Here is a 105,954-nt window from a genome sequence, read left to right as displayed (position 1 = left end):
TGGCGAAGCTGAGAACTTAAGCGCCAGTAAACGGCGGTGGTAACTATAACCATCCTAAGGTAGCGAAATTCCTTGTCGGGTAAGTTCCGACCTGCACGAATGGCGTAACGACTTCTCGACTGTCTCAACCATAGGCCCGGTGAAATTGCACTACGAGTAAAGATGCTCGTTTCGCGCAGCAGGACGGAAAGACCCCGGGACCTTTACTACAGTTTGATATTGGTGTTCGGTTCGGCTTGTGTAGGATAGCTGGGAGACTTTGAAGCAGCCACGCCAGTGGTTGTGGAGTCGTCGTTGAAATACCAGTCTGGTCGTGCTGGATGTCTAACCTGGGTCCGTGATCCGGATCAGGGACAGTGTCTGATGGGTAGTTTAACTGGGGCGGTTGCCTCCTAAAGAGTAACGGAGGCGCCCAAAGGTTCCCTCAGCCTGGTTGGCAATCAGGTGTTGAGTGTAAGTGCACAAGGGAGCTTGACTGTGAGACCGACGGGTCGAGCAGGGACGAAAGTCGGGACTAGTGATCCGGCGGTGGCTTGTGGAAGCGCCGTCGCTCAACGGATAAAAGGTACCCCGGGGATAACAGGCTGATCTTCCCCAAGAGTCCATATCGACGGGATGGTTTGGCACCTCGATGTCGGCTCGTCGCATCCTGGGGCTGGAGTCGGTCCCAAGGGTTGGGCTGTTCGCCCATTAAAGCGGTACGCGAGCTGGGTTTAGAACGTCGTGAGACAGTTCGGTCCCTATCCGCTGTGCGCGTAGGAATATTGAGAAGGGCTGTCCCTAGTACGAGAGGACCGGGACGGACGAACCTCTGGTGTGCCAGTTGTCCTGCCAAGGGCATGGCTGGTTGGCTACGTTCGGGAGGGATAACCGCTGAAAGCATCTAAGCGGGAAGCCTGCTTCAAGATGAGTATTCCCACCCCCTTGAGGGGTTAAGGCTCCCAGTAGACGACTGGGTTGATAGGCCAGATCTGGAAGCCCGGTAACGGGTGGAGGTGACTGGTACTAATAGGCCGAGGGCTTGTCCTCAGTTGCTCGCGTCCACTGTGTAGTTCCCAGACAACGAACGGTTGTGCTGGCTGAACAGTTCCACTTAATCAATTGAAAAGTGTGCTTGTTCGCTGCCCGTTCGAGGCCTCGTTTCATCACGAGGCGTCTGACAGGGTTTCGGTGGTCATAGCGTGAGGGAAACGCCCGGTTACATTCCGAACCCGGAAGCTAAGCCTCACAGCGCCGATGGTACTGCAGGGGGGACCCTGTGGGAGAGTAGGACGCCGCCGAACTAAATTTGGAGGACCCTTGGTCCCAGCGACTCGCTGGGGCTGAGGGTCCTTTTTGTTTTGCCGAAGCGCGCCGGGTACCCGGCTGCGCGAGAATGACTTGCGGTACCGAAGACAGGAGTCACCCCATGTCCACCAACTCTCCCGACGAGCGACCGGAGCGCGACCAGCGCCGTCGTGACAGTGGTGACCGCGGTGACTACCGCGGTGGTCCGCGCCGAGACAACGACCGTGGTGGCGCCGGCCGTCGCGACGATCGCCGCGACGGTGACCGTGGCGGTGACCGCGGGGGCGACCGTGGCGGCTTCCGCCGCGACGACAACCGCGGTGCCGGCAGCGGCAGCGGCGGCGGTGGCTACCGTGGCCGTGACGACCGCCGTGAAGGCGATCGGGGCGGCCGGCCGCCGTTCCGTCGTGACGACCGTCCGAGCGGCGGCCCCCGCCGTGACGACCGTGGTGGCAGCGGCGGCGGCTTCCGCCGTGACGGCGACCGTCCCGCCTTCAACCGCGACGACCGTCCCAGCAGCCCCCGCCGTGATGACGACCGCGGCGGCTACCGCCGCGACGACCGCCAGGGCGGCGGTGACCGCGGTGGCTTCCGCCGTGACGACAACCGTGGTGGTGGCAGCGGCGGTGGCTTCCGTCGTGACGACCGTGGTGGCAGTGCCGGCGGTTTCCGCCGTGACGACAACCGCGGTGGCGGCAGCGGCGGCGGTGACCGTGGCGGCTTCCGTCGCGACGACAACCGTGGTGGTGGCAGCGGCGGTGGCTTCCGTCGTGACGACCGTGGTGGCAGTGCCGGCGGTTTCCGCCGTGACGACAACCGTGGTGGTGGCAGTGCCGGCGGTTTCCGCCGTGACGACAACCGTGGCGGCGGCAGCGGCGGCGGTTTCCGTCGCGACGACCGTCGCGACGACCGTGGTGACTTCCGTCGTGACGACCGGCGTGACGAGCGTCGAGGCGACGACCGGGGCGGTTTCCGCCGCGACCCGGACCGTCCGGCCCCCTTCCGTCGTGACGACCGCCCCTCCGGCCCCCGTCGTGACGACGACCGCGGGCCCCGCGGCGACTTCCGCCGTGACGACCGCGGCCCGCGCCGCGACGACGACCGTGGTGGGTTCCGCCGTGACGACAGCCGGGGCGGTGGCGACTTCCGTCGTGACGACCGGCGTGACGACCGTCGGGGCGACGACCGGGGCGGTTTCCGCCGTGACCCGGACCGTCCCTCGTCCTTCCGTCGTGACGAGCGGCCCTCCGGCCCGCGCCGTGACGACGACCGTGGTGGGTTCCGCCGCGACGACAGCCGTGGTGGCAGCGGTGGCAGCGGTGGCGGCTTCCGTCGCGACGAGCGCAGGGACAGCGACCGTCCGCCGTTCCGCCGTGACGACCGTGGCGACTTCCGTCGTGACGAGCGGCCCTCCGGCCCGCGCCGTGACGACGACCGTGGTGGGTTCCGCCGCGACGACAGCCGTGGTGGCAGCGGAGGCGGCTTCCGTGGCCGTGACGACCGGGGGCGCGACGACCACCGTGGTGGACCGCGCCGCGACGACCGGGGCGGGCGTCCCGGTGGCTTCCGCGGCCGCGACGACCGCGGTGGCGACGACCGCCGCGGAGGCGGCCGCTACCGCGACGAGCGGGAGCGTGACCGCGAGCCGATCAAGCGTCTGCCGATCCCGGACGACGTCACGGGTGAGGAGATCGACCAGGACGTGCGGCAGGAGCTCCTCAGCCTGCCCAAGGGCCTGGCCGAGGACGTCTCCCGCAACCTGGTGATGGTCGCCCGGCTCATCGACGAGGACCCCGAGGCCGCCTACGCGTACTCGAGGATCGCCCTGCGGCTGGCCTCCCGTGTCGCCGCCGTGCGCGAGGCCGCCGGCTTCGCCGCGTACGCGAACCAGAAGTTCAGCGAGGCGCTCGCCGAGTTCCGTGCCGCACGCCGGATGACCGGTGGCGTGGAGCTGTGGCCCGTGATGGCCGACTGCGAGCGTGGCATGGGCCGGCCCGAGAAGGCGCTGGAGATGGCGGGCGCGCCCGAGGTGCAGAAGCTGGACAAGGCGAGCCAGGTCGAGATGCGGCTCGTGGCGGCCGGTGCCCGGCGTGACATGGATCAGCTCGACGCGGCCATCGTCACCCTCCAGAGCCCCGAGCTCGCCTCGAACTCCGTCCAGCCCTGGACCGCCCGACTGCGGTACGCCTACGCCGACGCGCTCCTCGCCGCCGGACGTGAGGGCGAGGCACGTGAGTGGTTCGCCAAGACCGTCGAGTCCGACAAGGACGGCAGCACGGACGCGTCGGACCGCCTGGCCGAGATGGACGGCGTCGAGTTCGTCGACGCCCTCGTCGAGGACGACGAGGCCCCGACGGCGGTCACGGCCGAGCCCCGCGTCACCGACGAGCACCGGGACGAGGACGCGGACGACGTCGAGGACGACGAGGACGACGAGGACGACGAGATCGAGTCCGTGACCGCGGACGCGGTCACGGACGAAGCCGACGCCCTCGACGAGGACGCGGACGACGAGGACGAAGACGAGGACGACGCTCCTCACCGTCCGCAGAGCTGACGCCGGACACCACGGCGCAAACACGTGGGCGGCGGGACACCGGAAGGTGCCCTGCCGCCCACGTGGCGTTTCCGCGGGTGTTTCCCGGGATCGCGGTGTCTCAGGGAGTGAGTGCCCGCAGGACGAGACCGGACGCCGGCTTCGGCCCGAAGGAGGTCGACTTGCGCGGCATCGTGACCCCTTGGCGGGCGAGTTCGCGTACGACTTCCTCGTGGACCGGGTGCATCAGGACGGCCGTGCCCCCGTCGTGCTCCGCCTTCTCGACCGTGGCGGTCGTGTCGTGGATGTAGGCGATGTGCGCGGGAGAGTCCTCCGGGATGCCCCAGACATGGTCCAGGAGCGTGGCGTGTAGGACCGTCGCGTCCAGTGAACGCCAGGCCTCGGGGTGCTCGGCCGGGATCGTACGGGCGAGGAGGTCCGGCGACGGGCGGTCGACGAGGTGGAAGGCGCCGTCGCCGGCGAGGAGGAAGGCGTTCCCCTCGGCGGCCGCCGCTCCGAGGGCCTCCAGCGCCTCGGGGAGGGGTACGTCGAGGCGGCGTACGCGGAAGGAGTCCCCGAGCGCGGCCAGCGCGTCGGCGACCGGCAGGCGGTGCAGCAGGCGGTGGATGGCCCGGACGCGCAGCGGGTAGCGGGCGGTGTCCACCAGGAGCACCAGGCCGTAGTCCCAGGGGCTCGGCGAAGGATGCTCCGCGCGTAGACGAAGGTACGTGGCCCAGCGGTGGTGTCCGTCGGCGATCAGGGCCTGGTGCCGGCCGAGGTCCGTGCGGATCTCCGTGAGCTCCGCCGGGTCGGTGACCGCCCACAGGCGATGGCTGATGCCGTCCTCCGTGGTGGTGGACAGCAGCGGCGGCAGGTCGGCGGTGCGCTCGATGACGGCGGCGGTGCCGTATCCGGAGCCGTTGCCGCGATAGGTCAGCAGCAGGGGTTCGAGGTTGGCGGACGTGGCACGCATCAGGGCCGCGCGGTCCGCGATGACGTGCGGCATCACGTCCTCGTGGGGGAGCACGACACCGTCGGCCGGGTCGGACAGCCGCAGATTGCCGATCACGCCCCGTTGCAGCAGGTCGCCGTCGCGCTGCTCGTACACGTACAGGCCCGGCTCCGGATCGGCGGCCAGGATGCCCTCCGACAGCCAGCGGTCCAGCGTGTCGGCCGCCTGGCGGTTGCGGGCGGCCGGGGTGCCGTCCTGCGGGAGGATGAGCCGGACGATGTTGTACGGGTCGGCCGATTCGAGTTCGAGCAGTCCGTCGGGCCGGACGATCACGTCGTACGGCGGGGACGTCACGGCGGCCAGGCTGCCGACCCGGTCGGGGTCGTAGCGCAGGCCTCGGAACGGGGTGAGTTCGAGGCCGCTCCCTGCCGGTGTTTCCTCCTCGGGACCTGCATAGTTCATTGGGGCATCGTAAGTGTGTCCGGCGCATGCGGGATGATCGGGGCAACGGGATCGAACGAGGAGCGATGCGCAATGAGCCAGACCGTCAGGACGCGGCCCGAGGGCAGTCGGCAGGCCCTGAGCGAGGCGTACGACACCGCGCTGCTGGACCTGGACGGTGTGGTGTACGCGGGCGGTGACGCCATCGCCCACGCCGTGGACTCGCTGGCGACGGCGCGCGCGGGCGGGATGCACCTCGCGTACGTCACCAACAACGCGTTGCGCACCCCGGACGCGGTCGCCGGGCATCTGACGGAGCTGGGCGTCCCGACGGTGGCGTCGGACGTCATCACCTCGGCACAGGCCGTGGCCCGGCTCATCAGCGAGCAGGTGCCGGCGGGGTCGCGGGTGCTGGTCATCGGCGGCGAGGGGCTGCGGGTCGCGCTGCGCGAGCGGGGGCTGGAGCCGGTGGACTCGGCGGAGGACGAGCCCGTCGCCGTCGTGCAGGGGTACGGCGGTCCCGATCTGACCTGGTCCCGCTTCGCGGAGGCGTGCTACGCCATCGCGCGCGGGGTGCCCTGGTTCGCCTCCAACACGGATCTGACGATTCCGGGCGCGCGGGGAATCGCGCCGGGGAACGGCGCCGCGGTGGAGGTGGTCCGCATCGCCACGGGTGCCGAGCCGCAGGTGGCGGGCAAGCCGTTGCCCCCGATGCACCGCGAGACGATTCTGCGGACCGGGGCCGACCGGCCGCTGGTGGTCGGGGACCGGCTGGACACGGACATCGAGGGCGCCTTCAACGGCGAGGTGGACTCGCTGCTCGTCCTCACCGGTGTGACGGACGGGGCGCAGCTCCTGGCCGCGCCGCCGCAGCACCGTCCGACGTACGTCGACGCCGATCTGCGCGGCATGCTCACCGGGCAGCCCGAGGTCGTCGAGGCGGGTGACGGGTTCCGCTGCGGCGGCTGGACGGCCACGGCCGGCGGCGACGCGCTGGAGCTGACGGGCGAGGGCGAGGCCCTGGACGGGCTGCGGGCGCTGTGCGCGGCGGCCTGGACGGCGGCGGGCGAGGGCGTGTGCGAGCTGGACGGCGGAAAGGCGCTGGCCCGGCTGGGCCTGTAGGTACTGCGGGACCGGCTCGGCCCCCGACCGGCCAGGACAGACCGGCCAGGACAGACCGGCCGGTCCTGGCCGGCCCGGGGCGCGGGCGTCGTGGGCGGTGCCTGCTCATGCCGGGCCGGTCCGGCATGCGGTCTGACCCGGCATGCGGTCTGACCCGGGCTTCGGTACGGCATCAGGTGTGCGGGCACCTCCAGGCGCGACGCGAGGGTAGGCTAACCTAACCTCGTGTTGGTCGACAGTCCTCCTGAACAGCGCGCGGAAACCGCCCCCGCGCCCCCAAGCCGCCGGGCGATACGCACTCTTGGACTCCTCGTGTCCGTGGGGATCCTGCTGCTGGTCGCGTTGGCGAGCATCGCGATCGGCGCGAAAGCGCTGCCGTTGGACCAGGTGTGGCACGGCCTGTTCCACGACTCGGGGACGTACGCGGACGTCGTCGTCGGTGACCGGATCTCGCGCACGGTGCTCGGGCTGCTGGTCGGCGCCGCGCTCGGCCTCTCCGGTGCCGTCCTCCAGGCGCTGACCCGCAATCCGCTGGCCGACCCCGGTCTGCTGGGGATCAACGCGGGCGCGTCCGCCGCCGTCGTCACGGCGATCACGTACTTCGGCGTCACCTCGCTGAGCGGCTACGTCTGGTTCGCCTTCTTCGGCGCCGCGGCCGTCGGGGCGCTCGTCTGGTTCCTGGGCGGCAGCCGGGGCGCGACCCCGGTGCGGCTCGCGCTCGCCGGAACCGCGATCAGCGCCGCGCTGTACGGCTATCTCCAGGCCGTGATGATCATGGACGACGCGGCGCTCGGCAAGATGCGCTTCTGGACCGTCGGCTCGCTCGCCTCGGCGACCGACTCGACGATCGAGCAGGTGGCCCCCTTCCTCGGCGTCGGCGCGCTCGTCGCGCTGGCCCTCGCCCGGCCGCTGAACGCGATGGCCATGGGCGACGACACCGCCCGAGCGCTGGGCGCCAACCTGAACCGCACCCGCGCGCTGTCCATGGCCGCCGCGACCGTGCTCTGCGGCGCCGCGACCGCCGCCTGCGGACCGATCGTGTTCGTCGGGCTCATGGTCCCGCACGCCGTCCGCTCCTTCACCGGGCCCGACCTGCGCTGGATCCTGCCGTACGCCACCGTCCTGTCGCCCGTGCTACTGCTCGGCGCCGATGTCCTGGGGCGCATGGTCGCCCGGCCGGCGGAGCTTCAGGTCGGCATCGTCACCGCGGTGCTGGGCGGCCCGGTCTTCATCTTTCTCGTACGGCGACGGAGGACGGCGCAGCTGTGACGACCCCACGTGTCCCCAGCACCCGGACCGCCCGCGAGGGGAGCGCCCCGGCACTCCCCTCGCGCCGTGTCCGGGCCGTCCGCACCGTCGGCGGCCTGTCCGTCCGGCTCGACGTCCGCATGGCCGTCGTGGTCGTCCTGCTGCTGCTGGCCGCGGCCGCGGCGAGTGTGGTGCTCATCGGCACCGGCGACTTCCCGATCCCGGCCGGCGACGTCCTCAGGACCCTGGCCGGCGACGGCAGCCCCAGCCAGGAGTTCATCGTCAACGACCTGCGGCTGCCGCGCGTCCTCGTCGGACTGCTGGTGGGCGCCTCGCTCGGGCTGGCCGGAGCGCTCTTCCAGTCGATCTCCCGCAACCCGCTGGGCAGCCCCGACGTGCTCGGGCTCGGACAGGGGGCCACGGCCGGCGCCCTCGTCATGATCGTGCTGTTCTCGGGCAGTGCGACCGAGGTCGCCCTCGGAGCGCTCGTCGGGGGGCTGCTGACCGGGCTCGCCATCTACCTGCTGGCCTGGAAGCGGGGCGTGCACGGCTACCGTCTCGTCCTGGTCGGCATCGGTGTCTCCGCGATCGTCACGGCGGTCAACGGCTACCTCCTCACCAAGGCCGACCTCGTCGACGCGGCCCGCGCCGTCGTCTGGATGACCGGTTCCCTCAACGGGCGGGACTGGGCCCAGGTCTGGCCGCTGCTCATCATGTGCGCCGTCCTCGTCCCGCTCGTCCTCGGCAACGCGCGCGGGCTGCGGATGATGGAGATGGGCGACGACGTCTCGTACGCCCTCGGAGTGAGCGTCGAGCGGACGCGGCTGCTGCTGATGGTGGCCGCCGTGCTGCTCACCGCGGGTGCCACCGCCGCCGCGGGCCCGGTCGGTTTCGTGGCGCTCACCGCGCCGCAGCTCGCCCGGCGGCTCACCCGCTCGCCCGGACCGAACCTGATGGCCTCGATGTGCATGGGCGCGACCCTGCTCATCGTCGCGGACTGGGCCTCGCAGCGCGCCTTCGGCGCCGACCAACTGCCCGTCGGCGTCGTGACCGGCGTCCTCGGCGGCGTCTACCTGCTGTGGCTGCTGGTCACCGAACGCAAGGCGGGCCGGATATGAGCGGTCCGGTGCAGGCCACCCCCGTGACCGCGGACGAGAACACCCCAAGGAGCACTGTGAACCGCCTGTCCGCCGACGACGTCACCCTCGCCTACGACCAGCGCGTCATCGCGGAGAAGCTGTCGGTGGAGATCCCCGACAACTCCTTCACCGTGATCGTCGGCCCGAACGCCTGCGGGAAGTCCACCCTGCTGCGGGCCCTGTCGCGCATGCTGAAGCCCTCGGCCGGACGGGTCCTGCTCGACGGGCAGGCGATCCAGTCGATGCCCGCCAAGAAGGTGGCGCGCACCCTCGGGCTGCTGCCGCAGTCGTCGATCGCGCCGGACGGGATCACGGTCGGCGACCTCGTCGGCCGGGGCCGCTACCCCCACCAGGGCCTGCTGCGCCAGTGGTCCGCGGAGGACGAGCGGGTCGTCCAGGAGTCGATGGCCTCGACCGGGGTCGCCGAACTCGCCGATCGCTATGTCGACGAATTGTCCGGCGGCCAGCGCCAGCGCGTCTGGATCGCGATGGCGCTCGCGCAGCAGACCCCGCTGCTCCTGCTGGACGAGCCGACGACCTACCTCGACATCCAGCACCAGATCGACGTCCTCGACCTGTGCGCCGAGCTCCACGAGACGCAGGGCCGCACCCTGGTCGCCGTCCTGCACGACCTCAACCACGCGGCCCGCTACGCCACCCACCTGATCGCGCTGCGCGACGGCGAGGTCATCGCCCAGGGCGCCCCGAACGACATCGTCACGGCCGACCTGGTCGAGGAGGTCTTCGGGCTGCGCTGCCAGGTCATCGACGACCCCGAGACCGGGACGCCCCTCGTGGTGCCCGCGGCCCGCAAGGCCAGGGTCCGCGCCGCGGTGGCCGCTACAGAAGCGTCCTGAGCCGCAGCAGGTCGCGCAGGCCCGCCTCCAGCTTCACCCGGCCCGAGCCCCAGGCCTTGGCGAAGTTCAGCTCGCCGTTCACCATCGACACCAGGTCGTCGCCCTTCATCGTCAGGCGGATCTGGGCCCGCTCGGGGGGCGGGCCCTGGAGGGTGTCGAGCACCTCGATCCGGCCGCCCCTGAGCCGGCCGACGAAGGTGATGTCCAGGTCGGTGATACGGCAGCTCAGCGAGCGGTCAAGGGCCGCCGCGGCGCGTACGTCGCCGTCGGCGCCCGCCATGTTGTCCGAAAGTTTGTCGAGTGCGGCGCGGCACTCCTCAGTCGTCGCCATCGTGATCGACGGTACCGCAGCCCTTCGCGGTAGCGTCGGGGCATGAACGACTCAGTGCCCGAGGGCGAGCTCCCCGAGCCCGGGACCGCGGGGGAGCCCGGCCCGGCCGCGGAGGCCGAACCGGAACCCGCGTACGACCCCGCCGCGCCGGCCCCGCTGGACGTCCCGCGCGTCCCGACGGGCCACGCCGACGTCGACGCCCGGCTGGACCGGCTGGCCGACGCCGACCACCTCGCGACGGACGGACACCTCGAGGTGTACGAGGATGTGCACCGGGGGCTGCGCGACGAGCTCACCGCGCTCGACGTCCGCCCGGGAGCCCCGGCTCCCGCCGGCCGCCCGCCCGCCGGCCCGTAAGTGAGATCCTTCGGGTCACCCGGAGAACGTTCCGGGCCCCCCTTTCCATCGCCGTACGACCGCAGGAGCTGAACCGAACGTGGCAGGAGTGGCACGCCGCCGCCTCGACGCCGAGCTGGTCCGCAGGAAGCTCGCCCGCTCGCGCGAGCACGCCGGGCAGCTCATCGCCGCGGGCCGGGTCAGCGTGGGCAAGACCCTCGCGACCAAGCCCGCCACGCAGGTCGAGACCGCCGCGGCGATCGTGGTCAGCAAGGACGACAGCGACCCCGACTACGTCTCGCGCGGCGGACACAAGCTCGCCGGCGCCCTCGCCGTCTTCGAGCCGCAGGGCCTGAAGGTCGAGGGACGGCGGGCGCTGGACGCCGGCGCCTCCACCGGAGGCTTCACCGACGTACTGCTGCGCGCGGGCGCCGCCCATGTCGTCGCCGTGGACGTCGGTTACGGACAACTTGCATGGTCTCTCCAGAGCGATGAACGCGTCACCGTCAAGGACCGTACGAACGTACGCGAGTTGACGTTGGAGGCGATCGATGGGGAGCCCGTGGACCTTGTTGTCGGGGATCTGTCCTTCATCCCGCTCGGACTGGTGCTGCCCGCCCTCGCGCGGTGCACGGCGCCGGATGCCGACCTGGTGATGATGGTCAAGCCGCAGTTCGAGGTGGGGAAGGACCGGCTGGGCAGCGGCGGTGTCGTGCGCAGTCCGGAGCTGCGCGCCGAGAGCGTGCGCGGCGTGGCGGGGCGAGCCCGGGAACTGGGGCTCGGAGTGAAGGGCGTGACAGCGAGCCCGTTGCCCGGACCGTCGGGCAACGTCGAGTACTTTCTGTGGCTGCGTGCCGGGGCACCCGAACTCGACCCGGCCGACGTTGACCGTGCAGTGGCGGAGGGGCCGCGTTGACACAGACCCGAGCTCGTACTGTTTTCCTGCTGGCCCACACCGGGCGGCCGGCAGCCATCCGTAGTGCCGAGCTGGTCGTCCAGGGCCTGCTGCGATCCGGGATCGGCGTACGGGTCCTCGCCGCCGAGGCGGCCGATCTGCCGCTGCCGGACGAGGTCGAACTGGTCCAGGAGGCGACCCCGCAGTGCCTCGACGGCTGCGAGCTGCTCATCGTCCTCGGCGGTGACGGAACGCTGCTGCGCGGCGCGGAGTTCGCCCGCGCCTCCGGGGTGCCGATGCTCGGCGTGAACCTCGGGCGCGTCGGCTTCCTCGCCGAGGCCGAGCGCGACGACCTGGACAAGGTCGTCGACCGGGTCGTCACCCGGGCCTACGAGGTCGAGGAACGCATGACCGTCGATGTGGTCGTGCACCGCAACGGCGACATCGTGCACACCGACTGGGCGCTCAACGAGGCGGCCGTGCAGAAGGTGTCGGCCGAGAAGCTCCTCGAAGTGGTGCTGGAGATCGACGGGCGGCCCGTCACCGGGTTCGGCTGCGACGGGATCGTCTGCGCGACCCCGACCGGGTCGACGGCCTACGCCTTCTCCGCGGGCGGGCCCGTGGTCTGGCCCGAGGTCGAGGCGCTGCTGATGGTGCCGATCAGCGCGCACGCCCTGTTCGCCAAGCCGCTGGTGACCTCGCCGGACTCGGTGCTCGCCGTGGAGGTGCTGCCGCACGTCCCGCCGGGCGTGCTGTGGTGCGACGGGCGGCGGACCGTGGAGCTGCCGCCGGGCGCGCGGGTCGAGGTGCGCCGCGGGGCCGTGCCCGTACGGCTCGCACGACTGCACCACGCCTCGTTCACCGACCGGCTCGTCGCCAAGTTCGCGCTGCCGGTCTCCGGGTGGCGCGGGGCACCGCACTAGGGACACGCGGCACCCGGGTTCCGCCCGGGCGCCGGCCGCCTCCGCACGGTCCGTCGGCGAACGAGACCACCCCCCGAAAGTAACGCTCGGTTCTCTTTGCGGGGGGCGGCGTCGCACGGCGCGAGGAAAACCTCGTATGGTCGGGGACGTGTTGGAGGAGATGCGGATACGGTCGCTCGGAGTCATCGACGACGCGGTCGTCGAGCTGTCACCCGGCTTCACCGCCGTGACCGGTGAGACCGGTGCGGGCAAGACGATGGTGGTCACCAGCCTCGGGCTGCTGCTGGGAGGCCGGGCGGACCCGGCCCTCGTGCGGATCGGCGCCAAGAGCGCGGTCGTGGAGGGGCGGATCAGTGTGCCCGCGGGCGGGACGGCCGTCGTACGGGCCGAGGAGGCGGGTGCCGAGCTCGACGAGGGCATGCTGCTGATCAGCCGTACCGTTTCGGCCGAGGGGCGTTCACGCGCCCATCTCGGCGGGCGCTCGGTTCCGGTGGGCGTGCTCGCCGAGCTCGCCGACGAACTCGTCGCCGTGCACGGCCAGACCGACCAGCAGGGACTGCTCAAGCTGTCCCGGCAGCGGCAGGCCCTGGACCGGTACGCGGGTGACGCGGTCGCCGTACCGCTCGCCAAGTACGCGGGCGCCTACCGCCGGCTGCGGGCCGTATCGGCCGAGCTGGACGAGATCACGACCCGTGCGCGGGAACGGGCCCAGGAAGCCGACCTGCTGCGCTTCGGACTCGACGAGATCGCGGCCGTCGAGCCGCGCGCCGGCGAGGACGCGGAGCTGGCGGCGGAGGCCGAGCGGCTCGGTCACGCGGAGGCGCTGGCGTCCGCCGCGACCGCCGCGCACGCCGCGCTGGCGGGCAACCCCGAGGACCCGGAGGGCATCGACGCGGCCACGCTCGTCGCGGGCGCCCACCGGGCCCTGGAGGCCGTACGGTCGCACGACTCGGCCCTCGCCACGCTGTCCGGGCGCATCGGGGAGATCGCCATCCTGCTCGGCGACGTGGCGGGCGAACTCGCGGGCTACGCCGACGACCTGGACGCCGACCCGCTGCGGCTGGCGGCCGTCGAGGAGCGCCGGGCCGCGCTCACCCAGCTCACCCGCAAGTACGGCGAGGACATCGACGCCGTCATCGCCTGGGCCGAGCGGAGCGCCGAACGGCTCACCGAACTGGACGGCGACGACGACCGGATCGGTGAGCTGACCGCCGAACGGGACGCGCTGCGCGGCGAACTGGGCGGACTCGCCCAGGCGCTGACGGACGCCCGCGCGGAGGCCGCCGAGCGGTTCGCCGCGGCCGTCACCGCCGAGCTGGCCTCGCTGGCGATGCCGCACGCGCGCGTGTCCTTCGAGATCCGGCAGACCGAGGACCCGGAGGGCGTGGAGGTCGGCGGACGTCCGGTGGCCTACGGCCCGGCCGGTGCCGACGAGGTGGAACTGCTGCTCGCCCCGCACCCCGGGGCGCCGCCGCGGCCCATCGCCAAGGGCGCGTCCGGCGGTGAGCTCTCGCGCGTGATGCTCGCGGTCGAGGTCGTGTTCGCGGGGACCGACCCCGTGCCGACGTATCTCTTCGACGAGGTCGACGCGGGCGTCGGCGGCAAGGCCGCGGTCGAGATCGGGCGCCGGCTGGCACGGCTGGCCAAGAGCGCGCAGGTCGTCGTCGTGACGCATCTGCCGCAGGTGGCCGCGTTCGCCGACCGGCAGCTTCTGGTGGAGAAGACCAACGACGGTTCGGTGACCCGGTCCGGGGTGAAGGTGCTGGAGGGGGAGGAGCGCATCCGCGAGCTGTCCCGGATGCTGGCCGGGCAGGAGGACTCCGAGACGGCGCGGGCCCATGCCGAGGAACTTCTGGCGGCGGCCCGCGCGGACGCGTAGCCGAGGTGCTTCCCCCGGCCGGGCGGGCTTGCCTCCCTCGCCGGGGGCCGTCCGTCGCCCTGGCCGGGGCGGGGCTGCTCCGGAGCCGTACCGTCGGCTTTTTTCGCCCCCTCCGCCCCTACCCGTCCCGTACCTGGGGCTCCGCCCCAGACCCCGCTCCTCAAGCGCCGGAGGGGCTGAATCTGCGCCGCGCTGTCGGATGGGGCGGGGAGTGCGAGGGCCTGGGTGCGCCGTGCGGTGCGCGGGTGCACCTTCGCCGTCGGTGTCGCGTGCGAGGGCGTCTGCGGTGCCGAGGTGACGCGTGATGCGCCAGGCGCCCTGCAAAGACCGAGGTGAACCGCGGGGCCACAGGGACCTATTCGCTCTTGTGGTCCGGTCCTCCCCGGAACGGAGCATTCGTCACTCGTGCGGGTGATCGTCGTCGCTGGGTTGCCTTGTCTGACGTGCCCTCGTCGTGATGGCGGTGCCGGAACGCCCGGACGGCCTGGCATCCTTGGCGTAGTACGCGGTGCACGACGTGCGGTACCCCCTTCCCCGCACGATCCTTCTGTACGTTTCCTCGTGACCGTCCGACGCCGAACCAGGAGCCCCGGCCACGTGAGCCACGTGAGCAGCCACTCAGCGCACGGCCAGTCGCCGCTGCGCACCGTGCAGGTGCTCGGCGGCGGAAGCGCGGGCAGCAGCGCGCACGTACGGTCGCTGGCCGCGGGTCTGGTCGCCCGGGGGGTCAGGGTCACCGTCTGCGCCCCCGCCGAGGCGGACCGCGTCTACGGATTCACCGGCGTCGGCGCGCACCACGTCCCCGTGCCCCGCAGCAGCGACCCCGCCTCGGTGTCCGCACTGCGGGCGGCCTGCGCGGACGCCGACCTGGTGCACGCGCACGGGATCCACGCGGCCCTGCGCGCGGCCCTGGCGCTCAGCGGGCGCCGCGTCCCCCTCGTCGTCACCTGGCACACCCGCTCGGAGGCGGACGGCGCCCGGGCGCACGTCCTGCGGCTCGTCGAACGCCGGGTCGCCAGGGCCGCCGCCGTGGTGCTCGGGACCTCCTCCGACCTGGTGGACCGGGCCCGCAGGAGAGGCGCGCGCGACGCGCGGCTCGCCGCCGTCGCGTTCCCGGCGCCGCGACTGCCGGTCGAGCCGGTGGAACCCGACCGGTTCCGGCACAAGGCGCGGGCCGAACTCGGCGCGACCGACCGCCCGTTGCTCATCGCGGTCGGCTCGCTCGACCGGCACCGCGGCTACCACACCCTCCTGGACGCCTCGCGCGCCTGGTGCCGCCTCGATCCGATGCCGCTGCTGGTGATCGCGGGGGAGGGGCCGCTCCGCGCGGTCCTCCAGCGCCGCATCGAGGACGAGGAACTGCCGGTCCGGCTCGTCGGGCGGCGCGAGGACGTCGCCGAACTCCTGGCGGCCGCCGACGCTGTGCTGCTGCCCAGCAGATGGGAGTCCCGCTCGGTGCTGGCGCAGGAGGCCCTGCACGCGCGCGTCCCGCTCGTCGCCACGGCGGTCGGGGGCATCCCCGAACTGGTCGGCGACGCGGCCGAACTCGTCCCGTACGGCAACGCGAAGGCGCTCGGCGACGCCGTCGTACGCGTGCTCACCGATCCGGCGCGTCAGGAGGCGCTGCGGGAGAAGGGCGCCCGGCAGGCCGCCACCTGGCCGACCGAGGACGAGACGGTCGCCCAAGTGCTCAGCGTCTACGACGAGTTCACCCGGTTCCGGCCGCTGGCCTGACCGGCGAAGCGGCGGGCGCCCCTCAGGGGACGTGTCTGCGGGCCCGCAGCGCCAGGCTCAACGCCAGTACGGTCTGCGGGTCGTCCAGGTCCATGCCCAGCAACTCGCCGATCCTGGCGAGGCGGTTGTACAGGGTCTGCCGGTTGAGGTGCAGTTCGCGGGCGGTCTCGGCCTTGCGGCCCGCGTGCGCCAAGTACGTCTGCAGTGTGGGCAGAAGAGGCGGCTTCGAGCGGACGTCGTGGTCGCGGAGCGGGCCGATCGCGCGCTCCACGAACGCGGCCAGGTCGGGATGCTCCCGCAGGCGCCACAGCAGCAGGTCGATGTCCAGCCGGCGCGCGTCGTACCAGGGCCGGTCCGACAGGCCCTGCGCCGCCGTCGCCGTCTCCGCCGCGTGCCGCAGGCCCGCCGAGGCGGCCGCCCAGCCCCCGGCGACCCCGACGACCACCACCGGCGGCTGCGCCCCCGGCCGCTGCATGCCGGCCCGTTCCACCCCGGCGCGCAGCGCGGCCGCGACCCGGTCCGCGACGGCCGCCCGCTCCGACTCCGAGCGCAGGCCGAGCAGCAGCGGGACCCGGCCCTCGACGGGACGGACGCCCAGCAGCACCGGGACGCCCACCGAGGCCAGCTCCTCGGCGACGGCGCGGGCCAGGACCGCCCAGCCGCCGCCGGGCGCGAGGCCATCGGCGAGCCGCATCACGACCGGCAGCAGCGGACCGGCGCCGGGCTTGAACCCGAGGACGCGGGCCTGCGCCGGCGCGTCCTCGGCCTCGATCCGGCCCTCGGCGAGGTCGGTCAGGAAGTCGCCGCGCCCCCGTGCCGCCAGCTCCTCCTCCTGGCGGGCCTGCATCAGCACGACGGCCAGGATGCCGGCGGCCCGCTCGGCGGCGATCCGGTGCACCGGGGCGACCGGCGCGCCCACGGGCAGCAGCACCAGACGCGCCCGTACGGAGCCGGTGCCGGGGCCGCCTCCGGGCACGTCGACCAGGGTGGTCCCCGCGGGCGGCTCCTCCTTGTGCTGGCCGCGCAGCCCCTCCCAGACCTGGAGCGGATCGGCGCCCGAGGAGCCGGCCCCGGCGGCGTACAGGAGCTGCCCGTCGGCCGTCTCCAGGAAGACCGGGCTGCCGCTGAAGTCGGCCAGAATGCGCAGGACTTGAGGCACTCCGCCGCCGCCGAGCAGGGCCTCGGTGCAGCGCCGGTGGACTTCCTCGGCCTGCTGGAGCAGCGCGTAGTGTCCGTTGACGATCTCGGTGTGGATCTCCTCCGTGACCGTCACGAAGGGCACCTCGCGGTGCAACTGGACCAGCGGCAGACCGGTGGAGCGTGCCGTCTCCACGAGCGCTGCGGGCAGCCGGGCGAAGCGCGGGCCGAGTTCCACGACGAGCGCGGCGATCCCGCGCTCGGCGAGCGTGCGGACGAACGCGCGCTGGTCGGCGGGGCGGGTGCCGAGACCGTAGCCCGTGGTCAGCAGCAGTTCGCCGCCCTTGAGCAGCGAGGCGATGTTCGGCACCTCGCCCGCGTGCACCCAGCGCACGGTCCGGTTCAGGCGGTCGGCCCCGGCGATGATCTCCGGCAGCCCGCCGCGCAGTCCGGGCAGCTCGAGGGCCCGCTGCACGGTGATTCCGGCGCCCTGGGTGTCGTAACGGCTGTCCATGGAGCGGACGCTACCCGCGGACGGCTTCCGGGGGCATCTCCGGGCCCCGGCGGGGGACGGCCGGAGCCGCCGCGGGTGGTGTCCGGGGCGGGCGCCGAGGTCAGGCGCCCGCCGGTACCGGGGCGATGTTGTGGTTGAAGCGGAAGACGTTGTCCGGGTCGTACTCGGCCTTCACCGCGGCCAGCCGCCGCAGGTTGTCCTCACCGAGGCCGGCCGTGACGCGGTCCGTGCCCTCGTCCCCGATGAAGTTCAGGTAGACCGCGCCGGTGCTCCACGGCCTCACGTCCTCGCGGACCTTCCTGACCCAGTCGATGCACCGCTCGTCGTCGGCCGGGTCCTCCCAGATCCCGAAGGGATGCACCGCCCACGGCGCGTCGCGGTAGGGGACCGGGAACCGGGACGGTCCGGCGGCGATGGCGCCGCCCTGCGGGAACAGCACGTGCTGGGTGCCGGTGGGCACGGGCATGGCCTCGCCGAGGGCGCAGAAGACGTCCAGGAAGTCGTCGGGCGCGCCGGTGAGGTATTCCGCCGACCAGTAGTTCCGCAGGCCGGGCGGGTCGTCGAGCATGGAGTTGAAGTCGGGGTAGGGCAGGGCCGTGACGATCTCGACCTCGTGCGGCAGCGCCAGCAGCGGCTGCGCGATCTTGCGCATGTCCTCCTCGCCGCCCGCGTACGCCACGAGGGCGCCGCACAGCCGCGTGCCGACCAGATGCTCGGGCATGAACTCCTCGGGCGGGCCGGTCAGGTAGAGGACGCCGCCGCTCGCCTCGGGCGGCCCGTTCTCGATGATCTCGCGGTAGACGCGCAGGACGTCGGGGCCCGCGTCCGGCCGGAACATCACCATGGCGATCGAGAACTCGGGCAGCGGGTGGAGCTTGAGGGTGAGCGCGGTGGCGACGCCGAAGTTCCCGCCGCCGCCGTGCAGGGCCCAGAACAGCTCCGGGTTCTCCTGGTCGGTGGCGCGTACCGGCGAACCGTCGGCGGTCACCAGCTCGACCCCGAGGAGGTTGTCGACGGCGAGGCCGAGGGAGCGGTCCAGCCAGCCGCTGCCGCCGCCGAGGACGAAGCCGCCGACGCCGGTCGTCGAGACTCGGCCGCCGGTGGTCGCGAGGCCGTAGGGCTGGGTGGCCCGGTCGAGATGGCTCATCAGGGCTCCGCCCTCGACCCGGACCGTCTCGGACCCGGGGTGGACGGTGACGGCCTGCATGCGGCTGAGGTCGATGACGAGACCGCCGTCGTTGAGCGACATGCCGGAGACGCTGTGACCGCCTCCGCGTACGGCGATCGGCAGATCCAGCTCACGCGCGAAGCGCACCGCGCGTGTCACGTCGGCCTCGCCCTCGCAGCGCACGATCACGGCCGGCCGTCGGTCGATCATCGCGTTGAAGATCGTCCGGGCCTCGTCGTACCCGGGATCGTCGGGGGTGAGGACATCACCGGAGAGACCCGCGCGGAGCGCGGTCAGCGCCGCGCCGGCCTTCGAAAGGGGAGCCATGGAAGCCGCCCCCTTCCATGAGGGGACAGGACTCCTTCCAGGCTAGGCGGGCACGGCGCATCGGGCGCGTCGGGGAGGCCCCGGCGCGCCCGGCGTGGTGCGGCTCAGCCGCCGTACGCCCCGCTCGCCGTCAGCCGCAGGGCCGTGTCGATCAGCGGAACGTGACTGAACGCCTGCGGGAAGTTCCCGACCTGGCGCTGGAGGCGCGGGTCCCATTCCTCGGCCAGCAGACCGAGGTCGTTGCGCAGGTCCAGCAGGCGCTCGAAGAGCTTGCGGGCCTCGTCGACGCGGCCGATCATCGCGAGGTCGTCGGCCATCCAGAACGAGCAGGCGAGGAAGGCGCCCTCGTCGCCCTCCAGTCCGTCCACGCCCGCGTGCTCGCCGGAGGTCGGGTAGCGCAGGATGAAGCCGTCGGAGGTGGACAGCTCGCGCTGGATCGCCTCGATGGTGCCGATCACCCGCTTGTCGTCCGGCGGCAGGAAGCCCATCTGCGGGATGAGCAGCAGCGAGGCGTCGAGCTCCTTGGAGCCGTAGGACTGCGTGAAGGTGTTCCGCTCCTGGTCGTAGCCCTTCTCGCACACGTCCCGGTGGATGTCGTCGCGCAGTTCGCGCCATTTCTCCAGTGGGCCGTGCGCGTCCCCGGACTCGATGAGCTTGATGGTGCGGTCGACGGCGACCCAGGCCATCACCTTGGAGTGCACGAAGTGCCGCCGCGGGCCGCGGACTTCCCAGATGCCCTCGTCCGGCTGGTCCCAGTGGGTCTCCAGGTAGCGGATCAGCTTCAACTGGAGGAGCGAGGCGTAGTCGTTGCGGGACAAGCCCGTCATGTGGGCCAGGTGCAGGGCCTCGGTGACCTCGCCGTAGACGTCGAGCTGGAGCTGGTGCGCGGCGCCGTTGCCGACCCGGACCGGCGCCGAATTCTCGTACCCGGGAAGCCAGTCGAGCTCGGCCTCGCCCAACTCCCGTTCGCCCGCGATGCCGTACATGATCTGGAGGTTCTCCGGGTCGCCGGCGACCGCGCGCAGCAGCCACTCGCGCCAGGCGCGGGCCTCCTCGCGGTAGCCGGTGCGCAGCAGCGAGGAGAGGGTGATGGCCGCGTCGCGCAGCCAGGTGTAGCGGTAGTCCCAGTTGCGTACGCCGCCGATCTCCTCCGGGAGGGAGGTGGTGGGCGCGGCGACGATGCCGCCCGTGGGTGCGTACGTGAGGGCCTTCAGCGTGATCAGGGAGCGGACGACGGCCTCGCGGTAGGGGCCGTGGTACGTGCACTGGTCGACCCAGTCGCGCCAGAACTCCTCGGTCGCCTCCAGCGACTGCTCGGGCTCGGGCAGCGGCGGGGGCTCCTTGTGCGAGGGCTCCCACGACACGGTGAAGGCGATCCGCTCGCCCGGGGCCACGGTGAAGTCGGCGTAGGTGGTCAGGTCCTTGCCGTACGTCTGACAGTCCGTGTCGAACCAGACCGAGTCGGGTCCGGCGACCGCGACCGTACGCCCCTCGTGGCGGCGCACCCAGGGCACGACGCGGCCGTAGGAGAACCGCATGCGCAGCGTCGAGCGCATCGGCACCCGGCCGCTGACACCTTCGACGATCCGGATGAGCTGGGGCGCGCCGTCACGCGGCGGCATGAAATCGGTCACCCGGACCGTGCCACGGGGTGTGTCCCATTCGGATTCGAGGATCAGCGAGTCGCCGCGGTAGCGGCGGCGCGAGGCCGCCGGCGGCTGCGCGTCGGCGGCGTGCGCGGGACCGAGCCGCCAGAAGCCGTGATCCTCCGTACCGAGGAGTCCCGCGAAGATGGCATGGGAGTCGAAGCGGGGCAGGCACAGCCAGTCGACTGTGCCGTCCCGGCAGACCAGCGCGGCTGTCTGCATGTCTCCGATGAGTGCGTAGTCCTCGATGCGCCCGGCCACGTGCATCTCCAGTCGAACGGCCACGGCGCCCCTGCGCGGGGCGGTCGCTCTTGCGGTCAAAGGGAACGTAGGTACTGCAAAACAGTAGGCAATGGGAGTCGGTAACTGCGGAACGTCGATGATGGGGGACGTCCGCCGTGCGTCGCTGCGAAACGCCGGTTGTCGGTGCGATGGGCGATGCGATTGTCGTTTCGAAACGAACTGACAGGCCCTCTTTGTTCCGGTTACGTGCGGGATGGTGCCGTGTGCCGGAGGGGCTCGGCAGCGAGTGTCCGAGCAGGATACGACGCACGTGGATGATCCGCGTGCCGCTCCGGACAACCCGGCTGCGCCGATCGAGTGAGCGGTGTGTGAGGTGTGTGCCCGGGCGGCTGCCGGAGCGCGTTCTGCCGGTGTCCGGGTGTGCCCGGCGGTGTGCCCGGCCGTGCGCGGAGCGTGGCCGGAAGCGGCCTCGTCCGGTCGCTGATACCCTGGTAGCCCGTGGACCGGTGGGCAAGAAACCCCCGAACCGCAGCGACGGCAACCCCCGGAAATCTCCGGGCCCCACGCCGGCACGCACCCCAGACCGACCACGGGAGCCCCCTCTTGGCCATGCCGCCCAGTGCTTTTCGAAACAGCACAGCCACGACGACCAAGCACATCTTCGTCACCGGGGGTGTCGCTTCGTCCCTCGGCAAGGGACTGACCGCCTCCAGCCTGGGCGCGCTGCTCAAGGCGCGGGGTCTGCGCGTCACCATGCAGAAGCTCGACCCGTACCTGAACGTCGACCCCGGCACCATGAACCCGTTCCAGCACGGCGAGGTGTTCGTCACCAACGACGGCGCCGAGACCGACCTGGACATCGGGCACTACGAGCGCTTCCTCGACGTGGACCTGGACGGCTCGGCCAACGTGACCACCGGTCAGGTGTACTCCACCGTCATCGCCAAGGAGCGGCGCGGCGAGTACCTGGGTGACACCGTGCAGGTCATCCCGCACATCACGAACGAGATCAAGCACCGCATCCGCCGGATGGCGGCCGACGACGTCGACGTCGTCATCACCGAGGTCGGCGGCACGGTCGGCGACATCGAGTCGCTGCCCTTCCTGGAGACGGTCCGCCAGGTCCGTCACGAGGTCGGCCGCGACAACGTGTTCGTCGTGCACATCTCGCTCCTGCCCTACATCGGCCCGTCCGGCGAGCTGAAGACCAAGCCGACGCAGCACTCGGTCGCGGCGCTGCGCAACATCGGTATCCAGCCGGACGCGATCGTGCTGCGGGCCGACCGCGAGGTCCCCACCGCCATCAAGCGCAAGATCTCGCTGATGTGCGACGTCGACGAGGCCGCCGTCGTCGCGGCGATCGACGCCCCGTCGATCTACGACATCCCGAAGGTCCTGCACACCGAGGGCCTGGACGCCTACGTCGTCCGCAAGCTTGACCTGCCGTTCCGTGACGTGGACTGGGCGACCTGGGACGACCTGCTCGACCGTGTCCACAACCCGGTCCACGAGATCACCATGGCGCTCGTCGGCAAGTACATCGACCTGCCCGACGCCTACCTCTCGGTGACCGAGGCGCTGCGCGCCGGCGGTTTCGCCAACAAGGCCCGCGTCAAGATCAAGTGGGTCACCTCGGACGACTGCAAGACCCCGGCGGGCGCCGCCAAGCAGCTCGGCGACGTCGACGCGATCTGCATCCCCGGCGGCTTCGGCGACCGCGGCGTGTCCGGCAAGGTCGGCGCGATCCAGTACGCCCGCGAGAACCGCATCCCGCTGCTGGGCCTGTGCCTGGGCCTGCAGTGCATCGTGATCGAGGCCGCGCGGAACCTGGCCGACATCCCGGACGCCAACTCCACCGAGTTCGACTCCGGCACCGGCCACCCGGTCATCTCCACGATGGCCGAGCAGCTCGACATCGTGGCGGGCGAGGGCGACATGGGCGGCACCATGCGCCTGGGCATGTACCCGGCCAAGCTCGCCGAGGGCTCGATCGTGCGCGAGGTGTACGACGGCAAGGAGTACGTCGAGGAGCGCCACCGCCACCGCTACGAGGTGAACAACGCCTACCGCGCCGAGCTGGAGAAGAAGGCCGGTCTGCAGTTCTCCGGCACCTCCCCGGACGGCAAGCTCGTCGAGTACGTCGAGTACCCGCGCGACGTCCACCCGTACCTGGTCGCGACCCAGGCGCACCCCGAGCTGCGCTCCCGCCCGACCCGGCCGCACCCGCTCTTCGCGGGCCTGGTCAAGGCCGCCGTGGCGCGCAAGACGGGTAAGTAACACCAGGGTTGTACGGTGACCGGGGTGCGTGTTCGCGGGTGATCCCGCCGGACGCGCACCCCGGTTCCGTCACCGGACCGGCTTCTGTTTGCGTGCGTGGGAGGACAGGCCATGACCATCAAGGACACCCCCGAGGAGTGGGAGGTCCGGGCGACCGAGACCCCCTTCAAGGGCAACAAGACCTCGGTGCGCACCGACGACGTGGTCATGCCCGACGGATCCGTCGTCCGGCGCGACTACCAGGTCCACCCGGGCTCGGTGGCCGTGCTCGCCCTGGACGACCAGGACCGTGTCCTGGTCCTGCGCCAGTACCGCCACCCCGTGCGCCACAAGCTGTGGGAGATCCCGGCGGGCCTGCTCGACATCCCCGGCGAGAACCCGCTGCACGCCGCCCAGCGCGAGCTCTACGAGGAGGCGCATGTCAAGGCGGAGACCTGGCGCGTGCTGACCGACGTCTACACCACCCCGGGCGGCTGCGACGAGGCCATCCGCATCTTCCTGGCCCGCGACCTCTCCCAGGCGGAGGGCGAGCGGTTCGAGGTGGAGGACGAGGAGGCCGACATGGAGCTGGCCCGCGTCCCGCTCGGTGAACTCGTCGGCGGCGTGCTCGCCGGCGACCTGCACAACAACTGCCTGGTCGTGGGCGTCCTCTCGCTTCTCGCCGCACGGCAGGGCGACGGACTCGACGCCCTGCGCCCGGCCGAGGCGCCCTGGCCCGCCCGCCCCTTCGAGGCCTGACGCCCGCCTTCAGGGTGTCAGTCCTACGATCGCCTGATCCGATCGGGGGACGTCGCCGCCGCGCTCCGCACGGATCGTCGCAGAGCGTGAACTAGGCTCTGGAAAACGCCCGTACCGGAGTCCCGGCGGGCTTGCGCGTGCAGTGGAACGGGAGCGTGGCCCGTGGCGGATCAGGCGGTGGACGACGGCGGCACCGAGGTGTCGTCCCAGGGGCAGCGCCAGGCTGCCGGGTCCCCTCCTACGGGAAGTCAGTTCCTGGGCCGTACACGAGAGTTGAAGGAACTGCGCGCGGACATCGAGCGCGCGGGCCTCGACACCATCGCCGGCCGCAAGGCGCCGCGGGCACGGGTGCTGCTCATCGCCGGCAAGCCCGGCTCCGGCCGCACCGCGCTCGCCGACCGGCTCGCCGAGCAGGTCGCCGAGAGTTACCCCGACGGCCTCCTGCGCGCCCGGCTCACCGAACCCGACGGCACACCGGTCCCCACCGAGGGCACCGCGCGCGAACTGCTCACCGCCCTCGGCGTGACCGCACCCCCCGGAGCGGGCGCCGACGACCTCGGCGAGCGGCTGCGCGAGGCCCTCGCGATCCGCCGGGCGGTGCTCCTGCTCGACGACGCGGCCGACGCCGAGCAGGTCGACGCGCTGCTGCCCGACTCCCCGGACTGCCTCGTGATCGCGGTCTCGGGCGGGCCGCTGACCGGCATCGCGGACGTCCGCCCGTGCACGCTGGGCGGCCTGGACACCAAGTCCGCCCTCGAACTCCTCGGCCACTTCACGGGCTCGGTGCGCATCACCGTCGACCCGCTCGCCGCCGAAGGGCTCGTCGAACTGTGCGCCGGCCAGCCGACCGCCCTGGTGCTGGCCGGCGGCTGGCTCGCCGCGCGTCCCTCCTCGGCCGTCGCCGACCTCGCCAAGCACCTGCGCACCGAGGGCGAGGACGGCACACCCCTGGAGCGCGTCTTCCGGCTCTCGTACGCCTCCCTGCCGGGCACCGCCGCCCGGATACTGCGACTGCTCTCGCTCGCCCCCGCGGGCCTGGTCGACCCGCACACCGCCTCCGCGCTGGCGGGCTGCTCGGTCCAGGCGGCGCACACCGCGCTGGACGAGTTCGTCGGCCTCGGCCTGGTGCGGGCGGTCCCCTCTCCGCTGCCGCAGTACGAGGTCCCCGGCTGCCTGCACCCCCTGCTCCGCGCCCTCGTCGACACCCACGACCGGCCCGCCGAGGTGCAGCTCGCCCGCGCCCGGATGCTGGAGCGGACCGTACGGCTCCTGGTGTCGTGCCGCGCCGTCACCGAGACTCCCGGCTCGCCCGCCCGGGAGAAGCTCGCGGGTATGCCGCGCGCCCTGCGGTTCTCCGGTCCCGGGGCGGCCGCGGACTGGCTGCGCGTGCGCCGGCCCGCGCTGCTCGCCTCGGCCCGGCTCGCGGTCGCCGACGGGGAACTGGACACCCTCGCCCGGCGGCTGATGGCCGCCCTGGTGCGGGCGATGGTGGCTCATTTCGGCACCCGGGCCGCGGCCCCCGACCTGTACGGCGTCCACCGGCTCGTCCTGGACGTCGCCGAACGCCGGAACCTGCCCCGCGAGAAGGCGGCCGCGCTGCTCAATCTCGCCGACCTGGACGCGCAGACCGGCCGCAGGACCGACGCCCTGGCCCGCTACCGGGCTGCGCTCGACGCCGGACGCGAGGCGAACGACCCGTACGCGACCGGCCGCGCGATGGAATCCGTAGGCGGTGCCCACCAGGAACTCGGGGACCACGACCGGGCCGCCGACTGGTACGGCAGGGCGCTGGCCCAGCGGCTCGCGCGGGACGAGCGCGTGGACGCCGCCCGGCTGTACGGACGCATCGCCACCGCGCACACCTACGCGGGCCGCTACGGCGAGGCTCAGGTCAACTGGCGCGCCGCGGTCGCCTGGCATCGCAAGAACGGTGATGTCGCCTCCCAGGCAAGGGCGTTGAGCGAGATGGCCCGGGTCCAGGAGTACGCCGGACGGCCCGAGGATTCGCTGCGCACCTGCCAGGAGGCCGTGGAGTGGGCGCGTCGCGCGGACGACGTACGGCTGCAGGCCGCGCTCCAGGTCAGGCTGGCCGACACCCTGGACCGGCTCGGCGACCCGGCGGCCGCCCGGCTGCACCGAGCGGCGGCCGAGCGCATGCTGGGAGAGGAGCTCCCGGAGAGCACATCCGGGTCGGAACGCGACGGTAATGCCTACGAAATCCGCAGTGCATCCGCTGAAGATTGATGCATTGAAAGGCTAGACAGAGGGAATCCCTTCATTAGACTGGCTCCGCCGCGTTCTTCCGTGGTGTCTCCCGGTGTGCTCCCGTACGTCGGGTATGACATGCATTGCCTGGCTTGCATCGCCTCGGCATGCATTCCCCAGAGCCCTCTGAGTCAAGGACCGTGATCGACGTGAAGGTCGGCATCCCCCGCGAGGTCAAGAACAACGAGTTCCGGGTGGCCATCACCCCCGCCGGTGTGCACGAGCTCGTGCGCCACGGCCACCAGGTCTTCGTCGAGCAGAACGCCGGCGTCGGCTCCTCGATCACGGACGAGGAGTACGTCTCCGCAGGCGCGCAGATCCTGCCCACCGCCGACGAGGTCTGGGCCGTCGCCGACCTGCTGCTGAAGGTCAAGGAGCCCATCGCGGAGGAGTACCACCGCCTCCGCAAGGACCAGACGCTCTTCACCTACCTGCACCTGGCCGCTTCCAAGGAGTGCACGGACGCCCTCCTGGAGTCCGGCACCACGGCGATCGCCTACGAGACCGTCGAGCTGCCGAGCCGCGCCCTGCCGCTGCTCGCCCCGATGTCCGAGGTCGCGGGCCGCCTCGCCCCGCAGGTCGGCGCCTACCACCTGATGCGCGCCAACGGCGGCCGCGGTGTCCTGCCCGGCGGCGTCCCCGGCGTGCTGCCGGCCAAGGCCGTCGTGATCGGCGGCGGTGTCTCCGGCTGGAACGCCGCGCAGATCGCCATCGGCATGGGCTTCGAGGTGACGCTGCTCGACCGCGACATCAACAAGCTGCGCGAGGCCGACAAGATCTTCGGTACGAAGGTCAAGGCCGTCATGTCCAACTCCTTCGAGCTGGAGAAGGCCTGCCTCGAGGCCGACCTCGTGATCGGCGCCGTGCTGATCCCCGGCGCCAAGGCGCCGAAGCTGGTCACCAACGAGCTCGTCTCCCGGATGAAGCCGGGCAGTGTCCTCGTCGACATCGCGATCGACCAGGGCGGCTGCTTCGAGGACTCGCGCCCCACCACGCACGCCGAGCCGACCTTCCCGGTCCACAACTCGGTTTTCTACTGCGTCGCCAACATGCCCGGCGCGGTCCCCAACACCTCGACGTACGCGCTGACCAACGCCACGCTGCCGTACATCGTCGAGCTCGCCGACCGCGGCTGGACCGAGGCGCTGCGCCGCGACAACGCGCTCGCCAAGGGTCTCAACACCCACGACGGCAAGGTTGTTTACCGCGAGGTCGCCGAGGCCCACGGGCTGGAGCACGTCGCGCTGGAGAGCCTGCTCGGCTGACTTTCCCGACGACTCGCCAAGTCGACATTCGTCGCCGACTCGACGCCGGCAAAAGGCGATACGTCAACACGGTCGTCAACACCGCTCACCCGGCCGGACCTTGCCCGACAAGGTCCGGCCGCGTGTGTGTCGGCTCACTTTGCGACACTCGTTCAACTCGCCACGAACGTAACTCTTCAACCGATTCGCACACCGGTGAAACCTGCCGTGCGACGGCCTTACGCCCTTGACAGAGGGGTGTTCGGTTGCCGACACATCGGGTCGGGTCCGGCGGATTGTGTTGCTGTGGAGCGGTGACACGCCATAGAGTCGCCAATCGTCGGCATGGTGCCACGCTGACCTATCGAGAAGTTCCCTGGTCACCAAGGAGGTAAGACGACTTGTGAATGAGTCGACATTTACTCCCGGGGGTGGTCAACCAGGAATGCCGGCGCGGGGCCAGAGCCCCACGGGGCTCGAGGCTGTCGGCTCCGTCGCTGTCCGCACCTTCGCAGCCCACCAGAGTCCCCGGACGACTCAGACAGCACACCCGAGCATGGATGGCCATCACGTGAACGCCATGGCCGGCAACGGAAGTGGCGAGAACCACACCCACTTCGCCGACTACGACGAACTGCCCGAGGGGCACTTCTACGACCCCGACGCCGAGTACGAGCCCGATCCGGAGTACGCGGCGACGCTCGCGCCCGACGCGGCCCGCCAGCGCCGTGAGCGCATCGGCCCGACAGGGCGCCCGCTGCCCTACTTCCCGATCCCGGGCCCGCTGACCAGTCACGGCCCCGCGACGATCATCGCGATGTGCAACCAGAAGGGCGGCGTGGGCAAGACCACGTCGACCATCAACCTGGGTGCCGCGCTCGCGGAGTACGGACGCCGGGTGCTGCTCGTCGACTTCGACCCGCAGGGCGCGCTGTCCGTGGGACTCGGCGTCAACCCGATGGAGCTCGACCTCACCGTCTACAACCTGCTCATGGAGCGGGGCATGGCGGCCGACGAGGTCCTCCTGAAGACGGCGGTCCCGAACATGGACCTGCTGCCCAGCAACATCGACCTGTCCGCCGCCGAGGTGCAGCTCGTGAGCGAGGTCGCCCGCGAGTCCACGCTGCAGCGCGCCCTGAAGCCGCTGATGGCCGACTACGACTACATCGTGATCGACTGCCAGCCCTCGCTCGGCCTGCTGACCGTGAACGCGCTGACGGCGGCTCACAAGGTGATCGTGCCGCTGGAGTGCGAGTTCTTCGCGCTGCGCGGTGTCGCGCTGCTCACCGAGACGATCGAGAAGGTCCAGGAACGGCTCAACCCCGAGCTGGAGCTCGACGGCATCCTCGCCACGATGTACGACTCCCGCACGGTGCACAGCCGTGAGGTGCTCGCGCGCGTGGTCGAGGCCTTCGACGATCACGTCTACCACACGGTGATCGGCCGGACCGTGCGCTTCCCGGAGACCACGGTCGCCGGTGAGCCGATCACCACGTACGCCTCCAACTCCGTCGGTGCCGCCGCCTATCGCCAGCTCGCCAGGGAGGTGCTCGCCCGGTGTCACGCCGAGTGAGTCTGCCGGGGGCCGACGAACTGTTCCGTACCACCGGGGGCATGGCGCTCCAGTCATCCACCCCCACCCGCCGCACCAACGGCGAGGCCCGGGTGCCGGCCCCGGCCGGCGAGTGCGACGCGGCGGGCGGGGAGGACGCGCCCCAGTCGGTGCCCGTCCAGGGCGGTGACGGCGAGGGCGACGAACACGTCGCCACCGACGCCGAGCCGTCCGACGCGGGGGAGTCGCGCAGCCGGGGCGGCGCCCCGGACCGTTCGGGGCGCGGCCGGCCTGCGCAGGAAGGTTCTGGCGCTCCTTCGACGTCCGTGCAGTCCTCCCGCAAGCGGGGGCGCGCCGCGAACCGCCGGCCCAGCGGGCGGGAGCGGCACGACGAGAAGATCACCGTGTACGTGTCCGCGGAGGAGCTGATGGACCTCGAACACGCGCGTCTGGTGCTCCGCGGTGAACACGGACTCGCCGTCGACCGCGGGCGGATCGTCCGTGAGGCGGTCGCCGTGGTGCTGGCGGACCTGGAATCCCGCGGGGACGCGAGCATTCTCGTACGGCGACTGCGCGGGCGGTAGAGGTAGCCTTCGACGGCTATGACCTCGAACGTCCCGCCTCCGTCAGCCGCCCCCGGCGGCCGTCGGCGTGCACTGGGACGCGGTCCCGGCCCCGCGCCGGGACCGACCGAGGCACCCCCCGAGCCCTCCGCCCCGGCCCCCGAGCCGAGTCCGGCCCCACCGGCTGAACCCGCGCCGGCCGAGCCCGGGCCGGCCCCGGCGCCCGCGCCCGCTCCCGCCTCACCGGCCGAACCCGCGCCGGCCCCGGTGACCGAGCCCGAGCCCGCTCCGGCGCCCGAGCCCGCTCCGGCGCCCGCGCCCGCTCCGGCGCCCGCGCCCGGGCAGGCGCCGGCGGACGGCCATGCGCCCGCCCCGGCGGCCGAGCCCACACCGGCCCCACCGGTCGAGGCCGAGCCCACACCGGCCCCACCGGTCGCGTCCGGGCAGGCCCCGGCGGTCGTTTCTCCGTCCGGCACGTCCCCCGCGCCCGCGACGACCCCCCGTGAGCCCTCCCAGGCGCCCCGTGAGGGCGTCGGGGGGACCGGCGGGCCCGTGGCGCCGACCGGGCACTCCGGGTCGCCTGAAGGCCCCGCCGAGCCCGCCGAGTCGCCCGCCGAGGGAACCGGTGGCGCATCCGACGGCCCCGGGGACGGGGTCTTCAAGGTGCGGCTCTCGAATTTCGAGGGGCCCTTCGATCTGCTGCTCCAGCTCATCTCCAAGCACAAGCTCGACGTCACCGAAGTGGCCCTGTCCAAGGTCACCGACGAGTTCATGGCGCACATCCGCGCGATGGGCCCGGACTGGGACCTCGACCAGACGACCGAGTTCCTCGTCGTCGCGGCGACCCTCCTCGACCTGAAGGCCGCCCGGCTGCTGCCGGCCGCCGAGGTCGAGGACGAGGCCGACCTGGCCCTGCTGGAGGCCCGGGACCTGCTGTTCGCGCGGCTGCTCCAGTACCGCGCGTACAAACAGATCGCGGACATCTTCAACACGCGCCTGGAGGAGGAGGCCCGCCGCTACCCCCGTACCGTCGGCCTGGAGGCGCAGTACGCCGAGCTGCTGCCCGAGGTCGTCATCAGCATCGGTCCCGAGGGTTTCGCGCGGCTCGCGGTGAAGGCGATGCAGCCCAAGCCCAAGCCCCAGGTGTACGTCGACCACATCCACGCGCCGCTCGTCAGCGTGCAGGAGCAGGCCGGGATCGTGGTGGCGCGGCTCCGGGAACTCGGCGAGGCCAGCTTCCGCTCGCTCGTCGAGGACACCGACGACACCCTCACCGTGGTCGCCCGCTTCCTGGCCCTGCTGGAGCTCTACCGGGAGAAGGCCGTCGCCCTGGACCAGGAGGAGGCCCTCGGGGACCTCATGGTGCGCTGGACGGGCGGGGAGGACGACGAGGGGCCGCGGGTGACCGACGAGTTCGACCGGCCGGCCGAGACGGCGGACGACGCGGCAGGGCGCGGGACCAAGAAGGAGAAGGCGTGAGCGAGGAGACCACCGGCACCCCCGCGGGGCCGCCCACCGTCGCCGACCTCGATCTCGGGGCCGCCCTGGAGGCCGTCCTGATGGTCGTGGACGAGCCGGCCACCGAGGAACACCTCGCCAAGATCCTGGAGCGGCCCCGGCGGCAGGTCGCGGACGCGCTGCGCGCGCTGGCCGACGAGTACACCGTCCAGGGCCGCGGATTCGAGCTCAGACTGATCGCGGGCGGCTGGCGCTTCTACTCGCGTCCCGCCTACGCGAGCGCCGTCGAACGCTTCGTCCTGGACGGCCAGCAGGCCCGCCTCACCCAGGCGGCACTGGAGACCCTGGCCGTCGTCGCGTACCGCCAGCCGGTGAGCCGTTCGCGGGTCTCGGCGGTCCGCGGAGTCAACTGCGACGGCGTGATGCGGACCCTCCTCCAGCGCGGTCTGGTGGAGGAGGCGGGCACGGAACCCGAAACAGGTGCGATCCTGTACACGACGACGAACTACTTCCTGGAGCGAATGGGCCTGCGAGGTCTGGACGAGCTCCCGGAGCTCGCGCCCTTCCTCCCCGAGGCGGACGCGATCGAGGCAGAGACGCTGGAAGGGGTCCCGTCGTTCGATCCGGACGCACCGGATGCAGACGCAGACGACACGACGACGACGGAACTTTGATGCGAAGCAGTGGCAGCGGCAGTGGCAGGAACAGCGGGCGCGGCAACCCGCGCGGAACCGGCGGAAGCGGCGGTTCGCGCGGCAGCGGCGCGCCCCGCGGGGGCGGTGCCCCGCGCGGCGGAAGCGGGGGCGGCTCGCGCGGCGGAAGCAGCGGCGGCGGCTCGCGCGGTACGGGCGGCGGCGGCTTCCAGCCGAGGGGCTCGGCGGCGGGTTCGGGCGCGGGGCGTGACGACCAGCCGAAGCGTCCCAGCAAGCCCCGTCCCGAGGAGCGTCGCTACGACGTAGGCCCCGGGGGCTCGCACGAAGGACCGAAGTCCGGGCGCGGCGCGTCCGCGCGCGGTGGCGCCAAGGGCGGTCCCCGGCAGGGTCAGCAGCGCGGCGGCCGCACCGAGCCCGCCCGCTCCCGCGAGTACGAGACGCGGGCCGAGGAGCGCAACCGCGACCGGTACGCGGGCAAGCCCGACATCAAGCTGCCCAAGACCTTCCCGGGTGCCGAGGAGGAGGGCGAGCGCCTGCAGAAGGTGCTCGCTCGCGCGGGCTACGGCTCCCGGCGTGCCTGTGAGGAACTGGTCGACCAGGCCAGGGTCGAGGTCAACGGCCAGATCGTCCTGGAGCAGGGTCTGCGCGTCGACCCGGAGAAGGACGAGATCAAGGTCGACGGTCTGACGGTCGCGACGCAGTCGTACCAGTTCTTCTCGCTGAACAAGCCCGCCGGTGTCGTCTCCACGATGGAGGACAACGAGGGCCGCCAGTGCCTCGGCGACTACGTGACGAACCGCGAGACGCGGCTCTTCCACGTGGGCCGGCTCGACACCGAGACCGAGGGCGTCATCCTGCTCACCAACCACGGCGAGCTGGCGCACCGGCTGACCCACCCCAAGTACGGCGTGAAGAAGGTCTACCTCGCGCACATCGTGGGCCCGATCCCGCGCGACCTGGGCAAGCGGCTCAAGGACGGCATCCAGCTCGAGGACGGGTACGCCAAGGCGGACCACTTCCGCGTCGTCGAGCAGACCGGCAAGAACTACCTCGTCGAGGTGACCCTGCACGAGGGCCGCAAGCACATCGTGCGCCGCATGCTCGCCGAGGCCGGTTTCCCGGTCGACAAGCTGGTGCGCGTCGCCTTCGGCCCGATCACCCTGGGCGACCAGAAGTCGGGCTGGCTGCGCCGTCTGTCGAACACCGAGGTCGGCATGCTCATGGCCGAGGTCGGTCTCTGATCCCGCCCGCCCCCTGAGGCCCCGGAGCCCCCTGGCTCCGGCGGCCCGCGGACGACGCACCGCGCCCGCGACGGCCGGTCCCGGAACTTCTCCGGGACCGGCCGATTCGTTTTCGCCTCCCCGCCGGTCTGTACCGGTGAACGGACCACGGGTGCGCCCCGGCGCGCCCCGTGCGAACGAAGGGAGCGGCGATGACCGCGACGACGCACCGGGACGAGTTCGTCCGGCTGACCGGCCCGTACCGGCGGGAGCTGCTCGCCCACTGCTACCGCATGCTCGGTTCGGCCGACGACGCCGAGGACCTCGTACAGGAGACGTATCTGCGGGCCTGGCGGTCCTACGAGGGGTACGAGGGCCGGGCCTCCCTGCGCACCTGGCTCTACCGGATCGCCACCAACACCTGTCTGACGGCCCTGGAGGGGCGCGGGCGCCGTCCCCTGCCCACCGGTCTGGGCGGGCCGGGAGACGCGCCCGAGGAGCCGCTGCCGGCCCCCGCGACCGACATCCCCTGGCTCCAGCCGCTGCCGGACACGCTCCTCGACCCGGCGACGGTCGTGGCGGCGCGCGGAAGCCTGCGGCTCGCCCTGGTGGCCGCGCTGCAGCACCTGCCCGCGCGGCAGCGGGCGGTGCTCATCCTGCGGGACGTGCTGGCCTGGCGGGCCTCGGAGGTGGCCGCCCTGCTCGACACGTCGACCGCGGCGGTCAAGAGCACGCTCCAGCGCGCGCGTGCCCGGCTCGACGAGGTCGCCCCGGAGGAGGACCTGGTGGTGGAGCCGGACGGCACCGACGACCGCGAACTCCTGGACCGCTACATGGCGGCCTTCGAGAACGCCGACTTGGAGTCGCTGCTGACGCTGCTGCGCGACGGGGTCGAGCTGGAGATGCCGCCCCACCTGGAGTGGTTCCGCGGCAAGAAGGACGTCGTGCGGTTCCTGCGCGTACGGGCGTTCGCCGGCCAGGGGGCGGGACACGTCCGGATGGTGGCGGTCCGCGCCAACGGACAGCCGGCGGTCGCGGCCTACGAGCGCGACGCCGACGGCGTCCTGCGGGCCCACTCCGTGCAGGTGCTCACGGTCGAGGCCGGCGGTGTCGCACGGCTCACCGTCTTCCTGGACCCGGGACTGTTCGCCTCCTTCGGGCTGCCCGGGATCCTCCCGTGAATCCCGCGGAGCTCCTGGAGCGCTCGCTGGCGTACGCGAGCGTCGGTGTCGCCGCCGTGCCGCGCGGGGGACTGCGGCGGCCGACGCCGTGCGCCGAGTGGGACCTGGGGGACCTGCTCCACCACCTCGACGACTCGGTCGAGGCGCTCTACGAGGGGGTCGCGGACGGGCGGGTCGGGCTGTGCCCGGCCCGCCCCGCCGCCGATCCGGTGTGCGCCTTCCGCGAGCGCGCCGGCGCCCTCCTCGGCGTCTGCGCCGCGGTGTCCGCGGCGCCCCCGGACCCGGCCGTGGGGGACCGGTCCCTGGGCGCCGGGCTGCTGGTGGCCGTCGGCGCCCTGGAGATCGCGGTGCACGGCTGGGACGTCGCGCGGGCCTGCGGGCGCGCCCGGCCGATCCCGTCCGCGCTGGCCCTGGAACTGCTGCCACTCGCGCACCTGGTGGTCGCGGACGCCGACCGCGGGGTGCGCTTCGCCGACCCCGTCGACGCCCCGCCCGGGACGGCGCCCGGCGGCCGGCTCCTCGCGTTCCTCGGCCGGTGCCCCGGCGGCGATTCCTTTTCGGCTCGGGTCGGGTCGGTCTTCCGTGAGTGATCCTCACGGAAGGAACCGTCTTGACCGACACCACCGCGCGCGCCCCCGTCCAGCGGCCGCCGGCCCCGCCCGCACGCCGTGCGTGGACCGTGATCCTGGCCGGACTCGGGGCGCTGCTCTGCTCCCTCGACGTGGTCGTCGTGGCCACCGCGCTGCCGGCCCTGCGGGCCGACTTCGGGGCGAGCCTGTCCGACCTGGAGTGGACGATCAACGCGTACAACCTCGTCTTCGCCTGCCTCACCCTCACCGGTGCCGCGCTCGGCGACCGGTTCGGGCGGCGGCGCATGTACGTCGTCGGGCTCGCCGTCTTCACCCTGGCCTCGGCCCTCGCCGCGCTGGCCCCGGGACCGGGTCAGCTCATCGCCGCCCGGGTGCTCCAGGGCGCCGGTGCCGCCGTCCTGCTGCCGCTCACCCTGACCCTGATCAGCGAGGCGTTCCCGGCCGAGAAGCGGGGCGTGGCCATCGGGATCTGGGGCGGGGTGACCGGTCTCGGCGTCGCGGCCGGACCCGTCCTCGGCGGCGCCGTCACCGAGGGCCTGTCCTGGCAGTGGATCTTCTGGCTGAACGTGCCGACCGGGCTCGCGATGCTGCCGCTCGCCGCGCTGAGACTGCGGGAGAGCCATGGCCCGCGTCCGCAACTCGACGTCGTGGGGCTCCTGTTGGCCGCCGTCGGACTGACCGGCCTGGCCTGGGCGCCGGTGCGGGCCCCGCAGGCGGGCTGGGGGAGCGCGGAGGTGCTGGGCGCGCTGGCCGTCGGCGTCGTCTTCGTGGCCGCCTTCCTCGGCTGGGAGCGGGCGGGGGCGCGCTATCCGATGCTGCCCCTCGGCTACTTCCGCAGGCGGGCCTTCTCGACCGCCAACGGCGCCGTCTTCCTGACGTTCATGTCGCTGCTCGGCTCGCTGTTCATGATCTCGCAGCTGTTCCAGCTCGGCCTCGGGAACTCGCCCCTCCAGGCCGGTGTCCGCATCCTGGTGTGGACCGGCATGCCCCTGCTCGTGGCGCCGCTCGCGGGCGCGCTCGCCGACCGGTTCGGGAACCGTCCCTTCATGTTCGGCGGGCTCGTCCTCCAGGCGGCCGGACTCGCCCTGCTGGCCTGGCAGGTGCAGCCCGGTGTCGCCTACGGACGGCTGGTGCTGCCCCTGATCGTCGCGGGCGTCGGCATCTCCATGGTCTTCCCGACCGTCGCGAACGCCGTGACGTCCGCCGTGCCGCCCGCCGACGCGGGGGTCGCGGCAGGCGTCAACAACGCGCTGCGCGAACTGGGCGGAGTCTTCGGGATCGCGGCAGCGGCGGCCGTGTTCACGCACTTCGGCGGCTACGGCTCGGCGCGGGACTTCGTCGACGGATGCGGCCCGGCGCTGTGGGTCTCGGCCGGAGTCGCGGCCGCCGGAGCGCTGGTGGCCGCCTTCGCCCCGGCTCACGCCCCGGCGCTCGAACCGGACGCGCCCCGGGCCGGCGTCCGGCGGCCGGAGGAGTCTCCCGCCCGGGCGCGGTGACACGACCTGCCGTGGGAGCCGCAACTTCCCCGGTCGAAAGCCTTGTTGACACCCCGCGCTCCCTTTATAGTCGTAATGACCATGGTCAAGGTGACCATAAAGGGTCATCGACACGACGGGGGCGCGGGAGTGGACACGGGCAAGGGCCGCGCGCCGGGGGGTGCGGCACCCGAGGGCTATGACAAACACGCCTTCGAGCCCTTCGCCGTCACCGTCGACCTGGCCGTCCTGACCGTGCGCGCGGGCGCACTCCAGGTACTGCTGATCGAACGGGGCCAGGAACCGTACGCGGGCCGCTGGGCCCTGCCCGGCGGCTTCGTGCTGCCCCGCGAGTCCGCCGAGGCGGCGGCCCGGCGCGAACTCGCCGAGGAGACCGGCCTGTCGGACCTCTCGGGACTGCACCTGGAGCAGTTGCGCACCTACAGCGAACCCGACCGCGACCCCCGGATGAGGGTCGTCTCCGTCGCCTTCGCCGCCCTGCTGCCCGACCCGCCCGAACCGCGCGGCGGCGGCGACGCGGCACGGGCCGAGTGGCGGCCGTTCGACGCGCTCGGCCCGCTCGCCTTCGACCACGACCGGATCCTCGCCGACGCCCACGAACGCGTCGGCGCCAAACTGGAGTACTCCTGTCTCGCCACGTCCTTCTGCCCGCCCGAGTTCACCCTCGGGGAGCTGCAGCACGTCTACGAGACGGTGTGGGGCACCCCGCTCGACCGGCCCAACTTCCGGCGCAAGGTCCTCGCCACGCCCGGATTCGTCGAACAGGTCCCCGGCGCCGCCCGCCTCACCGGCGGCCGCGGCAAACCCGCCGCCCTCTACCGCGCGGGCGACGCCAAGGTTCTGCATCCACCACTGCTGCGTCCCACCTCGTAAGGACGGCCCCGATGACCAGCACGACCCTCGCCAAACGCGCCGCCACCGGTTCGCTCATCGGCCTGGCCCTCGGAGACGCGCTCGGGTTCCCCACCGAGTTCAACAGCGTGCCCGCGATACTCGAGAAGTTCGGCCCCTGGCGGCAGATGGCGCTGCCCCGGCCCGCGATCGTCACCGACGACACCCAGATGACCCTGGCGCTGGCCCACGGACTGCGCACCGCGACGGACCGCGGCCTGCTCGGCCCGCTGCGCATGGAACGGCCGGTGCGCGAGGAGTTCGTCAACTGGTACCAGTCGCCCGAGAACAACCGCGCCCCCGGCCGGACCTGCCTGGTCGCCTGCGACCTCCTCAAGGACGAGAAGCGCCGCTGGCAGGAGGCCAGCCAGACCGGCTCCAAGGGCTGCGGCGCCAACATGCGCGTGGCGCCCGTCGGGCTCGTCCGCGGACTGAGCGACGAACAGCGCGCGGGCGCCGCCCAGTTGCAGGCCGCGCTCACCCACGGCCACCCCACCGCGCTCGCCGCCTCGGACCTCACCGCGCACACCGTCCGGCTGCTCTCCCAGGGGGCCGAGCCCGCGGAACTGATCGGCCTGCTGCTCTCGTACGCGCACGAGAACCGGTACCGCTACCACTCCCGCTGGCTCGGCGACCTGTGGACCTTCTGCCACGACGCCACACCCGAGGCGTACATCTCCCGCGGCTGGGACGAGTGCATCACCGTCCTGGGCAACCTCCGTCAGGCCGTGCGCACCGCCTCGCCCGAGGACGACCCCTGCCTGGCCACCGGCGAGGGCTGGATCGCCGAGGAGGCGTTCGCCACCGGTCTGCTGTGCTTCCTGATGTTCGTCGACGAACCCGTCACCGCGCTGCGCCGGGCCGCCTGCACCTCGGGCGACTCCGACTCCATCGCCTGCCTGACCGGGGCGTTCGCCGGCGCCCACCACGGCTCCGAGGCCTGGCCGACCGACTGGGCCGACCGCGTCGAGTACCACAGCGACCTCATGTCCCTGGGGGCGCTCTGGGATGCTTGAGCCATGACAGACGTCCTCGGTCCCGGTGCCGACCTCGCGCGCGTGGTGGGCGAACAGCCCGACCCCGTCCTCTTCGCCACCGTCTCCGGGGCGCACCTGTACGGCTTCCCCTCCCGTGACTCGGACATCGACCTGCGCGGCGTCTACCTGCTGCCGACGGCCGCCCTCGTCGGGCTGGGCGAGCCGGAGGAGACCCGGTCGCGCATGTGGTTCCAGGACGGCACCGAGATGGACCTGGTCACCCACGACCTGCGCAAGTTCGTACGGCTGATGCTGCGGCGCAACGGCTATGTGCTGGAGCAGTTGCTGTCGCCGCTGGTCGTGCGCACGAGCGAGGAACACCGTGAGCTGATCTCGCTCGCCCCCGGGGTCCTCACCTGCCACCACGCCCACCACTACCGCGGCTTCGCGGCCACGCAGTGGCGGCTCTTCGAGAAGAGCGGCGAACTCAAGCCGCTCCTCTACACGTTCCGTGTGCTGCTCACCGGCATCCACCTCATGCGCAGCGGCGAGGTGCAGGCCGATCTGCCCACGCTGGCCGGACAGATCGCCTCACCCGCGTACCTCCCGGACCTGATCGCCGCGAAGGCGGAGCACGAGCACGGGCCCGCGGACCTCCCGCGCGACCGGGCCGAGGAGGACGTGGAGCGACTGCACGTCCTCTTGGACGAGGCGCAGGAGGTCTCCGAACTGCCGGACGCCGCCTCCGCGTACGACGCGCTGCACGCCTTCGTCGTCAGGGTCCGCCTCGACGGCTTCGGCGGAGGCGAGGACCTGGTCCCCGAAGGGCTAACGGTCCCCGGCGGAGTCCCGGAGCACTGAGGCCCGGCGGGTGCGGACGAGGAAGTCCTCCACGCGCGCGTGGTCCGGCTCGGGCGGCAGGGGGCTGCGGACGGCCGCCTCCTCGGCCTCGTTCGCCAGCCGGAGCATCCGGCGCTCGACCTCGGCCCAGGACACCTCGCCGCGCTTCACCGCGAGCAGCGGCTCGCGGTCCGCCCCGACGTCGATCGTCAGGGACCCGGTGCGCAGCAGGTCGCGCGAACTCGTCAGCAGACGCAGCAGATGCATGGCGTGCTTCCAGCGCGGGGCGCCGTGCGTGCGGACGTCGGCCTCCAGCTTCTTGCGCTGGCCCACGGCGTAGCGGGCGAACGTCTCGTGCGCCTGACGGGAGAGGAAGGCCCCACGCAGGGCGAGGAGTTCACGGCCGCAGTCGTCCGCGTACTCGACGAGCGGGGAGTGCAGGCACTCCAGGATGTTCGGGTTGGCGCGCAGCGCGAGCGCGCAGAACCGCTCCAGTTCCCAGCTGAACTGCTCCGGTGCCGGGCCCTCGACGTGCGTCGGCGGCTTCTCGAAGCGCCAGAACAGCGCGGTGGGGGCGAGGAAGACGCCCCGGAGGTCCGTGTCGCTGTCGTCCGTGGCCAGTCCGAAGGCGCGTGAGCCCATCACACAGGAGTAGATGGTGTGGTCCCGCACCAGCGAGAGGCCGGCCGCCGGGACCACCGAGGCGGGCGGGGCGGACGGTGCGGGCGGGTCGGACGGCACGACCCGCGCCGGTGACACCTGCCGCGCGGGCGTTGCCTGGTGGCCGGGGGCTGCCTGGGGTGCGGGGTGCTCGGAGCGCATGCCAGGAGCGTACGGGCCCGCTCACGCCAGCCGGATCGAGTTTCCCTGCACCGTGATCTTCTCCGCGGGCAGCGGACGCGGCGCGGGACCGGCCTTCACCGCCCCGTTCTCGACACTGAACCTGCTGCCGTGGCAGGGACAGTCGATCGTTCCGTCGGCCACCTTGTCCACCAGGCACCCCTGGTGCGTGCAGACCGCCGAGAAGGCCTTGAAGTCGCCCTTCGCCGGCTGGGTGACCACGACCTTCTGGTCCTTGAAGACCGTGCCTCCGCCGACCGGGATGTCGCTCGTGGTGGCGAGCTGCTGCCCGCTGGAGGCCTTCGGCGACGCGTCCGAGGAGCCGCCGCTGTCGCCGTACTGACTGCACGCCGCGAGCAGCGCGGACGCGCCCGTGGTGAGGATCACCGTGCGCCGCGTCGAGCGGTTGGTCATGTCGTCACTCCGAACGTGCGGAAGAACCAGAAGGCGGACGTCAGCCAGAGCGCCGTGAGCACGGCGAAGACGAGGCCGCCGACGACCGGCAGCAGCCAGCCGGGCAGGCGCTCCCAGCGGAGCAGCAGCATCTTGGCACTGAAGGCGCCGAAGAAGAAGCACCCCAGGAGCGAGTGCCACATGACGCGCGTGCTGTACGTCTGATAGCCCAACGCGTACAGACAGTGCACCGCGACCGGGACCGCCACCAGGAACGCGATCCGTCCCGACCACCGGTGCAGCGTCGCCGACCAGGACGGGCCCGGCAGCTTCCCGTACATCATGAGCGCCGACACGAGCTGCACGAGGGCGAAGAAGAACGCCGTCGTCGCCAGCCAGGACTTCACCGCGCCCGTGCTGCTGAACCCGGCGAGGTTGAACGCCGTTCCCGCCGGGTCGTGGACCTTGCCGTAGGCCCCGAGGGCGACCGCGACGGCCGCGCCGACCAGGGCCGGGACGAGGTAGCGGGCGGGGCTCGGGCCGTGGCCGGGCGGCCGGGAGGGGAAGCCCTGGGTGGCGGCGTTCGGGTCCACGGTCATGAACGGCTCCCTGTGGAGGAGGAGGTCAGGGGGTGACGGGACGGGCGACGATCTTCTGGCCGTCGATGGTCACGGCGCCGGTCTCCGGGTCGATCTCGGGCGCGGCCGAAGGAGTGCCGTCGCGGTCGACGACGCCGACCTGCCGTCCGCCGGGCAGCACGATCCAGCCGCCGTCGATCTTCGCGCCGCGCACGGTGGCCGTCGCCCGGTACAGGCCGGACGGCTTGACGGCCCGGTCGGCCGTGAACGCGTACCGCTGCCCGCCGACGTCGGCCGTGCCGCGGATCAGCTTGTCGTCCTTGAGGGTGCCGTTCAGCTCGTCGCCGTTCCCGCCCGTGAGCTTCATGGTGCCGTCGGCCTCGACCGCGCCCTTGAGCCAGGACTCCTTGTCGTGCCCGTCGCAGAAGTAGGCGATCGCCTTGCCGCCCCGCAGGGAGACCGCGACCGCGGAGGTGTCGTCGTCGGTGCGGCCCGCGTAGTCGGCGTTGGGCACGGCGGCGCGGGAGGGCGAAGGACTCGACGACCACGACGGCGACGGAGGAACGGAGGCCGAGGGCGCGGTGGCCGACACCGAGACGCCCGGCGACGCCTCCTTGTACGGGTTCGACGCGCTCTTCGTCCCCGTCGTCGCGTTGAGCGTCAGCAGGAACACGCCGAGCACGAGCCCCGCGAGGAGCGTGAGAAGGGGTCCTGGTCGGTTCATCCGGTCCTCCCCCGGCGCGGGCCGCCTGCCATCAGCCATGAGAGCGGACGGGCGCGCCCGCGTCCAGAGGCGCACGGGCGCGTTCTCACCAGAGGTGACGGAATGGGGCGATTCGGGTGACATCGGCATGGCCGGACGACCGGGCCGGGCCGCGTCCGGCGTCTGCCCCGCGTCTCGTCAGACGGGCGCCGCGCACCCGCGCGCGAGGGGCTGACTACGCTGGTGTGACAGGACGTGCACACGGACCGGCGAGACGTTCGGACGGACCGGCGAGACGTGCACACAGATCAGCGAGGAGCATCACCGTGGCGGTACGAGCGGTCCGGGGCGCCGTCCAACTGGAACGGGACGACGCCGGACACATGGACGAGCAGGTCAGCGAGCTGCTCACCGCCATACTGGAGCGCAACGCGCTCACCACGGACGACCTGATCAGCATCTGGTTCACGGCGACCCCCGATCTGCACAGCGACTTCCCGGCGGCCGCGGCGCGCAAGCTCGGCATCGTCGACGTCCCGCTGATCTGCGCACAGGAACTGGACATCGAGGGCGCGATGCCCCGGGTGGTCCGTGTTCTCGCCCACATCGAGTCCGACCGGCCGCGCGCCGAGGTCGTCCACGTCTACCTCGGCGCCGCGGGCGCACTGCGCAAGGACATCGCCCAGTGAGGACCGCGCTCGTCATCGGAACCGGGCTGATCGGCACGTCCGCCGCCCTCGCCCTCGCCGCCCGCGGCGTCGTCGTCCACCTCGCCGACCACGACCCGGAGCAGGCCCGTACGGCGGCCGCGCTCGGTGCCGGCACGGACGAGGCGCCCGAGGGGCCGGTCGACCTCGCGATCGTCGCCGCACCTCCCGCGCACGTCGCCGCGACCCTCGCCGACGCCATGAGCCGCGGTCTCGCCCGCGGCTACCTCGACGTCGCCAGCGTCAAGGGCGGCCCCCGCCGCGAGCTGGAGGCGCTCGGCCTCGACCTCACCCCGTACATCGGCACCCATCCCATGTCGGGCCGCGAGAAGTCCGGCCCGCTGGCCGCGAGCGGCGACCTCTTCGAGGGCCGGCCCTGGGTGCTCACCCCGACCCGGGACACGGACACCGAGGTCCTGAACCTCGCCCTGGAACTGGTCTCGCACTGCCGTGCCGTGCCCGTCGTCATGGACGCGGACGCCCACGACCGTGCCGTGGCGCTCGTCTCACACATGCCCCACCTGGTGTCCAGCATGGTCGCCGCGCGCCTGCAGCACGCGGAGGAGACGGCCGTACGGCTCTGCGGTCAGGGCATCCGCGACGTGACCCGGATCGCTGCCTCCGACCCGCGGATGTGGATCGACATCCTCTCCGCGAACCCGGGCCCTGTCGCGGACCTCCTCGCCGACGTCTCCGCCGACCTCGACGAGACCGTCCAGGCCCTGCGCGCCCTGCAGTCCTCCGACGAGGCCAAGCGCCGCGAGGGCGCCTCCGGCATCGAGGACGTCCTGCGCCGCGGCAACGCCGGCCAGGTCCGCGTCCCCGGCAAGCACGGCTCCGCGCCCCGCGTCTACGAGGTCGTGGCCGTCCTCATCGACGACCAGCCCGGCCAGCTCGCCCGCATCTTCGCCGACGCGGGGATGGCCGGCGTCAACATCGAGGACGTACGCATCGAGCACGCCACCGGTCAGCAGGCCGGTCTGGTGCAGCTCATGGTGGAGCCGAAGGCGGTGCCGGTGCTCGCCGCGGCCCTGCGGGAGCGGGGCTGGGCGCTGCGCCAATAGGACCGGGGCCCTCCCGGTGAGCGGGCGCCGGGAAGGGCCAGTAATACGGGGTCCGCGGGGCCGGTAACCTTGTCCGGGGCGCGCTCGCGTCCCGCAGAGACCTCCACCCCGCACCAGGAAGGTGTTCCCACCGTGGACAACGGCGCCGCCCGTACCGCTCCGGCTGTGATTGTCGCCATCGACGGCCCCTCCGGCACGGGCAAGTCGAGCACCTCGAAGGCCGTGGCCGCGAAGCTCGGCCTGAGCTACCTGGACACGGGCGCCCAGTACCGCGCCATCACGTGGTGGATGGTCAGCAACGACATCGACATCACGGACCCCTCCGCGATCGCCGCCGCCGCGGGCAAGCCGGAGATCGTCTCCGGCACCGACCCGGCCGAGCCGACCATCACGGTCGACGGGACCGACGTCGCCGGCCCGATCCGGACGCAGGAGGTCACCTCCAAGGTCAGCGCGGTCAGCGCGGTGCCCGAGGTGCGTGCCCGCATCACCGAGCTGCAGCGCGCGCTCGCCGCGTCCGCGTCGGCCGGCATCGTCGTCGAGGGCCGGGACATCGGCACCACCGTGCTGCCCGACGCCGACCTGAAGATCTTCCTCACCGCCTCCCCGGAGGCGCGTGCCGCCCGCCGCAGCGGTGAGCTGAAGGGCGCGGACATCGCCGCCACCCGTGAGGCACTGGTCAAGCGGGACGCGGCCGACTCCAGCCGCAAGACCTCCCCCCTCGCCAAGGCGGACGACGCGGTCGAGGTGGACACCTCCGACCTCACGCTCCAGCAGGTCATCGAGTGTGTCGTCACCCTCGTCGAGGAGAAGCGGGCCGCCGCGTGAGCGCACCCTCCGAGAGAGGCGCCGAGGTCGGCCGCCGGATCGGCGTCGGCCTGATGTACGGGCTGTGGAAGCCGCGCGTGCTCGGCGCCTGGAAGGTCCCGGCGACCGGACCGGCGATCCTGGCCGTGAACCACTCGCACAACATCGACGGGCCGATGGTCATGGGCGTCGCGCCCAGGCCCACGCACTTCCTGATCAAGAAGGAGGCGTTCGTCGGCCCGCTCGACCCGTTCCTGCTCGGCATCGGCCAGCTCAAGGTCGACCGGGAGATCGCCGACCGCGCCGCCATCACCGACGCCCTCGGCGTCCTGGCGTCCGGCGGAGTCCTCGGGATCTTCCCCGAGGGCACCCGCGGCGAGGGCGACTTCGCCTCGCTGCGAGCCGGGCTCGCGTACTTCGCGGTGCGCAGCGGAGCCCCGATCGTCCCCGTCGCCGTACTGGGAAGCACCGAGCGGACCAGCCGGCTGACCAAGGCACTGCCCCCGCTGCGCAGCAGGGTCGACGTCGTGTTCGGCGACCCCTTCGAAGCGGGCGACGGCAGCGGCCGGCGCACGCGACAGGCACTGGACGAGGCCACCGGCCGCATCCAGAAGCACCTCAGCGCCCACCTGGACAACGCCAGACATCTGACCGGGCGCCGGGAAAACACCGGGCGCCCCGCCGGGCGCTAGGCGACACTTAGTAGTGGATCACCCGGTTTGCGGTTGATCCACCGATCACCACGATGAACGACGAGGTACGGACTTCATGAACGACCACATCCAGCCCGACGGCTCGGCAGAGCACGATCACGGGGCGCTTGGCGATGCCGAGTACGCGGAGTTCATGGAGCTCGCCGCGGAAGAGGGCTTCGACATCGAGGACGTCGAGGGCGCGATCGAGGAGGCGGGCCACGGCCCGCTGCCCGTCCTCGCCGTCGTCGGCCGCCCGAACGTCGGCAAGTCGACCCTGGTGAACCGCATCATCGGCCGCCGCGAGGCGGTCGTCGAGGACAAGCCCGGCGTCACCCGCGACCGCGTCACCTACGAGGCCGAGTGGGCGGGCCGCCGCTTCAAGCTCGTCGACACCGGCGGCTGGGAGCAGGACGTCCTCGGCATCGACGCGTCCGTCGCCGCGCAGGCCGAGTACGCGATCGAGGCCGCCGACGCGGTCGTCTTCGTCGTCGACGCCAAGGTCGGCGCCACCGACACCGACGAGGCCGTCGTCCGCCTGCTCCGCAAGGCCGGCAAGCCCGTCGTCCTGTGCGCCAACAAGGTCGACGGCCCGAGCGGCGAGGCCGACGCCTCGTACCTGTGGTCCCTCGGTCTCGGCGAGCCCCACCCGGTCTCCGCCCTGCACGGCCGCGGCACCGGCGACATGCTCGACGCCGTCCTGGAGGCGCTGCCCGAGGCCCCGGCGCAGACCTTCGGCACCGCGGTCGGCGGACCCCGCCGCATCGCCCTCATCGGCCGCCCGAACGTCGGCAAGTCCTCGCTGCTGAACAAGGTGGCCAACGAGGACCGCGTCGTCGTCAACGAGATGGCGGGCACCACCCGCGACCCGGTCGACGAGCTGATCGAACTCGGCGGCGTGACCTGGAAGTTCGTCGACACGGCGGGCATCCGCAAGCGCGTCCACCTCCAGCAGGGCGCCGACTACTACGCCTCGCTGCGCACCGCCGCCGCCGTCGAGAAGGCGGAGGTCGCGGTCATCCTGATCGACGCGTCCGAGACCATCTCGGTGCAGGACCAGCGCATCGTCACCATGGCCGTTGAGGCGGGCCGCGCGATCGTCCTCGCCTTCAACAAGTGGGACACCCTCGACGAGGAGCGCCGCTACTACCTGGAGCGGGAGATCGAGACCGAGCTCCTCCAGGTGGCCTGGGCGCCCCGGGTGAACGTCTCGGCCCGCACCGGCCGGCACATGGAGAAGCTCGTCCCGGCGATCGAGACGGCCCTGGACGGCTGGGAGACCCGCGTCCCGACCGGCCGTCTGAACGCCTTCCTCGGTGAGCTGGTCGCCGCCCACCCGCACCCGGTGCGCGGCGGCAAGCAGCCCCGCATCCTGTTCGGCACGCAGGCGGGCACCAAGCCCCCGCGGTTCGTGCTCTTCGCCTCCGGCTTCATCGAGCACGGCTACCGCCGCTTCATCGAGCGCCGGCTGCGTGAGGAGTTCGGCTTCTCGGGCACGCCGATCCACATCTCGGTGCGGGTGCGCGAGAAGCGCGGCGCGAACAAGAAGAAGTAACGCCCACGGGCGAAGCGTGAGGGGCGGCTCCTTGGGGAGCCGCCCCTCACGCGTTGTCGTCCGCGGTCCTCGCCGCTACACGCCCCTGCGTGGCGCGGGCGGCAGCGCGGCCGGGATGTGGTGCATCCCGGTGCCGTGCTGGCGGGCACCCGGCTGCCAGACGGATGGCGTGGCCGAGGTGTGCCCCTGCTGTGCCGCGATCTGCCGGGCCGTCTGCGCCCCCGCGCTGTACGAGCTGTACGTGCCCGAAGAGCTGAACGAGTTCGAACCGCGTCCGAGGAGCCCGAAGGCCTTGAAGCCCATGTTCTCCTCGCCGTGGCGGTCGCCGGGCAGGGTCCTGAACGCCCTGATCCACTCGGCGTAGAGCGCGTCGTAGATCGGCGTGGCCGATGAGCCGCCCTGATGGGAGTCCAGCACCGGACTCGACGCCGGCACCTCTCTGCTCGAACGGAGGGGGGAGCCAGAGGGGGGGACCGGCTGAAAGGGCCGGTGGCCGGGGACGTCGTAGGTGTGCACGTACGTGCCAACGACCCCGCCGCCCGACGGATGCGGCCGGAACGGTCATTTCGCGAGGCGTCCGGAGTGAGGGCGCGCGCGGGGGCGCGGGGAACAGTGCGGGCACCCCACGGCGGCCGGCCTCGGCCACCTGCCCGCGGTTCCCCGCGCCCCCGTTCGCCGGGACTCAGATGCCGGCGAGCGGCATCGCCGCCGCGACCAGCTTTCCGTTGGCCGCGGCCTTGTCGAGCGCGTCGCGCAGCAGGTCCTCCCGCGGCTGACGGCCGATGGAGCCGACCGGCGCCGCGAACAGGAGCACCTGCTGGAGCTTGTTGGCGGCGGCGCGCCAGCCGTCGGTGACCTGGAGCGCCTGGTGGGCCTGCCACCAGGCGACGGGCGAGCCGCCGCCGGTGCCCGGCTGGAGCACGGCGTGGAGCTGGCCCGCCGCGAGCAGCACGGACCAGCCGTGCAGGACCGGCGGGACCGAGTTCAGTTCGGTGGCGGGCATGAAGCCCTGCTCGATCAGCAGGGGCAGGAAGTCGTCGCCGATGTCGGTCGAGCCGGGGCGCACGATCGGACCGGTCGGCTCGACCACGAGCGCCGGGTGGAGCTCGCCGTTGATCAGGACGAGTCCGCTGGTGACACCGAGCACGGCCTGCTCGGGGACGGGGTCGGAAGGCGCGCCGTCGGGGTGGATCGAGCGGACGGCGCCCTGGAGTTGTTCCTCGGTGACCTGCACGACCTGCGAGGGCAGGCAGGTGGCGTGGGCGAAGGCGAGGACGGCGGTCTCGTCGCCGATGAACAGGACGGTGCTGGTGCGCTCCTGTTCCGAGTCGCCCGGGGTGCGGCACGACGTGCAGTCGTAACTGCCGGGGGCGTTCTCTCCGGCGAGCAGCCGGTCGGCTTCTTCGTCGCCGATCTCGGCGCGTACGTCGTCGCTGACGTCGAGCATGCGCGGCACGGTGGCTCCTCGGGATGCGGTGCGTGGCGGTGCCGGGTGGCTCCCGGCCCATGAACCGGGGGGTTCCCGGCTCATGAAGATGTCAACGGGTGATCTGTGGCCGGAGTCACGCCCGAGGGCGAACGGAATCGAACCATCCGACGCCCAGGGTGAAAGCGCCCCCGGAATTGGTTACTCCCAGTCAACTTGCAGGAGGCCTAAGGAAGTTGACTGGGTGAAGTAAGTCACAGATCACATCGGGCGGGGGTCGACAAATCCGGAAATCACCCTATGAAGTGGGTGGCCGAAAATCGATGATACCTGCGGTAACCGTTAACTGGCCTCGAATGACAAGGAGTTGGTTGATATCGGGGCGCCCGGGTCCATAGATTCCTCCGCCGTGTGCAACGAGCACCGCTCGGGTACGTCCGCCGGCCGATCCGCTTCGGATCACAGCACGCCGCCGGTGGACGGGTCGGAGCGCGAGGGCCGCGTCCTACGCGCAGGTCACCGCGTCCCGTCCTGGGGGACCCCGGGTGTTTCGAGAGGGAACTACATGTCCGCATGTGCCGACAGCACTCACGAGAACGGCCACAAGGCTCGTACCGCGAACAAGACACGTACGACGGCGGTCCTCGCCGGGGCGGCACTGCTCGCCCCGCTCGGACTGCTCGCCGCGACCGGTGAGGCCGCGGCGGCCGACAGTGGAGTGTGGGACCGCATCGCCCAGTGCGAGAGCGGCGGCAACTGGCACATCAACACCGGCAACGGCTACTACGGGGGACTCCAGTTCTCCGCCGGCACCTGGCGCGCCTACGGCGGCGCGGCGTACGCGCCGACCGCCGACCAGGCCTCCAGGAGCGCGCAGATAGCCGTCGCCACCAAGGTCCAGAGCGCACAGGGCTGGGGCGCCTGGCCCACCTGTTCGGCCCGGGCCGGCGCCTACGGCAGTGCGCCCGGCTCCTCGGGGTCCGGGGGGTCGACGGGGTCCGCGAGCACCAAGCCGGCCTCGAAGCCGGCCCAAAAGTCCGTCCCGGCGAAGCGGGAAGCGGCAAAGACGCCGTCCCGTGCGCCGGGCCACGTGAACCGCGGCTCGTCCCGCGGCGACTACACCGTCCGCGAAGGCGACACCCTGAGTGTCATCGCCGCGCGGCACGGGACCACCTGGCGGAAGATCTACGCCGCCAACCAGTCCGTGATCGGCGGTGATCCCGACCTGATCGTGCCCGGCCAGCGGCTCGACATCTGAGCCACGCTCCCCCTCGCGCCGGGCACGGGCCCGGTCCGGTCCCGGCGACCGGACCGGGCGTCGCCGGGCGGGCGGGACGCCACGGACACACCCCAGGCCCCGCCCGGTCCTCCGACCGGGTGGGGCCCCGGGCGTGCCGGGCACGGGCTCGGCGGGCGAGCGGGACCCGCTGCTTAGCGTGGCCCGATGCCCTTCATGCCGAGCAGGCGGATTCCGCCGACCGCACGCACCGCGTCCCGGCTGCCGACCGCTCGTGTGCGGTACGCGGCCGTCGCCGCCGCCCTCCTGGCCGCCCTCGTCCCCGGCTCCGCGAACGCCGCGGACACGGCGGCACCGCCCCCGCTCCCGGGCCCGAGATCCGTCCGCGGGGCCTTCGACTGCGCGAACGACGAATGGCCCTGGACCTGCCTCGCCGAGTGCGAGAGCGGCGGCCGCTGGCACGCGAACACCGGGAACGGCTTCTACGGCGGGCTCCAGTTCTGGCAGCCCACCTGGATCCGGTTCGGCGGGCTCGCCTACGCACCGCGCGCCGATCTCGCCACCCGCGCCCAGCAGATCAAGGTCGCCAAGAAGGTGCTGGCCGAACAGGGCTGGGGCGCCTGGCCCGAGTGCTCGAAGTCGTACGGGCTGCAAGGGCCCTTCCACGTGGTGAAGGCCGGCGAGACGCTCGTGTCGATCGCCCGCAAGTACAAGGTGCCGGGCGGCTGGCGCACGCTCTACAACGTCAACAAGAAGAAGGTCGGCGCCAGCCCCGACCGGCTGGCCAAGGGCCTCCAGCTCGTCATCCCGAAGGCGGGTGGCGCCTCCCGCGCCGCGGGTCCCGCCCTGTTCGGGCCGCCCCTGAACCCGGTGGCCCACCGTTCAGCGCCACCGTCTCTGCGGCTTCTCCGCTGAACACGACCGCGCCACGGCGCAGTTCATGGACGTACGTCGTCCTCCCCGGCCGCTCGCGCAGTCCCGGCGGCAGCCGCTGCTCGGCGATCACCACGCACGCGTCGAGGGCACCGAGCAGCGCGTACGTCCGGGCCGCGACCGCCGGTGACATGCCCTGCGCGGGTTCGTCGACGAGCACCACGCGCGCGTGGGGCGACAGGGCGCGGGTCAGGGCCAGCATGCGCTGTTCGCCGCCGGAGAGGGTGCCCGCGCGGCGCGGGAGCAGCGGGGCCAGTTCCGGGTAGGCCTCCAGCGCCACCGGCAGGCCGGCCGCCCCGAGTTCGAGGTTCTCCCGGACGGTCAGGGAGGCGAACACCGCCCGGCGATCCGGGACGAGGCACAGCCCGCGCCGGGCCCGCTCGAACGCGGGCAGCCGGGTCACGTCGGCGCCGTCCCAGACGACGGCACCGGACGCGAGCGGCACGGACCCGGCCAGCGCGCGCAACGCGGTCGTACGGCCGGAGCCGTTGCGTCCCAGCAGCACGGTGAGGCCGGGGCCCGGGGCCATCAGGCTCACGCCGTGCAGGGCCTCCAGGGGGCCGTAGCGGACGCGCGCGTCGCGCAGGGCGATGGTCATCCGCCGGTCCTCGTGTCCAGGACGCGGTCGGCGGGACCCGAGGTGACGATCCGTCCGGCCGCCATGACGTGGACGGTGTGCGCCAGGTCGGCGACCAGATCGAGGTCGTGCTCGACGACCAGGAGGGCCATGCCGTCCGCGGCCAGCGCCCGCAGGACCCGGGCCAGCGCGGCCACCTCGGCGGTGTCGAGACCGGCCGCGGGCTCGTCGAGCAGCAGCACCCGGGGGCTCCCGGCGAGGGCCCGGGCCAGCTCCACGCGCCGGAGCGTGCCGGTCGGGAGGCCCGCCGCGGGCAGTGACCGCACCGGCCCGTCGAGGCCGAACAGCCGCAGCGCCCGCTCCACCGACCCCCGGTCGGCGGTCCGGCCCTGCTCGGCGCCCACGCGCACGTTCTCCGCGACGGACAGCGACGGGAAGACGGCCAGTTGCTGGAAGGTCCGGGCCACGCCCAGCCGGGTCCGGGCGTGCGCCGCCAGCCGGGTGATGTCCCGCCCCGCCAGCAGCACCTGTCCGTCCGAGGGGCGCAGGGTGCCGGCGAGACAGTGGAAGAGGGTGCTCTTCCCGGCCCCGTTGGGCCCCACGAGCGCGGTGACCCGTCCGGGCGGGACGTCGAGGGCGACCCCGTCGAGAGCGGTGAACCCGCCGTAGACGACGCGCAGCCGACGGGCGGTCAGCCCCTGGCCCCCACTCCCGGACCGAACCCCTCCGCCCCCGGCCCGCGCCCCCACGCCGCCCCGTCCGGCGACCGAGGCCCCCACACCCGAGGCCCCCACACCCGACACGCCCGCGCCCGCACGGGGCCCGGGTTCCCGGCCGGTGCCGGTGGGCGCCGGGTGGCTCGCGCTGGGCGCGGTGGGCGCGGTGGGCGCGGTGGGCGTGGTGGGTTCCGGGTGGGGTCCGGGTCTCCGGCCCGTGCCGGTGGGCGCCGTGCGGTCCGGGCCAGGCCCGGCTTTCGGGCCGATGCCGGCCGGTGCTGCCGGGTCCCGGCGGGGTCCGGGTTCCCGGTCGGTGCCGGGCAGGGCGGTCGTGGCCGCTGCGGTGCCCTTCGCCGTGATCGGCCTCGTGGCCCGCAGGGCGCCCTTCGCCGGAACGGGCCCCGTGACCGCCGCAGGCCCGAGGGCTTCGTGGCCCCCGGCGGCGGCGCGCAGGTGGTGGCGGGTCCGGGTGCCCAGCGGGGTGAGGGTCGCCCGGGGGCGGCGGAGCCGGGTCGTGGCCGCGCGCAGGGCCTCGTACGGGCCCTCGGGGAAGCGGCCGACGAGGACGGCGAGGAGGCCGATCAGGGCGGCCGCCACCCCGCCGCGGGCCCCCGCGTCGAGCCCGACGAGCAGCGCGGCGGCGACCAGCGCCCCGAGGACGCTGTCGGCGCCGAGCACGACGACCGCCGCGAACCAGAGCAGGCTGCGGACCGGGTCGTACTGCGTGGCATCGAAGGCGCGCAGCCCCATGCCGAGCATGGCCCCGCCGAGCGCGGCCAGCGCGGCCCCCGCCACGAACGCGGTCAGTTTCAGCTCGGGGACGCGCACGCCCGCCGCCGACGCGCCCGCCTCGTGGTCCCGCATGGCGGCGAGGGCCCGGCCCGTCCTGCCCCGGCGCAGGCCGTGCGCGGCGAGCACGGCGGCGGCCAGCAGGACGAGTTCGAGTACGTAGTACGCGCGGTCGCCGCCGAACCCGGCCGGCCGGTCCAGGGACAGGCCCGCCACCGCGTACGGCTGCGCGAACACGAACCGGCTGACCCCCACGCCCACCGCGAAGGTGGCCACGGCGAGCGCCAGGCCGTGCCGTTCGATGGCCGGCCAGCCGGTCAGCACCCCGAGCGGGGCCACCAGGAGCACGGCCACCGCGAGCGCGGCCAGTTCGGGCAGCCGGGGCAGCCCCGGGAACCGGCCGGCGGCCAGCAGGGCCGTGAACAGGGCGCCCAGACCGGCGTACGCGGCCTGCCCCAGCGAGATCTGGCCGCCGCGGCCGGTGACCACGACCAGCGACAGCAGGACGACGCCGAGCGCGGGCACCTGCACCGCCGTGTGCAGGTCCGAGCCGGCGAGCCCCAGCGGCAGCAGGAACAGCACGACGGCCACGGCCCAGGCCCCGGGCGGGGTCGGCACGCGGACCGTCGCCGGGCGCGGGAGCGCGTCACGGGTGCCGATGCCGGGCAGGACGAGCGCGGCGACGAGCAGCGCGACCACGAAGAGGTTGGCGCCGACCGCCAGCAGCAGCGGCTCCGCCCAGCCCGAGGGGTGCAGCCGGGTGAGCTGGCTCTGGGCGACACCGATGCCGAGCGCGACCACGATCGCCACCGTGAGGCTGCGCATGCGGGCCGCCACGGCGACGGCCATGACCTCGATGACGAGCAGCGGCAGGCCGTACGGGTCGAGCCGCACGTACGGCGCGAGGAGCACGCCCGTCAGGCCCGCCGTGAACGAGCCGAAGGCCCAGCCCGCCGCGGCCACCCGGTCCGCGTCGATCCCGCCGAGCACCGCGAGCGGCCGGTCGTCGACGACCGCCCGCAGCTCCGTCCCGAAGCGGGTCCAGCGTGTCACCGCGCCCACCCCCGCGGCCAGCGCGACAACCACCGCGAGCTGCCCCCACGGATCCGCCGACACCAGCGTCGGCGCGTCCGCCCGCGCACCGGTGCCCCACACGAGCGCCGCCCCGCCGACCAGCAGCACGAACACCCCGATGCTCGCCACCAGGGTCTGTGCCGGATCGCCGCCGAGCACGGCCAGTGGCCGGAACACGAAGCGCTCCAGGGCCATCCCGATCGCCGGGGCCACCAGCAGCAGGGTCACCGAGGCGCCGAGCGCGAGCGGCCAGCCCCACTCGACCGTGAACTGGCGCAGCAGATACGCGCACACCATCGCGATCGCGCCGTGCGCGAAGTTGAGCACCCCTGTGGCGCGGTAGGTGACGATCAGCCCGATGCCGGTGAGCGCGGCGGCGGCACCGATCGAGAGCCCGGCCAGGGTGAGGTCGTACGTCAACGAGGACATCAGTCGCCCGGACCGGCGGAGGGGACGTCCCCGGCGTCGGGCTCGGCGTCGGGCTCGCAGATCGGGCACGGTCCCAGATCCCCGCTCGCGAGGACGCGCGAGTCGGCCGGCACGGCCTCCGGCTTCCCGGCCACGAGGGGACAGTCCGCCCGGTGGTACAGGGTGCCGCCGGGCACCATCAGGAGGTCCCCGGCCGCGGCCGGCGCCACGGCAGCCGCCGGCCCCGGCTCCTCCTCGGCGGACCCCGCCGCCACCAGCAGTCCGTACAGCTCCTCGACGCGCGCCGTCGCCGAGGCGTTCCGGCCGTGGGTGAGCAGCACCGACCCGGCGACGATCAGCGCGGCACCGGGCACCGTGCAGGAGGCGAGGTAGGGGAGCTGGCGTTCCGCGTACCGCTCGCCCGAGATGCCGTACCAGCCGACGACACACAGCACGGCCCCGGCGGCCAGCGCGGCCCAGCCGGCCCACAGGACGGGGTGCGCGCTGCGCGGTCGAGCTGTCCGCATCCGGACTCCCACACGTCGGGTATCTGTCCATGTCAGCCGATGGCTTGCACTATGCCTTCTGGAAGCTGACCCTGAAAGCACCGGGCGCTTTTGGCCCGGACCGACACCCGGTGGTGAGCCAGATGGTTCTCGGGAGCGACCTCAGGCGGGGGAACGTCGGGGGAGTGGCGGCGGCAGCGGTTCTCGTCCTCGCCGCGGCCCTCACGGCGTGCAGCGACGACAACGGCGGCGGGAGTTCCGCGTCGCCCACCCCGACGGCGGAACAGTCCACCGCCACGGCTCCGGCCGACCCGGCCGCGGCCCAGCAGGAGATCAAGCAGAACTGGGACAAGTTCTTCGACCCGGCCGTCTCCGCGAAGGACAAGCTGGCCGTCCTGGAGAACGGCGAGCAGATGGCCCCGGTGCTGCAGGGCTTCAACGGCGACCAGCGCGGTCAGCAGGTGAAGTCGAACGTGGAGAAGATCGAGTTCACCTCGCCGACCGAGGCGAACGTGACCTACACGCTGACCCTGAACGGCGCCACCGCCCTGCCGAACGCCTCGGGGACGGCCGTCGAGCAGAACGGCACCTGGAAGGTCTCCGTCAAAACGCTCTGCGCGCTGGTGCAGCTCAGCGGCAACGGGTCGTCGAGTCCCGTCCCGGGCTGCTGATCAGCGGTGCGGCGCACAGCGACCGGCGCCGCCGTCGCTGGCCTGCTGCTCCTGCTCGGCACGGCCTGCGGCAGCCGGCTCCCCGAGAGCGACTTCGAGAACCGCGCCACGCCCACACCCCGGGCGTCCGCCGAGCCGATCCGCGTCGGCGTCATCAGCAGCGCCACCAGCCCCGTCGGCGCCGCCGCGTTCACCGGACCGCGTGACGGGGCCAAGGCCTGGTTCGACCGGCTCGACGCCCGCGGCGGCATCGACGGGCGGCGCGTCGAGGTGCGCACCTGCGACGACGGCGGCAGCGGGGTGGGCAACAGCGCCTGCGTGCGCCGGCTGATCGACCAGGACAAGGTCGTCGCCCTCGTCGCCACGACCGCCCTCGACTACGCCGGCGCCTCCCAGGTGTCCCGCGCGGGCGTGCCCGACATCGGCGGCCAGCCCATCGGCGCCGCCTACGACACGTATCCGCACCTGTACGGGATCTACGGCAGCCTCGCGCCACGCCACGGCACCCCCGGCTGGGACGGCGAGCTCTACGGCGGCACCGAGGTCTACCGCTACTTCAAGCGCGTCCACGGCGCCCGGACGGCCGCCGTCGTCTCCTACAACCAGTCCGCCTCCGCCGCCTACGCCCGGCTGGTCACCGACGGGCTCAGGGCCGAGGGCTACCGGGTGGTCGGCGAACAGGTCGACTTCGCGCTGCCCGACTTCCGCGCCGCCGCGGCCGACCTCAAGGCCCAGGGCGCCGACCTCGTCTTCGACGCCCTCGACACCCACGGCAACTCCCAGCTCTGCAAGGCCATGGACGACGTCGGCGCCCAGGTCATCGCCAAGGTGACCAACGTCCAGAACTGGACGTCCACCGTCCCCGAGGACTACAAGGACGCGCCGCGCTGCCGCAACGCCCTGTGGGCCACCGGGGCGAGCCGCAACTACGAGGACACCGGCGACACCGCGGTACGGGAGTTCCGCGACGCGACGAAGGGGCTGCCGAGCCACTCCCAGTGGCAACTTGAGGGATGGGCGGCGGCCCGGTGGTTCACGGACGCGGCCACGTCCTGCGCGCGTACGGGCATCACCCGGGGGTGCGTCGACGCGTTCATGAACCGGGGCGAGCCCTACACCGCGGGCGGGCTGCTGCTCCCCGTCACCTACGAGCGGCTGGCCGAGCCGCCGAAGACGCGCCGGACGTGCCTCTCGGTGGCCCGCTGGCGCGACGGCAGGGGCTGGGTCACCCAGGGCGACATGAACACGAACTGCTTCGACGTGCCGCAGATCGCCTACCGCCCGTGAAGCCCGCGGCGCCCGTGGAGCGCCGGGATCGCGGAGTCCGTGAAGCCCGCGGCGCCCGCCAGGCTGGCCGCGTGCGGGGAGTCGGCCGGGCTTCTGAGGGACGTCGTCTTGCGGACAGTGGCTGTCCGCAAGCGCTGGCAGACTCGGCGGCATGTTGGAGACATCCGCACGACTGCTGCGCCTGCTCTCACTGCTGCAGGCCCACCGCGAATGGTCGGGCGCGGACCTCGCCGAGCGGCTGGGCGTCACCCCGCGCACCGTCCGCCGTGACGTGGACCGGCTGCGCGAGCTGGGCTACCCCGTCAACGCGAGCCCCGGTACGGGCGGCGGCTACCAGCTCGGCGCGGGGGCCGAACTGCCGCCGCTGCTCCTGGACGACGACGAGGCCGTCGCGGTGGCCGTGGGCCTGCGCACGGCGGCCGGGCAGGGCATCGAGGGCATCGGCGAGTCCTCGGTGCGCGCGCTCGCCAAGCTGGAGCAGGTCCTGCCGAGCAGGCTGCGGCGCCGGGTCGGCGCGCTGAACGCCTTCACGGTGCCGATGCTGCGCGGTCCGGAGGCCTCCGCCGTCGATCCCGCCGTCCTCACCGAACTGGCCAACGCCTGCCGTGACAGCGAGCGGCTGCGCTTCGACGCGCCGGACCGTCGAGCCGTACCGGCTGGTGTGCACCGAGCGCCGCTGGTACCTGGTGGCCTGGGACGTCGACCGCGAGGACTGGCGCACCTTCCGGGCCGACCGCATCACGCCCCGGCCGCCGCACGGGCCGCGCTTCGCGCCCCGTACGCCACCGGCCGGGAATCTGGCCGAGTACGTCTCCCGGGGCGTCTCCACCGGCGCCTACGCCACGCACGCCGTCGTCCGGCTGCTGGTGCCGCTGGAGGAGGCCGCCGCACGGATCTCGCCCTCGGCCGGGACCCTGGAGGCGTCGGACGGCGACACCTGCATCCTGCGCACCGGGGCGCCGAGCCTCGACGTCATGGTCATCCACGTGATGATGACGGGGCTCGAGTTCGAGATCCTGGAGCCGGCCGAACTCGGCGACGTGATCAGGACGGCCCGGGACCGGTTGTCCCGCGCGCTGGAGCGGCAGGGCCGCGCGGGAGCCGGTGCCGGGGAACGGGGTCCGGGGGAGCGGGGTCCCGAGGGTGCGGCGGTCACGGGCCGCGTGCCGTAGCGGAAGTCCCGGGTGCCGCGGCGGCCGTGCGGGGGTTGTGTGCGCGTGGCGTGTATTTCCTATGCGGCGTCAGCTTCCGCGGCCCGAGCCGGAATCGGAGCGGCCCGGAATGGAAAAGCGCCGCGGGGCGCGCGTCGGCCACCGCCGTGCACATTTCAGGGGACTATTCGGTGAGCTCGTACGACGGCTCCGAATTACGTTCGAAGGCGTGCGGAACACGGAAGCGGCCCCTCATACGGGTGATGGAGTTCGGCGAAACACGTGTCGTGATCCTGTGACAGAAGTGTGACCGGCGGGGGACAGGTGACGCTTCGTCGCCGATCGGGCTTCCGCCGCCCGGGCGTGCCGCCTAACGTGGCGGTCATGGCACCCAATCCCCCCTCTCACACAGAGCCGCAGGACGATCCGGAGAGCTATGTCGGGCTGGAGGTGGACGGGGCGCGTGAGCGTGCGCTGGAGCGCGGCTGGCCGACGGTCCGCTCGCTGCCGCCCGGCGCGATCATCACCATGGAGTACCTGGTGGGGAGGCTGAACTTCGAGGTCACGGACGGTACGGTGACGCGCTGCTGGAAGGGCTGAGCGCCCGGACCCGGCCCCGCGAACGCCGCCGCGCCGCACCGAGTTGAGCGCCGCCCACGACGCGCGAAGGCCCCCGGCTCGTCGAGCCGGGGGCCTTCGTCGTGCGGGGAGAGGCTGTGCGTACCGGCCCCGCGGTCCTCAGCCGCCGGTCAGCGGGCGGGCCGTCGCCGCGGTCGCGCGTGTCGGACGGTCCGGATGCGGCGGGCGGTCCGGGTGGGCCGGACGGCGGCTGCCCGCCGGTGTCACCGGCGTGCGCTCCGAGCGGGCGGTGTGCGGGCCCGGGGCCAGGTGGACGGGGGATCTGGGCGGACGGGAGGCGACGGCCCCGCGGGCCGGCATCTCGCTGTCCACAGCGGCGGCCCGCGGGGACATGACCGGCGCGGGGACCGGAGCGGGAACCGGGGCGGGCGTGGGCGCGGTGCGGCCACGACGGGTGCGCCACAGATCGCGCAGCGCGAAGATCCCGGCCTCGGAGCGGGCGATCAGGGGCTCGCACCAGGGCAGCGCCAGCAGGATCAGCAGACCCGCGGCCCAGCCCAGCAGGACGTCGCTCAGCCAGTGCGTACCCAGGTAGACGGTGGTGAGGCCGACGCCCAGCGAGGTCACGGCGGACAGCGCCGAGAGCCAGCGTCGGGCTCTCGGGGTCGACGCCAGATAGGCCAGGATTCCCCAGGTCACGACGGCGTTGGCGGTGTGGCCCGAAGGAAATATATCGCCGCCCAGGCCCATCTCGTTCGAGCCGATGGTGATGGCGTAGTGCGGGCCGAGACGGCCCATGCCGAGCTTCGCGGCGCCCACCGTGATGTTGAGCAGCAGCAGCGACGCGCCCAGCGTGAGCAGCGGGCGCAGGGTGTGCTGACGCCAGGAGCGCCAGCCGAGCCACGCGGCGACCATCACCGCGGTGGGGCCGCGCTGGCCGAGTACCACGTAGTAGTCCAGGAACGCGTGGATCTCCGGCCACTGCTGGTAGGGCCGGAAGAACATGACCTGCCAGTCGAACCGGACCAGCCACGACGTGATCGCCACGGCCCACACGATCGCCAGGTAGAAGGCCAGGGTCGCCGCGAAGAGGACAACCCTGTGCCGACTCATCTTCGGCACATCGATGTGGGCCGGTCGTTCCGGCTCACGGTCCAGCCGGGCGAAGACCCGGTCCAGACGGGTGAGGTTTCGTTCGGTACGCACTCAATCGACGTTACAGCGAGTGAGCTGCGTTCCAGGCCGAATCACTCGGTTTGTGATGACGATGTGATGTGGGATTCCTCTCAGGATCATGCTTAATTCTAATGAATCGCTAATCCCGGCACCCCGGAGCCTTCAATTCCATTGATCGCCGAGGGTCTTCGAGTTTATGGCACTTTTATATTCGTTCACCGAATGATGGCGTGGAATTCGCCGCCCGCTCACCGCTCCCGCGTGGGGCGCCGCGGGGCGGATCAGGGGGGTCCCGAGCCGTTCAGCCAGAAGGCCCCGTAGGCCGCCGAGGCCACCGCGACGCCCCCGAGAACCAGCGCTGACCTGGACGTACGCAGCCGTGCCAGCGCCCCGGCCGGAGGGAACAGGAGAGGGAAGGCGGGCAGCAGCAGGCGTGGCTTCGAGCCGAAGTAGCTCGACGCGCACAGGGCGAGCGCGACGACGATTCCCGTGTAGACCAGGAGCGCCGGCGGCTGACCCTGGCGCACACAGGTCACGTAGAGCGACAGGATCAGCACCACCCCGGCGACCAGGGCGGCACCGGCGAGCGCGGACGGGAACGAGGTGAACTTCTCCGCGACGAAGCGCCCGAACGCGTACCCGCCGTCGAAGCCGTTGCGCCACCCCGCCTGGACGTCGAGATAGCCGAGCGGGCCCTTGCCCGTGCGATGCCCCACCCACAGCACGTAACCGGCGGCTCCGAGCGGCGCGATGATCATGGCGAGGGCGCGTCGCCAGGGACGCGCGCCGTCCGTCCGGGGCGTGCTTCCGCCGCGCCGTCGTTCTCCCACGAACGACGTAATCGCCGCCACCCACAGGGCCGCGACCACCGCGACTCCCACCGGCCGCGTCAGTCCGGCGAACGCGGCGAGCAGCCCCGCGGTCAGCCAGCGGCCGGTCAGCACCGCGTACAGCGACCACGCGGCGAGCGCGGTGAACAGTGACTCGCTGTACGCCATCGACTGCACGACGCCGACGGGCAGGACCGCCCACACCAGCACCGCGCAGACCCCCGCCCGGCGGCCGTGGACGTGGTCGGCGACCGCGAAGATCCCCCAGGCCGCGGCGAGCGAGGCCACCGCGGAGACCAGCAGGCCGGCGTCCGCGTACGACAGCGGGGTCACCGCGTGGACGATCCGCTCCAGCCAGGGCAGCAGCGGGAAGAACGCCAGATTCGCGTGCACGTCACCGTTCGGGAGGCGGACCTCGTAGCCGTAGCCGAGCTCGGCGACCCTCGTGTACCAGAGCGAGTCCCAGCGCCCCGACAGCAGCCGGTGGGCGCCCTTGCCGTTCGCCGCGCTCCACACGGCGAGCGTGACGAGGCCGAGGGCGCGGACCGCCGCGTACCCGAGGAGGGCGGGCGCGGCGCGGCGCAGGGCGCCCGCGAAGGTCGTCGCGGCGGGGCTCTCGGAATCGGTCACGGGCCCGATTATCGGCACAGGGCGGAACCGGCGGGCCGCGCGGGGCGTGACCAGGGGTGAGCGGCGTGGCGTACGCCACACACCCGGCCGGCGAACGTGAGAGGTCCGCCACGTGACCCGGGCGAGAACTGTCGTACGCTGACGGCTCACTCGCCTTTGCTGCGTGGGCCCGGGACTCCGCTCTCCGGGCCGCAGCCCCAGGGAGTCCCCACCCTGCGGATCCGCAGAACGCGAGGGAACCTCTGGAGGTACGTACATGTCCGGGACGACCACGGCCGCTGCGCGATGCCGTCGGGAGACCGGAGCCGGTGCCAACCGCTGGGTCGTTCTCGTCGTCCTGTGCGTCAGCCTGCTGCTGGTCGCCCTCGACGCCACCGTTCTCCACGTCGCGGTACCCGCCGTCACCGAGGACCTGAAGCCCGGCGCGATAGAACTGCTCTGGATCGTCGACGTCTATCCCCTCGTCTGCGCCTCGCTCCTCATCCTCTTCGGCACGCTCGGTGACCGGATCGGCCGCAGACGCGTGCTCCTCCTCGGGTACACCCTCTTTGGAGTCGCCTCGGGCATCGCGGCCTTCTCCGGGAACGCACAGCTCCTGATAGGCGCCCGTGCCCTGCTCGGTATCGGCGGCGCGATGATCATGCCCGCCACGCTGTCGATCCTGCGCGAGGTCTTCCCCGACCGGCGCGAGCGGGCGCTCGCGATCGGCATCTGGAGCGCCGTCGCCGCCGTCGGCGCGGCGGTCGGACCGCTCCTCGGCGGGTTCCTCCTCGAACACTTCTGGTGGGGCTCGGTCTTCCTCGTCAACATCCCGCTGATGATCATCAGCCTTCCGGTCGGGCGGCTGCTGCTGCCCGAGTCCCACGGCGACCGCGACGGTCCCTGGGACGTCGTCGGCGCGCTCATGGCCGCCGCCGGCCTGTTCGGAATCGTCCTCGGCGTGAAGCGTCTCGGCGGCGGTGAGGCGCCCTTCGGCCCCCTCACCCTCGGATCACTGCTCGTCGGCTCCGTGCTGATGGCCGTCTTCGTACGGCGCCAGCGGCGGCGCGCGCATCCCCTGGTCGACCTGCGCATGTTCGCGCGTCCGGCCTTCAGCACGTCGGTGGGGTGCATCGTCCTCGCGATGCTCGCGCTGGTGGGCCTGGAACTGATCGCCGCGCAGTACCTCCAGCTCGTACTCGGCCTCTCCCCCCTGCAGACCGGGCTGCGGCTGCTGCCGCTCACCATCGCGGCGATGGCCGCCGGTCTCGCGGGCGCGAAGCTGCTGCGCCGGTTCGGGCCGCGCGCGATGGTGTCCTTCGGGTTCTGTCTCACCGCGGCCGCCGTGGTCACCCTCACCGCCATGGGCGGCGACGACAACACCGGACTGCTGCTCTTCGGCTTCGTCCTGCTCGGCTTCGGCCTGGAGACCACCCTGTTCGGGGCGTACGAGTCCATGCTGAGCGAGGCGCCGCAGGCGCAGTCGGGCGGCGCCGCGGCGATCGGCGAGACCTCCTACCAACTGGGCGCCGGGATCGGGATCGCGCTGCTGGGAAGCGTGATGAACGCGGCGTACGCGCCCGGGCTGTCGTCCGTCCCCGGCGTCGGCGCGGCCGACTCGGCGGCGGCGGGACACTCGCTGGGCGAGGCGTACCAGGTCGCCGACCGCCTCGGAGGCGCGTCCGGCCGAGCCCTGCGGCACGCCGCCCGGGACTCCTTCGTGCACGGACTGCACGTGACGCTGCTGGTGAGCGCCGGCCTGCTGCTCCTCGGCGCCGTGATGGCCCTGCGGCTGCCGCGCGTCATGGACTGCGGGGCCCCCGCGGCGGGTACCGCCGGGATCCCGGCCCCGCGGGATGTCGCCGAGCCCCGCGAGATCCCCGAGACCACCCGGACCCCCGGGAGCTCCGAGATCCCCAAGATCCGGGAGGTGTCCGGAGTGCCCCGGCCCCCCGGCGCACCCGCGCTTCCCGAGGTCTCCGAGACCCGCGTCTCCGCCTAGGGCGACGCCGGCCGGGCGGGCCAGGCGTCGCCGGGCAGGCGAGACTTCGCGGGCACGACCCAGGGCGTCGCCGGACAGGCGGGACTCACCGGACCCGCCCCGGGCCGGGTGACGGGAATCGCCGGACCGGGCCGGGCCGGAGCCGCGCGGGAAGTGGCCTGGACTTGCGGGACGCCGCGTCGTAACGTCGGGCCGAGATCCTTGACTAGCGGTGCTAGTTATCACCCTGCCGGAGGCTGTCGTATGTCCGCGTCCTCGAAGCTGCCGTCCTTCGACCCCGCCGACCCGCTCGGGATCGACGACCTGCTGGACGCGGAGGACCTGGCCGTCCGTGACACCGTGCGGGCCTGGGCCGCGGACCGGGTGCTGCCGTACGTCGCCGAGTGGTACGAGAAGGGCGAGCTCCCCGGCATCCGGGAGCTGGCACGCGAACTCGGCGGGATCGGCGCCCTCGGCATGTCGCTCCAGGGGTACGGATGCGCCGGCGCCAGCGCGGTGCAGTACGGCCTCGCCTGTCTGGAGCTGGAGGCGGCCGACTCCGGGATCCGCTCGCTCGTCTCGGTGCAGGGCTCCCTGGCCATGTACGCCATCCACCGGTTCGGCAGCGAGGAGCAGAAGCAGACCTGGCTGCCCCGCATGGCCTCCGGCGAGATCATCGGATGCTTCGGACTGACCGAGCCCGACCACGGCTCCGACCCCGCCTCCATGCGCACCCACGCCAAGCGCGACGGCGGGGACTGGGTCCTGAACGGCCGCAAGATGTGGATCACCAACGGTTCCGTCGCCGGTGTCGCCGTCGTCTGGGCGCAGACCGACGACGGCATCCGCGGATTCGTCGTGCCCACCGACGTGCCCGGGTTCTCCGCCCCCGAGATCAAGCACAAGTGGTCCCTGCGGGCGAGCGTGACCAGCGAGCTCGTCCTCGACGACGTACGGCTGCCGGCCGACGCCGTCCTGCCCGACGTCGTCGGCCTCAAGGGCCCGCTCGGCTGCCTCTCGCACGCGCGGTACGGGATCGTGTGGGGCGCCATGGGCGCGGCACGGTCCAGCTTCGAGTCCGCCCTCGCCTACGCGCGGACGCGTGAGCAGTTCGGACGCCCCATCGGCGGCTTCCAGCTCACCCAGGCCAAACTCGCCGACATGGCCGTCGAACTGCACAAGGGCATCCTGCTCGCCCATCACCTGGGCCGCCGCATGGACGCGGGACGGCTGCGCCCCGAGCAGATCAGCTTCGGCAAGCTCAACAACGTGCGCGAGGCCATCGAGATCTGCCGTACCTCGCGCACGATCCTCGGTGCCAACGGGATCTCGCTGGAATACCCCGTCATGCGGCACGCCACGAACCTGGAGTCGGTGCTCACCTACGAGGGCACCGTCGAGATGCATCAGCTCGTGCTGGGCAAGGCGCTCACCGGGCTCGACGCCTTCCGGTGAAGAACCCGCCGGTGAAGCCCCGGTGAGGCAGGGCCGGTGAGCGGCCCTGCCTCAGCTCTGGTTGAAGAAGCCGTCCGTCTGACGGCCCGCGGCCTCGCCGCTGACGATCTCCGTGTGCGCCGGGGTCAGCAGGAAGACCCGGGTCGCCACCCGCTCGATGGTGCCGCGCAGGCCGAAGGTCAGGCCGGCCGCGAAGTCCACCACGCGCTTGGCGTCGGCGGCCTCCATGGACGTGAGGTTGATGATGACCGGGACGCCGTCCCGGAAGAGTTCGCCGATACCGCGTGCGTCCCGGAAGCTGTCCGGGGTGACCGTGCCGATCCGGCGGCCCTTCTCCTCCGCCGTCTCGGAAGCAACCTTCACGCGAGGGTCGGTGACCCAGGCGTCGCCGGAGTCCTGACCCTCGGCGTAGTCGTCGTCGTAGTAACGCTCGTCATCGTTGTCGTCGACGAGGCCAAGCCAGGCACTCGCCTTGCGCACCGATCCCATGGACGCCTCCTCTCACAGCGGTCTTTCGTGCTCCGCATCCCCATGGTCGTCCATGATGCGGATGTCGCGCCAAGTGGATAGACGCCGCGTGGGGGTTTCGTGACGGTACTGGTGCACAGCGGATCCGTCGAGAGCCCGCGCCCCCCAAGGGTCGTACGGGGTAAGGCTGCTGACTGAGAGTGAAATATGATTTCTCGCGGCGACCGGGTGACGAGCGGGGCGTACGGGTGAACGGGAGGGTCGATACGATGCCCGACCGCAATGTCGTACGGGTCACGGGGGAGTGTCGTGTTCGGAATCGTGAGGCCCTGCAGCCACCGGCTCGGTGAAGGGCTCAAGACGCAATGGATGGCGCATCTGTGCGGGCTCTGTCTCGCGCTGCGCGGGGACCACGGCCAGTTCGCGCGGGTGGTCACCAACTACGACGGCCTGCTGATATCGGTTCTGACGGAGGCTCAGGCGGAGAAGGCGACGGGATGGCGGCGCACCGCGGGCCCCTGTCCGCTGCGGGGCATGCGGACCGCGTCCGTCGCGCAGGGCGAGGGCGCGCGGCTCGCCGCCGCCGTCTCGCTGGTCCTCGCCTCGGCGAAGGTCCGTGACCATGTCGCCGACGGGGACGGGCTCCTGGCGCGCAGGCCGGTCGCGCTGGCCGCGCGCCGGGTGGCCACGAGCTGGGGCAGGGCCGGGGCGCGAACGGGAAGCGCCGTCGGCTTCGACACGGCCGTGCTCGTCGACGCGGTGGACCGGCAGCTCGGGATCGAGTCGCTCGCCGGGCCGGGAACGCCGTTGCTGACGGTCACGGAACCCACCGAGACCGCCACCGCCGCCGCCTTCGCGCACACCGCCGTCCTCGCCGGCCGCCCCGGCAACGCCGCGCCGCTGGCCGAGGCCGGACGGCTCTTCGGGCGGCTCGCGCATCTGCTGGACGCCGTGGAGGACAGGGCGTCAGACGCCGCGTCAGGAGCCTGGAACCCCCTCACCGCCACCGGTACCCCGCTCACCGAGGCCCGCAGGCTCGCCGACGACGCCCTGCACGGGATACGGCTCGCCCTGCGCGAGGCCGAGTTCACCGACGGCAGACTCGCGCACGTGCTGCTCGTCCACGAACTGGGCCGCTCGGTGGACCGCGCGTTCGGGACGTCGGGATGCGGGCACACCGCGGATGGGGCGCACGAACCGCACGGCTCCCTCGGCTCCGGCGCGGGCCCTCTCCTCGGCGGGCAGGGCTCCGCCGTCCTGCTCGCCCCCGAGGGTTCCTTCGGGCCGCCGCCCCAGCACGGCGGGAATCCGTACACCGGCGGCGGCAACCCCTTCGGCGGCGGGCCGTCCTTCCAGCCCCCCGCCCCGGGCAAGCGCGGATTCTGGGCCGGCTGCGCCGCGGCCGTCGGGCTGTGCTGCACCTGCAAGATGTGCTGCGCCGACGAGTACGAGGGTCCGTGGTCGCGCAAGAAGCGCGAAGGGTGCCTGAGCGACTGCGACTGCGACTGCGGTTGCTGCGAGGCGTGTCAGTGCTGCGAGTGCTGTGAGTGCTGCTCGTGCTGCGACTGCGGGTTGTGAGAAGCCCGGCCGTGCCGGTGTGAAAAAGTTGATCACATGACGACGGACGCATCCGAGGACTGGAAGCACTGGCAGGAGCACCGTGCGGCGACGGTGTCGGCGCCGTACGGGCCGCTCGCGCTCATCGGGACCCACTGGATCGAGGACTATCCGGAAGGGCGACTTCCGGACACTCCCGGGCATTGGGCGCTCAAGGGCGACCAAGTGGTCCTGACGGCGGTGGCCGAGGAGGGGCTCACGGTCGACGGCGAGCCCTTCACCGGCGACATCGTGCTGGACGCCGACTACGGAGGAGCCGACGGAGCCCGGGTCGCGCGCGGGGAGCGGCGGTTCGTCGTCCTGGTGCGCGAGGGGATCTGGGGCGTACGGGTCTACGATCCCGACGCGCCCACCCGGAAAGCCTTCGTGGGCATCGAGGCGACCCCCTACGACGAGCGCTGGGCGGTGCCCGGACACTTCACCCCGTACGGCGAGGGCCGCACCGTGCGGGTCGAGAACGCCGACGGTGTGACGCGCGGGCTCGCCCTCGGCGGCGTCCTCGCCTTCACCCTGGACGGGCAGGACCTCACCCTCCAGGTGTCGGTGGAGAGCGACGGCACGCTGTGGGCCGTCCTCGCCGACACCACCAGCGGGGACGGCAGTTACCGCTTCCGGTTCCTGCGACCCGCGGCGCCCGACGCCGAGGGGTGGACGACGGTGGACTTCAACCGGACCGTGCTTCCGCCGTGCGCGTTCGCGGATCATTTCGTCTGCCCGTTCCCGCCGCCCGGAAATACGCTGCGCGTGGCCGTCGCGGCCGGGGAGCGCCGACTGAGCTGAGGCCCCCGGGGCTCCCGAGGACTCGGGGGGAATCCGGCGTCTTCAGTGGTCCGATGATCAACCTCCTCCGTATGAGGGCAAGTTGAACGCTGCACGGCCGAAAGGCGCCCTTGCGCCTGTCGGCCGCGCAGCCGAATACTCCCCCTCAGCGCTTGTCAGGGGCATGGCTTGTTCGGAATCCGGACGGGCGGCTCCCGGCTGCGCCTCACGGGCCCCGACCCCACGACATGGGGCCCCTTACTTCCCTTCGGAGGAATGAAACGTGAGGATCAAGCGCACAACCCCCCGTGGTGGCATCGCGAGACGGAGCCGGCTGATCGCCGTTTCCACCGGACTCGTGGCCGCCGCAGCGTTCGCGGTCCCCAGCGCGAACGCGTCCGACGCCCAGACGTTCAGCGCCACCCAGCTCAGCAGCGTCAGGCAGTCGGTACTCACGTCCGATGTCGCGGGCACCGCCTGGGCGGTCGACGCCAAGACGAACCGCGTGGTCGTCACCGTCGACAGCACGGTCTCCAAGGCGGAGATCGCGAAGATCAAGCGGGACGCCGGCGGCAACGCGGCGGCACTCACGATCAAGCACACCCCCGGCACCTTCAAGAAGCTCATCAGCGGCGGCGACGCCATCTACGGCGGCGGCTACCGCTGTTCGCTCGGCTTCAACGTGCACAGCGGGAGCACCTACTACTTCCTGACCGCCGGCCACTGCGGTGAGGTCGCCTCCACCTGGTACTCCAACTCGGGCCAGACCACGAAGCTGGGCACGAACGTCAGCTACAGCTTCCCGACCAACGACTTCGCGCTGGTCCGCTACACCAACACCTCGGTCGCGCACCCGAGCGCGGTCGGCAGCCAGACGATCAGCAGCGCGGCCACGCCCAGCGTGGGCACGACGGTCTACCGGCGCGGCTCGACCACCGGTACGCACAGCGGCCGCGTCACCGCGCTGAACGCCACGGTCAACTACGGCAGTGGTGACGTCGTCTACGGCATGATCCAGACCACGGTCTGCGCCGAGGGCGGAGACAGCGGCGGTCCCCTGTACGGCGGCAGTGTGGCCTACGGCCTGACCTCCGGAGGCAGTGGCAACTGCACCTCCGGCGGTACGACCTTCTTCCAGCCGGTCACCGAGGCGCTCAGCTACTACGGCGTGAGCGTCGGCTGACCGTCCGGTCGCGCGACGGACCGGCCGTTCGTCGACCCTCGGCCGACAGGACCGGCACCCCCCACGGATTCCGCGCGACCGGACCCATGGCAGAAGGACCCAAGAGCGAGCCCCCGCACGCAACCGGCGTGCGGGGGCTCGTCCTTGTCCCGGCGAGTCCGCCCTCGGAGCGCGCGCTGCCCGACCGGGGGCAGGAGCCGATGACCGACGGCCCGGCGATCGGCTGGAGCGCGCGGACCGACCCGCGTCCGGGCGGTCCGCCGGGCGGAGCAACCGGTGCGGAAGCAACCGATGTGCGGGCGGGCCCTCTTGGGATCACTCCGTCCGGGGGCGATATCAAGACAGGCCCAGGTCCCCCGATCGTGACGGTGTGATGGAGGCTCAGTGTTTGCGGTGCGAATCCGTGGGCGTGACCATGCGCGGTCAAGACGTAGGACACGTACGGCTGTTGTCGTACAGGAGTCCTGAAGTCGACCTTGTGTGTTCCCTGTGCGTCTCGGAATAGTGGGTCGAGGAACAACTGGCATGGACGCGACGGTACGGACTTTTCCACCGTGCTCAGGGCCCATGCCGTACGCCTTCAGGTCCCGGAGGTCCCCACAACCTCCCGGACCGACCCCCCACAGGAGGACGTGAGTTGAAGCACCGACGCGTATCGAAGAGGCATGCCCTCATGACGGGTGCGGGCGTCACCGCGCTGATCGTCGCCGGCGTCACCTTCCAGACTGCGAACGCGAGCGAGGTCCCGAAGGGCTCCGCGCCGCACACCCTCTCCGTCACGGCGGCCGGAAAGCTCGCCTCGGCCCTCGGCGAGGACCTGGGCACCGACGCCGCGGGAACGTATTACGACGCGAAGTCCCGGCACCTCGTCGTCAACGTGCTCGACCAGGCCGCGGCCGAGACCGTCACGGCCGCCGGCGCCAAGGCCAGGATCGTCGAGAACTCCCTCGCCGAGCTGGCCGGCGCCCGCACCACGCTCAAGAAGGACGCGACCATCCCCGGTACGTCCTGGGCCACCGACCCGGAGACCAACCAGGTCGTCGTCACCGCCGACCGCACGGTCTCCGACGCCGAGTGGGCCAGACTCACCAAGGTCGTCGACGGACTCGGGGCCAAGGCCGAACTCAAGCGCACACAGGGAGAGTTCAAACCGTTCATCGCCGGCGGTGACGCCATCAGCGGTTCCGGCGGGCGCTGCTCGCTCGGCTTCAACGTGGTCAAGGGCGGGCAGCCGTACTTCATCACCGCCGGGCACTGCACCGCGGAGATCTCCACCTGGTCGGACTCCGACGGCAAGGAGATCGGCACGAACGAGCAGTCCAGCTTCCCCGACAACGACTTCGGCCTGGTCAAGTACACGGCGACCACGGACCACCCGAGCGAGGTCGACCTCTACAACGGCTCCACGCAGGCCATCACCAAGGCGGGCGACGCCACCGTCGGCATGAAGGTGACCCGCAGCGGCTCCACCACCCATGTGCACGACGGCACGGTCAAGGGCCTGGACGCCACCGTGAACTACGGCAACGGCGACGTCGTCAACGGTCTCATCCAGACCGACGTCTGCGCGGAGCCCGGCGACAGCGGCGGCTCGCTCTTCTCCGGCGACACCGCCATCGGCCTCACCTCCGGCGGCAGCGGTGACTGCACCGCGGGCGGCGAGACGTTCTTCCAGCCGGTGACCGAGGCGCTCTCGGCCTTCGGGGCCCAGATCGGCTGACCTTCCCGGTCCGGCCTTCCCGGTCAGGCCACCCCCGGGGAGGCGGAGCCCCGCTCCCGCGCATGTCGCGGGAGCGGGGCTCTTGGGTTTCCCGGCCCGGAAGCCCCATGCCGGAGGGGTACCGGCGCCGGCGCCCCGCCCGGCCGCCCCGCGGTCCGTGTCGTCCGGTGTTCGCGCAGGTGGGAGCGGGTCCGAGCAGATGTAGCACAAGTGTTCGAGAATTGGTCTATGGTGGGGGTGGGGTAACTGGGAACAAGTGTTCGAGAGCCATGAAGGCTCACAGGTCGGGAGGTGTGCGTGCCGGGATTCACGCATCTGCACACCGCCTCCGGGTTCTCCCTGCGCTACGGGGCCTCGCACCCGGAGCGCCTCGCCGAGCGCGCCGCAGAGCGGGGCATGGACGCCCTCGCGCTCACCGACCGGGACACCCTCGCGGGCTCGGTCCGGTTCGCCAAGGCCTGCGCGAAGGCGGGCATCCGCCCGCTGTTCGGCGTGGACCTGGCGGTCGGGGAACCCGTACGAGGGGAACGGCGCCGCACCCCGGTGCGCGGCGGTGCCTTCATCGACGAATCGACACCCCGGGCGACCTTCCTCGCCCGGGACGGAGCCGCCGGCTGGGCCGACCTCTGCAGAATCGTCACGGCGACGCATGCGGGCGGCAAGGCGGACGGGCCCCCGCTGCTGCCCTGGTCCGACAACCACGCCGAAGGCCTGACCGTACTGCTCGGCCCCGGCTCCGACGTCGGCCGCGCACTCGCCGCGGGCCGCCCCGACCGCGCGGCGGCGCTGCTCACGCCCTGGCGGGAGATCTACGGCGACGCCCTGCGCCTCGAAGCCGTCTGGCACGGCCGTCAGGGCACCGGCCCCGGCTCCCTGCGCCTGGCCGCCCGCACGGTCGGCTTCGCCGCCGAGCAGCGGGTGCGTCCCGTGCTCAGCAACGCCGTCCGGTACGCCGACGCCGGCCTCGGCCCGGTCGCCGACGTCCTGGACGCGGCCCGCCGGCTCGTCCCCGTCGACCCCCGGCGCGAGCTGGACTCCGGCGAGGCCTGGCTCAAGGACGAGGCCGCCATGCTGGCCGCCGCCGAACGGATCGTCGAGGCGGCGGGCTACCGCCGTGACACCGCGCACCGGCTGCTCGAACAGACCCGGGCCACCGCGGCCGCCTGCCGTGTCGACCCCGAGGACGACCTCGGCATCGGCGGCGTGCACTTCCCCGAACCGCGGCTCGTCGGCGCGGACCGGCGCACCGCCCAGCGCGTCCTCGCCTCCCGCGCGGCGGCGGGCATGGTGCGGCGCGGCTACGCCGGCCGGCGCGCGTACTGGGAGCGGATGCACCACGAGCTGGACATCATCGCCCACCACAACTTCGCCTCCTACTTCCTGACGGTCGCTCAGGTGGTGGACGACGTACGGGAGATGGGCATCCGGGTCGCGGCGCGCGGCTCGGGGGCCGGCTCCCTGGTCAACCACCTCCTCGGCATCGCGCACGCGGACCCCGTCGAACACCGGCTGCTGATGGAACGCTTCCTGTCCAAGCGCCGCCCGGTGCTGCCCGACATCGACATCGACGTGGAGTCCGCGCGCCGTATCGAGGTCTACCGCGCGATCATCGGCCGGTTCGGCACCGAGCGGGTCGCGACCGTCTCCATGCCCGAGACCTACCGCGTCCGGCACGCCGTGCGCGATGTCGGCGCCGCCCTCTCGCTGGACCCGGCCGAGATCGACCGGATCGCCAAGGCCTTCCCGCACATCCGGGCCCGTGACGCCCGCGCGGCCATGGAGGAACTCCCCGAACTGCGGGAGCTGGCGAGGGAGAAGGACAGATACGGCAAGCTGTGGGACCTCGTCGAATCCCTCGACGCCCTCCCGCGCGGTATCGCCATGCACCCGTGCGGGGTGCTCCTCTCCGACGCCTCCCTGCTCGCCCGTACGCCGGTCGTGCCGACCAGCGGCGAGGGCCTGCCGATGTCGCAGTTCGACAAGGAGGACGTCGAGGACCTCGGGTTGCTCAAGCTCGACGTGCTGGGCGTGCGGATGCAGTCCGCGATGGCGCACGCGGTGGCCGAGGTGGAGCGGGCCACGGGGGACCGGCCGGACATCGACGCGGTGGCACCGGGCGACCCGGCGACGTACCGGCTGATCCGGTCCACCGAGACGCTGGGCTGCTTCCAGATCGAGTCGCCGGGCCAGCGCGACCTGGTCGGACGGCTTCAGCCCGCCACCTTCCACGACCTCGTCGTCGACATCTCGCTCTTCCGGCCGGGGCCGGTCGCCGCCGACATGGTGCGGCCGTTCATCGAGGCGCGGCACGGCCGGGCGCCGGTCCGCTACCCGCACCCCGACCTGGAGGAGCCGCTGAGGGAGACGTACGGGGTCGTCGTCTTCCACGAGCAGATCATCGACATCGTCGACATCATGACCGGCTGCGGCCGCGACGAGGCGGACCGGGTGCGGCGCGGGCTCTCCGACCCCGAGTCGCAGGGGCGCATCCGGTTCTGGTTCGCCCAGCACGCGGCGGCGAAGGGATACGACGCCGAGACCGTCGCGCGTACCTGGGAGATCGTCGAGGCCTTCGGGTCGTACGGCTTCTGCAAGGCGCACGCCGTCGCCTTCGCCGTCCCGACGTACCAGTCCGCGTGGCTGAAGGCCCATCATCCGGCCGCCTTCTACGCGGGGCTGCTCACGCACGACCCCGGGATGTACCCGAAGCGACTGCTGCTGGCGGACGCGCGGCGGCGCGGGGTGCCGATCCTGCCGCTGGACGTGAACCGGTCGGCGGTCGCTCATCGGATCGAACTGGTGTCTGATTCAGGGGCGGGGTCGGGGTCGGGGTCTGGAGCTGGGGTGGAGTCCAGGGCTGGGTCTGCGATTGGGATGGAGGCCGGGGCTGAGGCGGGGGTGGAGTCGAGGTCGGAGTCCGGGTCGGGGCTGGAGTCTCGGTCCGGTGCCGGTGCCGGTGCCGGGGTCGGGGTCGGGGTCGGGGCCGGTGGTTCCGGCGGTCGCTGGGGTGTCCGGCTGGCGCTCTCCGACGTGCACGGCATCAGCGAGGCCGAGGCGGCGCGCATCGCGGACGGACAGCCGTACGCCTCGCTGCTCGACTTCTGGGAACGGGCCCGGCCGAGCCGACCGCTCGCCCAACGGCTCGCACAGGTCGGCGCGCTGGACGCGTTCGGCGCCAACCGCCGTGACCTGCAACTCCACTTGACCGAACTGCACCGCGGCTCACGGGGCGCCGGCGGCGGCCAACTCCCGCTGGCCGGGGGGCGGAACACCGCCTCGGCCGGGCTGCCCGACCTGTCCTCGGCGGAGCGGCTGAGCGCCGAACTGGGCGTGCTCTCGATGGACGCCTCGCGGAACCTGATGGACGACCACCGTGCGTTCCTGGGGGAGCTGGGCGTGGTCACGGCACGTCGGCTGCGCGAGGCGCGGCACGGGGAGACGGTCCTGGTCGCGGGTGCCAAGGCGGCCACCCAGACCCCGCCGATCCGCTCCGGCAAGCGGGTCATCTTCAGCACGCTGGACGACGGGACGGGCCTGGTCGACCTCGCCTTCTTCGACGACTCCCACGACGCCTGCGCCCACACCGTCTTCCACTCCTGGCTGCTGCTCGTGCGCGGAGTGGTGCAGCGCCGCGGCCCGCGCAGCCTCAGCGTGGTGGGCGCGGCGGCCTGGAACCTCGCCGAACTGGCCGAGCTGCGCGCCGAGGGCGGCCTCGACGTGGTGGCGGCGCGACTGGCCGAACCCGCGTCGCGGAGGCCGGGGGAGCCGGACGGACCGGGAGAGCCGGGGGAGTCGAGCGGTCCGGGTGAGCCGGGCGGTCCGCGCGGATCGCGGCGGCCGGGACCGTCGGGCGACGGCGGCCCGTCCGGCGATGGCGGTCCGTCCGCTGACGGCGGCCGGTCCGGGGGCCGGACGATCCGGATGCCCACGGGGTACGAGATGCACCCCTGGGCCGATCTGCGTCCCGCGGGCGAAGGGCCCGCGGGTGGAAAGAAGTTGTGGCACCAGAGCCCGGGGAGTGCGGGATGACCATCCTCTGCGTACGTTTCAAGCTGCCTCCGATGTACGAGGCCGCCCTGCCCCGACTCCTCGGCGTCCTGGAGGAGTTCACCCCTGTCGTCGAGGCGCTGCCACCCGACGGCGCCCTGCTCGATCTGCGGGGTGCCGAGCGGTACTTCGGGCGCGGCACCGTCGAGTTCGCCTCGCTCATCCGGGTGCGGACCCTCGCCCTGCACGGGATCGACTGCGTGATCGGCGCCGGGCCCGGACCGATGCTGGCGCGGATGGCACTGCGGGACGCCGTGCCCGGCGTGCCCCGGGTGGTGCCCGAAGAGCCGGACGCCGTCGCGGAGTTCCTCGCCGGCCGGCCCGTCGCCGCGCTGCCCGGCGTCGGCGGTGCCACCGCGCGCACCCTGTGCGAGTACGGCCTCGACACCATCGGCAAGGTCGCGGCCGCGCCCCTGTCCACCCTTCAGCGTCTCACCGGTGCCCGGCCCGGCCGCGAACTGCGCGAGAAGGCGTCCGGCATCGACCGCGGCCGGGTCGTGCCGAACGCCACCTCGCGCTCTCTGGCCGCCGAACGAGCCTTCCGGAGCGACGAGTTGGATCCGGTCCAGCACCGCCGGGCGTTGCTCTCCGTGACCGAGGAGCTCGGCAGCCGGCTGCGCTCCCTGGAGAAGGTCTGCCGCACGCTGACCCTCACCGTGCGGTACGCCGACCGCTCCGCGACCACCCGCGGCCGTACCCTCAAGGAGGCGACCGCCCACTCCCCGACGCTGACCGGCACCGCGTACCGCATGTACGAGGCGCTCGGCCTCCAGCGCGCCAGGGTCCGTGTGATCGCCCTGCGCGCCGAGGGGCTGACCTCCGCGGAACAGGCCTCCCACCAGCTCACCTTCGACCCGGTCGACGAGAAGGTCCGCCGTATCGAGGAGGTCGCCGACCGGGCGCGGGCGCGGTTCGGCCCGCACGTGATCGGCCCGGGGACGCTGGCCGCGTAGGAGCCCCGGGCCCTAGTTGGCCCAGGGCGGGGTGAGGGTCGTGCCGTCGGCCAGCTCAGCGCGGAGGCCGATGGACGTGGTGACCCAGGAGAGCGCGGCCTCCTGGGTCGGGTTCTCGATGCCGAGGACCGCGCCCGGCGTGATGATCACGGTGTCCCCCGCGGTGATCCGCTCGGTGCGGCCGTCGAGGGTGACCAGCAGTTCCCCGGAGAGGAGATGGAAGATCTCCTCGCGGTTGACGGTGTGCACGGGGGCCTGATGCCCCGCGGGGATCTCCGCGCGCCAGGCGCACAGCTCCTTGCTGCCGCTGCGGGGAGCGGCGTACGAGGTGAAACGGGCGCCGTGGACCTCGTGGACGACGGCTTCGGACGAACGGACGACGGGCACGGGTGCCTCCGGAATCGGCGGGGTGTCCGGCCAAGGGCTCGGAATATGGTCAACCTGCTTGACTACTTGCTCCAGGGAGATGGTCAAGCAGCTTGACCGAATAGTCAAGGGTGTTTGAATGCGTGCGTGCAGAACTCCGAGGCCATGGCCCTGTCCGCCGCCCTGCTCGCCGCCGCCGGCGAGCTCACGCAACGTATCCACGAGGGTGTGGTCGCCCGGGGGTTCGAGGGGGTGCGGCCCGCGCACGGCTTCGCCTTCGCGCGGCTCGCGCCGGGCGGGGCGACCGTCACCGAGGTCGCGGCCCATCTGGGGGTCACCAAGCAGGCCGCCAGTCAGCTCGTCGAGGAGCTCGTCCGCAAGGGGTACGTGGAGCGGCGGCCGCACCCCGACGACGCGCGGGCCCGGCTCCTCGTGCTCACCGAACTCGGATGGGCCTGCACCCGGGCGGCGGAAGAGGCGGCCGCGGACGCCGTCCGGGCGTGGGCCGAAGTGCTGGGGGAGGGTGAAATGCGCGCGTTGTGCGCGCGTTTGGCGAGCATCGCGCCCTACGGTCCCATCAGGCCCGCCTGGTGACGCTCGGTCACCGTCGGCGGCCGCCTGGTTATCACTGAAAGTTTTTACTGACGCGTAACTTCACACGTCTGCTACTCGACCGTAACTTGACGAGTGAACAGCATCCTCGTGATCCGGATCACTGGGCGTACACCCCCACAACTCCCTTGAGCCGCAAGGAGATCACCCGATGCTGCCCTGGAAGCGAGTGCTCAGACCCCTGGCCGCGCTGATCCTGACCGCCACGGTCGCGGTCGTCCCCGCTGCCACAGCACAAGCTGATTCCGCCCCCAGCAGTGGCTGGAACAACTACTCCTGCAAGCCCTCCACCACGCACCCCCGCCCCGTCGTCCTCGTCCACGGCACCTTCGGGAACTCCGTCGACAACTGGCTGGCCCTCGCCCCCTACCTGACCAGCCGCGGGTACTGCGTCTTCTCCCTCGACTACGGGCAACTGCCCGGCGTCCCCCTGTTCAACGGTCTCGGCCCCATCGACAAGTCGGCCGCGCAGCTCCAGGTCTTCGTCGACAAGGTCCTCGCCGCGACCGGCACCGCCAAGGTCGACGTGGTGGGCCACTCGCAGGGCGGCATGATGCCCCGCTACTACCTCAAGTTCCTCGGCGGAGCCGCCAAGGTGAACGCCCTCGTCGGTCTCGCCCCCGACAACCACGGCACGACCCTCAACGGACTCACCAAACTGCTCCCGTACTTCCCGGGCGCGGAGGACCTGCTGACCACGGCGACCCCGGGACTCGCGGACCAGATCGCCGGTTCGGCGTTCATGACCAAGCTCAACGAGGGCGGCGACACCGTCCCCGGCGTCCACTACACGGTCATCGCCACCAAGTACGACGAGGTGGTCACGCCGTACAGCTCCGGGTTCCTGAGCGGATCCGACGTCCACAACGTCCTGTTGCAGAACCTGTGCGGGCTCGACCTCTCCGAGCACGTGGCCATCGGGATCTTCGACCGGATCGCGTACCACGAGGTGGCGAACGCGCTCGACCCGGCGCACGCGACCACCACCAACTGCGCCTCGGTCTTCAGCTGACCGGCTCGGCGGACCACTCGTCCATGACGGTCCGCCCGAGCGCCCCGGCGTGACCGTCCGTCCGCGTTCCCCCTGCGGAACGCGGACGGCGGGCCACGCCGCCGGGGGCTGTCCGGCCTGAGCCGCCGGTCAGCCCCCGGAGTCGTCCGCGGTCAGCGCCCGCGCCGGCCGCCCGGCGTCGCGCGCCGCCGCACGGAGGCGAACAGCGCCGCGGCACCGAGCGCGAGCGCGGCGGCACCGCCGATCGCGATGTACGAGGTGGAGGCGTCGCCACCGGTCTCGGCGAGGCTCCGGGGCGAACCGGCGGCCTCCGGCCGGTCGTCCGGGACGTCCGCGGAATCCGTGCCGGCCGCCGACGCGTCCTCGGCCCCACCGGTGGTGTCCTCGGCCGCCTTGGTGGTGCCGGTGCCCGGGGTCGGCTCCGCCGACGTGGCGGCGTCGTCGTCGCCGTGGCCGTGGTGCTCCACGGTCGACTTGTCGCTGCCGTCCTCGATCTGCTTCTCGGAGGGCGCCGAGGCGCTCGGCGCGGGAGCGCCGCCGCCGGTGCCCTTGCCGCCGCTCGCGCTGCCGAACGCCACGTCGGAGCAGGAGTAGAAGGCCTCCGGGCTGTCCGAGCGCTGCCAGACCGCGTACAGGAGCTGCTTTCCCGAGCGCTCCGGCAGGCTGCCGGAGAACGTGTAGAAGCCGCCCGAGGCCACCGGGTCCGTGGCCGTCGCGACCGGATGCGCCAGGTCGAGATCGCCCCAGCCCAGCGGCCGCGAGGGGTCGTAGCCCGCCTTCGTGATGTACACCTTGAACGTGCCCTTGTGGGGTGCGGTCACCCGGTACTTGAAGGTGTAGGAGCCGGCGCTCACGCCCGTCGCGGGCCAGTCGGAGCGCGCCAGGTCGAGCCCCTTGAACTCGTCGTTGCCGGCGCTGCACAGCTTGCCGTCCGGGATCAGTTCCTGGTGCCGCCCGTTCGCGTCGCCGATGCGGATGCCGTTCCAGTCGTAGAGCGCCTGTGTGCCCCCCGCCCCGACAGCCGCCTTGCAGGCGTCCGACCTGGGGTTCTCCGGCCCTTCCGCGTAACACTGGGACACCCGGCTCACCGGGTCCCCCATCGACCCGTGCGCCGAGGCGGGCACCGCGGCCAGCGCGGACAGGGCGAGCGGTACGACACCGACGACGGCGACACCGAGGGCCTTGCGGCGTACGGACATGGGGAACTCCTCGAACGGTCCAGATGCGCGGGGTGAGCGAGCCCCGCACGACGCCGCGTGCGGGGGGATCCCGTGGGGGGTGATCAGAAAACTAGCCCCAAGAAACCGCGAAATCGCCTGCTGAAGCCGGGTGGGGGAGATCCTTATGGTGGCTTTAAGGCGGGGCTAACGGGGGGCTCAGGAAGAGGGGTTGGGGAGGCCGCGTTGAACTGCTGCCGAGCGCTGCCGCTGTCCGCGGCGGTCCGCGCTCGTTCGTCGTCGGACGCCTTAGTTGGCTCCCTGTTTGGCTCCCAAGGACCGCCGGCTCCGGAGGCCGCATCCAGGGGCATTGCTTGATTGGGATTGGTCCGGTTCACCGGTCTCATGAGTGACGTGGCGTCATGTCCGTTATGCGGCAAGGGGCCCAGGAGAGCAGAGCAGGCACGGTGCTGGTGATCATGTGGTTGTCGAGACCCATTGATTCCCTCACCTCAAGCGATGTTGCTGACCTGCGGCGTTTCTTGATCCTGGTCGCCGATCCTCGCGATGCGCGAGGACTGCGGTATCCGGCCCTCGCGCCGCTGTGCGCAGCCGTCTCGGCGGTGCTGACCGGGGCTCGCTCGCTCATCGCGATCAGCGAGTAGATCACCGATACCCCGCAGCATGTGCTGGGCGTCCTCGGCTTCGCCGCCGATCCACCACAACCGCGCTGCCCATCCAGCCACCCGGGCCACCGTGCACCCAGAAGGACAGCGGTTCTCCCACGGCGACGGATCACCGCCACTGCCGCGGCTAGCGCGGCGAGAACCCGGAGACCGCCTCTGGCATATGCCCTGTCTCGGCTCAGTTACATTGAGCGGTTCACGCGCGGCCAGGCGACAAGCATGGAAAAATTAAGCAATTGCACCGACTGGGGGAAATGTGGAAAATAGCGGACTGATTTCTACGGTAGTCGAAATATTTGTCGGGGCGGCAAGTGGTGCAGCGAGCACAATCGGGCAGGGTGCTGGCGCTGCAGTGGTCGACCTGATCCGCCGGCAGTTGGGCGACTCCGAGGAGGGCGAGACCGCTCTGACGAATGTCACGAGCAATCCCACGGATCCGGCCTCAGTAAATGCGCTTCGTTCCCTGCTCGCACATGAGTTGGATTCCAACAGTGATTTCCGCGATAAGATCGTACGCGCGCTGGCCGATCCGCAGTCATCCGATTCACCCCAGTCCTACTCGCACAGCGTGGTAATCGGTGGTTCTTCCCGGGTTCGCAACAGTCATATTTCACTCGGACCGCTGACGGTCAACAATACGCGGGGAAGTCGAATCTCACTGGCCGTTTTAGGCGCAGTAGCGGTTGCGCTCATTTCACTGGGAGGCTACGGCGCCGTGCGACTCATTTCCGACAGCGGGAATAAATCCACCGATTCTGGAAATTCTTCAGTCGCTAGCGGCGGTCAAGCCGAAAAAACCTCTCCACGGGCGACACCAAAAAGCGGTTCAAAAGCTTCAGATCCGTGCATTTCTGCAGGTGGTACGCCTCCGCGTAAGCCGTCTTTGGGTGCGGGTAACATCCGCTCCGGCAGCTATCCTTGCATTCTTGATGCAGGGAAATCTTACGCCTACAGTGATGGGCTCACCCTTAAAGCCGATCCGTTTAAGCGATTTTATGGGACATCGCTCGATGGGCAGCCGATTTCAATCAGGACCAGTCAGGTCGTAATCTCCGCGAGAGTGACCGTTTTGAACGCCAGCAGCAAAAATCTCGTGCTTGGGGAAGATTTTTCCTCCGACGGTTACAAATTCGTTTCCGTCGAAGCTGGCGACAATGAAGACATCGGAGACTACGTCGGTGGCAGCAACCACCTGAATTCATCCAGTGGAACGCTGGCTCCCGGACAATCCAAGACCTTCGAATATTTCCAAGCCATCGATCCCGAAAAAGACGGAAAGTTGATAAGACTCGTCCTTTCCCGCTCCTGGACACCTCCCAGTGGCTCGGAATTCGAAAATGACGTTGCATGGGACAGTTCGATTCCTGGAGTGAACTGACCGCACTGCCAAGCGGTGCCACGAGCCGCGGCGTACGAGAGGTAGAGAGCGGTCCTGCCGGTGTAATTCCGCTCTGCGTTCGAGGCAGGGTCGTTGCGTGAAGGTGCTGCGTTCTGATCTTTCGCTGACGTCCAATGATGTGACGTCATGTACTGCTTTTGGCTGGCGGGTTGATCCGGGTGCAGATACAGGCACGGTGCCGGTGATCATGTGAGTGTCGAAGTCCCATGAGTACCGAGCGAGCCCGTGCCTGCACCCGTATCTTCTCCCATGTCCTGCGCTTCCTGGCGATCGTCCCGGACTCGCGTGATCCCCGCGAACTGCGGTACCCCCTGGCGGCTCTGCTGTCGGCGGCGTCCGCAGCCGTCCTGACCGGTGCCCGGTCGCTGGCCGCTATCGGGGAGTGGATCACCGACGCTCCCCGCTGGGCGCTTCGGGCGCTCGGCTTCCCTCCAAATCCGCTCACGGGGTCGGTTCCGGTCCCGCATCCCGGGACTGTCCGCCGCATGCTGGCACGACTGGACGGTGACACCTTCGACCGGGCCGTCGGCAGCTTCCTCGCCACCCGCAGCCCCGCTGGCGAACGGAGGGTGATTGCGGTCGACGGCAAGGCCGTGAGAGGTTCCCGCACCCGTGACCCGCCGGCGGTCACCCTGCTCGCCGCGATGGACCAAGCACGGCAAGGTCCTGGTCCAGCGGCAGATCGCCGACAAGAGCAACGAGATACCCGCCACCGCCCCACTGCTGGACACGATCGACCTGAACGGTGCTGTGATCCCTGCGGACGCCCTGCACACCCAGCACGACCACGCCCGCTACCTCCGTGGCCGCGGCGCCCACTACATCTCGGTCGTCAAGCCAAACCATCCGACGCTTCACGACCGGATCCGCTGCCTGCCCTGGACCGAGATCAGCCTGGACCACATCGAACGCACCCGGGCCCACCACCGGCACGAGATCCGCCGCCTGAAGACCGCTGCGTTCCGCCACATCGCCTACCCGGGAGCCCGTCAAGCCCTTCAAGTCGTGCGCTGGAGGCGAGACCTTACCGCCGGGAAGCTCACGATCGAACGGGTCTACCTGGTCACCAGCCTGAAGCCCGGCGAAGCGAGCGGAGCGCAGATCGCCTCCTGGATCCGCAGGCACTGGGGCGTCGAGAACAAGATCCACCACGTCAGGGACCGAACCTTCCGCGAGGACGACTCCAAGGTCCGCACCGACGGTCTGCCCCGCATCATGGCCAGCCTCCGAAACCTCGCGATCGGTCTCCACCGCGAGATGGGCCACCGGAACATCGCAGCAGCTCTCCGCCACACGGCCGGCGACTACTGCCGGCCCTTGACCGCCCTCGGCATCACCGGATGAACCCCGACAAGATCACTTCACGCAAAGACCCTGAGGCGCATCGACCCCGTGAAAGTCGACTGGTCAGATGCTTTGGCGTGCTGACTCCGCTGGGCCGCGTCCACAGATAGTCAGTAGGAGCCTGCGGCAGATTGCGAGCCCTGGGGGACCAGCCTGCAGCTGGTGAGGGCGATATCTGATGCGGAGAACCCTTCGCAAGGCTGCGGAACCGCACTGGACGGCGCTCAGGTGTTGTGGCGCGTGCCCCCTCGGGACCCGGTACCGGTCCGCCGGGCTGCTATCTGCTTCTTCAGTCGCACACCACGACGATGGGGGAGATACATGAGCAACAGGGGTGCGGAGAGGGGACTGCGTCTCCGCCTGGCACGCAGACGCCCTGGCCCGGGTCGGATCCGCGCTAGACGGCGAGCGGGGCGGGCATCTTGGTGGCATCGGATCGACTGGAGCAGGCTCGGCGCAATCGTAGGTATCGGGCTCGGCATTGGCACGTTGCCTTCACAGGAGTCGCTACCTACTACCAGGCACGGGTGTCTGCTGACCAACTTGCCCAATCACGGGAGACCGCAGACGAGAGCGCTAAGCGGCAGGCATCACGCATTGCCATTTGGACTGAGAACGGTGATACACGCGATGGCGGCCGGTGAGAAGGCGACGCTCGCCGCGGGCGACTCGGCGCTCATGTTCACCGTGTGGGGTGGCAACGAGGTGGCGATGAACCTGTATACGAGCGCCGGCTACCAAGTCGTCGAGGAAGGCCGTTCCCTCGACCTTTCCCCGCTTCGGGAGTAGGTCGATCCCTCGGCCTTCCCTCGCTTCGGGCGTGCTCACCCGCTGTAGCGTGATGTCGCCTGATGAATCCGTTCTCGGAGGCCGTCGATGCAACCACGTCGTATCCGGAGGCAAGAGGCCGTCGAGGTGTACCGGAACGCCTACGGGAGCCTGTACGACGATGCCGTCGTCTCTCCGGGGGGAAAGCCGGGGCGCTATCTTCGGTGGGCGTGGTCGACGCCGGGTGTCGTCGTCGTGCCCCGGTGGGCCGACACCGTCGCGCTCGTTCCCGCGTTTCGCTATCCGATCGGCGAACTGTCCTGGGAATTCCCGCGAGGAGGCCGGGAGCCAGGTGAGTCGGCCGAGGAAGCCGCGGTCCGGGAACTGAACGAGGAGACCGGTCTGACCGCGGCCACCACCAAGCGACTGGGCGCGCTCTACGCGGAGACCGGCCTGATCGAGTCTCCCATCGAGGTGGTCGAGGCCTTCGTGGAGGGCCCGGAATTCGGGAAGCGGTCACCGGACGTCATGGAATCGGTGGAGGAACCGGTCTGGTTCAGCTCCTCCGAGTTGCTGACCGCCTTCGCGGACCAGCGAGTACGGTGCGCGATCACCATCGCCGCCGCCGCACTCGCGTGGCCACGGGAGTCCTAGGGCCTGCCTGACAATTCCCGCCTGCCCGGCGACGCCTGGCATGCCTTGGCGGCTGTTCATCTCATTCGGGAGGTTCCGTCGGGCTGACGATCCGCAGCAGCTTCTCGTGCTCGGGGAGCTGCTTCTCCAGCCGCCAGGCGTTCTTGAGCCGCTCGGATTCCCGCTTCAGTTTCCTCTCCTTCTTGTCCTGGGCGATGTCGAAGGGCATGGAGAGCAGATTCAGCATGAGCGAGGCGGGGCTGAAGCCGGAACTTATCAATCCGATCAGGGTGTCGAGCGACCCGGTGGCGACGGACGACGCCGAGACGTGGAGCCTGGCCGTGACCCGCTCGTCCCGGACAGCGACCAGAGCGTCGGCGTCGAGGCCACGGAAAGCGGCGACCGCGGCTTCCTGGAGGTGCATGCAGAAGTCCTCGACGCCGTCCCTCAGCGCGTCGGTGTCCACCGGTCGGCCGCTGTGAGCCTTCGCGAACTGATCGACGACCACTTTCCGGGATTCCAGCCCGACGGCTTCGTTGACCACGCCCGCGGGGAGGCGTGCCAGCACATAGGGGTTCAGTACATAGCCGGGCAGGGTCAAGTCGCCTCGGGGAGCGTCCCCTTGCAGCGCGACCGTGGACGGCGTGCGCTGGGCGCCCCATGCCACGGGTATCTCCAGTTCAGCGGGCAAGGAGGTCCTGTAGGCCCAGTTCGCCGACCGCTCGACAGCCGCCAGCGCGACCTCGGAGCTCTCCCGGTGAGCCGTTCGCCGCTCCTCGATCCATCGGCGCAGGGAGTTGTAGTACAGCGGATCCTGGCCGTGGATCCATTCCACCGCGGCACGCAGGGTCCGGGCATAGGAGTCGTCGGGCGGACCGATCAGCTCGGTCAGACGGTCCGCCGTCCTGCGCTTGAAGCGCTCGCTGACCTTGTCCACCGAGTACGGGGTGATGTGCCCTTCGGTGATCTCGTCCATGAGCTCGGCGTATTCCTCGGTCGGGACATCGCCCACACCGCGCGCCTCATGGTCGTCCCGGATCTCACGAAAGGAACCCGCCGCGTCGCGGCGCACGACGACCAGCATGCCCGAACTGATCAATTCGGCGAGATCCGCGCGCCATTCGCGGGTCGACGGGGTCCGCCCGTCGAGGAGTGAACGCAATGCCACGTTGAGGAGCACCTGGGAATCGGTGACGACCAGCCGCTCGGCGAAGAGGGCGTTCTGCACTATCCGCGCCCGTAATCCTCCAGGGTCGGTGACAGCGCCGCCATGATGTTCCGTCTCGCTCAGAAAGACATGGGTGCTGTTTCCCGCAGCAGGAGACACTCTTCCTCCGACAGTGGTGTTTTCGGGCGTGCCTGAGAAAGGCACGCTCGCGGCCTTCGCGGCGACGGTATCGGCTCCGGCGCGCCGCCTCCAGGGCTCGCGGCAGCGCAGCGTCGCGGCGGCGTTCGGTGTACAAGGGGGCGTACGTGACGGCGATCAAGTGGGCAGGTGGGTGCGGGCATGGCGCGGACGCCGGGCGAATCCGGGGAGACGGGCGAGGGGTTCGGGGTACGGCCGGCCCGCGCCGCCGACGTGCCCGTCGTGAAGGCAGTGATCGACGCCGCCTTCCAGCCGTACGTGGAGCGCATCGGGCTCGTTCCGGTGCCGATGGAAGCCGACCACGCGGCGAACGTGGCCGCGGGGCGGGTGTTCGTCACGGGGGAGCCCGTGCTCGGACTCGTGGTCGTCGAGGAACGCCCGGACCATCTGTACCTCGACATCGTCGCGGTACGGCCCGATGCTCACGGCCAGGGCATCGGAGGCCGGCTGCTGCGCTTCGTCGAGGCACACGCGCGGGCGCTCGGGCTGGACGAGATCAGGCTCTACACCAACGCGATGATGTGGGAGAACCAGAAGATCTACCCGAGGTACGGGTACGAGGTCGCCGAGCGGCGCGCCGACGGGCCGTACGACCGGATCCACTACCGCAAGCGGCTGACCGGACCGGACCCGTCGTGAGCGGCCGACCGGACCGCAACGGCCGTGAGCGGCTGACCGGACCGGTCGTGAGCGGTCTGCGAGAGTCCGTCGCGATCCGGTCGTGAGCGGCCCGGGGGAGGGGAGTCCACCGCGATCCGGCCGCACGCGCGCCGGCCACGGCACGGTGGCTCAGCCGTCCGGCCACCAGGTGCGCGCGATGTCCTTCCGGACCTCCGGGCGCTCGGCGGGGCGCTCGTCGGGCTCGTCCCGCACACGGCGGGAGTCCGACTTCCTCAGGGGCTTCTGCACGGTCACACGGCGCATGGCTGCCTCCTCGGGCGTCTACCGGATTCCGCGGTTGTACGGAGGTAGACCCTTTCGGGGAGAGTTCCTCATCGGTCGCGATCTGTCTGTGGCGGCCGTCACCCACGGGTCCCCCATCGCCCCGCATGGGCCGCCCGCGGCCTGTCCACGGACCGACCGCGCAGGCCGACGCCGATTGTCAGTGGTGGGTGACATCGTGGAACGCATGGTGAGCGACGGCGGTACGCAGGCAGGGGCGGACTTCGACTGGGACGCGGAGTCCGGCACGTTCGACGAGGAGCCCGACCACGGGCTGCGCGACCCCGAGGTGCGCGCCGCCTGGGAGGCGCGGCTGCGGGACTGGCTGCCCGAGAAGCCGGGCGATCTGCTCGACGTCGGCTGCGGCACCGGCAGCCTGTCGCTCATAGCCTCCGAGCAGGGCCACAGCGTCACCGGGGTCGATCTCGCCCCGGGCATGATCGACCGGGCCCGCGCCAAGCTGGCCGGGCGTGACGCGGTCTTCCTCGTCGGCGACGCGGTGGCGCCGCCCGTCGGAGAGCAGCGTTTCGACGTCCTGCTCAGCCGCCATGTGCTGTGGACGCTGCCCGATCCCGCGCGCGTGCTGCGGCACTGGCGCGGGCTGCTGCGCCCGGGAGGGCGGCTGGTGCTCGTCGAGGGCGTGTGGGGGACCCTGAGCCCGGTCGGCATATCCGCCGAGCGGACGGCCGCCCTGCTCCGGCCGCTGCTGTCCGACCCAGCCGACCTGCGGGTGGAGCCGCTGTCGGCCGACGCGCGGCTGTGGGGCCGGGACGTGGAGGACGAGCGGTACGCGGTGGTGGCCCGCTTCTGAGCGCCGAGTCGGGCAGTGTCACCGGGCAGGCTCCAGGGCGTGCCCGGTGGCACTGCCGTGCGGGCCCGCCCTAGGGCCCGCTCGCACGGTCTCGCTCGCACGGTCTCGCTCGCACGGTCTCGCTCGCACGGTCTCGCTCGCACGGTCTCGCTCGCACGGTCTCGCCGGCCGGAGACGCCTGGCACGGTCCCCCGACCCCTTCGAGCAGGGGGACCCCACCCGGACAGGCCCTAGGCGAGCAGGGCCTCGAAGCCGCCCTCGCGGGCGAGGTGTTCGAGGTCGTCCAGGGCCTTCTCGGCGGCGGCCGCGGCGGCCGGGTCGCTGCTCGCCAGCCCGCTCTCCGCGAACTCGTCCTCGTCCAGGCGCCGTACGTCCCTGCCGTCGGCCGAGCGCCACAGGTCGAGGTCGAGGTCCTCGACGACGAGCCGGTCTCCGGACACGGTGGCCGGGCGGGTGATGTCGCAGTACCAGCCCTTGCGTTCACCCGAGGCGTCCCGGACCTCCTTCACCGAGTACCAGCGGTCGCGCCAGTAGTACTCGGTGAAGATGTCGCCCTTCTCGAACTGCACGAAGCCGAAGTCGCGGACGCCGTCTCCGGCCCAGGGGGCACGGACGACCACCCGGGTGCCGTCGTCGGCGAGCAGTTCGGCCGGGTAACTGATCTTCGTACGGCCTGCCTTGACGAGTACGATCTCCAAGGTGCCGGGCGTGTCAGCCGAGGTCACGGACATACTTCACCTCCGTCGCGCAGATTTCATAGCCGAACCATGTGTTGATCGCCAGCATCGGGCCGTTGCCGGCGTCGTTGCCCGTGAATGCCTCCGTGAACCCCGCCGCGCGGGCCCGGTGCAGGGAGTGGTTCTTGGCGAGTTTGGCCAGACCCCGGCCCCGGAAGGCGCGGGCGGTGCCCGTCATCACGGTGCCGTAGCGGGTGCCGCCGTCGGTGCGGGCCGCGCTGAACGCCGCCGGGCGTCCGTCGACGAGCGCGACGGACGTGAGTTCACGGTCCAGGAGAGGGTGGTTCCAGGTCTCCGTCAGCCAGGCCTCGTAGTCCGTGAACTCGCGCTCGATGTCGCTCGGTTCGTCGAGAAGCGTCTCCGCGTCCAGCCTGAACAGCGGTCGGGGGTCGTCGGCGAAGTCCGCTCCGGTACGCAACTCCACACCGTCCGGCGGGGACTGGAGCGGGGGCAGGGTGCCGTTCGCGAGGTCGAGGCGGAGGAAGTGCGCCGAGCGGGCGGCGCGATAGCCGCGCTTCTCGGCGAAGGAGCGGTTCTCGGGCGTGTCCAGCACCCAGGCGTGCAGGCGGGTCGCGCCCAGGGCGGCCAGTCGCTCCTCGGCGGTGCGGGCCAGCAGCGAACCCGCCCCGCGTCCCGTCCGTTCCGGGTGCACGTAGATGTTGAGGTTCCCCTGGCCGGGCTCCGGGCTGTCGTACACGAGGCCCACCTGCGCGGTGCCGATCAGCTCACCGTCCTCCTCGGCCAGCAACGGCCGGTAGTGGGAGTCCGGGTGGGCGCGCTCCACGTCGTAGACGACGGACTCGGGGGTGAAGAGCATGAACGGGAGGGCCTGCTGCCGGACGCGCGCGTAGCCCGCGGCGTCCTCCGGGTCGTCGTGCCGAAGTTCGCGAACGATCACGGTCATGTGATCGCACGTTACGCGGGCGCCGTGGGCGGATGCCTCTCATTTTCGCGCGCGTACGGGACAATCGCCGGGTGACCCTGAAGATCCGCATCGCAGAGGGGGCCGCGCCGTACGAGCAGGTGCGCGCCCAGATTTCCGAGCAGGCCAGGTCCGGTGAGCTGCCGGTCGGCTACAAGCTGCCCACGGTACGGGGGCTGGCCGAGTCGCTCGGTCTCGCGGCCAACACCGTGGCCAAGGCGTACCGGGCGCTGGAGTCGGACGGGGTGATCGAGACACGGGGCCGCAACGGGACGTTCGTGGCCGCCGCCGGGGACGCCGCGTCCCGCGAGGCCGCGTCGGCGGCGCAGGCCTACGCGGAGCGCGCACGCCGGCTCGGCCTGACCGAGGACACCGCGCTGGCCGCCGTACGGGACGCCCTGCGGGCAGCCTTCGAGGACGCCGGCTAGCCACCCTCCCTCGGGTCCCCCGGGCCCTTGCCCTCCGGCCTTCGGGCCCGGGGTGTCACAGATACAGCCCCGCGTCCGCGCCCTCGCGTTGGTCCGGGACCGACGTCGGGGTCGTTCCGCGGCGCAGTGCGTACAGCTCCGCCAGGGTCGCGCCCTCGCGTGAGACGCCTTCCTCGGTGCCCAGCCAGCTCACCGCCTCGCGGCGGGTGAGCGCTCCGACCTCGATGCGGGCGAGGCAGCGGCCGGGGCGGACGACGGCGGGATGGAGGCGCTCCAGGTCCTCGTTGGTGGTGACCCCGACGAGGACGTTGCGGCCCTGGCCGAGCAGTCCGTCGGTGAGGTTGAGCAGCCGGGACAGGGCCTGGCCCGCGGTGTGCTTGGCCTCGCCGCGGATCAGTTCGTCGCAGTCCTCCAGGAGCAGGAGCCGCCAGCGGCCCTTGCCGCTGCCGTCCTCCTCGCCGATCGCGATGTCCATCAGATAGCCGACGTCGGAGAAGAGGCGCTCGGGGTCCAGCACGCAGTCCACCTGGCACCAGTCGCGCCAGGAACGGGCCAGTGTGCGCAGGGCGGAGGTCTTGCCGGTGCCGGGCGGGCCGTGCAGCAGGAGCAGCCGGCCCGCGATGTCCTCCGGCGTCGTCTTCATCAGGCGGTCCATGGCATCCGCGACCGGCGCCGTGTAGTTGGGGCGGACCTCCTCCCAGGTGCCCGCCGAGATCTGCCGGGTCGTGCGGTGCGGTCCCCGGCGCGGTGACACGTACCAGAAGCCCATCGTGACGTTCTCCGGCTGCGGTTCGGGCTCGTCCGCCGCGCCGTCCGTGGCCTGCTTCAGCACCTTCTCGGCGAGCTCGACGCTGGTCGCGGTCACCGTGACGTCGGCACCGCGGTTCCAGCGGGACACCAGCAGCGTCCAGCCGTCGCCCTCGGCGAGGGTCGCGCTGCGGTCGTCGTCGCGCGCGGAGCGCAGCACCCGGGCGCCCGGTGGGAGCAGCGTGGCCCCGGACCGTACGCGGTCGATGTTCACCGCGTGCGAGTGCGGCTGCTCGCCCGTCGCGAAGCGACCGAGGAACAGCGCGTCGACGACGTCCGACGGCGAGTCGCTGTCGTCGACGTTGAGCCTGATCGGCAGAGCGTCGTGTGGGTTCGCAGACATGTCGCCATGATCTGTCACGCGGGCGCCCCGTGCACCCGGTTTCCGCGGTGCGTCGCATGTGTCGCGCTCGTTCCCGCTCTTCGGGTGTATCCCCTCCCTCTTGTTCCCCAAGGGCGTTGCGGCCGTCCCGGACCGGACGGCCGCTGATCTCCCGTGCTGTGTAAGGGAGTTGACGCCTCGTGTCCTCGTGTCACGCGCCGGTCATCCAACCGACATGGACATGTAGAGAAATATGTGATGAACGGGGGCGGATCGGCTGGTTGATGCATAAGAGTCTTGGCATGGACACTTCCTGTCAACACGCGTAGCTGCTACCAAAGTTGTGGCAGAGATCCTGCTAAAGGGAGGTTCCATGAGACGTCCCAGATTTTCGGCATACATGACCTCACTCCTCCTGGCCGCCGGCCTCGCCCTCACCGGGGCGGCAGCGGCTCAGGCGCAAACCGCGGCGGCCACCGGCTATGTGGCGCTCGGTGACTCCTATTCCTCCGGTGTCGGCGCGGGCAGTTACATCAGCTCCAGCGGCGACTGCGACCGCAGCACGAAGGCGTACCCCTATCTCTGGAACGCCGCGCATTCACCGTCGTCGTTCGACTTCACCGCCTGCTCGGGCGCTCGTACGGGTGATGTCACGGCGAATCAGCTCGGCCCGCTCAGCTCCTCCACGGGGCTCGTCTCGATCACCATCGGCGGCAACGACGCGGGCTTCTCGGACGTCATGACGACCTGTGTCCTGCAGTCCGAGAGTTCCTGCCTCTCACGCATCGCCACGGCGAAGGCGTACGTCGACTCCACGCTCCCCGGCAAGCTCGACTCGGTCTACTCGGCGATCAGCGCCAAGGCCCCGGCCGCCCACGTGGTCGTCCTCGGCTACCCCCGCTTCTACAAGCTCAACGGAAGCTGCCTGACCGGCCTTTCGGAGGCCGAACGGTCCGCCATCAACGGCGCGGCCGACTATCTGGACAGCGCCATCGCCGCTCGTGCCTCCGCCCACGGCTTCACCTTCGCCGACGTCAGGGGCAACTTCACCGGCCACGAGATCTGCTCCGGCAGCGCCTGGCTGCACAGCCTGAACTGGCTGGACATCGGCGTGTCGTACCACCCGACCGCGACCGGTCACTCCGGCGGTTACCTGCCGGCCTTCTCCGGAGCCGCCTGACCTCCGGGTCCCCACCCCGGACTCCGGGCCCCCACCCCGGAACCCTTCGAGAGAACACCCGTCCCTGCAGGGAGAACGCCCGCCCTGCCCGGGACACCGCCAGCCCCTCAGGGGGAGGCGGACACGGATGCGGAGGCCCCGTCCGTCGGGGTCTCCGTCTCACACGTGATGGTGAACGGAACGGAGTCGGAGGTCACCCGCACCGGGCTGCGCACCTCCACGCTGATCGAGTTGGCGAACTCCCCGCTCGTGTCGTACGTCGTCGCCACCACCGTCTTCTGCTGCGTCCTGCCGCCGCTCGCGGGGAACGACAGCGTCTTCCAGCCCGGATCGGTCACCTCGCCCGTCTTCGTCACCCAGCGGTACTCGACATCCACCGGAACACGGCCCACCGTGAACGTCGCCGTGAACGAGGGAGCCTCTCCGCTCGGCGGGGGACAGGTGCCCCGGTAGTCGGTGTGATGCCCCGTCAGCGTCACATGGACGGACTGCGCAGGCGGCGCCGTGGTCGAACTCCCGCCCCCGGGAGCGCTGCTGGAGGGACTCTGACCGCCGGTCGCGCCCGCGGTCGCGCTCTCGCTCTTCCTGCCCGAGGTACCGCCGTCGGTGGTGCCGGTGCCGCCGCTGCTGGTGTTCCCCTGCCCGGTGTTGTTCCCGCCGCCACCCTTGTCCTTGTTCAGCAGGGCGTACGTCAGTCCGCCGAGGGCGAGTGCCAGCGCGACCAGGCCCGCGATGATGGCGAAGGCCGCCCGGCGATCGCGCTCGGGCTCCGCGGCGGGGGTGGCCGAGGGCAGGGTCGCGGGAGGCGGGCCGAACCCCTGGGGCGGTGTCGCGGAGGACGGCCCCGGCACGCCGAACACCCCGACGGTCGGCGCCTCGGAGGAGCGGGTCGCGGCGCCCATGGGGCGCGTGGGCGCCGTACCGCCCGCCGCGACGAGCCGCAGCTCGCGCTCGGCCGACTCGGCGCTCGTCCGTTCGGCCGGATCCTTGGCGAGCAGCCCCTCGATGACGGGGGCGAGCGGGCCCGCGCGACGGGGCGGCGGCAGCGGTTCGTCGACGATGGCCCGCAGGGTGCTCAGCGGAGTGGGCTGCCGGAAGGGCGAGTTGCCCTCGACCGCCGCGTACAGCAGTACGCCGAGCGACCACAGATCCGACTCGGGTCCGGGGATGCGTCCCAACGCCCGCTCCGGGGCGAGGAATTCCGGCGATCCGATGACCTCGCCCGTCATGGTCAGGGCGGAGCTGCCCTCGACCGTCGCGATGCCGAAGTCCGTGAGGACGACCCGTCCGTCGTTCGCCATCAGCACGTTGCCCGGTTTGACGTCCCGGTGCAGGACCCCCGCCTCGTGCGCGGCGCGCAGCGCGGCGAGGACCTCGGCGCCGATGTGGGCGGCGCGCTGCGGATCCAGCGGACCCTCGGCGTCCAGCAGGTCGGAGAGGGCGATCCCGCGGATCAGCTCCATCACGATCCACGGCCGGCCGTCCTCCATGGCCACGTCGTACACCGTCACGACATTGCGGTGGGAGACACGGGCGGCTGCCCACGCCTCCCGCTCCAGACGCGCGTACATCCGCTCGATCTCGGCGTCGGGGAGCCCGGCCGGGGCACGGACCTCCTTCACGGCGACCTCGCGTTGCAGCACTTCGTCGCGTGCGCGCCACACCGTGCCCATGCCGCCTTCGCCCAGCGGCGAGAGCAGCCGGTAGCGCCCCGCGATCACACGTTCACTGCCCGGATCTTCGGACACGTGCGTCCCCCATTCGCATCCGCGCGTTTTCTCCCCAAAAGTAGCTCAGCCGAGTACGGATGCCGCCCCCTTGAGCACCAATCCGGCCCCGAGCGCCACGACGATCAGCGCCGAGCCGAGGGGCGCGAACCTGCGGACGAGGAGGACGAGGCGGCCTCCGGCCCAGCGCCGGCGTCCGGCGAGGGCGCGGTTCACGCCGCTGCCGAGCTTGACGACGGCGAACCCGGCCGCCGTCAGCGTCAGGGCGAGTCCGACGCCGTACGCGAGGACGAGAAGAAGGCCGAACCAGGCCTGTCCGAGCGCCGCGGCGCCCACGAGGACGACGACCGCCGACGGACTGGGCACCAGCCCACCGGCGAACCCGAGCAGGATCGTCCCGCGGACGGTGGGCGCGATCTCGTGGGTGTGGGTGAAGCCGCCGTGGGTGTGTTCGAGGGTGGGGGAGTGGGGGGCGCGGGCCGGGACATGGCTGTGGCTGTGGTCGTGGTCGTGCGGGTGGGGGTGCGGGTGCGTCTGGACGTGGTCGTGGGTGCGGGTCGCCGTCGCCGTCACGGTGGCGGTCCCGGCCGTGGCGGACGCGGTGGCATGAGCCAGGACCAGGGGACGCGCGGTGTCCATGTGCTCATGCCCGTGCGCGTGATCGTCGTCGGGCGCGTGCGTGTGCGCGGGGACGGACACGGGCTCCCGCTCGTGCTCGTGCGCGTGGTCCCGGCCATGGTCGTGGGGATGGACCGGAGCGCGATCGTGATCGTGATCGTGCGCGTGGTCGTGAGGGGATGAGTGGTCGTGGTCGTGCGCATGGCCGTGGTCGTGTCCGTGCTCATGCCCGTGGTCGTGCCCGTGCTCGTGGTCATGGCCGTGCGCGTGTGCGGAGGGCCGGTTGCGCCAGGCCCGGCGCAGGAGGGTGGCGCCCGCGCCCGTGACGAGGACGCCGCTGGACACGCCCAGCCAGGCGATCACGGAGGGGGCCGCCGCCGAGCCCGCGGTGACCAGCAGGCCGAGCGCGACCACTCCGAGCGTGTGGGTGACCGTCACCGAGGCGGCCAGCGGCAGCACGTCCTTGAACCGGGCCCGGCCCCCGCGCGCCGCCGCCGTCGCGGCCATCAGGGTCTTGCCGTGGCCGGGCGCGAGCGCGTGGAGTGCGCCCAGGCCCACGGCGATGACGAGGGCGAGGGCCGCGAAGCCGAAGGTGAGGTCGTGGCGGGCCACCAGGTTGTTCAGCGCCTGGGTCCAGCGGTCGGCGCCGCGCGGGAGCACGGAGGCGGCCGGGGCGTCGCGCCGTTCCTCGACGAGGGCGGGGCCACCGGGGCGGATCCGCAGCGAGGCCGTGGCGGTGTCGGCGGGCGAGGAGAGCAGTGCCTTCGGGTACTCGGTCAGCTCCGCCGAGACGGACTTGCGCGGCACGTCCGAGGAGGTGAGCGTCATCCGGTCGCCCCGGGCGGTGATCTCGCGCCAGCCGGGGCCGTGATCGGCGCCCGCGCCGTGGAAGCCCACGGTGAGCGCGCCCTCGCCGGACAGCGGAGCCGTCAGCCGGCACTCGACGCGCAGGGTGTCGAGTCCCGCCTGGCCGGGCCGCAGGTGTGCCGTGCTCGCGCCCGCGGTCAGCCTCACCGGCCGCCCGTTCACCGTGACCGCGCTGCCGTGCGCGGCGGTCTCGCACCGCTGCCGGGCCCAGTCGCCCATGCCGAGCCGCTTGATGTCCGGCTTGGCCTGGGTGGCGGGGATCTCGGCCAGGTCCTCGACGTGATCGACACGCAACTGCCCGGGGGCGGCGACGAGTCCGTCGTAGCGGTTGACGGTGAAGTTGCCGAGCGGATGCGCGTCGGCCGCCCCCGAGGGGACCAGCACGAGCGCGCAGGCCGCGGTCAGGACCGTGCCGCACAGGGCGAGGAACCGGGGCGCCCTCACTTCGTGGCCTCCAGTGCCTTACGGGCCTCGCGGGCGCCCAGCGGCGAGAAGCCCGGGTTCAGGTCCAGGGCCGCCGTGAGCGCGGTGCGGGCCTTGCCGGTGTGGCCGGTGGCCTTCTCGATGACACCGAGGTGGTAGAGGAAGGACGCGTTGCGGTAGCCCGTGGCCGTGGCCCGGCGCGCGTACGGCAGGGCCTCGGCGTCGCGGCCCGACACGTGCAGGGCCCAGGCGAGCGCGTCCGCGGTGTGCACGGTGTGCCGGCGGGCCCACTCCGCGCGGGCGGCCGTGAGCGCCGCCTTGTGGTCGCCGTGGTCGGCGGCGGCCAGCGCCGTGTCGAGGTCGGCGTTGACACCGTAGGCGTGGGCGAGCGAGATCCAGGCGTTCACCAGCGTGTACTGGTCGCGGGCCTTCTGCTTGTCGCCGGCCGCGCCGCGCGCCTCGTACAACTCCCCGAGCTCGACGAGAGGTTGAGGCAGGGGATAGCGCTGCACGACCAGTTCCATCCCCTTGATCGCCGCCGCCCGGTCGCCCTTGGCGGCCTGGGTGCGGGCCCGGCCCTCCAGGGCGGGGAGGTAGGCGTCGTCGGCCGCGAGCGCGCGTGCGTAGTAGGTGAGGGCGGAGTCGTAGTCGCCCTGGTTCCAGGCGAGTTGGCCGAGCGCGGAGGCGACGTACGAGATGTCTCCGCGGCTGGTCGCCGTCGCGAGCGCCTGCTCCAGGACCCGCCGGGCGGTCTTCACGTCGCCGCGCAGCTCGTGGACGTAGGCGTAGCGGGTGAAGACGGGGACGCCCGGGCGCCGCGAGTCCGCGAGGTCGGCGGCCTTCGACGCCTCGTCGTAGCGGCCGAGTTCGACGAGGGCGTCGATGCGGGAGGACAGGGCGCGCTCGCTGTACGGGTTCTGCTTCAGCGCGAGGTCCGCGTACGTGAGGGCGTCGGTGAAGTCGTGCCGGGCGGCGGCGAGTGCGGCCTGTCCGGCGAGGGCGGGATCGTAGTCGGGGCGCAGCTTCAGGGACTTGCCGAGCGCCTTCTGCGCCTGGGGGTAGCGGGAGGGGTCGCCCTTGGTGCGGGCCTGCTCGACATAGGCGAGGCCGAGGGTGGCCCAGCCGCCGAAGTCCTTGGGCTGGGAGCGGAGATGGGCCTGGAGGGAGAGGACGCTCGCGTCGAGGTCGCCGCTCGCGAGTAGTTGCGGTGACACGCCGTTGGACACGGCCGCGACGGCGGGAGTCGTCGCGCCGTCCCGCAGCGCGCCGAGCACCACGGCGCCCGCCGTCATGGCGACGGCCAACGCGGCGGCACAGAAGCCGAGTTGAGCGGCCCGCCAGCGGCGCTGCGCCTGCGAGACCCGGCGCACGGCGGCCACCCGCTCGTCACCGCCGTCTCCGACGCCGTTCTCGGCGTGGGTGTCCGCGTCAGGCACGGTCACCGGGGCGTCCGGGCCGCCCGTGGTCTCCGCGGCCGGAGTCGGCTGCTCGGCAGGAGTCGCCTCCGCGGACGGAATCGCCTTCTCGGCGGGAGTCGCCTCCGCGGTCCTCTCGGCGGGCGTGGCCCCCACGGGGGTCTCGTCGGGCGTGGCCCTGTCGGCGTCCGGCGTCGCGTTGTCGTTCGTACGCGGGGACATGCCCTCTCCTCAAAGTCCTTGGTGGAACGGTCGTCGTGGGGGGTGGGGCGGCGCGGCCCGCACCGTGGGGGGTCGAACTGCGTGCGGGCCGCGCCAGTAGGGGAGCCGGGTCAGATGGCCCGGTGCCGGGTCAGTACGCCCGGTTGTACATCCGTCGGCGCCACCACAGCAGACCGGAGCCGATGAGCAGGATGCCCGCGGCGCCCGCCGCGGCGGAGCCCGCGATCAGCACGGTGTCGGTGCCGCCGCCGGAGCCGCTGCCGGCCGGCTGCAGCGCGTCGCCGAGCTGGCTGCGCACGTCGGTCCCGCTGGTCGTGCCCTTGGCGAGCGCGCCGCGCGAACCCGAGGTCGGCTCGGCCACGTACGGGAACGACTTCTCGAAGCCCTTGTCGTTCTTGTCGACCGCGTCGCCCAAGTCGTTCTTGGAGCCGACCAGTTCACCCTCGACGACCTGGAGCGAGGCGTCGATCACGTCGTCCGTGAGCCGGCGCCCGTTCGGGAAGCCCGCGTTGTCACCGTCGAGGACACCGAGCCGCTTGGGGTGCATGGTCGGCTTGATCGAGGTGTTGAGGCGCAGTTCCTCCGCCGGACGCACGTGCGGCGGCTGGTTGAGGCCCTTGACGCCCTTGAGGAACACGTCGACCAGGTCGTTGCGGGGCTCGGCCGGGGCCTTGATCTTGTAGATCCCCTCGATGAGCTTCGGCAGCTCCGGGTTGGTCACGTTCTTCAGGAACTGGGCGTCCTCCCAGGGCGCGGACGCGTTGAACTTGTCCTTGTCCTTCTGCGGGTTGACGACCTCGTTGACCAGCGGCATGCCAAGACGCGAGACCTGGGTGTAGTGGCCGCGGGCGTCCCTGCGCTGCGTGGTGGACCAGATGCCGACGATCGGCTGGCCCTCCGACTCACGGATCATGTCGTTCGGGACCTGCAGGGCTATGGAGTTGACGTTGTAGCCCTTGAGGGTGTCCCGTCCGACCTCGGTCAGGTTCCCGCCGTACAGCAGGTCGAAGACGCGCAGGTCCAGGAAGAACGGGTCGTCCGCCTGGCCGGCGAACGTCGTCGTGCCGCCCGCGAGCTTGGAGATCGCGTGGTGGCGCAGCTTCGCGTAGTCCGGCATCGACGCCTTGCCGACGTTGGACGGCGCGACCGGGACGTCGTCCGCGACCTTGGTCTTCGACACCAGCCGCTGGTTGTGCAGCCGCAGCAGATCGATGTCGTACGTCTGCGTGATGTTGAGGTCCGGGTCGTCCAGGCTGGTGACCGGACCGGTGTTGTAGAGGAACGTGTCCCCGTTCTTGCGGTGCGTCTTGAAGGTGTAGCGGTAGATCAACTCACCTTGCGCGTCACCGTTGTTGTCGATGTGGATGTCGTACTGGGCGTCGTCCGCGAACGTGTAGAAGTTCGGTCCGCCCGCGGGCTCCTCGAAGGGGATCCAGTTCGCCACGATCGTCGTCGTGTCCGGCTTGTCCGGGCTGACGAAGGCGTACACGTCCGTGTTGTCGTACTGCGGAGTGCCCGAGATCAGCGGGGCCTCCCGGTGGCTGGAGGCGGAGGCCGCCCCCGGCGTCAGCGCCGTGGCGCCGGCGGCCGCGAGCCCCCCGGCAGCCAGCGCACCGCATACGAGGGTCACGAGAGTCCTGCGACCCGCGCCGCTCCTGGAGATAGGTGTCATGCCGTCCGTCCTCTGTCCAACTTGCCTGACGCACGCCATTCGGAGCGGTCGCCGGGGTGGATTGGTCGAAATCCCAAACGTCTTTACGGCGGTTCCCCCGGCTTGTTTCATCTGCGGGGAGGCTTCTTCGGCCGGACGGGCGGGCCGACCGCTCGCGGACACCGGAACTGATCAGCGAAGAACACGCGTTTTCGGCTTCCTGATCCGTAACCCATCCGTAGACGGGTTCGCTGCGAAGACGTAAGGGAAAGGACGGTCCGTGCACGGCCGCAGAGGGGGACGGGTGGAGGCTGACGAACTACTGGTACTGGTGGCCGGAGGCGACCAGAAGGCGTTCGAGGAGCTGTACGGACTGGTGTCCGGGCCGGTGTTCGGACTGGTGCGCCGTGTGGTGCGCGACCTCGCGCAGTCGGAGGAGGTGTCGCAGGAGGTCCTGCTCGAACTCTGGCGCTCCGCGCCGAAGTTCGACCCCCGCCGCGGCAGCGCGCTGTCCTGGATCCTCACGCTCGCGCACCGCCGTGCCGTCGACCGGGTGCGCAGCGCCCGCGCGGCCACCGAACGCGAGCAGCGCGAGGGGCAGCGCCATCACCACCCCGCCTTCGACCAGGTCGCGGAGGAGGTCGAGGCGGGGCTCGAACGCGAGTGGGTCCGCCGCTGCCTGGACCGGCTCACCGCCCTGCAACGGCAGTCCGTCACGCTCGCCTACTACGACGGCTACACCTACCGAGAGGTCGCCGAACGGCTCTCCCTGCCGCTCGGCACCGTCAAGACCCGTATGCGCGACGGGCTCACCCGCCTGCGCGACTGCCTGGGAGGAGTCGCGTGAACGCCACCGACCGCCTGCCGGGCCGTGATCCGAACGGAAGAGAGGGGGGTGCCGCATGAGCGTCCTCGACCGACTGCTGGGCCGCGATCTGCACTCACTCGCCGCCCCCTACGCCCTCGACGCGCTGGACGGCGACGAGAAGCGCCGCTTCGAACGCCATCTGAGGGGCTGTGACCGCTGTGCCGAGGAGGTGCGGGCGCTGACGGAGGACGCGGTACGGCTCGCCTGGTCCACGGCGGCGGCCCCGCCGGCCGCGCTGCGCGAACGGGTGCTGACCGCGATACGCACGGCACCCCAGGAACCCGCCGGACGGGAGCTGCCCCGCGTGCGGCCCTCCCGGCAGCCCGCGCGTGCGCGCGCCCCCCGGTTCCGTCCGCTGTTCGCCCCGCTCGCCACCGCCACGGCCGCCGCGGCGCTCGTCGTCGCCGCGCTCTTCGCCGTGCAGGCGACCCAGGCGCGCGACGACCTGAACCAGGAGCGCGCCCAGGCGCGTGAGATCGCCCACGTTCTGGCGGCGCCGGACGCGCGGGCGACCGCGGAACGGGACGCGCGGGGCCGCGGAATCGGAGTAGTGGCCTCCGCGTCGGAGCGGCGCGCCGTCGTGACACTGAGCGGACTCGGCACCCCCGCCGGCGGACGCGTTCATCAGCTCTGGCTCATGCGCCCCAACGAGAAACCGCGTTCCCTCGGTCTCTTCGACGGCGACACGCCCCTCGTCGCCGACGGACTGAACCCGAGCGCGACGTCACTCGCAGTGACCGTCGAGCCTCACGGCGGATCGGAACAGCCCACCACCTCGCCTGTTGTCCAACTCGCCCTGGAAACGGTTGGATTCGGAGAGTAACCGTCAACCCCCTTACGGGGAAGGTGAATCCTTTGTCCGGGATACACGCGCGCCACGAGGGGGCGATAGGGTTAGTCTGCCCGGGCCGGGTGGACTTGTACGGGTGGGGAGTGACATGGAACAGATAACAGTGCGCAGCAGGGCACGCGTCCCTGCGATCACGTGCGGGAGCAGCGCGACCAGTTCGCGCCTCGACCGACATCTCGCGGTGCTCGGCGGTCCCGCCATACCGCAGCGCGAGACGGTCGAGGCGACGTCGCTGATGCGTGAGCTCACGACCCGCGACCACGCGCGCGACAGCGGCTCCAGGGGTGCGCGCGTGCGGCGGGTCTCGCTCTTCGCCCCGCTCAGGCGGCTGCGGCGCTCGCTGTTCGGCGACCGCTGACCGCTGTCGGTACCGGCCTTCTCGACCCGCGCTCCGGCGACTCCACCGCACCGGCGCACCGCTGTCCTTCCGCGTCCGTCATCCCCACGGCGGGCAGCGTGCCCGGTGATCACCACCTCCGGAGCGCGGGTCACCACCCTCACTGAGCCCTGAGGCTCAGCGCACCACCCCGTCCCGCCGCAGCTCGGCGACGTCCGCGTCCGTCATGCCCAGCGCCCGCAGCACCGACCCCGTGTGTTCGCCGAGCCGCGGTACGGGCCCCATGCGTGCCTCCTCCCCGCCCGGCAGCGTGATCGGAGGCAGCAGCGCCCGCAGCGGCCCGACCGGCGATCCCACCTCCCGCCAGCGGTTCCTGGCCGCGAGCTGCGGATGCTCCGCCACCTCCGTCACGTCCCGCAGCCGGGCGCAGGCGATGCCCGCGGCCTCCAGGCGGGCCACCGCCTCGTCGGCACCGAGCTTGCCCAGTGCCTCGGCGACGAGGGCGTCCACCGTCTCCCGGTGGGCCACCCGCGCCGCGTTCGTCGCGAAGCGCGGATCGTCCGCCGTCTCGGGCCGCCCCACCACCTGCTGGGCGAGCCGCCGCCACTCGCGGTCGTTCTGCACCGACAACAGCACGCGTCCGCCGTCCGCCGTCGAATAGACGTCGTAGGGGACGATGACGGCGTGGGCGAGGCCGGTACGGGCCGGCGGGGTCCCGTCGTGCATCGCGTGGTGCAGCGGATGCCCCATCCACTCCGCGAGCGCGTCCAGCATCGACACCTCGATGGGGCCCCCGCGCCCGGTCGTGCCGCGCCGCACCAGGGCCGCGAGGACCCCCGAGAACGCGTACATGGCCGCCGCGATGTCCGCGGCCGGGATGCCCGCCTTCACCGGCTGCTCGGGCGTCCCCGTCACCGACACGAGCCCCGCCTCGCACTGCACGAGCATGTCGTACGCCCGCTTGCCGGCGTACGGCCCCGACGGCCCGTAGCCGGAGACGTCCACGGCGATCAGCCGGGGGTGCTCGGCGCACAGGGTCGCCGCGTCCAGGCCCAGCCGCGCCGCCGCCCCCTGGGCGAGGTTCTGCACGAACACGTCCGCGTCCGCGACGAGACGGCGTACGACGTCGAGTCCGCGCGGGTCCTTCAGGTCGAGGGCGACGGACTCCTTGCCCCGGTTGCACCACACGAAGTGCGAGGCCAGGCCCTGGGCGGCGGTGTCGTAGCCGCGCGCGAAGTCCCCGCCGTCGATCCGCTCGATCTTGACGACCCGGGCGCCGAGATCGGCGAGCTGCCGGGTCGCGAAGGGCGCGGCCACGGCTTGTTCGACGGCGACGACGGTGATGCCTTCGAGGGGCAGAGGATCGGGCTGCATGCGATGGATCATGGACCCTGGACATACTTTTGTCATGCACTGATTTCGTGGAGGTGCCGCGGCGGCCGTCCGCCGGTGGATCCTAGATCAGGGCGAACTGGCCGTCCGGACCCTCCTCGTGGTGGTCGAGCACCGAGGCCGGGCGGCGTGCCGCGGCCGGGACGGGGAGGACGCCGGCGGTGCGCAGCTCCGCCCGGGTGATCGGTGAGACCGGCTCCAACGCGGCCTGCTGGGGACGCAGTTCCGCGAGGAGGGCGAGCACCGTGATGAGTTCGAGGAGTTCGGACGTCCAGGCCTGCGGCCAGCCGGCCGGGCCGATCGCCTCCAGCGTGCCGGGCTCGCTCGCCCCGGTCCGCGCCGCGAACCACTGTTCCAGCACGCGCACGCCGCCGACCTCGAAGTCCCAGGCCTCGGGCGGCACGGGCGAGATCCTGCCGTCGCCGAGGTGCAGGCTTTCCTCGGCGCGGTCGTAGAACGGGTCGGTGAGGAGCGGGCCCGTGACCGGCCGGACTCCCTGGGGGAGCGCGGACAGCGGCGCGCGCACATAGGGGCGGCGGCCGCCGGGGAGTTTGGGGCGCTCGCCGTCGCGCTGCATCAGCCGCAGCATGCTCCGCCCCAACTCGACGCCGTACGACCACACTTCCGGGTCGGCGGTGAGCGGGACCAGGCAGCCGTCCCGGCCGTGCCGCGCGACCGCCATCGTCCAGGCGAGGACGTCGACGGGCGCGGGAGCGTGGCCCAGACGTGCGCCAAGATGCTCAAGCAGACCCGGCGCCAGGTTCGGTTCGCGGCCGCCGGGGCGCCGGTAGAGGGGACGCACCCGCCCGCCGCGGCCCGCGCTCAGCGGCAGCACGGAGGCGGCCAGCAGGGCCGGCCCGGAGGACTCGGGCACCGGGGTCTGCTCGACGGCGAAGACCTGTTCCTCGCCCGCCACCCGCCACAGCTCGGGGCGGGCGGAGTCGATCAGCCGGTGGTCGGGAATCAGCCACTGTTCGTCGAAGGGCGCGCTCAGCACGCGCACCGGTACGGGACAGGGGTCCGACACCCGGGCGAGGCGGCCCGTCCCGCTGGACTGGCCCGGGAGCTGGGCGACCGCGGAGTGCGTGGTGCGCGCCCGCGTCGGCCCGAACAGCGCCTCCCGGTCCTCCCCCTCTGCCCGTACGAGGGCGTCCCAGCGTGCTTTCAGGGACGCCGCGTCGGGGGCCGTCGGCCACCTCCGGCCCAGCCTCGGCGGTGCGACGGACCACGGCATGAGATCCGCGAGCAGCGGAGCGGCGTCGGACGTCACGCTCGGCATCGTACGACGCGGGCGCCTCCCGCCGTCCCCGGACGCCATCGTCAGTGGGCGTCGAGCGTGACCGTGAACGAGAAGCGGTCGCCCCGGTAGTGGATGACCGCCACGTCCAGCGCCTGCCCGTCCGTGCCGTGGATGACGCCCGTGTAGCGCAGGATCGGGCTGAGCAGCGGCACTTGGAGCAGCCGCGCCGTCTCCGGGTCCGCGAGCGTGGCCTCCACCGTGTCGGTGATCCGGCTGATGCCGACCCCGAGCACGTCCCGCAGCACCTTGGTCATCGGCCAGCGGATCAGATCCTCCCGGTCGATGCGGTCGGCCAGCTCCGGCCGCAGGTAGTTGCGCGCGTGGTTCGTCGGCTCGCCCGTCGTCTCGTCACTGCGCAGCCGGTGGTACGTCGCCACCTCGTCCACATCCGGGAAGAATTCCGCCAGTTCGCCGGACACGGGCGTCTTCCCCTGGTCCAGCAGCTCGGTCGTCATGCCCGACTGCTGCGCCACGATCGCGTCCACCGAGCCGAGCAGCCGCACGGGCGCGCCCCGCCGGGCGCTCGGCTCGATGAACGTGCCCCGCCGGCGGTGCCGGGTGATGAGCCCCTCGGCCTCCAGCTCCTTGAGCGCCTGCCGCATGGTCAGCACGCTCACCCCGTAGTGCCCCGCGAGCTGCTCCTCGGTGGGCAGGCGAAGGGGATCCTGAGGGGTGCGGCCGAGTATGGAGGCGCGCAGGGACTGCGACACCTGATACCACAGCGGCAGCTTGCGGTTCAGGACGATCGAATCGGGAGCGAAGGAGGTCACGAGGGTATCCGTACCGGTCGCGGGCGTGGAAGGCAACGGCCGGCGCTGTTCAGCCGGCCGGACGGAAGTGCCGTCCGAGCCCCTTCCACACGTCGTCGTAGCCGCGCTGGAGGTGTTCCGCCCCGGCCGCCTGGGCCGTCGCGGTCACCGGCCACCGGGTCTCGAACATGAACGCCAGACCGTCGTCGATCTTCTGCGGCTTCAGCTCGGCGGCGCTGGCGCGCAGGAAGGTCTCCTCGTCCGGTCCGTGCGCCGACATCATGTTGTGCAGCGAGCCGCCGCCCGGCACGAAGCCCTCCGCCTTCGCGTCGTACGCGCCCTCGATGAGGCCCATGTACTCGCTCATCACGTTCCGGTGGAAGTACGGGGGCCGGAACGTGTCCTCGCCCACCAGCCAGCGCGGCGCGAACACGACGAAGTCGACCCCGGCGAGCCCCGGGGTGTCGGACGGCGAGGTGAGCACCGTGAAGATCGAGGGGTCCGGGTGGTCGTAGCTGATGGAGCCGATCACATTGAAGCGGTGCAGGTCGTAGACGTACGGCACGTGGTTGCCGTGCCAGGCGACGACGTCCAGCGGCGAGTGGTCGTACGTCGCCGTCCAGAGGTTGCCGCAGAACTTGTTCACCACCTCGACCGGGCCCTCGACGTCCTCGTACGCGGCGACCGGGGCGAGGAAGTCGCGGGCGTTGGCGAGGCCGTTGGCGCCGATCGGGCCGAGGTCGGGGAGCTGGAAGGGCGCCCCGTAGTTCTCGCACACATAGCCCCGGGAGCCACGGCCGCGGCCGCCCTCGGGCGCCGTGTCCAGCAGCTCCACCCGGAAGCGCACCCCCCGGGGGATCAGCGCGATCTGCCCCGGCTCCACGTGCAGCAGGCCGAACTCGGTGCGCAGCAGCAGGCCGCCGCGCTCCGGCACGATCAGCAGCTCGCCGTCGGCGTCGCTGAACACCCGCTCCATCGAGGAGTTGGCGTGGTAGAGGTGCACCGCCATGCCGGTGCGCTGGCTCGCGTCGCCGTTGCCGCCGAGGGTCCACAGGCCCGCCAGGAAGTCCGTCCCGGCGGGGGGCTCGGGCAGCGGGTTCCAGCGCAGCCGGTTCGGGTCGGGCACCGTTTCCGTGAACGGCGCCGTGCGCACCGCGCCGTTGTCGGCGCGGGTGAACGCGGGGTGCGCGGCCGACGGGCGGATCCGGTAGAGCCACGAGCGCCGGTTGGACGCCCTCGGTTCGGTGAAGGCCGAGCCGCTGAGCTGCTCCGCGTACAGGCCGAGCGGTGCGCGCTGCGGCGCGTTGCGGCCGTGCGGCAGGGCCCCCGGGACCGCCTCCGAGCTGTGTTCGTTGCCGAATCCGGTGAGGTAGGCCAGCCCCTCGGCCGTCTTCCTCGCGTCCCCGCTCATGATCGCTCCCTCGCGCCTGATTCCTATGTATCACCGTAGGATTCGGTTCGGTCCCGCGCAAGAGGTGGACCGGAGCGGTTCGCGGGTTGGCCGGATTTGCCAGGGGACTAGTCCTCAAGGGCGTCCGCGCGGTCGAAGAACCCGACTTCAGGGGGATCCGGCCGGGATGGGCCTTGTTCTACGCTCCCGCCCATGCGGTGGACACGAGGACTGCTCGCCGCGCTCGCGATCTGCGCCCTGTCCGGCGGAGCCGCGGGCTGCGGCGCCGGTGAAGCGCACGAGCGGGGGACCAGGATCTCGGCCTCGCCCGTGGGCACGTTGCTCGACGAGATGGACGAGGAGGGGCGGCTCTACCGTGAGGTGGCCAGGAAGGGGGCACCCGAGGTCGCGATCGAGATCCAGCCGGATTCCGCCTCCGGCTGGGACGTGCGGCTGACCGTCCGCCACTTCGGCTTCTCGCCCGCGGGCACGCGCGCCGTGCCGGTCGCCGGGCGCGGCATCGCCCACCTGTACGTCGACGGCCGTACCGTCGCGCGGCTGCGCACCGCCGAGTACCACCTGGCCGAGGACCTGGTGCCGCGCGGCACCCACCATGTCACCGCACGGCTGTACGCGGACGACGGCACCGTGTGGGCCGTCCGCGGCAAGCCCGTGGAGAGCACCGCCGACATCACGGCCTCGGGTTCCGCCGCGAACGGCTGACGCCGGCGGCCGCGCCGTCCGGTGCGCAGTGACCGGGCGTTCTCGGGGAAGGCCGGCGTCGGGCGCCCGTGCGCCCTCGGGGACGCCTGCGTCGTGCCTCCGGGAGCCGTCGACGGCGCCCGGTCCGGGGTGCGACGGGTGGTCACGGCACGCGAGCGCCCGCCGGAAATGAGTGGTCACGGCACGCAGACGCGTACTGAAGGGCGAGGTTCACCCGACCCCGGCGGAAAGGCATCATGAAGAGCGTGCCCCATGCGACATCGCTCCGCAGAGCGCCCGTACAGCGGCGTAGCGCAGAACGACTGACCAGAATCCTCGACGCCTGCGCCGACCTCCTCGACGAGGTGGGCTACGACGGGCTGAGCACCCGGGCCGTGGCCCAGCGGGCCGGTGTGCCCATCGGCTCCGTCTACCGCTTCTTCGGCAACAAGCGGGCGATGGCCGACGCGCTCGCCCAGCGCAACCTGGAGCTCTACACCGAGCGCGTCACCCAGAGCCTGAGCGAGACGGGCGGGGGAGACTGGCGGGCCGCGATGGACGCGGTGCTCGACGAGTACCTGGCCATGAAGCGCACCGCGCCGGGCTTCTCCCTCGTCGACTTCGGCAACCAGATCCCCGTCGGAGCCCGGTACGCCGAGCCCAACACCCGGGTCGCCGACCGTCTCACCGACCTGCTCTCCGGCTATCTCGACCGCACCCCGGACGACGATCTGCGCCGTTGCTTCCTCGTGGCCGTGGAGAGCGCCGACACCCTGGTCCACCTCGCCTTCCGGGTCGATCCGCAGGGGGACGAACGGATCATCGAGGAGACGCGCGAACTGCTGCGGGCCTATCTGGCCAGGGTCCTCGACTAGCCGGACCCCGGCCCGCTCGGCCCCGTCCGGCCACAGGCTCCCGCTTCCCGGCCGTCCGCCGCCCCCGGGTGCCCCGGCCGTTCGCCCGCTTCCCGGGGCCCGTCGGCGTCCCCGCGCCGGAATCCGACATGACCCCCCTCACGCCCTCCCCGCCATGCGTACCGGTCGGTATGCTCGCTCGCGTCCGTGCCGTCCCTGTCACCGCCTCCGGGAGGACCCGTGTCCCGTACCTCCGGTACCACCCCCGACTCCCGAACCGCGCTGCGCGTCTGCCCCCTGTGCGAAGCCACCTGCGGGCTCACCCTGACCATCGAGGGCACCCGGGTGACCGGTGCCCGGGGTGACCGTGACGACGTGTTCAGCAAGGGCTTCATCTGCCCGAAGGGCGCCTCCTTCGGCGCGGCCGACGGCGACCCCGACCGGCTGCGCACCCCCCTCGTCCGCGAGGACGGCGAACTGCGCGAGGCCACCTGGGAGGAGGCCTTCGACGCCGTGGCCGCCGGACTGCGTCCGGTCGTCGAGCGGTACGGGCCGCACGCCCTCGGCGTCGTCCTCGGCAACCCGAACGTGCACACCATGGCCGGCGCCCTCTACCCGTCCGTCCTGCTCGGCGCCCTGCGCACGCACAGCGTCTTCTCGGCCTCCACGCTCGACCAGATGCCCAAGCACGTGTCGAGCGGCCTGCTGTACGGGGACGCCAACGCGATCCCCGTGCCCGACCTGGACCACACCGACCACCTGCTGCTCATCGGCGCCAACCCGCTGGAGTCCAACGGGAGTCTGTGCACCGCCCCCGACTTCCCCGGCCGGCTCCGCGCGCTGCGGGCCCGCGGCGGCACGCTGACCGTCATCGACCCGCGGCGCACCCGCACGGCCAAGCTCGCCGACCGTCACGTGGCCATCCGCCCCGGCACCGACGCGATGC

The 105,954-nt window shown here is 72.0% G+C and carries 92 protein-coding genes, 2 rRNA genes and 3 pseudogenes (1 of these 97 only partly in view); 65 read left to right on the top strand and 32 right to left on the bottom strand.

Features of this window, described 5'->3' with window-relative positions:
- The 4 genes and pseudogenes from ACFRIC_RS25215 to ACFRIC_RS25200 all read left to right on the top strand — a co-directional run.
- Positions 1-1,029 (top strand): 23S ribosomal RNA (locus ACFRIC_RS25215); the annotation flags it as partial.
- 137 nt (positions 1,030-1,166) lie between these two features.
- Positions 1,167-1,283: ribosomal RNA gene (rrf, locus tag ACFRIC_RS25210) — 5S ribosomal RNA — on the top strand.
- Between the two features lie 92 nt (positions 1,284-1,375).
- Positions 1,376-2,482, top strand: a pseudogene (locus ACFRIC_RS25205) (hypothetical protein); the annotation flags it as partial.
- Between the two features lie 507 nt (positions 2,483-2,989).
- Positions 2,990-3,844 carry a hypothetical protein gene (locus tag ACFRIC_RS25200; protein WP_382789634.1) on the top strand — a complete coding sequence of 285 codons (855 nt, stop codon included), beginning with the start codon at positions 2,990-2,992 and terminating at the stop codon, positions 3,842-3,844.
- A gap of 100 nt (positions 3,845-3,944) precedes the next feature.
- Here the strand turns inward: ACFRIC_RS25200 and ACFRIC_RS25195 are convergent, their stop codons facing one another.
- Positions 3,945-5,237, bottom strand: coding sequence for a DUF1015 domain-containing protein (locus tag ACFRIC_RS25195; RefSeq protein ID WP_382789577.1), 1,293 nt, complete (start codon positions 5,235-5,237; stop codon positions 3,945-3,947).
- A 72-nt stretch (positions 5,238-5,309) separates the two neighbouring features.
- On the opposite strand from ACFRIC_RS25195, the gene ACFRIC_RS25190 reads away from it, so the two are divergent.
- From ACFRIC_RS25190 to ACFRIC_RS25175, 4 genes are all read left to right on the top strand, one after another.
- Positions 5,310-6,338 (top strand): HAD hydrolase-like protein, encoded by a 1,029-nt coding sequence (locus ACFRIC_RS25190; protein ID WP_382789575.1) that lies wholly within the window; start codon positions 5,310-5,312, stop codon positions 6,336-6,338.
- A gap of 225 nt (positions 6,339-6,563) precedes the next feature.
- Positions 6,564-7,607 carry a FecCD family ABC transporter permease gene (locus ACFRIC_RS25185; protein WP_382789572.1) on the top strand — a complete coding sequence of 348 codons (1,044 nt, stop codon included), beginning with the start codon at positions 6,564-6,566 and terminating at the stop codon, positions 7,605-7,607.
- Between the two features lie 119 nt (positions 7,608-7,726).
- On the top strand, positions 7,727-8,704 hold the full coding sequence (locus ACFRIC_RS25180; protein WP_382789631.1) for a FecCD family ABC transporter permease: 978 nt from the start codon (positions 7,727-7,729) through the stop codon (positions 8,702-8,704).
- A complete protein-coding gene (locus ACFRIC_RS25175; protein ID WP_382789569.1) occupies positions 8,701-9,582 on the top strand; it encodes an ABC transporter ATP-binding protein in 882 nt (293 codons plus the stop codon). The genes ACFRIC_RS25180 and ACFRIC_RS25175 overlap by 4 nt, the downstream gene beginning before the upstream one ends.
- Here ACFRIC_RS25175 and ACFRIC_RS25170 read toward each other — a convergent pair.
- Positions 9,566-9,913: an SCP2 sterol-binding domain-containing protein gene (locus tag ACFRIC_RS25170; protein WP_382789567.1), complete on the bottom strand. Its 348-nt coding sequence runs from the start codon at positions 9,911-9,913 to the stop codon at positions 9,566-9,568. The genes ACFRIC_RS25175 and ACFRIC_RS25170 overlap by 17 nt on opposite strands.
- Positions 9,914-9,955: 42 nt before the next feature.
- Here ACFRIC_RS25170 and ACFRIC_RS25165 point away from each other — a divergent pair, with 42 nt between their 5' ends.
- From ACFRIC_RS25165 to ACFRIC_RS25145, 5 genes are all read left to right on the top strand, one after another.
- Complete coding sequence (locus ACFRIC_RS25165; protein WP_382789564.1) at positions 9,956-10,270, top strand: hypothetical protein; 315 nt, start codon at positions 9,956-9,958, stop codon at positions 10,268-10,270.
- A 79-nt stretch (positions 10,271-10,349) separates the two neighbouring features.
- Positions 10,350-11,165, top strand: a complete 816-nt coding sequence (locus tag ACFRIC_RS25160) for a TlyA family RNA methyltransferase (RefSeq protein WP_382789561.1) — start codon at positions 10,350-10,352, stop codon at positions 11,163-11,165.
- Positions 11,162-12,067, top strand: a complete 906-nt coding sequence (locus tag ACFRIC_RS25155) for an NAD kinase (protein WP_328556344.1) — start codon at positions 11,162-11,164, stop codon at positions 12,065-12,067. The genes ACFRIC_RS25160 and ACFRIC_RS25155 overlap by 4 nt, the downstream gene beginning before the upstream one ends.
- 136 nt (positions 12,068-12,203) lie before the next feature.
- The gene (recN, locus tag ACFRIC_RS25150; protein WP_382789559.1) at positions 12,204-13,946 is read left to right on the top strand and encodes a DNA repair protein RecN; all 1,743 of its coding nucleotides are present in this window, start codon (positions 12,204-12,206) and stop codon (positions 13,944-13,946) included.
- Between the two features lie 597 nt (positions 13,947-14,543).
- A complete protein-coding gene (locus ACFRIC_RS25145) occupies positions 14,544-15,680 on the top strand; it encodes a glycosyltransferase family 4 protein (protein ID WP_382789555.1) in 1,137 nt (378 codons plus the stop codon).
- 22 nt (positions 15,681-15,702) lie between these two features.
- Here ACFRIC_RS25145 and ACFRIC_RS25140 read toward each other — a convergent pair whose 3' ends face one another.
- The 3 genes from ACFRIC_RS25140 to ACFRIC_RS25130 all read right to left on the bottom strand — a co-directional run bounded on the left by ACFRIC_RS25140 (position 15,703) and on the right by ACFRIC_RS25130 (position 20,733).
- Entirely contained in the window at positions 15,703-17,331 is a 1,629-nt protein-coding gene (locus tag ACFRIC_RS25140) for a PucR family transcriptional regulator (RefSeq protein WP_382789552.1), read from the bottom strand.
- Between the two features lie 100 nt (positions 17,332-17,431).
- Positions 17,432-18,826, bottom strand: a complete 1,395-nt coding sequence (locus tag ACFRIC_RS25135; protein ID WP_382789549.1) for an FAD-binding oxidoreductase — start codon at positions 18,824-18,826, stop codon at positions 17,432-17,434.
- A 104-nt stretch (positions 18,827-18,930) separates the two neighbouring features.
- The gene (locus ACFRIC_RS25130) at positions 18,931-20,733 is read right to left on the bottom strand and encodes a glycoside hydrolase family 15 protein (protein WP_382789628.1); all 1,803 of its coding nucleotides are present in this window, start codon (positions 20,731-20,733) and stop codon (positions 18,931-18,933) included.
- Positions 20,734-21,324: 591 nt separating this feature from the next.
- Between ACFRIC_RS25130 and ACFRIC_RS25125 the strand changes: the two genes are divergently transcribed.
- The 15 genes from ACFRIC_RS25125 to ACFRIC_RS25055 all read left to right on the top strand — a co-directional run bounded on the left by ACFRIC_RS25125 (position 21,325) and on the right by ACFRIC_RS25055 (position 38,681).
- Entirely contained in the window at positions 21,325-22,992 is a 1,668-nt protein-coding gene (locus tag ACFRIC_RS25125) for a CTP synthase (protein WP_355768120.1), read from the top strand.
- A 111-nt stretch (positions 22,993-23,103) separates the two neighbouring features.
- Positions 23,104-23,730, top strand: a complete 627-nt coding sequence (locus ACFRIC_RS25120) for an NUDIX domain-containing protein (RefSeq protein ID WP_382789546.1) — start codon at positions 23,104-23,106, stop codon at positions 23,728-23,730.
- Positions 23,731-23,892: 162 nt separating this feature from the next.
- On the top strand, positions 23,893-25,974 hold the full coding sequence (locus ACFRIC_RS25115) for a tetratricopeptide repeat protein (protein WP_382789544.1): 2,082 nt from the start codon (positions 23,893-23,895) through the stop codon (positions 25,972-25,974).
- Positions 25,975-26,135: 161 nt separating this feature from the next.
- The gene (gene ald, locus ACFRIC_RS25110; RefSeq protein ID WP_382789541.1) at positions 26,136-27,260 is read left to right on the top strand and encodes an alanine dehydrogenase; all 1,125 of its coding nucleotides are present in this window, start codon (positions 26,136-26,138) and stop codon (positions 27,258-27,260) included.
- Positions 27,261-27,684: 424 nt separating this feature from the next.
- A complete protein-coding gene (locus ACFRIC_RS25105) occupies positions 27,685-28,812 on the top strand; it encodes a ParA family protein (RefSeq protein ID WP_326788637.1) in 1,128 nt (375 codons plus the stop codon).
- Entirely contained in the window at positions 28,797-29,375 is a 579-nt protein-coding gene (locus ACFRIC_RS25100; protein ID WP_382789538.1) for a hypothetical protein, read from the top strand. The genes ACFRIC_RS25105 and ACFRIC_RS25100 overlap by 16 nt, the downstream gene beginning before the upstream one ends.
- Before the next feature lie 18 nt (positions 29,376-29,393).
- Positions 29,394-30,833 (top strand): segregation/condensation protein A, encoded by a 1,440-nt coding sequence (locus ACFRIC_RS25095; protein ID WP_382789535.1) that lies wholly within the window; start codon positions 29,394-29,396, stop codon positions 30,831-30,833.
- Complete coding sequence (gene scpB / locus ACFRIC_RS25090; protein ID WP_355768100.1) at positions 30,830-31,486, top strand: SMC-Scp complex subunit ScpB; 657 nt, start codon at positions 30,830-30,832, stop codon at positions 31,484-31,486. Before ACFRIC_RS25095 ends, scpB begins: the two co-directional genes overlap by 4 nt.
- A complete protein-coding gene (locus ACFRIC_RS25085) occupies positions 31,486-32,706 on the top strand; it encodes a pseudouridine synthase (RefSeq protein WP_382789532.1) in 1,221 nt (406 codons plus the stop codon). The genes scpB and ACFRIC_RS25085 overlap by 1 nt, the downstream gene beginning before the upstream one ends.
- A gap of 191 nt (positions 32,707-32,897) precedes the next feature.
- Entirely contained in the window at positions 32,898-33,866 is a 969-nt protein-coding gene (locus ACFRIC_RS25080; RefSeq protein WP_382789530.1) for a sigma-70 family RNA polymerase sigma factor, read from the top strand.
- The gene (locus ACFRIC_RS25075; RefSeq protein WP_382789528.1) at positions 33,863-34,456 is read left to right on the top strand and encodes a TIGR03086 family metal-binding protein; all 594 of its coding nucleotides are present in this window, start codon (positions 33,863-33,865) and stop codon (positions 34,454-34,456) included. The genes ACFRIC_RS25080 and ACFRIC_RS25075 overlap by 4 nt, the downstream gene beginning before the upstream one ends.
- Before the next feature lie 20 nt (positions 34,457-34,476).
- Positions 34,477-35,952, top strand: coding sequence for a DHA2 family efflux MFS transporter permease subunit (locus tag ACFRIC_RS25070; RefSeq protein ID WP_382789526.1), 1,476 nt, complete (start codon positions 34,477-34,479; stop codon positions 35,950-35,952).
- An 81-nt stretch (positions 35,953-36,033) separates the two neighbouring features.
- Positions 36,034-36,825: an NUDIX domain-containing protein gene (locus tag ACFRIC_RS25065; protein ID WP_382789523.1), complete on the top strand. Its 792-nt coding sequence runs from the start codon at positions 36,034-36,036 to the stop codon at positions 36,823-36,825.
- Between the two features lie 11 nt (positions 36,826-36,836).
- Positions 36,837-37,859 (top strand): ADP-ribosylglycohydrolase family protein, encoded by a 1,023-nt coding sequence (locus ACFRIC_RS25060; protein ID WP_382789521.1) that lies wholly within the window; start codon positions 36,837-36,839, stop codon positions 37,857-37,859.
- Between the two features lie 3 nt (positions 37,860-37,862).
- Positions 37,863-38,681, top strand: a complete 819-nt coding sequence (locus ACFRIC_RS25055; protein ID WP_382789519.1) for a DNA polymerase beta superfamily protein — start codon at positions 37,863-37,865, stop codon at positions 38,679-38,681.
- Here ACFRIC_RS25055 and ACFRIC_RS25050 read toward each other — a convergent pair.
- The 4 genes from ACFRIC_RS25050 to ACFRIC_RS25035 form a co-directional block, all read right to left on the bottom strand.
- Positions 38,649-39,302, bottom strand: coding sequence for a DNA polymerase beta superfamily protein (locus ACFRIC_RS25050; RefSeq protein ID WP_382789625.1), 654 nt, complete (start codon positions 39,300-39,302; stop codon positions 38,649-38,651). The genes ACFRIC_RS25055 and ACFRIC_RS25050 overlap by 33 nt on opposite strands.
- A 201-nt stretch (positions 39,303-39,503) precedes the next feature.
- Positions 39,504-39,914, bottom strand: a complete 411-nt coding sequence (locus ACFRIC_RS25045) for a Rieske (2Fe-2S) protein (protein WP_382789516.1) — start codon at positions 39,912-39,914, stop codon at positions 39,504-39,506.
- Complete coding sequence (locus ACFRIC_RS25040; protein ID WP_382789513.1) at positions 39,911-40,492, bottom strand: DUF6529 family protein; 582 nt, start codon at positions 40,490-40,492, stop codon at positions 39,911-39,913. The genes ACFRIC_RS25045 and ACFRIC_RS25040 overlap by 4 nt, the downstream gene beginning before the upstream one ends.
- 25 nt (positions 40,493-40,517) lie before the next feature.
- Positions 40,518-41,195 (bottom strand): hypothetical protein, encoded by a 678-nt coding sequence (locus ACFRIC_RS25035; RefSeq protein ID WP_382789510.1) that lies wholly within the window; start codon positions 41,193-41,195, stop codon positions 40,518-40,520.
- Between the two features lie 305 nt (positions 41,196-41,500).
- Between ACFRIC_RS25035 and aroH the strand changes: the two genes are divergently transcribed.
- The 5 genes from aroH (at position 41,501) to der (ending at position 45,999) form a co-directional block, all read left to right on the top strand.
- Entirely contained in the window at positions 41,501-41,863 is a 363-nt protein-coding gene (aroH, locus tag ACFRIC_RS25030; protein ID WP_382789507.1) for a chorismate mutase, read from the top strand.
- Positions 41,860-42,945 carry a prephenate dehydrogenase gene (locus ACFRIC_RS25025; RefSeq protein ID WP_382789504.1) on the top strand — a complete coding sequence of 362 codons (1,086 nt, stop codon included), beginning with the start codon at positions 41,860-41,862 and terminating at the stop codon, positions 42,943-42,945. The genes aroH and ACFRIC_RS25025 overlap by 4 nt, the downstream gene beginning before the upstream one ends.
- Before the next feature lie 132 nt (positions 42,946-43,077).
- Positions 43,078-43,773 carry a (d)CMP kinase gene (cmk, locus tag ACFRIC_RS25020; RefSeq protein ID WP_382789501.1) on the top strand — a complete coding sequence of 232 codons (696 nt, stop codon included), beginning with the start codon at positions 43,078-43,080 and terminating at the stop codon, positions 43,771-43,773.
- Positions 43,731-44,444, top strand: coding sequence for a lysophospholipid acyltransferase family protein (locus ACFRIC_RS25015; RefSeq protein ID WP_382789499.1), 714 nt, complete (start codon positions 43,731-43,733; stop codon positions 44,442-44,444). The genes cmk and ACFRIC_RS25015 overlap by 43 nt, the downstream gene beginning before the upstream one ends.
- A gap of 76 nt (positions 44,445-44,520) precedes the next feature.
- Positions 44,521-45,999: a ribosome biogenesis GTPase Der gene (gene der / locus ACFRIC_RS25010; protein ID WP_382789496.1), complete on the top strand. Its 1,479-nt coding sequence runs from the start codon at positions 44,521-44,523 to the stop codon at positions 45,997-45,999.
- 75 nt (positions 46,000-46,074) lie between these two features.
- On the opposite strand, the gene ACFRIC_RS25005 is transcribed toward der, so the two are convergent.
- Both ACFRIC_RS25005 and ACFRIC_RS25000 read right to left on the bottom strand, forming a co-directional pair.
- Positions 46,075-46,416 (bottom strand): hypothetical protein, encoded by a 342-nt coding sequence (locus ACFRIC_RS25005; RefSeq protein ID WP_382789493.1) that lies wholly within the window; start codon positions 46,414-46,416, stop codon positions 46,075-46,077.
- A gap of 265 nt (positions 46,417-46,681) precedes the next feature.
- Positions 46,682-47,455, bottom strand: coding sequence for a hypothetical protein (locus ACFRIC_RS25000; RefSeq protein ID WP_382789491.1), 774 nt, complete (start codon positions 47,453-47,455; stop codon positions 46,682-46,684).
- 535 nt (positions 47,456-47,990) lie between these two features.
- Between ACFRIC_RS25000 and ACFRIC_RS24995 the strand changes: the two genes are divergently transcribed.
- On the top strand, positions 47,991-48,683 hold the full coding sequence (locus tag ACFRIC_RS24995; RefSeq protein ID WP_382789488.1) for a transglycosylase family protein: 693 nt from the start codon (positions 47,991-47,993) through the stop codon (positions 48,681-48,683).
- Positions 48,684-48,869: 186 nt separating this feature from the next.
- The gene (locus ACFRIC_RS24990) at positions 48,870-49,577 is read left to right on the top strand and encodes a transglycosylase family protein (protein ID WP_382789484.1); all 708 of its coding nucleotides are present in this window, start codon (positions 48,870-48,872) and stop codon (positions 49,575-49,577) included.
- On the opposite strand, the gene ACFRIC_RS24985 is transcribed toward ACFRIC_RS24990, so the two are convergent.
- From ACFRIC_RS24985 to ACFRIC_RS24975, 3 genes are read right to left on the bottom strand one after another with little or no spacing between them, the layout of a single operon-like run.
- Positions 49,465-50,193, bottom strand: a complete 729-nt coding sequence (locus ACFRIC_RS24985; RefSeq protein ID WP_382789481.1) for an ATP-binding cassette domain-containing protein — start codon at positions 50,191-50,193, stop codon at positions 49,465-49,467. The genes ACFRIC_RS24990 and ACFRIC_RS24985 overlap by 113 nt on opposite strands.
- Positions 50,190-53,180 carry an ATP-binding cassette domain-containing protein gene (locus ACFRIC_RS24980; RefSeq protein WP_382789478.1) on the bottom strand — a complete coding sequence of 997 codons (2,991 nt, stop codon included), beginning with the start codon at positions 53,178-53,180 and terminating at the stop codon, positions 50,190-50,192. Before ACFRIC_RS24980 ends, ACFRIC_RS24985 begins: the two co-directional genes overlap by 4 nt.
- Positions 53,180-53,686 (bottom strand): hypothetical protein, encoded by a 507-nt coding sequence (locus ACFRIC_RS24975; protein ID WP_382789475.1) that lies wholly within the window; start codon positions 53,684-53,686, stop codon positions 53,180-53,182. Before ACFRIC_RS24975 ends, ACFRIC_RS24980 begins: the two co-directional genes overlap by 1 nt.
- 122 nt (positions 53,687-53,808) lie before the next feature.
- On the opposite strand from ACFRIC_RS24975, the gene ACFRIC_RS24970 reads away from it, so the two are divergent.
- The 4 genes and pseudogenes from ACFRIC_RS24970 to ACFRIC_RS24955 all read left to right on the top strand — a co-directional run bounded on the left by ACFRIC_RS24970 (position 53,809) and on the right by ACFRIC_RS24955 (position 57,374).
- Complete coding sequence (locus tag ACFRIC_RS24970) at positions 53,809-54,336, top strand: hypothetical protein (RefSeq protein WP_382789472.1); 528 nt, start codon at positions 53,809-53,811, stop codon at positions 54,334-54,336.
- A gap of 6 nt (positions 54,337-54,342) precedes the next feature.
- A complete protein-coding gene (locus ACFRIC_RS24965; RefSeq protein WP_382789469.1) occupies positions 54,343-55,623 on the top strand; it encodes an ABC transporter substrate-binding protein in 1,281 nt (426 codons plus the stop codon).
- 151 nt (positions 55,624-55,774) lie between these two features.
- A pseudogene (locus ACFRIC_RS24960) lies at positions 55,775-56,795 on the top strand (helix-turn-helix transcriptional regulator).
- A gap of 363 nt (positions 56,796-57,158) precedes the next feature.
- Positions 57,159-57,374 carry a proteinase inhibitor I78 gene (locus ACFRIC_RS24955; protein ID WP_382789466.1) on the top strand — a complete coding sequence of 72 codons (216 nt, stop codon included), beginning with the start codon at positions 57,159-57,161 and terminating at the stop codon, positions 57,372-57,374.
- Positions 57,375-57,512: 138 nt separating this feature from the next.
- Here ACFRIC_RS24955 and ACFRIC_RS24950 read toward each other — a convergent pair whose 3' ends face one another.
- Together ACFRIC_RS24950 and ACFRIC_RS24945 are read right to left on the bottom strand one after the other, a co-directional pair.
- Positions 57,513-58,559, bottom strand: coding sequence for a phosphatase PAP2 family protein (locus tag ACFRIC_RS24950; protein ID WP_382789464.1), 1,047 nt, complete (start codon positions 58,557-58,559; stop codon positions 57,513-57,515).
- Between the two features lie 251 nt (positions 58,560-58,810).
- The gene (locus tag ACFRIC_RS24945) at positions 58,811-59,989 is read right to left on the bottom strand and encodes a glycosyltransferase family 39 protein (protein WP_382789462.1); all 1,179 of its coding nucleotides are present in this window, start codon (positions 59,987-59,989) and stop codon (positions 58,811-58,813) included.
- Between the two features lie 256 nt (positions 59,990-60,245).
- Here ACFRIC_RS24945 and ACFRIC_RS24940 point away from each other — a divergent pair, with 256 nt between their 5' ends.
- Together ACFRIC_RS24940 and ACFRIC_RS24935 are read left to right on the top strand one after the other, a co-directional pair.
- Positions 60,246-61,970: an MFS transporter gene (locus ACFRIC_RS24940; protein ID WP_382789459.1), complete on the top strand. Its 1,725-nt coding sequence runs from the start codon at positions 60,246-60,248 to the stop codon at positions 61,968-61,970.
- A gap of 243 nt (positions 61,971-62,213) precedes the next feature.
- Positions 62,214-63,404: an acyl-CoA dehydrogenase family protein gene (locus ACFRIC_RS24935; RefSeq protein ID WP_382789457.1), complete on the top strand. Its 1,191-nt coding sequence runs from the start codon at positions 62,214-62,216 to the stop codon at positions 63,402-63,404.
- 51 nt (positions 63,405-63,455) lie between these two features.
- Here ACFRIC_RS24935 and ACFRIC_RS24930 read toward each other — a convergent pair whose 3' ends face one another.
- A complete protein-coding gene (locus ACFRIC_RS24930) occupies positions 63,456-63,893 on the bottom strand; it encodes a cell division protein SepF (RefSeq protein WP_037628578.1) in 438 nt (145 codons plus the stop codon).
- Between the two features lie 288 nt (positions 63,894-64,181).
- On the opposite strand from ACFRIC_RS24930, the gene ACFRIC_RS24925 reads away from it, so the two are divergent.
- From ACFRIC_RS24925 to ACFRIC_RS24900, 6 genes are all read left to right on the top strand, one after another.
- The gene (locus ACFRIC_RS24925; protein WP_382789455.1) at positions 64,182-65,450 is read left to right on the top strand and encodes a DUF5685 family protein; all 1,269 of its coding nucleotides are present in this window, start codon (positions 64,182-64,184) and stop codon (positions 65,448-65,450) included.
- A 36-nt stretch (positions 65,451-65,486) separates the two neighbouring features.
- Positions 65,487-66,269 (top strand): DUF1684 domain-containing protein, encoded by a 783-nt coding sequence (locus ACFRIC_RS24920; protein WP_382789453.1) that lies wholly within the window; start codon positions 65,487-65,489, stop codon positions 66,267-66,269.
- 262 nt (positions 66,270-66,531) lie between these two features.
- Positions 66,532-67,431, top strand: a complete 900-nt coding sequence (locus ACFRIC_RS24915; RefSeq protein ID WP_382789451.1) for a S1 family peptidase — start codon at positions 66,532-66,534, stop codon at positions 67,429-67,431.
- 673 nt (positions 67,432-68,104) lie between these two features.
- Positions 68,105-69,151, top strand: a complete 1,047-nt coding sequence (locus ACFRIC_RS24910) for a S1 family peptidase (RefSeq protein ID WP_382789449.1) — start codon at positions 68,105-68,107, stop codon at positions 69,149-69,151.
- 297 nt (positions 69,152-69,448) lie between these two features.
- Complete coding sequence (locus ACFRIC_RS24905; RefSeq protein ID WP_382789446.1) at positions 69,449-73,180, top strand: DNA polymerase III subunit alpha; 3,732 nt, start codon at positions 69,449-69,451, stop codon at positions 73,178-73,180.
- Positions 73,177-74,151, top strand: a complete 975-nt coding sequence (locus ACFRIC_RS24900; RefSeq protein WP_382789443.1) for a hypothetical protein — start codon at positions 73,177-73,179, stop codon at positions 74,149-74,151. Before ACFRIC_RS24905 ends, ACFRIC_RS24900 begins: the two co-directional genes overlap by 4 nt.
- 12 nt (positions 74,152-74,163) lie before the next feature.
- On the opposite strand, the gene ACFRIC_RS24895 is transcribed toward ACFRIC_RS24900, so the two are convergent.
- Positions 74,164-74,538 (bottom strand): cupin domain-containing protein, encoded by a 375-nt coding sequence (locus tag ACFRIC_RS24895; protein ID WP_382789440.1) that lies wholly within the window; start codon positions 74,536-74,538, stop codon positions 74,164-74,166.
- Between the two features lie 126 nt (positions 74,539-74,664).
- On the opposite strand from ACFRIC_RS24895, the gene ACFRIC_RS24890 reads away from it, so the two are divergent.
- Complete coding sequence (locus tag ACFRIC_RS24890; protein WP_382789437.1) at positions 74,665-75,111, top strand: MarR family winged helix-turn-helix transcriptional regulator; 447 nt, start codon at positions 74,665-74,667, stop codon at positions 75,109-75,111.
- A 169-nt stretch (positions 75,112-75,280) separates the two neighbouring features.
- Complete coding sequence (locus tag ACFRIC_RS24885; protein ID WP_382789434.1) at positions 75,281-76,141, top strand: esterase/lipase family protein; 861 nt, start codon at positions 75,281-75,283, stop codon at positions 76,139-76,141.
- 152 nt (positions 76,142-76,293) lie between these two features.
- Here ACFRIC_RS24885 and ACFRIC_RS24880 read toward each other — a convergent pair whose 3' ends face one another.
- On the bottom strand, positions 76,294-77,340 hold the full coding sequence (locus tag ACFRIC_RS24880; protein ID WP_382789431.1) for a lytic polysaccharide monooxygenase: 1,047 nt from the start codon (positions 77,338-77,340) through the stop codon (positions 76,294-76,296).
- Between the two features lie 425 nt (positions 77,341-77,765).
- Here ACFRIC_RS24880 and ACFRIC_RS24875 point away from each other — a divergent pair, with 425 nt between their 5' ends.
- The 6 genes and pseudogenes from ACFRIC_RS24875 (at position 77,766) to ACFRIC_RS24850 (ending at position 82,149) form a co-directional block, all read left to right on the top strand.
- Positions 77,766-77,963: a hypothetical protein gene (locus ACFRIC_RS24875; RefSeq protein ID WP_382789428.1), complete on the top strand. Its 198-nt coding sequence runs from the start codon at positions 77,766-77,768 to the stop codon at positions 77,961-77,963.
- A 373-nt stretch (positions 77,964-78,336) separates the two neighbouring features.
- Complete coding sequence (locus ACFRIC_RS24870; RefSeq protein ID WP_382789425.1) at positions 78,337-79,362, top strand: hypothetical protein; 1,026 nt, start codon at positions 78,337-78,339, stop codon at positions 79,360-79,362.
- Positions 79,363-79,589: 227 nt separating this feature from the next.
- Positions 79,590-79,859, top strand: a pseudogene (locus ACFRIC_RS24865) (transposase family protein); the annotation flags it as partial.
- A gap of 136 nt (positions 79,860-79,995) precedes the next feature.
- Positions 79,996-80,727 (top strand): ISAs1 family transposase, encoded by a 732-nt coding sequence (locus ACFRIC_RS24860; RefSeq protein WP_382789422.1) that lies wholly within the window; start codon positions 79,996-79,998, stop codon positions 80,725-80,727.
- A gap of 630 nt (positions 80,728-81,357) precedes the next feature.
- Positions 81,358-81,516, top strand: a complete 159-nt coding sequence (locus tag ACFRIC_RS24855; protein WP_382789419.1) for a hypothetical protein — start codon at positions 81,358-81,360, stop codon at positions 81,514-81,516.
- An 87-nt stretch (positions 81,517-81,603) separates the two neighbouring features.
- Positions 81,604-82,149: an NUDIX hydrolase gene (locus tag ACFRIC_RS24850; protein WP_382789416.1), complete on the top strand. Its 546-nt coding sequence runs from the start codon at positions 81,604-81,606 to the stop codon at positions 82,147-82,149.
- Between the two features lie 61 nt (positions 82,150-82,210).
- Here ACFRIC_RS24850 and ACFRIC_RS24845 read toward each other — a convergent pair whose 3' ends face one another.
- Positions 82,211-83,356, bottom strand: a complete 1,146-nt coding sequence (locus tag ACFRIC_RS24845) for a hypothetical protein (RefSeq protein WP_382789414.1) — start codon at positions 83,354-83,356, stop codon at positions 82,211-82,213.
- A 279-nt stretch (positions 83,357-83,635) separates the two neighbouring features.
- Between ACFRIC_RS24845 and ACFRIC_RS24840 the strand changes: the two genes are divergently transcribed.
- Entirely contained in the window at positions 83,636-84,133 is a 498-nt protein-coding gene (locus ACFRIC_RS24840; RefSeq protein ID WP_382789410.1) for a GNAT family N-acetyltransferase, read from the top strand.
- 150 nt (positions 84,134-84,283) lie between these two features.
- Here the strand turns inward: ACFRIC_RS24840 and ACFRIC_RS24835 are convergent, their stop codons facing one another.
- The gene (locus ACFRIC_RS24835; RefSeq protein WP_263974428.1) at positions 84,284-84,418 is read right to left on the bottom strand and encodes a hypothetical protein; all 135 of its coding nucleotides are present in this window, start codon (positions 84,416-84,418) and stop codon (positions 84,284-84,286) included.
- A gap of 205 nt (positions 84,419-84,623) precedes the next feature.
- On the opposite strand from ACFRIC_RS24835, the gene ACFRIC_RS24830 reads away from it, so the two are divergent.
- Complete coding sequence (locus tag ACFRIC_RS24830; protein ID WP_382789622.1) at positions 84,624-85,247, top strand: class I SAM-dependent methyltransferase; 624 nt, start codon at positions 84,624-84,626, stop codon at positions 85,245-85,247.
- Between the two features lie 230 nt (positions 85,248-85,477).
- Here the strand turns inward: ACFRIC_RS24830 and ACFRIC_RS24825 are convergent, their stop codons facing one another.
- Together ACFRIC_RS24825 and ACFRIC_RS24820 are read right to left on the bottom strand one after the other, a co-directional pair.
- Complete coding sequence (locus tag ACFRIC_RS24825) at positions 85,478-85,978, bottom strand: DUF402 domain-containing protein (RefSeq protein WP_382789408.1); 501 nt, start codon at positions 85,976-85,978, stop codon at positions 85,478-85,480.
- Positions 85,959-86,888, bottom strand: a complete 930-nt coding sequence (locus ACFRIC_RS24820) for a GNAT family N-acetyltransferase (protein ID WP_382789405.1) — start codon at positions 86,886-86,888, stop codon at positions 85,959-85,961. The genes ACFRIC_RS24825 and ACFRIC_RS24820 overlap by 20 nt, the downstream gene beginning before the upstream one ends.
- A 71-nt stretch (positions 86,889-86,959) precedes the next feature.
- On the opposite strand from ACFRIC_RS24820, the gene ACFRIC_RS24815 reads away from it, so the two are divergent.
- Positions 86,960-87,334 carry a GntR family transcriptional regulator gene (locus ACFRIC_RS24815; RefSeq protein WP_382789402.1) on the top strand — a complete coding sequence of 125 codons (375 nt, stop codon included), beginning with the start codon at positions 86,960-86,962 and terminating at the stop codon, positions 87,332-87,334.
- Positions 87,335-87,389: 55 nt separating this feature from the next.
- Here the strand turns inward: ACFRIC_RS24815 and ACFRIC_RS24810 are convergent, their stop codons facing one another.
- Entirely contained in the window at positions 87,390-88,484 is a 1,095-nt protein-coding gene (locus ACFRIC_RS24810; protein ID WP_382789400.1) for a DUF5925 domain-containing protein, read from the bottom strand.
- 352 nt (positions 88,485-88,836) lie between these two features.
- On the opposite strand from ACFRIC_RS24810, the gene ACFRIC_RS24805 reads away from it, so the two are divergent.
- Entirely contained in the window at positions 88,837-89,643 is an 807-nt protein-coding gene (locus tag ACFRIC_RS24805; RefSeq protein WP_382789398.1) for an SGNH/GDSL hydrolase family protein, read from the top strand.
- Between the two features lie 107 nt (positions 89,644-89,750).
- Here ACFRIC_RS24805 and ACFRIC_RS24800 read toward each other — a convergent pair whose 3' ends face one another.
- From ACFRIC_RS24800 to ACFRIC_RS24785, 4 genes are all read right to left on the bottom strand, one after another.
- Entirely contained in the window at positions 89,751-91,391 is a 1,641-nt protein-coding gene (locus ACFRIC_RS24800) for a protein kinase (RefSeq protein WP_382789395.1), read from the bottom strand.
- Positions 91,392-91,436: 45 nt separating this feature from the next.
- On the bottom strand, positions 91,437-93,299 hold the full coding sequence (locus ACFRIC_RS24795; RefSeq protein ID WP_382789392.1) for a sulfite exporter TauE/SafE family protein: 1,863 nt from the start codon (positions 93,297-93,299) through the stop codon (positions 91,437-91,439).
- Positions 93,296-94,915 (bottom strand): hypothetical protein, encoded by a 1,620-nt coding sequence (locus ACFRIC_RS24790; RefSeq protein ID WP_382789390.1) that lies wholly within the window; start codon positions 94,913-94,915, stop codon positions 93,296-93,298. Before ACFRIC_RS24790 ends, ACFRIC_RS24795 begins: the two co-directional genes overlap by 4 nt.
- A 130-nt stretch (positions 94,916-95,045) precedes the next feature.
- On the bottom strand, positions 95,046-96,587 hold the full coding sequence (locus ACFRIC_RS24785; protein WP_382789387.1) for a DUF4331 domain-containing protein: 1,542 nt from the start codon (positions 96,585-96,587) through the stop codon (positions 95,046-95,048).
- Between the two features lie 283 nt (positions 96,588-96,870).
- Here ACFRIC_RS24785 and ACFRIC_RS24780 point away from each other — a divergent pair, with 283 nt between their 5' ends.
- From ACFRIC_RS24780 to ACFRIC_RS24770, 3 genes are all read left to right on the top strand, one after another.
- Complete coding sequence (locus ACFRIC_RS24780) at positions 96,871-97,413, top strand: sigma-70 family RNA polymerase sigma factor (protein WP_382789619.1); 543 nt, start codon at positions 96,871-96,873, stop codon at positions 97,411-97,413.
- A 55-nt stretch (positions 97,414-97,468) separates the two neighbouring features.
- Positions 97,469-98,257, top strand: coding sequence for an anti-sigma factor domain-containing protein (locus ACFRIC_RS24775; RefSeq protein WP_382789385.1), 789 nt, complete (start codon positions 97,469-97,471; stop codon positions 98,255-98,257).
- A gap of 115 nt (positions 98,258-98,372) precedes the next feature.
- Complete coding sequence (locus ACFRIC_RS24770) at positions 98,373-98,642, top strand: hypothetical protein (protein ID WP_382789382.1); 270 nt, start codon at positions 98,373-98,375, stop codon at positions 98,640-98,642.
- 156 nt (positions 98,643-98,798) lie between these two features.
- Here the strand turns inward: ACFRIC_RS24770 and ACFRIC_RS24765 are convergent, their stop codons facing one another.
- The 4 genes from ACFRIC_RS24765 to hmgA all read right to left on the bottom strand — a co-directional run bounded on the left by ACFRIC_RS24765 (position 98,799) and on the right by hmgA (position 103,473).
- A complete protein-coding gene (locus ACFRIC_RS24765) occupies positions 98,799-100,007 on the bottom strand; it encodes a CaiB/BaiF CoA transferase family protein (protein WP_382789379.1) in 1,209 nt (402 codons plus the stop codon).
- A gap of 70 nt (positions 100,008-100,077) precedes the next feature.
- Positions 100,078-101,292 carry a type ISP restriction/modification enzyme gene (locus ACFRIC_RS24760; protein ID WP_382789376.1) on the bottom strand — a complete coding sequence of 405 codons (1,215 nt, stop codon included), beginning with the start codon at positions 101,290-101,292 and terminating at the stop codon, positions 100,078-100,080.
- 41 nt (positions 101,293-101,333) lie between these two features.
- Positions 101,334-102,083 (bottom strand): GntR family transcriptional regulator, encoded by a 750-nt coding sequence (locus tag ACFRIC_RS24755; protein WP_382789373.1) that lies wholly within the window; start codon positions 102,081-102,083, stop codon positions 101,334-101,336.
- Between the two features lie 49 nt (positions 102,084-102,132).
- Entirely contained in the window at positions 102,133-103,473 is a 1,341-nt protein-coding gene (gene hmgA / locus ACFRIC_RS24750) for a homogentisate 1,2-dioxygenase (RefSeq protein WP_382789371.1), read from the bottom strand.
- Positions 103,474-103,665: 192 nt separating this feature from the next.
- Here hmgA and ACFRIC_RS24745 point away from each other — a divergent pair, with 192 nt between their 5' ends.
- The 3 genes from ACFRIC_RS24745 to ACFRIC_RS24735 all read left to right on the top strand — a co-directional run.
- Entirely contained in the window at positions 103,666-104,175 is a 510-nt protein-coding gene (locus ACFRIC_RS24745; RefSeq protein ID WP_382789368.1) for a hypothetical protein, read from the top strand.
- A 236-nt stretch (positions 104,176-104,411) separates the two neighbouring features.
- Positions 104,412-105,029 (top strand): TetR family transcriptional regulator, encoded by a 618-nt coding sequence (locus ACFRIC_RS24740; RefSeq protein WP_382789365.1) that lies wholly within the window; start codon positions 104,412-104,414, stop codon positions 105,027-105,029.
- Positions 105,030-105,248: 219 nt separating this feature from the next.
- Positions 105,249-105,954 carry the 5' end (the start) of a molybdopterin oxidoreductase family protein gene (locus ACFRIC_RS24735; RefSeq protein WP_382789363.1) on the top strand. Its footprint extends 1,553 nt past the window's final position, so only the first 706 of its 2,259 coding nucleotides appear in the window; it begins with the start codon at positions 105,249-105,251; its stop codon lies off the right edge, out of view.

Source organism: Streptomyces sp. NPDC056738, assembly GCF_042790435.1.
In the GTDB taxonomy this organism is placed as follows: Bacteria; Actinomycetota; Actinomycetes; order Streptomycetales; family Streptomycetaceae; genus Streptomyces.
This window is presented reverse-complemented; position numbering and strand designations above follow the sequence as displayed.

Bases quoted from the DNA above. Each gene is read 5' to 3' on its own strand.
- ACFRIC_RS24855 (WP_382789419.1), top strand. From the start codon at position 81,358: ATGGCGGCCGGTGAGAAGGCGACGCTCGCCGCGGGCGACTCGGCGCTC.
- ACFRIC_RS25055 (WP_382789519.1), top strand. From the start codon at position 37,863: ATGACAGACGTCCTCGGTCCCGGTGCCGACCTCGCGCGCGTGGTGGGC.
- ACFRIC_RS24990 (WP_382789484.1), top strand. From the start codon at position 48,870: ATGCCCTTCATGCCGAGCAGGCGGATTCCGCCGACCGCACGCACCGCG.
- ACFRIC_RS25045 (WP_382789516.1), bottom strand. From the start codon at position 39,914: ATGACCAACCGCTCGACGCGGCGCACGGTGATCCTCACCACGGGCGCG.
- ACFRIC_RS25170 (WP_382789567.1), bottom strand. From the start codon at position 9,913: ATGGCGACGACTGAGGAGTGCCGCGCCGCACTCGACAAACTTTCGGAC.
- ACFRIC_RS24930 (WP_037628578.1), bottom strand. From the start codon at position 63,893: ATGGGATCGGTGCGCAAGGCGAGTGCCTGGCTTGGCCTCGTCGACGAC.
- ACFRIC_RS24830 (WP_382789622.1), top strand. From the start codon at position 84,624: ATGGTGAGCGACGGCGGTACGCAGGCAGGGGCGGACTTCGACTGGGAC.
- hmgA (WP_382789371.1), bottom strand. From the start codon at position 103,473: ATGAGCGGGGACGCGAGGAAGACGGCCGAGGGGCTGGCCTACCTCACC.
- ACFRIC_RS24835 (WP_263974428.1), bottom strand. From the start codon at position 84,418: ATGCGCCGTGTGACCGTGCAGAAGCCCCTGAGGAAGTCGGACTCCCGC.
- recN (WP_382789559.1), top strand. From the start codon at position 12,204: ATGGTCGGGGACGTGTTGGAGGAGATGCGGATACGGTCGCTCGGAGTC.
- ACFRIC_RS24935 (WP_382789457.1), top strand. From the start codon at position 62,214: ATGTCCGCGTCCTCGAAGCTGCCGTCCTTCGACCCCGCCGACCCGCTC.
- ACFRIC_RS24955 (WP_382789466.1), top strand. From the start codon at position 57,159: ATGGCACCCAATCCCCCCTCTCACACAGAGCCGCAGGACGATCCGGAG.
- ACFRIC_RS24910 (WP_382789449.1), top strand. From the start codon at position 68,105: ATGACGGGTGCGGGCGTCACCGCGCTGATCGTCGCCGGCGTCACCTTC.
- ACFRIC_RS25180 (WP_382789631.1), top strand. From the start codon at position 7,727: ATGGCCGTCGTGGTCGTCCTGCTGCTGCTGGCCGCGGCCGCGGCGAGT.
- ACFRIC_RS25195 (WP_382789577.1), bottom strand. From the start codon at position 5,237: ATGAACTATGCAGGTCCCGAGGAGGAAACACCGGCAGGGAGCGGCCTC.
- ACFRIC_RS25080 (WP_382789530.1), top strand. From the start codon at position 32,898: ATGACCGCGACGACGCACCGGGACGAGTTCGTCCGGCTGACCGGCCCG.
- ACFRIC_RS24745 (WP_382789368.1), top strand. From the start codon at position 103,666: ATGCGGTGGACACGAGGACTGCTCGCCGCGCTCGCGATCTGCGCCCTG.
- ACFRIC_RS24810 (WP_382789400.1), bottom strand. From the start codon at position 88,484: ATGTCTGCGAACCCACACGACGCTCTGCCGATCAGGCTCAACGTCGAC.
- ACFRIC_RS25050 (WP_382789625.1), bottom strand. From the start codon at position 39,302: ATGGGCTCACGCGCCTTCGGACTGGCCACGGACGACAGCGACACGGAC.
- ACFRIC_RS24790 (WP_382789390.1), bottom strand. From the start codon at position 94,915: ATGTCCCCGCGTACGAACGACAACGCGACGCCGGACGCCGACAGGGCC.
- ACFRIC_RS24770 (WP_382789382.1), top strand. From the start codon at position 98,373: ATGGAACAGATAACAGTGCGCAGCAGGGCACGCGTCCCTGCGATCACG.
- ACFRIC_RS25040 (WP_382789513.1), bottom strand. From the start codon at position 40,492: ATGACCGTGGACCCGAACGCCGCCACCCAGGGCTTCCCCTCCCGGCCG.
- ACFRIC_RS25190 (WP_382789575.1), top strand. From the start codon at position 5,310: ATGAGCCAGACCGTCAGGACGCGGCCCGAGGGCAGTCGGCAGGCCCTG.
- ACFRIC_RS24880 (WP_382789431.1), bottom strand. From the start codon at position 77,340: ATGTCCGTACGCCGCAAGGCCCTCGGTGTCGCCGTCGTCGGTGTCGTA.
- ACFRIC_RS24760 (WP_382789376.1), bottom strand. From the start codon at position 101,292: ATGCCGAGCGTGACGTCCGACGCCGCTCCGCTGCTCGCGGATCTCATG.
- der (WP_382789496.1), top strand. From the start codon at position 44,521: ATGAACGACCACATCCAGCCCGACGGCTCGGCAGAGCACGATCACGGG.
- ACFRIC_RS24985 (WP_382789481.1), bottom strand. From the start codon at position 50,193: ATGACCATCGCCCTGCGCGACGCGCGCGTCCGCTACGGCCCCCTGGAG.
- ACFRIC_RS24885 (WP_382789434.1), top strand. From the start codon at position 75,281: ATGCTGCCCTGGAAGCGAGTGCTCAGACCCCTGGCCGCGCTGATCCTG.
- ACFRIC_RS24740 (WP_382789365.1), top strand. From the start codon at position 104,412: ATGAAGAGCGTGCCCCATGCGACATCGCTCCGCAGAGCGCCCGTACAG.
- ACFRIC_RS25035 (WP_382789510.1), bottom strand. From the start codon at position 41,195: ATGAACCGACCAGGACCCCTTCTCACGCTCCTCGCGGGGCTCGTGCTC.
- ACFRIC_RS25095 (WP_382789535.1), top strand. From the start codon at position 29,394: ATGACCTCGAACGTCCCGCCTCCGTCAGCCGCCCCCGGCGGCCGTCGG.
- ACFRIC_RS25060 (WP_382789521.1), top strand. From the start codon at position 36,837: ATGACCAGCACGACCCTCGCCAAACGCGCCGCCACCGGTTCGCTCATC.
- ACFRIC_RS24995 (WP_382789488.1), top strand. From the start codon at position 47,991: ATGTCCGCATGTGCCGACAGCACTCACGAGAACGGCCACAAGGCTCGT.
- ACFRIC_RS24820 (WP_382789405.1), bottom strand. From the start codon at position 86,888: ATGACCGTGATCGTTCGCGAACTTCGGCACGACGACCCGGAGGACGCC.
- ACFRIC_RS25125 (WP_355768120.1), top strand. From the start codon at position 21,325: ATGCCGCCCAGTGCTTTTCGAAACAGCACAGCCACGACGACCAAGCAC.
- ACFRIC_RS25120 (WP_382789546.1), top strand. From the start codon at position 23,104: ATGACCATCAAGGACACCCCCGAGGAGTGGGAGGTCCGGGCGACCGAG.
- ACFRIC_RS24920 (WP_382789453.1), top strand. From the start codon at position 65,487: ATGACGACGGACGCATCCGAGGACTGGAAGCACTGGCAGGAGCACCGT.
- ACFRIC_RS25085 (WP_382789532.1), top strand. From the start codon at position 31,486: ATGCGAAGCAGTGGCAGCGGCAGTGGCAGGAACAGCGGGCGCGGCAAC.
- ACFRIC_RS24805 (WP_382789398.1), top strand. From the start codon at position 88,837: ATGAGACGTCCCAGATTTTCGGCATACATGACCTCACTCCTCCTGGCC.
- ACFRIC_RS25105 (WP_326788637.1), top strand. From the start codon at position 27,685: ATGCCGGCGCGGGGCCAGAGCCCCACGGGGCTCGAGGCTGTCGGCTCC.
- ACFRIC_RS24825 (WP_382789408.1), bottom strand. From the start codon at position 85,978: ATGTCCGTGACCTCGGCTGACACGCCCGGCACCTTGGAGATCGTACTC.
- ACFRIC_RS24980 (WP_382789478.1), bottom strand. From the start codon at position 53,180: ATGTCCTCGTTGACGTACGACCTCACCCTGGCCGGGCTCTCGATCGGT.
- ACFRIC_RS24940 (WP_382789459.1), top strand. From the start codon at position 60,246: ATGTCCGGGACGACCACGGCCGCTGCGCGATGCCGTCGGGAGACCGGA.
- ACFRIC_RS24765 (WP_382789379.1), bottom strand. From the start codon at position 100,007: ATGATCCATCGCATGCAGCCCGATCCTCTGCCCCTCGAAGGCATCACC.
- ACFRIC_RS24785 (WP_382789387.1), bottom strand. From the start codon at position 96,587: ATGACACCTATCTCCAGGAGCGGCGCGGGTCGCAGGACTCTCGTGACC.
- ACFRIC_RS24775 (WP_382789385.1), top strand. From the start codon at position 97,469: ATGAGCGTCCTCGACCGACTGCTGGGCCGCGATCTGCACTCACTCGCC.
- ACFRIC_RS25175 (WP_382789569.1), top strand. From the start codon at position 8,701: ATGAGCGGTCCGGTGCAGGCCACCCCCGTGACCGCGGACGAGAACACC.
- ACFRIC_RS25140 (WP_382789552.1), bottom strand. From the start codon at position 17,331: ATGGACAGCCGTTACGACACCCAGGGCGCCGGAATCACCGTGCAGCGG.
- ACFRIC_RS24840 (WP_382789410.1), top strand. From the start codon at position 83,636: ATGGCGCGGACGCCGGGCGAATCCGGGGAGACGGGCGAGGGGTTCGGG.
- ACFRIC_RS25065 (WP_382789523.1), top strand. From the start codon at position 36,034: ATGGTCAAGGTGACCATAAAGGGTCATCGACACGACGGGGGCGCGGGA.
- ACFRIC_RS24975 (WP_382789475.1), bottom strand. From the start codon at position 53,686: ATGCGGACAGCTCGACCGCGCAGCGCGCACCCCGTCCTGTGGGCCGGC.
- ACFRIC_RS24900 (WP_382789443.1), top strand. From the start codon at position 73,177: ATGACCATCCTCTGCGTACGTTTCAAGCTGCCTCCGATGTACGAGGCC.
- ACFRIC_RS25135 (WP_382789549.1), bottom strand. From the start codon at position 18,826: ATGGCTCCCCTTTCGAAGGCCGGCGCGGCGCTGACCGCGCTCCGCGCG.
- ACFRIC_RS24970 (WP_382789472.1), top strand. From the start codon at position 53,809: ATGGTTCTCGGGAGCGACCTCAGGCGGGGGAACGTCGGGGGAGTGGCG.
- ACFRIC_RS24850 (WP_382789416.1), top strand. From the start codon at position 81,604: ATGCAACCACGTCGTATCCGGAGGCAAGAGGCCGTCGAGGTGTACCGG.
- ACFRIC_RS25165 (WP_382789564.1), top strand. From the start codon at position 9,956: ATGAACGACTCAGTGCCCGAGGGCGAGCTCCCCGAGCCCGGGACCGCG.